This window comes from Streptomyces sp. NPDC093510, from assembly GCF_040683555.1.
Taxonomy (GTDB): Bacteria; Actinomycetota; Actinomycetes; order Streptomycetales; family Streptomycetaceae; genus Streptomyces.
The window spans coordinates 65625-177696 of record NZ_JBFBEE010000006.1 but is presented as its reverse complement, the minus strand read 5'-3'; the positions used below and the strand labels follow the sequence as shown (position 1 = coordinate 177696).

Here is a 112072-nt window from a genome sequence, read left to right as displayed (position 1 = left end):
GTCGCCAGTCGCAAGCGCGCGGCGGTAGAGGGCTTCTGCCTCGTCGAGACGGCCTTGGTCCTCCAAGAGGATGGCGAGGTCGTTCGCGGCGTCGGGGTGGCCTTTCCCGAGGGCTTGCCGGTAGCGGGACTCCGCCTCCTGCACGTGCTCCGCCGCGGTCAACAACTGGGCGAGATCGTACGCGGCGTAAGGGTTTCCGCGGTCGGCCAGCTGTCGCCAGGCCTGCTCGGCGACCCGCGGTGCGGCGCTACGAGCGTTGCGTGCGACGATCAACCGGTCCGCCTCGGTGGCGGAGTGGGCGAGCGCGGCGTGCCAGAGCCATTCCGGCAGCGGCGCATCCGTGTGGTCGACGAGGTAGTCGAAAGCGGCCCACCTTCCGTCCCGTGCCGGCACCAGCAGACTGGTGACGCCGTGACGTACCTCCGACGCCCAGGCAAAGGCGGCCTCCAAGGGTTCTGGCCGCAGCACACCGTCCGCGGTCAGACACCGCTCGTGCAGTTCTTCCAACTGGCCTTGGGAATAAGGGCCTTGCAGGCCCGAGCGAGTGAGGTCGACGGCCACCCGGACCAGTGCCGCTCCGCGCGCGTGACCGTTCCCCGCTCCTGCGCGGCGCCACTCCAGCAGGAGCGCGGGCCCAGCGGCAAGATACTCGGCGACTCCGTAAGGGCCATGGTGGGCGACCGCCTCCAGCACGCGAGCGTCCTCGTACTGCCCGGCGCGCGCGAGTTCCCGTTCGCTCCATAACCGGTGCAGGTCGACGACCTGAGCGGCTCTCAGCAGGTGCGTCCAGGGGCCCCGGTCACGCTCGGCGCCGAACGCCTCGAACGGCTTCAACCGCATCGTCGCGACCACGGGCACGCGTCGCCGCTCCAGGGCGGCCAGCAGGCCGGCCCCCAGGCCACCGGGCCGCAGGAACCTCTCCAGATCGTCCAGCCATACCACGCACGGTCCGTCATGGTTCTCCACGGACGTGACGGCATAGGACATGTCCTCGTCCGGGGGCGGCGCGCACACGCGGTGGTTCGGCAGCACCGTCCGCACCGCTTCGAACAGGGCTCGGGTCTTGCCCGCCGCGGAGTCCCCCACCAACACCACGAGCCCGCCCCGCCGGGCCGTCTCCTCGACACATCCGCGGATCCGTTCGTCGACGTCGCGGGCCACATAGGGCGGGACCCGGTGGTTACCGGCGTCCGGGAGAGACGGATGCACCCCCGCCGCCAGCGGCTCCCACGCCCCGGCCACAGGCCAGTCGGCCGGGTCCTCCCCCGGCCGATGGGGCGCCGACCCGAACGGCGGTGCGATCGTCACGTTCTGCACGATTTGCGCCTGTACCACCGGACCCCGCACACCACCAGAAATCCAGTTGCGCCCCATGTCCGCCATCGTAGCCAGCTCCACGCTGCCGAACCCGAGCTCAATAGGAGGGCCGTGACCGGAGCCCGCCGGCCGAGCCACTGATCGGCGTCCCAGGCCCGGAACCGCTCTACGTCGGTGAACCCCGGCTTTCCTTCGATCCACGTCCAGGTTTCCTGGCCCGGACGCTCGTATAGGGTCCGCGTGTGCCGTGATCGGCACAACCGTCGCGGCGCGCGTGGTTCCCTTTCCTCACGTACGGGGGTACGTACCACATGGACTTCGTCTTCCACATACTCTTCCCACTGTTCATCGTGCTGGCGTTCTGGGCCGCCTACGCGATCGTGCGCCGGACGCGGGAACGACGCGCGGCCTGGGAAAGCGGACTCACCGCGCAAGCCCGCGTTGTGCGCGCCTGGATCACCGTCCAGATGGTCAACGACGTGGCGCGGCGCACCCAGTGGCACGAATACGACTTCACGACGGCGGACGGCATGGCCGTCCGGTTCAAGGAGCCGGGCGGCCCACCGGGCCGGGAGGCGGGCGACGAGACACGTGTGTACTATGCGGACGAAGAGCCCGACAAGGCCACCGCCTCCGAACCCCAGCCGGGCAAGGACATGTTCGGGACGGTCCTAGGCCTCGGCATCCTCGGGGTGGGGGTCATCATCCTCACCAAGGTGATGATCCAGTACTGGTAACAGCGCTGGTTCCGCCGGTTCGCGAGCGGCCAACGAGGACACTTTCCGGGCCCCCGCACCCATGCTTGGAGGCTGCTGTTGTCATGCGCCTTCGCCGCTGTCCCACCGGCACCACCGGCACCACCGGCACCGAACGGGCCCTGACCGTACCGCTGTTGCCCATCCCGGTCTGCGACATCGTGGTCGGCGGGACCCGGAGAAGCACCCGGGGCGGGCATCAGCGGCCGGGTCCTCGCTGGCCGGGTCCTCGGTGACCGGCGAGATGGAGTCAACATCCGCCGCGGTGCACATTCGCGGTGAGCATGGTCCGGTCCGCATCCGAAAAATAGTTTGCCCGCGAGCCGGCGTTGTCGACAGGATCCGCCCCATGACTGCGCCTATCGCCTTCCTGCCGCTGACTTCCACCGCCTGCTCGGTGCGAGTCCAGCAGCAGCCGGGCCGACCGCGAAGGCCTGGCTTCCCTCGCTCATGATCGCCGTTCTGATCGCCGTTCTGATCGCCGGACTCCTCGCAGGTTATGGCATTGCCATGCCCGTGGGAGCGGTCGCCACATATCTGGTGGCCCTAACGGCTCGGACGTCTCTGAGAATCGGTGTGTTCGCCGCACTGGGTGTCGCAACCGCTGACGGCCTTTACGCATTGATCGCCGTGACCGGGGGCTCCACAGTTACTCCCCTCATCGAACCAGTCCTGGTTCCCCTGCGATGGGCTTCCGCCTCGGTGCTCATCATGCTGGCCCTCTGGAGTGGCGTCACGGCTGTCCGCCAATTCCGGGGGCAGCAGACGGCGACCCGCACCGATATGACGCCCCTCACGCCTGTTCGGGCCTATATGGGATTACTGGCGATCACGATGATGAACCCCTTGACCGTGATCTATTTCGCGGCGCTTCTGCTCGGCAGCAACATCGCAACCGCTGCCACTCACGTGGAGCAGGCCGTTTTCGTCTTCGCTGCGTTCGCGGCGTCCGCCAGCTGGCAGTTGCTGCTCGCCGGCGGCGGATCCCTGCTGGGCCGAACGTTGACCGGCAGCCGTGGCCGGCTCATTACCACCATGATCTCCAGCAGCCTGATCACCGCACTCGCCATCCACCTCGTCATCTCGCCGGCAGGTACTTATGCGCAACAACTCAGGGCATACGTCGAAGTCGGCGTAGCTCCCGGGTGTCTATCTCTTTGCCTCGGTGTGCCAAGCAACCACACATGGCTCACCTGCCGCCCCGGCGGACTGCGCAACGGTCCTCCCTCGAAGACTGCTCTCCCAGCCCTGCCGTACCTCGCGGTCAGATCTGCTGCACCAGCATCCACGTGGCGAATGCCAGGACAAGCGCCCCGGTCGCTCGCGCCATCGCGTACCCCTTGCCGGTTGGCTCGGTCGCGTCCGGGTTCTTCACCCACCCTCTCTGCATGCTTCTGTTCACCTTCCAGAGCAGCTGGGGTCGTATGACTTGCACCAGCCCCATGATCAGGAAGAGACACAGGATCGGGATGAGGGCGGGGCTGCTGTCACCGTCAGAGGCGGCTTGGATGACCGCGGCGCGATTCATGCTCGCTCGGGTGCCCGGACCTCGTTTCAGAAAACAGTCGTGATGCGGTGAGGGCCCAGGATCAGGATGTGGTGCGGCCGGTTACGGGGCCCGGCCCGGCGCTCATCGCTGTGGGCCTGTGAGCCTGTGGGCCTGTGGTACTTCGCCAGTTTTAGCCGGCTGTGACCGGTCGACGGAGCACTGAACGCCTCCATTGGCGGGTTTCGCCATCCGTATCAACTCAGCTCTTATGTGTGCAGGGGTGTCGGGCTGGTGCCAGCGGGGCGCGTTGGTGTGAGCCGACAAGTGATCTCAGCATGCCGACCCCCGCCACGACGGCAGCGAGGTGCAGCACTGCAGCAACGGCGAGGTTCTCCGGCAGGGTGACGTCGGTCGGGCGGGCGAAGGCAACGAACAGGGTGAGAGGCAGTTTCCATCCGCTCCACGCGAAGAGCGAGCCCGACCCGAGCCAGCCGAGCGTGAGCAGGAGGTGATAGGGTACTCGCGCGGGACGTCGTCGGGCGAGCGCCCAGATGGCGGCGGATCCAGCCAGTGCCCAGAACGCACCCACACCCGTCAGCAGGCACCCATAGGCGTCCCTCTCCGCCGGGCGTGCGACTCCGAGGGCGCCGCCAACTGCCCAGTACAGCCAGACAAGACCGACGACGGCTGCGACGGCAGCGGCCCATGGCCCAGCGGTAGGGGTACCGTCCTTGACTCGCGCGGTAAAAGCTTCCGGCCAACGTCGCCGCAGGTAGGCGGGGAGCGCGAGGGCCAGCCCCAGCCCCATTCCGATGAAGCTGAACTGGATCAGAGCGCCTTCCCAGCCGGGCAGGGCAGAGTCGTCGCCCCCGCTGTCTGCCATGCCGCCGCGCATGGCATCCAGCACCGTGCTGAGCACGGCATACGGCAGGATCGACACGAGGAACCCTGCTCCCGTCCAGGCGCAGAAGACCACCAGCCACCCCGGTATCCGCATGCCCCAGGGCCGCACCAGGGCAAGCGCCAGGGCGATCCCGATCCCCGCCATGCCGATGGTCACTGTATTGAGCACGACCCAACCGGCCAGGTTGAAGCCCTCCCCGATCGGCGCCAGTCCCAGCAGCGAGCCGACGACCCACAACACCTTGATCAACAAGTAGGGCGACAGTGCCAGTACCGCCCCGTATCCCGCGCACCGTCCAACCCGGTCCCAGCGTTCCACCTGGATACCCCTTCCTCAGCAGGAACTCCAGCCTCGGACATGCCCCGCGCGTGTACGTCCGCCGCGGGAAGCCTTCGCCTCCGTCGGACGGCGGATACGATCTCGTCACCCAGGCGGACCGGGCGCACGAGCTGCCCCGACGAACGCCAACTCGCAAACCGCTGGCTCAGTGGCATCAGTGCGTCACTCATGACACGAGGGCGGCGGTTCGTTCGACGAGTTGTCCTCGTTCGAAGCGGGCTCCGGCACGGACGAGGGCGACGAGGTGGGGTGCGTTCACTGTTCGCCACCACTGCTGGGCGGACTCGACGAGCTTGAAAACCATGGCCAGGGCGGCCGCTCGGGAGCCGGCCCCTCTGGTGACCTTCGTCGCAGCCGGACGGTCGCGAAGGTCGACTCGATCGGGCTCGTGGTCCGCAGGTGGATCCAGTGCTCGGCCGGGAAGTCGTGGAACGCCAGCAGCTCGGCCTCGTCATCGACGATCTTCTTGACGGCCTTGGTGATCAGCGAAGTGCTGCCGCTGCTCTACCTGCACGGCCTGTCGCGGGGCTGCCAGCGGCGAGGCATGCGCGCTCCCGTCCTCGCCGTCGGCGACGGCGCGCTCGGCTTCTGGAACGCACTGAACGAGGTCTTCCCCCAGACCCGCCACCAAAGATGCTGGGTTCACAGAACGGCCAACTGCCTCGACAGCGTCCCGAAGTCGGCCCATGCGGCGAAGAAGGCCATCCAGGACATCTGCAACGCCGAAGCCCGCGAGCACGTGGCCTGCGCTCACCCGTCGCCTCATCGACGCGCTTATCGTTCACCCGCGGCGTTCTCACTTCGCCCGCCCCGGCCACGGTCGTCACCGACCGCGGCTGGTGGTAGCCGTTGCGCACGACGAGGCGGTGCCCGGACTCGTCACGTTGATTCATCAACTCGTCAACTCGGTCTGGTCGCAGCTGATGTGCGGTTGTCGGTTACGGTTACGGTGGCAACGCTGCCGACCGCAGGACCAGCGCTCTACTGTGAGCCGATGCGCGCACACCACATTGACCGGCCGGCCGATCTCGACGTGGTCCGGGAATCCTATGACCAGGTAGCGGACAACTACGCCCACATGGTGATGACGACGGGCATGGGTGACATCCGCCGCCACCCCTGGCTCAAGGCGTCGATCGACGCCTTCGCCGACACCGTGGGCGGGCTCGGGCCCGTCCTCGACGTCGGCTGCGGACCCGGCACAGTGACCGGCTACCTCGCCGAACGCGGACTCGACGTAGCCGGGGTGGACCTTTCACCCCGCATGATCGAGAACGCGCGCCGTCTTCATCCGCAATGCCGTTTCAGCGTCGCCTCCGCCACCGAGCTCGACCTCGATGAAGCGTCCTTGGGCGGCGTGCTCGGATGGTGGTCGCTGTTCAACCTTCCCCGTGATGTCCTCCCTCAGGTCCTCGCCCATTTCGCGTACGCCCTGAAGCCGGGCGGGCACTTCATCACCGCCACACACGTCGGCGACGAAGACGCAGTACGCACCGAGGCGTACGGAGGAGTTCCTGTCCGCTGGACCACGCACAAGTGGCGGCCGGAGCAGTTCGTGGACCTGATCGAGCAGGCCGGACTGCAGCCGGTCGCCGAACTCCGGCTCGCAGCGGATGAGCAGGCCGGGCCGGGCCTGGTTCTCATGGCCAAGCGACCCGCCTAAGGGCAAGCATCTTTGCAGAGCCCCATCGGCCGACCTTCGTCGCGCACGGACCCCTTCCCACTCGGGCCCCAGGATGAAGTGGCAGAGGAACGTGGGCTGATCAATCGCATACTGCCGTAGCTCGCCGATCCGGGTGTCGCCCTGTGGGAGCCACCATGTGCCGTGCACTACCGCTCCCTTCAGCCTCCCGGGTGACGACCGCACCGGCACCTCCCAGGTCCAGGCAGGTGACGTACGGGCCGGGCGTGAAGTCGCGCAGCGGCACGTCGAGCAGGTCGGCCGCCGCGTTGTACCCGGCCACCTTGCCGAGCGGAGCGGCGTGCCGGCAGGCCCGCATGACCGTGTGTTCGGCGTCGCACGCCGCTGCAGCCGTGTCTCCGGCGACGAACACGTCGGGGAGCGCGCGCAGCCGCCGGTCCACCGGCAACCGGCCCAGGGAGTCGAGTTCGTCGGAGCTGCCGGGTGAGGTCACTGGCCGCGAGCCCCGCGCACCAGACCACGACATCCGCCTCGATCCTGGCGCCGCCGGAGAGGACGGCGTATCCGTCACCGACCTCCGTCACCGTTGCCCCGAGGCGGCGTTCCACGCCCAACTCCCCCAGTGCCGCCTCGATCTCCCCGCGTGGTCCCGGGTCAAGCTGGTCTGCGACCACTTCGGAGCGGTCCACCAGCAGGACCCGGCCCCGGGCCCGGCGGCGAGTGCGGTTGCGGTTGCGGTTGCGGCCTTCAAGCCGACGAATCCGGCGCCGACCACCACGACACGCAGATGCCCGGCGCCGATGGGCTCCATGATTCTTCTGAGCTCCACCTTGGCCGAATCCGGCTCCGGCTCGTACGGGCACGGCCGCAGCACCAGGGGCTCGTTCGGCCCTATGGGCGTGATGCGCAGGTCCGCATCCCCACGCGTCAGTGCTGCTCCCGCCGCGCTCCGCACACCCGCGAAACCGCCTCCGACGATCACTACGTGCGCCATCGTGTCTTCCTCTCCCCGGCCTCGCCCCCTCCGGGTGGCGAAGGGGGCGACAGGGAGACAAGACGGCAGGCTCAGATGTGACGCAGGCCGGCGAGTTTCTCAGGCTTGGCCAACCTCCTGTACGTCGTGATCCGTCCATCGGTGATCTCCACGGTGTCGAGCCAGACCAGTTCGCCGCCGCGGTAAGTGGCCAGCGCCGGGCGCGCGTTCACCTCGATGACCCGGAACGCGCCGGGGCGCCTGATGCTGGCCTGTCGGATCATCAGCAGCGCGATCGTCTCCGCACCGTGAACCGGCCTGCGCCCGGCGATGTCCCCCGCATCGGCGGCCGCCTTGAACGCCTCGAGCACACGTGCGACCTCGGCCCGGGAGGTCCCGGGCGGTTCCTCGGTCCCGGCAACCCGTGCTCGCGCCCGAGAGGCGAGCTTGCGGCTGACAGCGGACGTGTTGCCGAGCACCTCGGCCGCAGCGTCGGGGCTGAAGGGCGTGGACGGCACGCTGCGGCTGATCGTCTTCATGGGTGCGGCGCAACCTGCTCCGCACCCACCCTCAGTGGTGGCGCGCCGCGCCTGATTCGCGGGGTGGCAATAACGGTGCTGGAGTGCGATCCAGAATCTTTTTCGGGTTCGGCGGCCCAGGAATGTCGAGAACGTACCACCGGCTCCGTCCCAGGGACATCAGCGGTCACCACCGGCCGTACGAGGAAGAAGGAGAAACCAGCATGGCGATTCAGCGGATGGACAACGTCGGCATCGTCGTCGAGGACCTGGACACCGCCGTCGCGTTCTTCGTGGAACTCGGACTGGAACTGGAGGGCAGGGCGCAGGTCGAGGGCCTTGTCGCCGACCAGTGCACCGGACTGGACGGCGTCCGCTGTGACATCGCGATGATGAAGACCCCGGACGGCCACAGCCGGCTGGAGCTGGCGAAGTACCGCAGCCCCGAAGCGATCAGCGCCGGACCCCGCAACCAGCCGCACAACATCCTGGGCACGCACCGCGTCATGTTCGCCGTCGACGACCTCAAGGACACTGTGGCCCGCCTGCGCCCGCACGGCACCGAACTCGTCGGCGAGATCGCCCGCTTCGAGGACAGCTACCTGCTCTGCTACGTCCGCGGCCCGGAGGGCATCATCGTCGGACTGGCCGAACAACTGCGCTGAGAAGGAGACACCGTGCCCTGCACGGCAAGCACCACCCGCCGCCCCGGGCGGCACCGCGCCGGTCAGGGGCGCAGCAGGGTCTTGATGGCGCGCCGTTCGTCCATGGCCTTGTAGCCCTCGGCGACCTCGGCCAGCGGCAGTTCGAGGTCGAAGACCCTGCCGGGGTCGATCCGGCCGGACAGGACCATGTCGATGAGGTCGGGCAGGAACTCGCGCACGGGGGCCGGGCCGCCGCGCAGCGCGACGTGGGAGAAGAACAGTTCCTGGCCATCGATCCCCACGTCGTGCGGGACGCCGACGAAGCCGATGTTGCCGCCGGGTCGGGTGGAGTGCAGGGCCTGGCGCATGGACTCGCTGTTGCCGACGCATTCCAGGACCCGGTCGGCGCCGATGCCGCCGGTGAGTTCCTTGATGCGGGCCGCGCCCTCTTCGCCGCGCTCGGCGACGATGTCGGTGGCGCCGAACCCGCGGGCCAATTCCTGGCGTGAGGCGTGTCGGGACATGGCGATGACGCGTTCGGCACCGACTTCCTTGGCGGCGATGACCGCGCACAGACCGACCGCGCCGTCGCCGACCACGGCCACCGTGTCGCCGCGCTGGACCTGGGCGGCGACGGCCGCGTACCAGCCGGTGCCCATGACGTCCGAGCAGGCCAGCAGGCTCGCGATGTGCTCTGCCGCGGGCCGGGTCGGGGTTGCGACCAGAGTGCCGTCCGCGAGGGGGATGCGGATGCGCTCGGCCTGGCAGCCCTCGGCGCCGACGAACTCACGGTGCAGGCAGTTGGTCTGGTAGCCGTTCCGGCAGTTGGGGCAGGTGTTGTCGCTGGCGAAGAAGGAGCCGACGACGAACTGGCCGACCTGCAGGGTGGCGACGTCGGCGCCGATCTCCTCGACGATGCCGACGTACTCGTGGCCGAACGGGGTGGGCTGCTCGACCGGGTTGATGCCGCGGTAGTCCCACAGGTCCGAGCCGCACACGCAGGTGGCGACGGTGCGGATGACGGCGTCGGTGGGCTTGAGGATCTTCGGGTCTGCGCGCTCTTCGAAGCGGACGTCGCCGGGAGCGTAGAGGATGGCTCCGCGCATGGTGTTGCCTTTCTCTGGCGAGCGGGGTGCGTGCCTGCCCGGGCAGGACCGGGCAGGACCGGGCAGGACCGGGCAGGACCGGGCAGGACCGGGCAGGACCGGGCAGGCAGGGCAGGGTACGGAAGACGGTCGGGTAAGGGGCGGTCAGCTGGTGATGGCGGCCTGGGCGGCGGTGTACTGCTCGTCGGTCACCGGCTCCAGCCACGTGGTGCCGTCGCCCTCACTGTTACCGACGACCATGGCGATGTGGGCCATGAGGGTCGTCTCTGTGGCACCGTGCCAGTGCTCCTCGCCTGCGGGGCACTTGAGGGTCTGGCCTGCGCTCACGCGCACCACACTGCCGTCGCGGGTACCGACGAGGCCGACGCCGTCGGTGATGTAGAGGACCTGGCCGTTGGCGTGCGAGTGCCAGTTCGTGCGGGCCCCGGGCGTGAAGCGGACCAGTGCGGAGGCCAGCCGGGCCGGCTCGGAGGGTGTCTCGATCGGGTTGAGGTAGACGTCACCGGTGAACCGCTCAGCCGGGGCCTTGGCGGTGGGCGTGGAGGTGATGTGTTCCATGACCTGCGTTCCTTGGTCGATGAGGATGTTCGATGAGGGCGTTCGGTGAGCGCCTTCGGAGTGAGCGCCTTCGGGGTGAGCGCCTTCGGTGAGGGGCTCTACACGGGGGCGGCGGCGGGGGGCGCCGGAAGGAGGACGGCTTCGCTCGGGGCGGTGATGCGTACGGCTGCGTCAGGCCGCCGCGTTCGCCTCGGCGACCTTCTTCAGCTGGTTGATCGCGGTCATCGCGTTGGGCCAGCCCGCGTAGAACGCCAGGTGGGTGATGGACTCGGAGAGCTCCTCCACGGTCAGCCCGTTCTCCAGGGCCTTGCCGAGGTGGTACGGCAACTGCTCGGCGCGGTAGAGCGCGGCCAGCACGCTGACCGTCACCAGGCTCCGGTCCCGCGGGGAGAGCTCGCCGCGCTCCCACACGTCACCGAACAGCACGTCGTCGGTGATCTGAACCAGCTTCGGCGCGATCGGCGCCAGCTCCTCGGGGGCGGACTGCTTCGACACGTAATGACTCCCTGTAATACGTCGAGTGCGTACCGGTAGGACCACTGTCTGCGGAAGCTGCCTCACCGGCAGCCCCAGCGGGGCGGTGGCGAGTGGTTCCGCAGCCGTGCAGCACCACCGATATCGAGGAAACCGCAGGTCAACGGCGCACGGAAGGCACTGTCGTTACAGGTACTGACAGGACCCCCCACATCGGACCTTTCAGCCCTAGCCTGGCGGTATGGACACCGCCCACGACATCCGCGAGTTCCTCGCCAGCCGCCGCGCCAAGCTCACCCCGCAGCAGGCCGGACTGCCCGCCTTCGGCAGCAACCGCCGCGTGCCGGGACTGCGCCGCGAGGAAGTCGCCCTGCTCGCCGGTGTCAGCATCGACTACTACGTCCGCCTCGAGCGCGGCCACCTCGCCGGCGCCTCCGAGGAGGTTCTCGACGCCGTCTGCAACGCGCTCCAGCTCGACGAGGCCGAGCGCGCCCACCTCTTCGACCTGGCCGCCGCGCAGCGCAGCAGGCCCGCCCGCCGCGCCAGGAAGCCGCGCACTCCCGTCCCGGCCAGCGTCCAGCGGGTCCTGGACTCCATGACCGACAGTCCGGCCTTCGTACGCAACGGACGCCTGGACACCCTCGCCATCAACCGACTCGGCCGCGCCCTGTACGCCCCGTTGTTCGCCGACGCGGCACCGCGGCCGGTCAACATCGCCCGCTTCCAGTTCCTGGACCCCGCCGGCCGGGACTTCTTCCCCGACTGGGACGCCGCCCTCAACACCACCGTCTCGCTGTTGCGCACCGAAGCCGGACGCGCCCCGCACGACTCCGACATCACCAACCTGATCGGCGAGCTGGTCACTCGCAGCGACGCGTTCCGTATCGCCTGGGCCAAGCACAACGTGCGGCTGCACCACACCGGCCGCAAACCTTTCCGCCACCCCGAGGTCGGTGAGTTCACCCTGGACTTCGACGCCATGGTGCTGCCCGCCCAGCCCGGACTGACCCTCACCGCCTACAGCGCCGAGCCGAACACTCCCGACCACGACGCCCTACGGCTGCTGTCGGCCTGGGCCGCCACCGAAGACGCCGTACAACACACAGAGTCCGCCGCCGACTGACATCGAGGGCCGGGCGGATCGGGTGGCCGGGCGGATCGGGTGGCCGGCCGGGTGCGCCTTCAGCGGGGCTTGCCTATAGTGCGGCGTGCCCGGGTAGCCGCTTATGAGGCCCTGCCGTCTCATGACATTGGTTCCTCGCTGTCAGGCTTGGCGGGCGTAGGACGCGAGGCGATCGGCGAGCTCGATGACGAGGTCGCGCAGTTCATCGGGGCGCTCGATGACGAACGGCCGGTCGAGTGAGGCGAGTACCGGAGGCAACCAGTCGAGCCGCTCCACCCGCAACTCGACGCGCCGCCAGCGCTCGGTCGCCCGGTCCTCACCCCCCACGGGCGCGCACTCCTCCAGGCTCGCGACGCCGGCGGGAAGGCGGGCACGGATCTGCCCGACCGTCCCGTGGATCCGCAAGGTCACCTCATGCCGGTACTCGGCCGTGGCGAACCCTGACAACACGCGCTCCGCCGGACCGGGACCCGCCGGCGCTTCGAACGAGCCGGGCAGCGTCCGCGCGTCTGCGATGCGATCGAGCCGGAAGGTTCGGTCCTCGCCGATCCGGGCGTCCTTGCCCGTGACGTACCACCGGCCCGAATGGGCGACGATCCCGTACACGTGCAGTGTGCGTTCGCTGCGCCGTCCGTCGCGGTCGGTGTAGCGGATCGAGACCGGTCGGCGGTGCCGCACCGCATCGGCGATGGTGAGCAGGACCCCGGTGTCCAGGGTGTCGAACTCTCCGGGCTGTTGCGTGGATCCGGGCTGTTCCGTGAATCCGGGCTGTTCCGTGAAGGCGAGGGATTCCAGAAGTGCGTCGAGCCGGCCGGCGATGCGCTTGGGCAGTACCCGCCGGATCTTGGCCGATGCCGTCACGTTTGCCGTGTGCTGCGTCGTCGTCAGCCCTGCCCGGCGGCCGGCGACCAGGCCGAGCAGCACGGCCAGCGCCTCTTCGTCGCTGAGCATGAGCGGAGGCAAGCGGTACCCGGGGGCGAGCCGGTACCCGCCGTAGCGGCCGCGCACCGATTCCACGGGCACGTCGAGGTCGATCAGCTGGTGCACATACCGCCGCACGGTGCGCCCTTCGACGCCGAGTCGGTCGGCGAGTTCGGCCACCGTCCGGGTGCCGCCCGACTGCAGCAGCTCCAGGAGTGTCAGCACGCGGCCAGTAGGTCGAGGCATGTACACAACCTAACGCGAATACAGGACCGATTCTGTCCACTATTTCTCCTAGCCTGCGACGTGCACGCCTTCGGCACGGCCCACGCCTTCAGCACAGCCCACGCCTTCGGCACAGCCACGCCTTCAGCACAGCCACGCCTTCAGCACAGTCAAGGAGATCCCCATGGACTTCGTCTCGATCCGCATCATCACCAGCGACGTAGCGCGCCTCGTCGAGTTCTACGAGCGAGCCACAGGCGCGCGGGCGACATGGGCCACCGAGGACTTCGCCGAACTCAAGACCCCGGGAGCCACCCTCGCGATCGCCGGCACCCGCACGGTCCCGCTGTTCGCCCCGGGCTCTGCCCGCCCGGCGGACAACCACAGCGTGATCATCGAGTTCCTCGTCGACGACGTGGACCGCGTCCACCAGAACCTGACCGGCTTCGTCACCGACTTCGTCAACGAGCCCACCACGATGCCCTGGGGCAACCGGTCGCTGCTGTTCCGTGACCCCGACGGCAACCTCGTCAACTTCTTCACCCCCGTCACCCCGGCAGCCATCGAAAAGTTCGCACGCTGACGCACCTCCCGCCACCTCGCCAAGTGGTACGCCCGCCGACGAGCGCACGGTGAGAACGGGATGCTCGACCACTCCTCCCGCCCGCCACCAACCCCGCCAGCACCCCTGAGGGCTGCGCCGACCAGGCGGAAGCGCCGCGACAGCAGACCAAACACAGGCCGGCCCGGCCCGCCTCGCCGTCGACCTACACCGGCTGCGCGGCGTCACACTCGCGCCGGGACCGTCCACCGCATCCTGGCGGCGAGGCGAGTCCTGGCGAGGCGAGGACTCAACCAGCTCCAGGATCTGGACCTGGACCTGGACCTGGACCCACCGACCGGAGAGCAACTGCCCGAGGTCATCCGCCACGAGCACGACCGGGTCGGCTTCGGCTTCGGCTTCGGCTTCGGCTTCGGCTTCGGCGTCAAGAAGTTCGGACGTATTACGACCGGCGGCGCCGGCGGATGCACGGCGTCGGCCCGTGTCCGCCCGCGCCTCCGACCCCGCCGGTTGTCCCAGCATCGGCGGGGCCGGATCCACGTACCCGCATTCAGCGCTCGACGACCACTCCTGGCCCGCCTGCACCGAGGCCGAGGCCGAGGCCCTGAATGAGGAGAAGGCCGTCACCGCGGTCGCCTTCTGGCACCGAGCCGTTGCCTTCTTCGCCACCCACTCGGCAGCCGACCATCCATCGCTGGACCGCCGGAGCAACCACCGGACCACCCGAGCAACCACCGGACCGTCGTCGACCAGCCGCCCGAACCACTCGCGGACATCCCACAACAGCCCACCTTGAGGACTTCGTGCAACCAAGGGTCTCGGGACACCGCCGGGGAGCGGCCGTCACTGCGTCCAGGCGCTGCTCGAGGGCACGCCATACCCAGGGTCGGAGCGCATTCTTACGCCTTCCGCCTTCGGCGGGGGTGGGACCCTCGGGGCGGTCGCCGAATCATCAGTCCTGCTCCGGGCTGAGGACGGCGTGGGCGGCCGTCAGGAAGCGTCGCACGGTGTCCCGTTCGGTGGGGTCGAAGGACTCCAGCACGCCCAGCAGCCTGTCGATGACGGGGCCGAAGAACTCCTGGCCCAGACGGATCGCCTCCGGTTCGACGCGCAGCAGGACTCGGCGCCGGTCGCGGTCGTCGCGGACGCGGGCCACGTACCCGAGCCGTTCCAGCCGGTCGATCACAGCGGTGGTGCCGGCGGAGTTGAGGCCGAGGCGGGCGCCGAGCAGGCCGACGGTGGCCGGCTCGCCCGCCCGGGCGGCGTCGAGGAGGCAGATCAACGCCCGTACGTCGGTGTTGTGCATGTCGTTGCGGGCGGCGAACTCGGCCTGCCGCAGGCCGAACTCGACGGTCACGGCGCGCAATAGGTGCACCAGCGGCAGGGTGTCCGCCCCCCGCGCCCCACCCCCGCCTTCGTATCCGTATCCGTGTCCGTATCCGCGCCCGTCGACCGCGCCACGGCCATCACCTTGGTTGTCGTCCACATCGCCTCCACCTAGCATCTCTCGCTGAACGAGATTATCGCGCGGCGAGAGAATGAGGTCACCATGTTCGTGTCCGGTTCCTTCCGTACCGCCTACGACGAGGTCCTCGGCCGGTGGCCCGGGCCGGTCGACCGCACCGACCTGCCGACCCCCTACGGGGTCACCCGAGTCAACAGCTGCGGCCCGGCAACGGCTCCGCCGCTGGTTCTGCTGCCGGGGGGTGGGGCCACCTCCACGGTGTGGGGCGCCTGCGCCGCGGCCGGCCTCGCCCGCCGTCATCGGGTGCACGGCGTCGACCTGATGGGAGACCCGGGGTTCAGCGTGCCCCAGCCCGGGCGTCCGGTCCGTTCCGTCGACGATCTCGCCGGCTGGCTGGACGCGGTCCTCGACGAGATCGGTTCCGCGGGCGCCGGTGAGGGTCCGGTGCTGCTCGGCGGACACTCCTACGGAGCCTGGATCGCGGCCCACTATGCAGCCCGCCACCCGGAGCGGATCGCCGGCCTCGTCCTGCTCGACCCGACCCGTGTCTTCACCGGCCTCCGCCCCGGCTACGTCCTGCGCGCGCTGCCGATGCTGGTGCGGCCCACCCCCGAACGGATCCGCTCCTTCCTCACCTGGGAGGCCGGCGGAGCCGCCCTCGATACGGCTTGGCTCCGCCTCCAGGAAGCGAGCGCGGGCTTCCCGGCCGTCCGCCCCGTCACCGGGCCGCTGCCGGACCCGGCGCCCTTGCGACAGTTGCCGGTGTACGTGCTGCTTGCGGGGCGGGCCCGCTGCCACGACCCCGGCCGCGTCGCCCGGGCTGTTGCCGAGGCGCTCCCGGGAGCGCGGACCGAAGTCCTGGCGGGGGTCTCGCACCATGCGTTCCCGATGGCCGCGGCCGAGGGGATCGCCCGGCGGATGGACGCCGCGTCGAGCTAGCCGGACCGGGCCCGGTAGGTCGACGCCCGGGCGGTCACGCCGTGCGTGACAGGGCGATCTGGTCCACTGGCTCCGGCTCGCGCCCCGCCCGCATCAACCGAGATGCGATCGAAGGCGGCCGGTGGCTGGTCACGCTCTCCGGGACCCGTGGCGGCGAGCCCTCGGGAGACCCGGCGGACTTCATCGCCTTTGCCCGCGGGGTACGCCACCCCGTCGTCGCCGATTCCATCGCCGACGCCGCCCCGGTGACGGACCTCGTCATCACCCGCAGCACTGTCAACCGGCGCCGGTTCTTCGAGAAGGTCAGACCCTGGCCCGACGGGTTCATCGTTCTCAGCGGCGCGGTCGCCGCCTACAACCCGCTCTACGGGCACGGCATGCCGGTCGCCGCCCAAGGGGCCATGGCACTGCGCGAAACAGCCCGCCAGCCTCCCGTACGCGCCCCGGGCTGACCCGCAGGGCGCAACGGGCCCTGGCCCACCCCGTCTCCGTGGCCTGGGGCCTGTCCACCGGTCAGGACATCTTCCATCCAGGTGTCATCGGCGGCACGCCTACCCCCGCCGACCGCGGGGCCCACTCCGCCCCCGGTGGGACGACCCTGTTCAGTGCAACTGGACCGCTCTCGGCTGCGATTCACTATGGATACGACCGTGCAGCGGGCCCTGCTGAAGCGTCGACCGCCCCCCTCCCCCTCCCGGCGCGCAGCAGGGACCTCCGGCGCGGCGTGACAGGTATACGCCTGACGGTCGGGTGCCGTGCCTCAGGGTGGATGCCCCGCAGCGAATTGGGGCCTTCGTGACCTTAGGGCATAGGTTGACGGCATGGTGGAGGGGGCGAACTCCGCGGCACGGACCATGCCGCAGGAGCAACGGAAGAGGGGGCGGCATGCCGCCCCGCGTAAGAAGAACGAAGGCGGGCTGGCTCGTTCGTCGTTGCTGATGGCTGTCGGCACGGTGGTGTCCCGGGCGACGGGACTGATCCGCCAGGTGCTGCAGGCCGGAGCGCTGGGCACGGGCTTGCTTGCCAGTACGTACAACACGGCGAACACGGTGCCGACGAGCCTGTACACGCTGCTGATCGGTGGCGCGCTCAACACCGTGCTGGTGCCGCAACTGGTGCGGGCCAGGGCGACCCAGCCCGACGGTGGCCGCGCCTATGAACAGCGTCTGGTCACGCTCGTGGTGTGCGTGCTGGGCGTCGGGACGGCGCTGGCGGTGTGGGCGGCGCCGCAGATCGTGGGCCTGTACATGCGGGACACCCCGGACAGTCACGAGGCGTTTGAGCTGACGGTGACGTTCGCGCGGTTCCTGTTGCCGCAGATCTTCTTCTACGGGCTGTTCGGCATCTACGGGCAAGTGTTGAACGCCCGGGAGAAGTTCGGCGCGATGATGTGGACCCCGGTGCTGAACAATGTCGTACTGGTCGGCATGTTCGCCGCCTATCTGGGGCTGATGACAGTGCCTGACCGGGTGGAGGACATCACCGACGGCCAGGTGTGGCTGCTGGGGGTCGGGACGACGGCAGGCATCACCGTGCAGGCCCTGGCGCTGATCCCGTTCGCGCGGGCGGCCGGTTTCCGGTTGCGGCCGCGGTTCGACTGGCGGGGCACCGGTTTGGGCAGGAGCGTCCACGCGGCGAAGTGGACGCTGCTGTTCGTCCTGGCCAACCAGGTCGCCCTCACAGTGGTCACGAACTACGCCAATGCCGCCGACCAGGAACTGCCACAGGCCGGCGCGGGCTACTCGGCCTACACCTACGCGCAGACCATCTGGATGCTGCCCCAATCGATCGTGACGGTGTCGCTGGTGACGGCGCTGCTGCCGCGCATGAGCCGGGCGGTCGCCGAGGGACGCATCCCGGATCTGCGCTCGGACCTGTCCCGGGTGCTGCGGATCAGCGGCGTGGTCATCGTGCCGGCCGCTTTCCTCTTCCTCGCCCTGGGGCCGCAACTCGCCTCGCTGCTGTTCGCCCACGGAGCGTCGGACGCGGACTCCGTCCGCCCGTTGGGCTACATGCTGCAGGCGTTCGGGCTCGGACTCATCCCGTTCTCCGCCCAGTACCTGCTGCTGCGCGGCTTCTACGCGTTCGAAGACACCCGCACTCCGTTCTTCATGGCGGCCTGGATCGCGGGCGTGAACATCGCCCTGGCCACCGCCTGTCATGTGCTGCTACCCGCCCGGTGGGCGGTAGTCGGCATGGCCGGCGCCTACACCCTGTCCTACCTGGCAGGCCTCGCGCTCACCGCGTATGTGCTGCGCAGGCGCCTCGGGGGCCGCATTGACGATGGTGGCCTGCGCCGGACCTACGTGAAATTGTTCTGCGCCGCGGGCCCGGCTGCCGGGCTGGGCTGGGTCGTAGCACGTGCGTGCGCGGACCTGGGAAGCGGTACGTGGGCTACGGCCGTCGCATTGGCCGCCGGGGCGCTCGCGACAGCCCTGGGATACCTCCTTCTTGCCCGGCTGATGAAGGTCGACGAGTTGCGGCGCTTGCCCGGGATGCGTTGAAGAATCCGTCTCGATTCCTTCGTCCAGTGATGCGTCGAAGTGACATGCTCCCAGGATGACTTCGTCGATATCCGAGTCGTGGACCCGTATAGAGGCTTGGCTCGCCCGGCACGCACCTCGTACGTTCGCTGCTCTTGGCCCTCCGGCGGAGCGCTCGGCGATAACCGAGGCCGAGCAGACCATCGGACTGCCGTTCCCCGAGCCCTTGGTGGAGTCGTTGCTGCGGCACAACGGCATGGGCCACTACGACCTGCTGCCACCGTGCTGGTCATTGCTCGACGTGCACGGCATCACCAGGGAATGGCAGACACGCATGGAAATCTACGCGGATGAGCCGGCGGGAACAGAGGAAGGCGACCCGGACGGGGAATTCGGGCCGTGGTGGCATGCGCGGTGGATCCCCTTCGCCTTTGACGGTTCAGGGGACAACCTCATCATCGACCAGCGCTCCAACCGCCACCGCGGAAGGATCGGCGACGCCGATCACGAAACAGGATGCTCTTTCTCGCACCGCCCCATGTGGGCGTCGTTCCCGGCTCTCCTGGAGGCAACAGCCACGGCTCTGGAAACCGGCAAGGCAGTGGACGGTTACCTGCCTGTCGTAGTCGACGAGGATGAGTTGGACTGGGACTTCTGATGCTCGGTCTTTTGGGGCGAGCCGTTCAAGGGATACGGAGGCCACGGAGGTTTATGCATGCCTGAGTTGCTGGCCCGCGACCAGATGTCCTCCCGCGCCTTCCTCGCGGAACTGCTGATGGCCGAGTGCGACCGAGGGCCGGCCTTCGACTTCGATGCCACCCCCAGTATCGACCCGGCCACGGTCAACACACTGGCACCTGTGACTGGGTCAAGAAGGGCGAGCCGCTCTGCCTGATCGGCGACTCCGGTCTGTATTGACGAGCTCCGAGCGCGCCGAAGCCAGCTGACCGGCCGCCACGTGGGAGACCCTCCCGGCAGCGGCCCGAACTCAGCATTCTCTCGCCATGGGCTGACAAGTTGCGCGGAAACTCTCCGGAGACGGCCTGTCGGGCAGGCCCGGGTGGGTCTGCCCGACGGTGTGCGGTGTGTGACGCCCTGCCCGAGCTTTCGGGTGAGGGTTGGTGCCTGTGGTGTGGCTGGGCGGCCGGCTTACGGATGCTCAGCGATGGCTGGGCCCGCCGGTCAGTCGATGCCGTCGATGATGCGGAAGTCGCGCTGGACACCGTCGGGGAGGGCCACCAGTGCCTTCTGGTATGCCTCGCTCTCGTATGCCGCGACGGCCTGTTCAAAGCTGTCGAACTCGATCAGAACGACGCGTTGCGTGATTCCGGCCTCGTGGGCGACGACTCGACCGCCACGGGACGGGATCCGGGACAGGGTGCGCCCGCCCCCAGCCTGGACAGCCGGACCGGCCAGCTTGTCGTAGGCAGTCAGACTCTCAGGGTCGGAAAGGGTGGGGTAGACACTGACCCAGTAGCCCTTGGCCATGGAAACCTCCTGTGTTCGGCCGGACACGTCCGACTTCGAATTGACATGCAGATCGACCGAACCCGGCGACGGGCATCGCGGTCAGTTGCATCGCCATATGCGCAGGTTAGGGCTTGATCTGCGGCCGAGGGAAAGACCGGTACGGGATAGACTCAGAACGGATCGTTATCAATCGGCAGGGAGGGCGCGTGGCGCCGGATACGGTGAGCCTGCGGTACTTCCTGGTGCTGGCGCAGGAGTTGAACTTCACCCGCGCCGCCGCACGGATCGGTATCGCACAGCCCGCACTCAGCGCCCGGATGCGCCGATTGGAGTCGGAACTCGGTACGGCCCTGCTGGTCCGCAACACGCGTAGCGTCGTATTGACCACGGCCGGTGCGGCTTTGGCGGAGTCCGCGCCGCCCGCACTGGCGGCGCTGGACAGGGCATGGGACACCGCCCGGAGCGCGGCGGCCGGTGAACTGGGCACGCTGCGCATCGGATACAGCCTCAGCACCGGGGCCGAGACGGTGCCGGCCCTGGTGGACAGGCTGATGCGCGGCAACAGCGGACTCGAGGTCGGCGCGGTCCCGATGGCGACACCGGAGATCTCCCCCGCGGTCGCCGACGGCCGGATCGATGCCGGGATCACCCGCGGTGAACAGCCGGGCCATGACGTGCGCCGGTTCCTGCTGCGGCGTGCGCGCATCGGGGTCCAGCTGGCGCAGCACCATCCGCTGGCCGAACACCCGGAGATCGAGATCGCCGACGCGGCCGCGTATCCGCTGCGACTCCCGGACCGTGCGGCCAACCCCGTGATCCACGATCAGCTGTCCGCGCTGTTCCGAGACACCCGACCGCACCCCCGATTCCACACGCCCGCAGTCTCTTTCGACATGTCTCAGCGCGACCTGCGCGACGGGGTCACCCTCGCCCCGGCCGGAGAAGCCGCGGCCACGGCACAACCCGCCGGTCTCACCTGGCGACCCCTACGGGGTGCGCCCAGCCTGACGATCCACCTGGTCCTCCCACGCGAGCAGTCGCCGCTACACCGCCGCATCCGTGCCATCGCCAAAACCCTGGCGCACGAGCTTCACTGGCTGCCGGACTGACGCGCAAGAGGTCAAGCGAGACGGACGACTGCGGGGGCGAGGCCGAAGACCTTGCGCCCGGCGGACTTCGCGGGTGATGACGACCACGGCGGTCTTGCTGAATGTTCCGACACGGCCTCGCTACGCCGGCGGATCAGCATCCGGTGACGGCCCCGGGCCCGGTCCGCGTCGTACACCGCGGCAACGTCCTCGCCCAGCCCGAGATCTCGGCGGATACCGCGCCTTCACCGACGCCGAACCGGACAAGCACGGGTAACCGGCGGGAACGCCCGCCGTCAACGCCGTCCATGACGTCGGTCAATGCTTGACTCCAACCTCTGTTCCATTGCTTCCCCAGGCCGTGTTCGAGACGGGCGGCCCGCGTGCTGAGTTCCGCGACATCGGCAGGTGCAGGTTCAAAGGTGGGTTCTCAGCGTGCTTTCGATGAGCACGCATGCGACACCAAGAGACGCTGACACAGATCGCGACGGAGTCGAACTTCCGCCCCGCAGCTACGCGGCCGGGCGACGAACGACGCGCAGCCCCCTGTCGCGGCGCACGCCGCCGGGGTCGGCGAGACCTACGCCGTCCTCCTGAAATGGCGGCCACCACCCATCCGACCACTGCCCTCGCGAACTCGGCGAACACAGGGGAGCGCCTGCATGCCTCGTCGGCCCTCATTACCCCGGACGTAATCGACCACCGTGCGGCCGAGCGGCAGTCTTGAGTCATCGCCCCGCAAGACGAGAACCACCTCACAGGAGGCTGACCCGCCATGACTGCACACGACACCGCCGCGTACGAGATCGCCGTCGGCCGCTACTTCGAGGCCTGGAACGTGAAGGGCGCCGAGAACATCGACAAGGCCGTGGCCGCCGCCTGGACCGAGGACGGCAGCTACACGGACCCGCTGGCCGACGTCTCCGGGCACGAGGGCGTCGCCGCCGTGATCAATGGGGCCCACGAGCAGTTCCCCGGCTTCGAGTTCCGCCGGACCGGCACGGTCGACGGGCACCACGACATCGCGCGCTTCACCTGGGAGCTCGTGTCCCCCGGCGACGGGTCCGCGCCCGTCGCCGGGTTCGACGTCATCACGTTGGCCGACGACGGCCGGATCCGTACCGTTCACGGGTTCCTGGACCGCGTGCCCACGGCCTGAACGAATGAAGTTCGCCCTACGAACCGTGTCGGTTCGTAGGGCGAAGCGGTGCTGGTGCTGATCTCGGCGCATTTCCACCCACGATGACATCCGATCACAGTCAGTGACTACCGCATCGAACTGGCCGAATGAGTCTGTTTCTGGAAGGCCGTCACCGAGGCACCCCTGCACACCGGAACGCAGCGCCCCTCACGGCGCCTACGTGCCAGCAGTAGCGCCCAACTCCCCTGCTCCACACGCCACTTGTCTAGGCCACATGCAGCTCGACCGTCATCGAGCACGTTGATGGCGCCCTCCCATCGGGTAGCGGTGGCCCCGGCACGGAGGGCGGCGGCGACATCGGCGTCCACGAGGAAGATCGTGTCAAGGCGGCTCTCCGCGTGACGGTACCGACGCAAGATCTCGCTGTCCGTCCCGCGGCATCCTCGGTGACGAGAACGTGTTGTCCGGCCCTGTTCCACATACCCGTGAGCACCGTGAGCGCGTGGCTACGACCGGCCCGGCCCCCGGCGGCGTACCGGCCAAGTGCTGCGGGCGGACCGGTCTGATCACGGATGGCGACGCCCTCATTCCGCATGGCCGAAACCTGCATCTGAGCCACCAAACAATCTTGGATTCTCTGGTCATGCGCCTCTCCAGGCACTTAAGTACCTGTCAGGCACTCGCTCCCGGCCACGGGCGAAAGCCGCCGGCCGGGTTATGCGCCGCGGTCGGTTTCGCGCTGCTCGTCGGCCCGCACCGCTGTACTTCGCATGAGCCCGCCGCACTTCGCATGACTCCGCTGTTCCGCTGTTCCGCTGTTCCGCTGTTCTTCGCATGACCGTGCCACCCGTCCCGACTGCTCCGAGGGTCCTTCTGCCTATGGCCGCCAGTGCACACCGGTTGGTGTCGTGCTCACATCACCCGGCGAGCCGCAGAGCATCTCTCGCGCAGCCGGGCCGCGCGCTGCGCCACCGGGCCGCGTCCGAGAACACCGAGGCTGCTGCCCGTCGGACGCAGGGATGCCGACCGAAGGCACACGGCGTACCGCTGCCGTCCGCCTTGTGTCCGGCAGGCCCAGGTGAGCGCTGATGGAGAGTTCCAACCCGGCCGGCGGGGCGAACCCGGCCGGCCGAGACACAGACCTGTATGCGGCAGTGCAGGACATTCAGGCGGGTTACTGGCTGCAGATGCGGCAGGTGCTGGCCCGGACGGGCAACTGGCCGTTATGGACATCCCGCACTCAGGTGCTGGGAGTTGTCGCGGCGCAGGCCAACGTCGTGGAGTTGTGGCTGAAAGAGGAACCCGAGAGCCTCGCCGCCCGGGTGATGTACGCCAGAGTCGCCACCGAACGGGTGCTGCAGGCCCACCGGAAGAACTGGGCGCGCGACTACCGGAAGGCCGGTGACCTGGACAAACTGGTGGCCCGGGCCCGGGACGCGTGCCACCGGGCGAGCGAGGGGAACCCCCACGACGCGGTGCCCTGGGTATGCCGCCTGGCCCTGGCCGAAACGGACATGGCGGGACGCTACCCGGAGCATCACGTGGACCCGCCGCCCCATGAGTATCTGCTGCCCGGCGGGCCATGGGGTTTGCTCTCGGAAGCGCACCGACGAGATCCGTTCAACCGCGAGGCATGGCACCGCATGTCCCAGGCGCTCCAGGCCCACCCGGGCCCAGCGGGCCGCCAGGCCGTCGCGACGGATTTCGCCCGCTGGACGGTCTCCTTCGCGCCGCCCGACTCGCCGCTGCTTCTGCTGCCCCTCTACGCCCGTGTGCAGGAGCACCGGGAGCGAAGGGACAACGGCGCCGCGGTCATGCTGAGCCTGCTGTGGACCAGGGAGGACAGCACCCGGGCCGTCACGCAGGCATTCGAGGGCTGGTTCCGGAAGCGCGATCCGGCCACCAGTTCCCAGCTGGATCTGAACTACCTCGCCTACGCCTTGGCCCGGGGCGGCTTCGCTCAGTGGGCCACCGAGGTGTTCGAGGCCATCGGCGACTTCGCCACTCCGGCCCCGTGGCATTACGACGCCCGATACCCGCAGAACCAGTGGCGGAAGGCGTTCGAGGAGGACCGTGTCGCCTGCCTGAGATCTCACCCGCGGCATACGGGAGAACACCCATGACCGCCGACCCGGCCCATTACGTCCCGTCGGCGGCCCGCCAGCCAGCCACCCGCCTGCACCCCCCATGTCAGCTTTCCTGTGCGGAGAACCAATGACTTCGGTAAGAACACCGCGCCAGCAGCCGAACCCGGTCGACAACGACGAGGAGGACGCGCGCATCCTCCAGTCGCTGGGCTACACCCAGCAACTGCACCGCCGGATGGGGGCCTTCGGTAATTTCTCGGCCTCCCTGTCGGTCATCTCGATCATGTCGGGGACCTTGCTGCTGTTCGGGTACGGCCTGAACTCGGGAGGCCCCGCGGTGATCACGTGGGGGTGGCTGGCCGTCGGGCCGCTGGTGTTGTGCCTGGCCGCGTCCCTGGCGGAGATCACCTCCCGCTACCCCACCAGCGGCGGCCTGTACTACATGGCCCGCCAGCTCGGGGGCGAGCGCTGGAGCTGGTACACCGGCTGGCTCAATCTCTTGGGACTGCTCGGTGGAATCGCCGCCCAGGACTACGGCATAGCGACGTTCACCGCCGCGTGGATGAACCTGCAGTTCGGATACACGCCGGCCCCGGGCTCCCTGCTGGCGCTGTACGCGGTCATCCTCGCCCTGCACGCGGTACTGAACCTCTTCGGCACCCGGCTGATGAACATCTTGACGTCCTTGAGTGCGTGGTGGCATCTGGCAGGGGCCGTCGTCATCATCGGCTCCCTGACGCTCGTGCCCTCCCACCACCAGTCGGCCGGTTTCGTCTTCTCCGAGTTCACCAACAACACCGGCTGGAGCGCCCCGGTCTACGTGGTTCTGCTGGGCATGCTGCTGCCGGTCTTCGCCCTCGCCGGCTATGACACCTCAGCCCACTTGAGCGAGGAGACCAACCATGCCTCCGTCGCCGCGGCCCGCGGCGTCTTCCGCTCCGTAGCGGTGTCCTGGATCGCCGGCGGCATCCTGCTGACCACGCTGCTGTTCGCCATCCAGGACTACACCGGGACGCTGGGCAGCCAGACCGGCGTGCCCGTGGCGCAGATCCTTCTCGACGCGCTGGGCATGGCGGCGGCCAAGGCCCTGCTGCTTGTGATCATCGTGGCCCAGTTCCTGTGCGGCTACACCGTGACCGCCAGTGCCAGCCGGATGATCTACGCCTTCTCCCGGGACGGTGCCCTGCCCGGATCGGCGCGCTGGAAGAAGGTCAGCCGCCGCACCGCCATCCCCGCCAACGCGGTGTGGCTCGCGGTCGCCGTGGCTTTCGTACTCGCACTGCCCTCCCTGTACTCCAACACGGCGTTCGCGGCAGTGACAGCCATCTCGGTCGTGGGATTCACCTCCGCCTACGCCATCCCCGTACTCCTGCGCCTGATCCACCGCGACCGATTCACGCCAGGCCCTTGGCACTTGGGCCGCTGGAGCCGGCCGATCGGCTGGATCGCGGTGGTGTGGGCAGCTGCGGTCACGGTGCTGTTCCTGCTGCCGCAGAGCAGCCCGATCACCGCCACCACCTTCAACTACACCCCCGTCGCCGTAGTGGTGGCCTTCCTCATAGCCGCCCTGTGGCGGCGCTTCGGACGCACCTCCTACCACGTGCCCCACTCCCATTCCGGTACCGAGGGAAATCAGTTCGAAGGCATCATCTGATGACGGCGACACGACCTCGACGACCGCAACAATCCAGAGGAGTACGGTGACCGGCCTCACGGAGTCCCTCGAATCGGCAGAGCAGCTCACCGTGGCCTGGCGCGCCATGGTGCTCGACCGCGACGCGGACGCGGATGTACGTGACCTCCCCGGCATCGCAGTCCGCTGGGCCGACTGCCGATTCTCGTTCTACAACTGCATCACCCTGACCGAGCCAGGCGCGGGAGCCGATCTTCTCGCGCGACGTCTGGGCCAGGCGGCGGACATCATGCGGGCGAAGAAGCACCCGGGCTTCCTGTGGCTCTTCGAGGATCTCCTCGACGACGAGGCCCGCGCCGCGCTGGCCACGGCGGCCGACCAGGCCGGCCTCCAGTACGCCTTTCCCGGCACGGGCATGGCCGGAGACCTGCTGCCCGTCCCCGACCCGGTCCACCCCGACCTGACGTTCGTGCGTGTGCGCACCGACGAGCATTTGCGGGACTACGCGGACCTCCAAGCTCGGGCCTACGGGTTCCCCTTGGAGGAAGGCCGCGACGGCCTGGTCGGGTCCGCACGCTGGAAGAGCGAGGTGTACGCGTACCTGGGCATGCGGGGCGACGTTCCGGTGGCGTGCGCCGCGACGGTCGAGGCGCAGGGCCGTCTCTTCGTCGCCTTCGTCGCCACCGACCCGCAGTGGCAGCGCAGGGGCTATGGCGAGACGGTCACGCGCAAGGCGCTGCACGAGGGCGCGCGAGCCACCGGCCTGACCCGCGCCACTTTGCACGCGACCGTCGCCGGGGCTCCCGTCTACCCGCGTATCGGTTTCACACCGAACTCACCCATCCACTTCTACAACTTGAAGGAGTGAGCCCCTTCTTCCGGTGAAGGCTCCAGGAGTGTCACTCGCCGGTCTCGCCGGTCTCGCCGTCGATGAGTTCGCGGGCGACGTCGAGGTGGCCGACATGGCGGGCATACTCCTGGAGCAGGTGGAAGAGAATCCGGCCGAGCGAGGGCGCTTGGTCAAGCGTCTTGAAGCGTCCCCCGAGGCGTGCTCTGTCGCCCAGAGTGGCCGCCTCCACGTGGGCGTTGACGGCGGTCACTTCCGTTCGGTAGGCGGCCAGCACCTGGGCAGTGGAGGTGTCGGCGGCGATCGTCCACTCCTCGGCGTCTCCGCCGGGCGGATGGGCGACAACGTTCTCGGCGGCGAAACCCCAGCGCATCCATCGGCGTTCGACCCAGCCGAGGTGCTGGACCAGGCCGAGCGGCGACCAGCCCAGCGGTTCGACAGGAGTGCGGAGCTGGTCGTCGGACAGCCCGGCGAGCTTGCGCGTCAGGGCCTGGCGGTACCAGTCCAGGTAGCCGAGGAACAGTTCTCGGGGCTCGGACACGTCGACGGCGGGGCCGTCGAGGAGCGCGGGGACCGCTTCCGGGGGCTGCTGCATGCCGCGAACGTAGCGCGGCGCCTGCTCGGCCGCACCGTTCTTGGCCGGGCCGCAGACCCGGTGTGGATCGGCCGACGTCGGGGTCTGGTCGAGATCAGGGATGGTTGGCCGGATCTCGCAAGCTGCCGAATTCAGCGGCAGTCATGACGCGTCGATGTAGGCGAGATGGGTGCCGCAGACGGTGCAGCGGAAGAGCATCGCGGTGGGGCCCTCGCCGAGGTGGGATGAAGGCGGCTGCGTCGTGGCAGTGGACGAGCCAGCGCGGGTCCTGCCAGGCATGGAAGCCGGGAGTGCGGCGGGTCACCTCGTGCAGGATCTGCTCGCTGACGCCGTCGAGTCCGTAGGAGTCCATGAATTCGCCGGCGAACCGTTCAGCCGCGCTGCCGTCGGCGATGCACCACGGGCAGAAGCGACCGCTGACCTCGTGCGCTCGGGCGCCCTCGGTGCCCCTGCATGGGAAGCCTTGCCTGCAAAAACAGCGGGCCCTGCCATTTCATGATCACGATGGATATGCTCTGTTCATGTCACGTGTACGCCTCGCCCTCGCCGTTTCACTCATCGGGACGGCCGCCCTCACCGGCTGCTCCTCCAGCAGCGACGAGCCGGACTCCACCTCCGGCACGAACGCCAACAAGCCGGTCTCCTCCCCCGCCCCGAAGCCGATCACGAAAGACCTCACCCAGGCGGACCTGACCAAAGCAGTGCTGGGCGACGGCGAGACGCTTCCCGGGTACACCGTGCACGGCACCAAGGAGGTGACGGACGGGGAGTATTGCAACCGCTCCGACGACGACTCCGTACCGAAGGGGTGGGCCCGCGGCAGCGACGCCTCGTACGAGTACAACGGTTCCACGCTCAACATGGCAGATGTGCACATCTGCCTCTTCGACACCGCCAAGGACGCCCACAACTCATATGTGGCGTGGAAGGGCACCGAGAAGAGCAAGGAGCAGTCCGCGAAGCCGCCGGTGGGTGACGAGAGCACGCTCGTCATCAACCCGGGCGCCAGCGAGGACAGCGTCTACGCCTACAGCCGCTCGGGGAAGGTCAACATCCGCGTAGAGGTCGACGGCAACACCGCCGGTGACCCCTCGGGTGCGCAGGCCATGCTCAGTGCCACGTTGAAGCGTCTTCAGCAGCTCCAGGACGGCAAGCACCCGACCGTCACGGCCGCAGAGGAAAAAGCCGCCGCCGAGAAGTAGTCGGAACGCAGCCAGGCGCCGCCTCGTCCGGGCCCCGTCCCGCGCTGCACGCGCCGTCGCGGTTGCCGCGGACGAGGCGCTGGAGGGCGCGCACTCCGGTGGAGGCGGCGATGCCCCAGTCGTCGCCGAGTCGCCGGAACTGGTCGAGCGCGGTCCCGATGAGCGTCTCGCCCACCGGGAGTTCACCGAACCTGGTCGCGGCGTGGCCGAGGAACCATCCGGCCCGCACGCGCTCGTACGGGTCGGTGACGGCGGCGTGCAGGCGCGGCAGGTCTCGGCTGTCCACGGCCTCGCCGGTCAGCAGGCGGAACCCGGCGTGCCACGCCGCGGCGACCGCGTCGCCGGTGTCCGCCGTCGCGCGGCGCCCCTCGGTGAGACGGCCGCGCAGGAACCAGTACCAGGTCAGCGCCCTCACCAGCCGCGGCGCCACGCTCTCGGCCGCCAGCGCCCGACGCAGATTGCCGGTCTCGGCGTCGAGCCGCCGCAGCCGGCGCCGCTGGTCCGGGCCGCACAGATGCCCGGCCGCTTCCTCGGCGAACGTGACGCAGTACGCGGCGTGCGCACGCAGGACCCGGTCGCGTTCCCGCTCGTCCAACTGCCTTGCCCCGTAGGCGGAAACGGTCTCCAGGAGCACGTAGCGCGGCCCGTCCGCCGTACGGGACACGGTGACGAGGGAGCGGTCGACCAGGCGTGACAGCAGATCGAGGACCTCCGAGCGGTGCACATCGCCCGCCGCGCACACGGCCTCCGCCGCGGCGAGCACGCAGCCGTCGGCGAAGACCGTGAGACGGCGCAGGACCGCGCGTTCCGCCGCGGTCAGCAGCTCCCGGCTCCAGTCGAGGACCGCGGCCAGCGTCCGCCGGCGCGGCGGTGCGTCGCGCGGGCCGCCGGTGAGGAGGGCGAACCGGTCGTCGAGACGGTCGGCCAGCGCGGCGGCGTCCAGCACCCGCAGCCGGGCGGAGGCCAGTTCGATGGCGAGCGGGATCCCGTCGACGCGGCGGCAGATCGTGGCGACCGCCTCCATGTCGTCGGCCGACACGGTGAACCCGGGTAAGGCGGCAGCGGCCCGCGCGGCGAAGAGCCGTACGGCCCCGGAGCGCAGCATGTCGGCGGGGGCGGCGTCCGGGTCCGGTACGTCGAGCGGCGGCACCTCCCACAGGTGCTCGCCCGTGACGCCGAGCGGCTCACGGCTCGTGGCCAGCACACGTACGTCCACGCCAGGGGCGCGCCCCATCCGGGAGACGAGCGATGCGGCGGCTTCGACGACGTGCTCGCAGTTGTCCAGCACGAGGAGCCGCTCCTTCTCCGCTCCGCGCAGCGCGTCCGTGAGCCGCTGTACGGGCGTACGCGGGCGGGAGCCGTCGCGGATGCCGAGCGCGGCGGCGACGGCGTCCGCCAGTCCGGCCACGGTCGTCTGCCGGGGCAGACCGCCGAGTTCGACGAACCGCGCCCCGTCCCGACCGCGTGCCACCTCCAGCGCGAGCCTGGTCTTTCCCACGCCACCCGGCCCCGTGAGCGTCACCAGGCGCCGCGCGCCGAGCAGTTCACACACCGCGACGACGGCGTCGTCCCGGCCGATGAGTTCGGTGGCCGGGACGGGTAGCGCGGTGTACGGGGCCTCAGTGGGCAGATCGGGAGGAGACGGCGGCGGCGCTTCCGAGGGCTCGGACCGCTTGAACGAGACAAGGCGTACAGCCGGGTCGTACGTTGTCGACGACTCGGGGGATTCTCCGCGCAGGAGTCGCTGGTGCAGCGCCGCGAGCTCGGGGCCCGGTTCCAGTCCCAGGTCGTCGCGGAGGACGCGCCGCAGTCCCTGGTATCCGTCGAGCGCCTCGGTGGTACGTCCCGCCCCGTGCAGGGCGCGCAGGTGCGCGGCGCGCAGCCGTTCGCGCAGGGGATGCCGTACGACGAGCGCGCCCAGGCCGGCCGCGAGCGCCGCGTGATCGCCCTGCCGCAGCCGGGCCTCGGCGTAGTCCTCCCACGCCACGAGGCGATGCTCCTCCAGGGCCGCGGCGGCCGTGAGCGCGAAGGGCTCGTCCGCGAACCCGGCGAACGCGTCGCCGCGCCACAGCCCGAGGGCCTCGGCGAACAACGCAACAACCTTGTCCGGGTCGGTCGACCGCCCCGCCCGCGCGGCGAGTTCGGCGAACCGGACGCTGTCGACGGCGTCGGCCGTCACATCCAGCAGGTAGCCCGGCGGGTAGCGCGCCACCAGTTCCACCTCGACGGCGCGGCGCAGGCGCGATGCGAGGGTCTGCAGGGCGCCGGAGGGGCGGGCCGGGACCTCGTCGCCCCACAACTCGTCCACCAGACGGTCGGTGGAGACCACACGCCCCGGGGTGACGAGCAGGCACGCCAGCAGTTTCCGCACTCGTGCCTCGGGCACAGCGACGGGTTGACCACTCGGCGACCACACGGCGAGCGGCCCCAGCACCCACCCCGAATCGCATGCGCACACGACAACCGCAAGAGAACCGACAGCCGACCGAAAGCGCCCTCGGCCATCTTTCTCTTACCGACAACACAACGGAGCCCCGGCCATCCGCACGGACTGGTGGGGGAAGGACTGGAGTAGATCATGAAGAAGGCTGTTGTCACCGGTGGCACCCACGGCATGGGACTGGCGATCGTGCGCGAACTGCTGGCACGAGGTGCCGAGGTGGTCCTGACGGGACGCAACGAGCGCACCCTCGAAGAGGCGCGCACCGCGCTCAAGGGTGAGGCCGCGCATGTCGTACGGTCCGACGCCGGCAGCATGGCTGACATCGCCGCGCTCGGCGATGTGGTCGGCGAGCGGCTCGGCCGGGTCGACCACCTCTTCGTCAACCACGGCATCGCGCAGTTCGCCGAGCTCGGGGAGGTGACCGAGGAGGCGTGGGACCGGCACTTCGCGGTGAACGCCAAGGGCACGTTCTTCACCGTGCAGCGGCTCGCGCCCCTGCTCAACGACGGCGGTTCGGTGGTCTTCACCACCGTGGCCAACGATGTGGTCTTCCCGGGGCTGAGCGCGTACTCGGCGTCGAAGGAGGCGATGCGCGGCTTCGCGCACGTGCTCGCGGCGGAGCTGCTGCCGAGGAGAATCCGCGTCAACAGCGTGGCTCCCGGCTACATCGACACGCCGACCATGGGCGTGCCCGGTCTGACCGAGGAGCAGCGCGAGGAGTTCCGGCGCCAGGGAGACCAGGCGACGCCCCTGCGGCGCAACGGCACCGTCGAGGAGGTCGCCGCGGCAGCGCTCTTCCTCGCCGAGGGGGCGACGTTCACCACCAACGTCGAGCTGGCGGTCGACGGCGGCTTCGCGCAGGGACTGGGGCGCTGACATGGGCACGGATACGAACGCGGGGGAAGTCTTCGACAGTCCGGACCCGTCGGTCGCCGAGCATGTGCGCCGGTATCTCTCGACGGACGGCGCGAGCGGGCACCTGGAGGGCGGCTCGCCCAACCTTGTGCTCACCTACCGTGGCCGGAAGAGCGGGAAGCGGTACCGGACGGGGCTGTTCTACGGCGTGGACGGCGACCGGTACGTACTGGTGGCCTCCGGCTCGGCGATCACCCACACCCACCCTCTGTGGTACCTCAACCTGGTCGCCACCCCCGAAGCCGAGGTCCAGGTCCGCGGCGAGCGCTTCGCCGTGCGGGCCCGCACCGCGGAGGGCGAGGAGCGTGAGCGGCTGTGGCGGCGGATGACCGAGCTGGCGCCGGTCTACCGCACGTACGAGGAGCGCACCGACCGGGTCATCCCCGTCGTGGTCCTGGAACGCGCGGGGGACACACGCGAAGCCACCGACCAGCGCCGTCGGTAGGTCCTCCAAGGGCGATCTCTGCAGAAGGCGCAGGACGCCCCGCAGAGCACTCGGCCGTATCACGTCAGGTCAGAGCAGGTGCCTGTTGGGGGACTTGGCGGCGTCCGCGTACTCGGGGAGTTCGATGACGGTGATGCCATCGGACTCGAGTCGCCCGGCCCCGTCCGCGCCGGGCTCTCGCCGGCCGACGACCACGCGGCGGATGCCCGCCTCGCGGATGAGCTGGGCACAGGGACGCGGTCGGGACGGGCGCTCGGCGCACGGTTCGAGTGAGCTGTAGAGCGTGGCTTCGGACAGGCGGGGGTCGTCGGACACGAGTTGGGCGAGGGCGGCTTCCTCGGCATGGTCGTGCGGGTCCCGCCGACGGGAGCAGCCACGGGCGAGCTCCGTGCCGTCGTCGGCGACGATGACCGCGCCGGCGGAGAGTTCCGTGGGCGAGGGCGGGCACTGGGTGGCGAGCTGGCAGGCCACGGCGAGCCAGGCCCGGTCGGCGGTGGTCGTCTCGGTGCCGGGGCCGGGCTGCCCGCAGGCTTCGGGCGATTTCCGGGCTGCGGTGGTTTTCGGGGCTTCGGGAGATTTGGGAGATTCGGGAGATTTGGGAGATTCGGTCACAGGCTGCTCGTCTCGTCTCCTTGGGCGGCGTACCGCGCTTCCTTGGGCGGCGTACCGCGCTTCCTTGGGCGGCGTACCGCTCTTCCTTGTACGGCGTACCGCTCTTCCTTGTGCGGCGTACCGCTACGAGTACCACGTCACCGGAGTCCAGAACCTGTCTCCACGCCTCAGGACGCGGACACGGGCGCAGGCGGCTCGGCGGGCTCCTCCCCCGTGGCCTCGTACACGCGGAGCTTCTGCCCGAAGAGGACGATCAGCGCCACCGTGCGGGCTCACCCGAGCCGGTCGACCGCGTCGAGGACCTGCCGCGCGCCGTCTTCCTCGGCGATGTCCTCGGCGAGCCGCCGGGCGCGGCCGCGCAGGGCCGGGTCGCCGACGGCGGTGGTGATCGCGTCCGACAGACGCTGTGCGGTCAGGCGCTGGTAGCGCAGCGGGCGCGGGGACACGCCGAGGCCATGGAGGCGGGCGGCCCAGAAGTGCTGGTCCAGCTGGACCGGGACGGGCACGGCGGGGACACCGGCGCGCAGGCCCGCCGCGGTGGTGCCGGCGCCGGCGTGGTGGACGACGGCGGCGGTCCGGGGGAACAGCCAGGCGTGCGGGACTTCCCGGACCGTGATGAGGTCATCGTTCTCGGCGTGCAGACCGCTCCAGCCCGCCTGGAGGACACCGCGCACCTTCGCCCTGCGCATCGCCTCCCCGACGAGGGTGCTCAGCCGTTCGGCGTCCTCGGTGACGAAGCTGCCGAAGCCGGCGAAGACCGGTGGCGGGCCCGCGGAGAGGAAGTCCAGCAGCCGCGGCTCCGGCTGCCAGCCGGGCGTGGTTCCGGGCCACCAGTACCCGCAGATCCGGTGCCCTTCGGGCCAGTCCCCGGGGCGGGGGACGACCCGTGAGCTGAACCCGTGCAGGACGGTGCGCCCACGGGGCAGGCCGAGTGGCCCGGCGAACCTGCTGGGGGGCAGACCGAGTTCGCGCCGCAGGTCGCCGACGGCCGGGGCGAACATCCGGTCGGTGGCCGCCCACAGGACGTGGGCGCTGAGGCGGTTCCCGTACGAGCCGAACGAGCGGGCTCCGGCGACCGGTGCTGGGAAGGCCGCGGTGGGCTGGATCGGCTGCAGGTAGGCACCGAGGCTCGGCAGCCGCAGCGCCTCGCCGAGCACCGCGCACATCGGGTCGGTGACCGTGGAGTTCAGCAGTACGTCGGCGCCCTGCCCCACGGCGTCGCGCACGCCCGCCGAAAGCGCCGGCATGAACGCCTTCGCCATCCGCATCAGCCGCGCGATCGCCACGGGCGCACTGACCGCCCTGGCCAGCCCCTGCCCTCCGGAGGAGGCCAGCTCCGCCCTCGGGTCCACGGGCAGCGGCCGGAAACCGAGCCCCTGAGCGGTCACCTCCGCCCGGAACCGTTCATGAGTGGCGAGCGCCACCTCATGGCCCGCGGCGCGCAGCCGCAGGCCCAGACCGATGTAGGGAGCGACGTCGCCCCAGCTCCCCGCCGTCACGATCAGTGCGCGCATGCCGACACTATGTCAGGGCAATGCTCCGGCGTACGGCGTCCCCGGCTCGGTTCAGCGCAGGCCGCGTCGCGGGCCCTCCGCCTTGATCATGTCCCAGCTGTCCGTGACCATGGAGACCTTGCCCTTGGCGGGGATGTACGCCTCGCCCTGGTGCAGGTAGTCCACGAGGAACAGCACCTCGTCCTTCTTGCTGCCGGCGAGCAGGGCGATCTGCGGGGACGGGGTGATGCGGGCGGCCGGGTCCGTGGCGTGCATGTACTCCTGGACGTCCGCGTTGAAGAAGGTCAGCGTGCCGCCCTTCTCCGTCTCCAGCGCGTAGACCGTCTTGTGGTCCGTCTTGCCCGCCTTGAACTCCGATGTGCCGCCGGGGTTGAGCATCTTGTTCTGCTCCAGGGGGAACTGGGTCATCCACTTCGCGGTCGCGCTCGCGCCGACCTTCGCGCCCAGCTTCTCGTCGGTCGAGTAGAGCGCGACCAGCGCGTCGTCCATCTGGTCCGGGGCGAGGACGCCCCGCTTCTCGGCGGTGTCGGTGACCGGGACCGCGAAGCCGTCGGAGTCCTTGGCGAGGGCGGGCGTCCTGGGGTCCTCCTTGGTGGTCCAGCCACTCCATACGGCCTTCCAGTCGCCGTCGCCCTCCTCCTTGTCGAAGATGACGGTGGCGCGGCTGGTCCTGGGCGATGTGCCGCTGTCGTTCTTGGTGTCGGCGCGCATCGCGAACCAGGTGACGCCGCTCTTCGCGGCGGGGATGACGTACTCGCGGTTCACGTAGTCGAAGGGCTTGCGGCCCTCGGCCCTGTCCTTCGCGGACTGCAACTTGTCCTGCTTGTAGGTGTTCGCGCTCCGCTCGAAGAGCCCGCCGGCCTCGACGGCGGACAGGGTGGCGCTGTCACGCTTCGCGTTGGCCCGGTTGTTGACCTTCACGTAGTTGTCGGCGATCTTCTCGGCCTGGGCCTCGGTGACCACGCCCTTGGACGCGCGGTCGGCGGCCGTCGTGCCGTTGCCGTCCCCGGACTTGGTGTCGTCCCCGGAGTCGGAGGAGCAGGCACTGGCGGTGAGGGCGAGCACGGCCGTGCCCGCGGCCATGAAGAGGGCGGTGCGGTTCGTGCGGTGCGTGAGCATGAGGTTCCCCGTTGGTCACAGCGGAAGCGGACGTTCGTACCGGAGCGTCACGTTAGCTTTCGCACCGATCCGCGCTGCGACCCGGGTCGGCGTCACCGCCGGACGAGGCCGGGACGGACGCCTGCGCTCGAACAGTTCGCCTTCTCACGGTCAGGCGGTCGAAGGGGGCGTACCGAAAGCATGATGCCGCCGGGAACGCTTCCGCAGGGGCGGCGTCAGGCAACAGACTCGCCTTCACGACCGTCGTCTGCATGCCGGAGAAGTCCTGTGCCATCGCCCTGCGACCCTCAATACGCTCCCGTCGGCGATGTGGGCCTGGTGCTCATGATGATCGACTCCCGACTCAAGGGCATCCACGACGGCAAGACCGAGACGGACGCCGAACAGCAGGTGCTGATCCGCCAGTTCACCGAGTCGATGGGCCCCAACGGGGCCGATGACGTACTGGACGGCGCGTGCACGCTCATCTTCATGTTCATGACCTGGTTGCGGAAGGTCCACGAGGAGCACGGGAAGGACGTCATCGAGTACGTCGTGCCCAACCTCGTGGCCTCGATGCGGATGATGCCCAAGAGCATGCCCACGGAGGTGATCCCCTCCATGGCCGGCCTGGTCGTCTCCGCGGGCATCGGCCTGAGCCCCAACCTGTGGCGGGGGCAGTACGGAGACTGGACCGACGAGGAGATGACTCCTCTGGAAGCCACCGCCTTCCTGCTCGCGGAGCACATCAACCGCATCGCCGACGACCCGGACTTCGCCACCCGCATGATCACCGAGGCTCTGACCGACGCGGAAGAGAACTGACGCACCGCATCCCGCGCGGGCCGGGGCGCGCCGGTGCCGTGCAGGCCCCCTCAGACCGCCGCGTCGGCGAGCAGCTTGAGGGCCAGGGCCTCCGTTTCCGCATCCGCCTTCTCCGGGCTGCCGGTGTCGTACGGAGGGTCCGGGTCGTACTCGACCGCGAGCTGCATGGCCTGGGCCACCTTCACGTCGGAGAGGCGGGCCGCGAGGTGGAGCCCCATGTCGATACCGGCGGAGACGCCCGCGGCCGTGATGATCTTCCCGGCCTCGACGAAGCGTCCGGGCGTGAAGGTCGCGCCGACCTCCGCCAAGTACGGCCGGGACCCCCAGAACGTCGTCGCGGGCAGGCCGCGCAGCAGCCCGGCCGCTCCAAGGATCAGCGAACCCGTGCACACCGACGTCGTCCAGACCGAACGGCGGTGGATGCGGCGGATCCACTCGTGGACCGCGGTGTCCTCCATCATGGCCGTGGTGCCCCGCTGCCCTCCCCCGGGAATCACGAGGACGTCCGCGTGCCGTACGTGCCGCATGGCGCGTTCGGCGATCAGGCTCAGCTCTCCGGTGTCCGTACGGATCGGTCCCGCTTCGTGGCCGACCATCGTCACCCGTACTCCCGGGACCCGGCACAGCACTTCGTACGGTCCCACGGCGTCCAGTGCCGTGAACCCGTCGTAGAGCAGTATCGCCACGTGCAGCCGCCCGTCCGCGGGCGCCGCCTGCGCGGTGCCGCCCGTACCGACGGCGATGGCGGCCCCCGCTCCCACCGCTCCCGACACCGCGCCCCGCAGCACCACGCGCCTGGCCGGTTCCCGCTGCGCACCATCCCTGCTCATGACCACCAACGCCTTTCCCTGATACAGCAGTTGACGCTTCAGTAGTCGTACGGTGAGGTGCCGGAGTTCCCCTTACCCCGGGGGTAATCGACCATCTCCCCTCGGATGGCCGAGAGTTGGCACAACGCAGCGACACGCGACACCTCGCCACCTCGCCACCTCGCCACTCGGGAAGGAACCACCTCATGCCGTACTTCGAAGGCTCCGACGGGACCAGCCTCTTCTACACCGACTGGGGGCAGGGCAAGCCGGTGGTGTTCGTGGCCGGGGCCTGGCTCAGCAGTAGCTCATGGGAGTTCCAGATGCTTCCGCTGTCGGAACAAGGGCTGCGCTGCGTGGCGTTCGACCGGCGCGGGCACGGCCGCTCGGACTGGGTCGGCCACGGCTTCGACTACGACACCCTCGCCGATGACCTCGCGGCTCTCCTCGACCGCCTCGATCTGCGCGAGGTGACGCTGGTGGCGCACTCGATGGGCGGCGGCGAGGTGATCCGCTACCTTTCCCGCCACGGCTACGACCGGGTGAGCCGGGTGGCGCTGATCGGGACCACCGCGCCGCTGATGCTGGCGACGCCGGACAACCCTGACGGGATCAGCCAGGAGGTCTTCGACGCGATGGCGGCCGGGCGGAACAAGGACCGGCCCCGGTGGATGGCCCAGAACGCGCAGGCGTTCTTCGCGACGCACCTGGGCAACACCATCTCCGCCGAGCTCATGGAGTGGACGGTCCAGCGGTGCCTCGACTGCTCGGCCAAGGCAGCCGTGGAGGTCGTGAAGACAGCGTTCAGCACCGACGTGCGCGAGGAAGCCGGTGCGATCCAAGTGCCGACCCTGATCCTGCACGGCGACGCCGACGTCTCCGCTCCCATCGGTCTGTGCGGGCAGCGCCTGGCGAAGCTGGTGCCGGACAACGTCTACAAGGAGTACCCCTTCGCCGGGCACGGCATCTTCATCACCCACGCCGACGCGGTGAACCGGGATCTGCTCGAGTTCATCGGCGAGGCATGAAGGCGCGGCCCGAGCTGTCCTCACCGATGCTCTCCGGGATGCGAACAGTCTCCCCTCACAAGGCTGCGACCACTGAGGAGACACCCATGGCCGAGGCAGAGACCCGCACGCTGACCGGTGATCGAGGCGCTCGGCGCGGGCCCCGTCGACGTGTTCGCGAGCAGCGGCGGCGCCGTCAACGCCCTCGCGCTGGTGGAGCGGCACGGGGACCTCGTGCGCACCCTCGTCGCCCACGAGCCGCCGACCGCGCAGATCCTCCCCGACCGGGACGTGATGCTCGCGGTCTGCGCGGACATCCACGCGACCTGTCTGCACGCAGGAACGGGACCCGCGATGGCGAAGTTCATCGCGGCGACGAGCCGGAAGGGGCCGTTCCCCGCGACGTGGGCCGACGAGCCGGCTCCCTCCCCCAGCTCCCTCCCCCGGCTCCGTCCCCCGGCTGACTTCGGGCTGCCGGCCGAGGACGACGGGTCGCGCGACGACCCGTTGCTCGGCCAGAACATGCGCGGCTGCACCAGCCACCGGCCCGACTTCACCACGCTGCACGCCACGTCGAACCGCGTCGTCCTCGCGGCCGGCCAGGAATCGGAGGGCGAGTTCACCGCCCGCGCGGCGGCCGCGATCGCCGACGCCCTCGGCACCGGGCTCGTCGTGTTCCCCAGCCACCACGGCGGATTCCTGGGCGGCGAATTCGGACAGCACGGCGCCCCCGAGCCCTTCGCGAAGACCCTGCGCCACACGCTCGACACCCACCGCTGAGCCCTGCCGCCCCTCCCCCTCCGACGCCACACCGGCCCGGCGGGCCCCGGTGGGCACACCCAAGTCACCTAGACTCGCGCAATGGCCAAGTACTTCGACGTGCATCCCGACAACCCCCAGCGGCGCAGCATCAGCAGCGTGGCCGACGGGATCCGCTCCGGCGCGCTCGTCGCGTATCCGACGGACTCCTGCTATGCGCTCGGCTGCCGGCTGGGCAGCCGTGACGGCATGGACCGCATCCGGTCCATCCGCCGGCTCGACGACCACCACCACTTCACCCTGATGTGCGAGAGCTTCGCGCAGATGGGGCAGTTCGTTCATCTGGACAACGACGTGTTCCGCGCCATCAAGGCCGCCACGCCCGGCAGTTACACCTTCATCCTGCCCGCCACCAAAGAGGTGCCGCGCCAGATGACGCACCAGAAGAAGAAGACGGTCGGTGTCCGCATCCCCGACCACACCGTCACCCAGGCCCTGCTCGCCGAGCTCGGTGAGCCACTGCTCTCCAGCACCCTGCTCCTGCCCGACCAGGAGGAGCCGCTGACGCAGGGCTGGGACATCAAGGAGCGTCTCGACCACCTCGTGGACGCGGTCATCGACTCCGGCGACTGCGGTACGGAGCCCACCACCGTCATCGACTTCTCCGGTGGCGAGGCGGAGATCGTCCGGCGGGGAGCGGGCGACACCGCACGCTTCGAATAGCGTCCGTCGGCTCCCGTCGCTCCCGCCGCCCCCCCCTGGGACCCGTCGGCTTCCGTTCAGGGCGCCGGTGCGCAGCACCCGCCCCGGCGCATCAGGCGGCCGACCTTCAGCCAGTACGCCTCGTCGTCCTTCCGCCGCTGTTCGAACGCGGACGTCAGGTCCTCGGTCGTGTACGGGGTTCCGCCCCTGAGCACCGACACCGTCCGCACCATCGTGTCGAAGTCCGTGAACGGGTCGCCGTCCACCACGGTCACGTCGGCGACCTTCCCGGTCTCGACGGTGCCCAGCTCCCGTTCGAGGCCGAACATCCGGGCCGGCAGTACGGTCGCGGTGCGCAGCGTCTGTGCCGGGGAGAGGCCGCCCCGGTGCAGGGCGCGCAGTCCCAGGTGGAGTGCGAGGCCCACCGGGACGAGGGGCTGGTCGGTGCCGAGGGCCACCTGTCCGCCGGCGGCGAGGACACGCCGGTAGACGTCGGTCTCTCTGCGCAGGGTGGCCAGTTGGGCCTCGCTCGGCGGAACGGCCGCTCCCGCCTTGACCGCGGCGGCGTCCCACGGGGGCATCACCGCGGTGACGCGCGGGTCGTCCGCGAGGTCCGGGTCCGCTCCGAGCAGGGGTGCCGAGGTGAACGGTGTGGCGATCAGGGAGAAGGCCGCGCCGCGTGCGCTGTAGATCTCGACGACGTCGTCCCAGGCGCGGCCCGTCGCCGTCACGGCGTGCCCGAACTCCGCGCGCTGGGTGGCCTGCAGATGGGTCGTCAGGTCCTGGCCGAGCTGGATGCCGGGCGAGAGCAGGTGGCCTCCCGTGCGCACCCCGAGCCGTCCGTGCGCGAAGCGCGCCGCCTCCTCCATCACCCAGCCGGGCGCCCGTACGTAGGTCTTGACGAAGTCCCAGTCGAGCGCGGCCCCGCGTTCGAGGGTGCGTCTCAAAGCCGCCCTGCCGCGGTGGGCGCGGCCCATGCTGTACGCGACGCGGGCGCCGTCCAGCAGCTCGCCCGTGGTGAGCAGATGAGGGCCCGCCAGCTCGCCCGCGGTCACGGCCTCGCGGATCCGGGCCTGTTCGTAGGCGAAGCCGCCCAGCGACACCGCCGTGGTGATCCCGTACGTCAGCTGGCCTACGGTCTGGCGTCCGCCGTACGTCGTCTGCCAGGGGTGCGTGTGCGTGTCCCACAGCCCGGGGACGACCGTGTGCCGCGAGGCGTCGACGCGGCGGGCCGCGGGCGTGTCACCGGCGGCGCGGTGCGGCCGCACGGAGGCGATCCGGCCGCCGCGGACGACGATGTCCACGTCCTCCCGCACCTCGTCCCCCGTGCCGTCCCACAGCCGGCCTGCGTGCACCACGAGGTCGGCGGGCGTGGGCCTGCGCCGGTCCACCGGTGCCCGCACCGTGCGCGGGCGGCCCCCCGCGACGTCGATCAGGCGCAGTCGGCCGTTCGACAGATAGAGGAGCGTTCTGGAGTTGCCCGACCATGAGGGGTGGTCGGCGGGTTCGGCGGAGAGCATCCGGAGTGCGCCGCGTGGCGTGCCGTCGGGTGCGACGGGCAGCACGTGCAGCGCCGATTCGACGATCACGGCGAGCAGGCGGCCGTCGGGGGACCAGACGGGCCCGGAGTCGTACCGGTCGGAGAGGGAGGTGTGCGGGGCCACGGCGTGCAGGCGGTCCGCGCCGGTCGCCGCGTCGACGATCCGGATGAGGTTGTAGCCCTCGCGGAAGCGGTGGTTGAGACGGTTGCGGTCGCACAGCGCGAGGTGGCGGCCGTCCGGTGACCAGCTGGGCCGGCCCGGCAGTCCGCCGCCGCCGAGCGGCGTCACCAGCACGCGTTCGCCGCCCGACGCGAGGTCGCGCACCAGGAGGCGCCCGGTCATGTCCAGGCAGGCGAGCCGCTTGCCGTCGGGCGAGAGCGCGGGGTGGACCCGGCCGCCGCTCGCGAGCCGGGTCTCGGTTCCGGTGGCGAGGTCGTGGCGGTACACGCCGAGCATGCCGTCGCGGTCGTCGGCGTACACCAGGGACTTTCCGTCCGGTGCCCAGGTCGGGCCGAGCAGATACCCGGTGGGTGCCGCTCTGTGCAGTCTGCGGGGCGGGCGGACACCCGAAGTGTGCGCCAGCCAGAGGGAGTTGAGGGCGGCGAAGGCGATCCGGCGCCCGTCGGGCGAGAGCGCGGGCAGGTGGATGCCGCGCGTGGGGCGCGCCCGCCCGAGACCGAGGTCGTACTCCTTGACCCGGTACCGCGGGCGGTCCACCGGCAAGGTGGCTTCGAAGGGGATCACTTCTGGTTTGCCCGCGCCGCGCCGACTGTCCGGTCGTACGAGCGTGAAGCGGCCGTCCACGGTGAGCAGGAGTTCGCCCTTCGCCGTCCAGCGCGGCGGCACGGGCGCCAGGTCGCCGTCGAGCGCGACGGGCCGGCCGTCGACGACGAGGGTGCAGGAGGCGTGGGGCGCGGACGTGGTGCGCAGATAGGCGAGACGGTGTCCGTCCGGGGCCAGGGCGGGCGTCATGACCTGCGCGGTCGCGGTCTCGGTGTGGGCGACGGCGACGGGGCCCGCTCCCCCGGCGGGGACGGCCGCGACGGTCCGGGCCTCGAGTGCCGTGCCCTGCGGTGTGGTGACGGGTTTGCCGCGGACGAACAGGAGCCGCTCCCCGTCCGGCGACCAGGTCGGGTCGAAGTCCTCCCACGGCCCGTCCTGCAGCGGCCCGTCCTGTCCGGGCCGGCCGGTCACGCGGGTGATCTCGCCGCTCGCGAGGTCCAGGACGTGGATGCGGTACGAGCCGCCGCGCACCGGGTCGCCGCCGCGCTCCGACGCGAAGGCGATGCGCGATCCGTCCGGCGACCAGGCGGGGCCCCGGTCGTCCCACGGCCCGTCGGTGCGCTGCCGCAGGTGTGACCCGTCGGCGCGCATCGTCCAGAGGTGGAACCCACCGCCCTGGAAGGCGCAGAACGCGACCGACGTGCCGTCCGGGGCGTAGACCGGCCGGTTCGGCTCGAGACCGGCCGGTGTCAGCGGCACCGCCCGGCCTCCGCTGCGGGGCAGGGACCACAGTGTGGCCTGCGCCTCGACGACCAGCCGGTCGGCGGCCGGCGCGAGGGTGGCCGCGCCGTTCGTGACGCGGGTGAAGGAGAGGGGGACCGTGCTGCGCGGCCGGGCGGGCGCCGAGGCGGTGCCCAGCGCGGCGACCGCCCCGGACACCCCCGCGGCCACGAACAGCTGACGTCGGGACAGAGGCAACACGGTGTCGTGCCGGTCACAGTCCATGACACAGCACACTCACCCATCACCACCGCCGTGGACAACACCGCGTGACGACAACACGCCGGTGTCCGGCGTCGGGAACTTGTTCTACGTCGGGCACCTGCCCTACGTCGGGAACTCTCCGAGCCAGTCGCGCCGGAGGAGATGCACGGGCAAGTACGGCGACTTCACGTCGACGGGAAAGTCCCAGTCGTACGCCAGGCACGCCATCGCGAGGGGGCCGAGTGCCACGCGGCTGTACGGTGCGGCACCTCCGGCCCCTGCCGCGTCGTCGGATCGCGCCGCCCTGTCGGTCCAGTAGCGCTCGTGGTGGGCCAGCGCCTCGGTGAGGGTTTCCGTGAAGGCCTCGCGGTCGCCCGCGACCATGCGGTGGAGGAGGGCGGCCGGCTGATAGTCGATCAGGTTGAGGAAGTCGCTCGGCGTGCGGGTCGCGACGTGGGGGTGGGAGGTCTCCATGGTGGCGATCAGGTGCTGGACGACGTCGTCCATGGGCTGCCTGAGCCAGACGGCCCGCAGCGTCTCGATCCAGTGGAAGACGTACGCGTCGTGGGGCGCGGCCCGGCGCAGATCGTCCGGCGGCACGTCGCAGAGGAGGGTCAGACGGTCCTGTTCGCGGCAGACGACGCCGAGGTAGAAGGCGTCGAGCCAGGCGCGGGCGTCCGCGACCGGCACGGGCCCGGTGGCGGGCAGGGGCAGCACGCGGTCGGCGATGCGGCACTCCACGGTGCCTTGGTGGGATGCCGCCGCGCGGAACAGCGCCGAGCCGGTCTGCATGGCCCACACCCACGCCTCCCAGGTCTCCAGGTTCGCGCAGGCGGGGTCGGCCGCGAAGCGTGCGTCACTCTGCTTCTTGGTGACGGTGAAGGCGTGGGCGAGGCCCGCGGGGCCCTGCGCGAGGCGGACGATGTCCTCGGCCGCGGCGACGGAATCCGGTTCAGGCTGAGGTTGAGGTCCGGCTTCGGGTTCCGGGTGCGTCGGTGCTTCGGGTTCCGGATGCGTCGATGCGCTCTCGGCGTGCAGCTTCCGCATCACCTCCATCAGCTCGGGCGGCGGCACCACGGAGAACGAGCGGGTCTCGTGGTCGATGACGGTGAGGGAGGTCAGCCGCCCCTGGTGCCACCAGTACAGCCGCGGCGACAGTGCGCCCGGCCCGTCCTCGTGGGCGCCGAGCGCGTACCCGCCGAGGTCGTTGACCGCGTCCACCACCGTGCCGTCCTCGATGGGGTGGAACGCCAGCAGGTTCCTGCTGGGGACGACGACGAGCGCGCCGGCCTCCGGCAGTTCCCTGCCGGTGGTCGCGCGGGCCAGCTCGGGAAGGACGAGCGCCTTGCTCGCCACGAAGTGGGAGTCCCCGTGGACGGACTGCAGCCGCGCACCTTGCGGGCCGGTCACCTCGACGTGCTCCACCGGTTCACGGATCAGGTTCTCCCTGCCCGCCGCCCAGAGCCGCTCCAGACCGGCACGCGCCACGTCGTGGTCGTTGAGCATGCGGACCGACGTGGGGGTGTCGAGGGCGAGCGCCAGGGCCAGGCCCTCGGCGACGGGCCGCACGTAACGGAAGCCGTTCGCCAACTCGCCCGCGAGGGCGTCGTCGGGCAGGAGACGGAGGACGACCCCGGCCAGCAGCTCCTGGGCGTTCTCACCGCCCTGGGACGCGTTGTCCAACCTGGTGAAGTGCTCCTCGACCAGGCGGGGCCAGTGCTCCTCGGCCACGGTGCGGCACTGGTGCGCCAGATTCAGGAGCGGACTGCGGTGCCCGTCTCCCCACAGCACGGCGTCGCCCTCGATCCGGGGACGTATTCCGCGGCGGCTGAGGAAGTGATCGGCTGTCAGGTTCCGCAGGCGTTCGGCCTGCGGGAAGGTCAGCATCGGCAGGTGGGGGTCGGGTGCGAGGTGTTCGTTCACCCGGTGACTCTACGAAGGGGCGCCACGCCGACTGCTGGGGGGTGCCGAGGCAGAGGATGCGTGATGCCGAGGTTGGCCGTGTCACGCCTCGCACCAGAAGCTGACGTCACCTTCACCCGAGTACCCCCAGAGTCTTGCCGTGCGTGCTACCCGAGGCCGACGCGCCCCAACGCCCTTCGATCTAGCGTGGTTTGTCATGACGGGAACCCGAACCACCCTGCATCGAAGCGCCCTGGTCACCACTCTCGCCCTGGCTCTCGCCCTGCCGGTCGCGGGCGGAGCCACCGCCTTCGCCGACGGCCCGAGCGGCCCCGAACGCACTCAAAGCACCGACGGCACCTCGGCGAGCGTGACGGCGACGGCACCGCTTCATCTCCCGCGCCCCACGGGCCCGTTCGCGGTCGGGCGCGACACCCTGCATCTCGTCGACAAGAGCCGCAGCGACCCGTGGGTGCCCTCGGCGGGCGCGCGGGAGCTGATGGTCTCCATGTACTACCCCGGCCGGCACGGCGGCGGCCGCCCCACCTCGTACACGTCCGAGGAGGAGGCGAGGCTCCTGCTGGAGTGGTGGAAGCTGGACAAGCAGGTCTCCCCCGCCGCGTACAGCGCCGCCCGCGCCTTCGCGCGCGCCGGGGCGCGGCCCGCGCCGGGGCGGTTTCCACTGATCGTGCTCTCCCCCGGATTCACCGCTCCCCGTGCCACGCTGACCCACCTCGCCGAGGATCTGGCGAGCCGTGGTTTCGTCGTCGCCACCGTCGACCACGCCTACGAGACCACCGGCACCGCCTTCCCCGGCGGGCGGATCCTGACCTGTGAGGCCTGTGCCGTCGCCGACGAGCCCGGCGGCCCCAAGGCCGTCACGGTGGGGCGGGCCAAGGACCTCTCGTACGTCATCGACCGGCTGACCGGGCGCAAAGCCGCCTGGCGGCACGCCCGCATGATCGACGCCGGGCGGATCGGCGCGGGCGGGCACTCCATCGGCGGGGCCGCCGCGCTCGCCACCATGACGGACGACCCCCGGGTGCGGGCGGGCCTGAACATGGACGGCAGCTTCCACACCGGACCCGCCGGGATCGACGGCCGGCCGTTCCTGATGCTGGGCACTGAGGAGCAGCACACGCCAGGGGTCGAGGACGGCAAGAACTGGGACGAGACGTGGCAGGGCCTGGACGGCTGGAAGCGCTGGCTCACCGTCGCGGGCTCCGGGCACTTCACGTTCACCGACGCGCCCGTCCTGATGGGGCAGGCCGGCGTGGTCGACCCGAAGGTGCCGCTGTCCGGTGAGCGATCCGAGCGGATCACCCGGGCGTACATAGGGGCGTTCTACGAGCAGCACCTCCGCGGCACCCCGCAGCCGCTCCTCGACGGGCCGACGCCGGGCAACCCGGAGGTCACCTTCCAGCACCGCTGACCACCTCCGATCGCCGCCGACCACCACCGCTGTCCGCCGCTGATTCTCGTAGGGCCGAGGCCGCTAGCATGTAATGCATGCATGACATAACTGACCCTTACGCGCCCGGCGATTCTCACGTGCTGGGCGATCCCTACGAACTGCGTCCGGGGGTGCCGTCCGTAGAGACCTTCCGTCGCCTGCGCACCGACGCCGGCCTCTCCGACCGGGCGCCCGAAGCCGTCGTGCTCGCCCTGCCGAACACCTGGTACGGCGTGGTGCTCCACCACGAGGGGGAGCCCGTCGGCATGGGGCGGATCATCGGCGACGGCGGCACCGCGTTCCAGCTCGTCGACATCTGCGTACACCCGGCACACCAGGGACGCGGCCTCGGCAGGCGCATCATGGCCGCGCTCACCGGCGAGCTGGAGCGCCGAGCGCCCGCGACCGCGTACGTGTCGCTGATCGCCGACGGCCCGGCGCGCTTCCTCTACGAGAAGTTCGGCTTCGCCGACACCGCCACGCACGACTCGATCGGCATGTACCGCTCGATGCCCACGGGCTGAGTCCGCAGAGTCCGCACCTTTGGGGCCCGCACCTTTCGCAGATCGAGACCGGCGACAACGTCAACAACCACGAGCGGCAGTACTACACGGCGGGCAACAACAACGCGGCGGCCCGGCTGAACACCGCCGGGAAGTTCACGCAGACCTATGGCCACGTAGAGGCGCGGATGAAGGTGCCGCGCGGGCAGGGCATGTGGCCCGCGTTCTGGATGCTGGGCGCCGACATCGGCGACGTGGGCCGGCCGGCCAGCGGCGAGATCGACGTGATGGAGAACGTCGGCTTCGAGCCGGGCACGGTCCACGGCACCCTGCACGGTCCGGGCTACTCCGGCTCGGGCGGGATCGGCGCGGGGTACACGCTGCCCGGCGGCGAGGCGTTCGCGGACAAGTTCCACACGTTCGCCGTGGACTGGTCGCCGAACAAGGTCACCTGGTCCGTCGACGGCACCGTCTACCAGACCAGTACCCCGGCCGACCTCAACGGCAACCGGTGGGTCCTCGACAAGCCCTTCTTCCTCATCCTCAACCTCGCGGTCGGCGGCTACTGGCCCGGCGACCCGGACGGCAGCACGACGTTCCCGCAGCGGCTGGTCGTTGATCGGTGACCCAGGCCACTTCCGGGGGCCGGTGGCTGTGAGGCCACTCATAGGGGACACGTCACATGCTAAAGGCGGTAGTAGCCGCCGGGCGCGCCCGGCCGGGGCCTACAGGTGCCCGCCGGGCGCCTCGGGCAGGGGCTCTGCGTAAGCGGGTAGTACGTCACATCATTGCGCGGCTCCCGGAGCGCCGCTAACTCTGGCTAGGTCTTCGGGACGCCCCGACCACATCCGGCACATCGCCGCTCGGTCAGGCGCCCCTCACGTCCCCACCCAGGAGTTGCTCCCGCATGGCCATCACCACGCGTTCCGCCCGTACCCGCAAGTTCTCCATCGCCGGCATCGCCACCGCCGGTGCCGCGGCTGCGGCCCTCACGCTGGTCCCCTCCTCCCCCGCCCAGGCCGCCGAGCCGGCCCAGGCGCCCGCGTCGGCCCCGCAGGCCGCGTCGGGCGACAAGAAGAACTACCCCGAGAACCTCGACGGCTGGATCCGCGAGTCCCTGGACATCATGAAGTCCAAGGGCATCCCCGGCAGCTACGAGGGCCTGCACCGCAACATCATGCGCGAGTCCGCCGGTGACCCGAACGCGCAGAACGGCTGGGACGTGAACGCCCAGAACGGCACCCCGTCCAAGGGCCTGCTCCAGGTCATCCAGCCCACCTTCGAGGCCTACCACGTCGCCGGCACGCCGAACAATCTGACCGACCCGGTCGCCAACATCACCGCGGCCGCCAACTACGCCGCCGACAAGTACGGCTCCATCGACAACGTCGACTCCGCGTACTGAGCCGCCGGCCCGGCAGATCCCCGGTCCAGCAGATCCCCGGCCCACCGGCCCACCGGTCCTCGGTGACCGGTCCCCGGTCCCCGGTTCGCGAAGAGAGGCAGCGCATGCCGCACGAGAGCGGGAACGAGCACCCGGCGCACACGGTCGACGGCCCTCCGGCGCCCGACTACGGGCCCGCACGGGTACGCGGCTCCCGGCGCCGGCCCCGGAAGAAGGCCCTGCGCTACGTCGCATGGGGCGCCCTGGGCGTGGTCCTCGTCGGTGGCGGAGGCGTCGCCTATGCCTGGCAGCACCTCGACGGCAACATCCAGGGCACGGACGTCGACGCCGCCCTCGGGCACGACAGGCCCGCCGAGCAGCGCGACGGGTCGATGAACATCCTCCTGCTCGGATCCGACTCACGCGCCGGTACCCACGGCCGGTACGGCAGCGGCGTGAGCGGCGCCCGGGCGGACACCGCGATGGTGCTGCACGTCGACAAGACCCACAAGAAGGCCTCGGTCGTCAGCATTCCGCGCGACACGATGGTCGAGCGGCCCCAGTGCGCGCCCTCCCACGGCAGCGGCGCGGCAGGCGCCCAGCAGGCCATGTTCAACTCGTCGTACCAGGTGGGCGGGCCCGCATGCACCGTCAAGACGGTCGAGAAGATGTCGGGCCTGCGCATGAACCACTACCTCGAAGTCGACTTCAAGGGATTCCAGAAGCTCATCGACGAGCTCGGCGGGGTCGACATCACCACCCACAAGGCCATCAAGGACCACAACAGCGGTCTGTCGCTGACCGCCGGCAAGCACACGCTGAAGGGTGAGGACGCGCTGGCGCTCGTCCGCACCAGGCACGGTGTCGGTGACGGCAGCGACCTGGGCCGCATCCAGCTCCAGCAGGCCTTCATGAAGGCCCTCATCCACCGCGCCCACACCGTCGACCCGCTCAGCGACCCCGCCAAGTCCTACGGCCTGGCGGACACGGCGACCAAGACGGTCAGCGCCGACTCCGACCTGGCCTCCGCGGACAAGCTGCTCGGCCTGGCCAAGGAGCTGAAGGACATCAGTCCCGACCGCACCGACATGGTGACGATGCCGGTCACCTACGACACCCGCGACGCCGGTCGCGTCCTGCCGCTGGACAAGGCGTCGCACCAGGTTTGGGACGCTCTGCGCCAGGACAGGCCCGTCCCGGAGTCCGCCACCCAGGAGTCGGTGGCCGACAGGACGGACTCGCCGGTGACGGCGGGCTCCTGATCACGCCGGTGACGGCGGGCTCCTGATCACAGGCCCTCGTGCGGCGGCCCCCGGCCACCGGCCCGCAAGGAGTACCTGCGCGCGCGGCGCCCCGCCCCCACCTGGCATCGTGACCTCCACGAAAACTCACCCCGGTGGTTTCTGTTATCCAGGTGGGCGCGGGGCGTCTCCCCTGTGTCGGAGGAGTCAGCCCCCCACACAGAGAGTGGACACAGCGTGAGCAGCGAACGCCAAGTCACGATGATCAGGGCAGCGCAGGACGGGAACCAGCAGGCACAGGACGCGCTGGTGGCGGAGTACCTGCCGCTGGTCTACAACATCGTCGGCCGGGCCCTGAACGGGCACGCGGACGTGGACGACGTGGTGCAGGAGACCATGATCCGTGTCCTCGGCGGCCTGGACGGGCTGCGCGGCCCTGAGAACTTCCGCAGCTGGCTGGTCGCCATCACCATGAACCAGATACGCGGCCACTGGCGCGAACGTGCCTCGGGCGCGATACCCGCCGGCGGTGGCCTCGCGGACGCGTACGACGTGGTCGATCCGGGTGCGGACTTCGTGGATCTGACCATCACCCGGCTCGGGCTCTCCGGGCAGCGGCGGGAGACCGCCGAGGCCACCCGCTGGCTGGACGAGGACGACCGGGCCCTGCTGTCGCTGTGGTGGCTGGAGTCCGCGGGCGAGCTCACGCGCGCGGAGGTCGCCGAGGCGCTCGAGCTGTCCCCGCAGCACGCGGCGGTACGGGTGCAGCGCATGAAGGCCCAGCTGGAGACGGCCCGCGTCGTCGTCCGCGCCCTCTCGGCGAACCCGCCCTGCTCGGGGCTCCAGCAGATCACCGCCGGATGGGACGGTGCGCCGTCGGCGCTGTGGCGCAAGCGGCTGGCCCGGCACGCCCGCGACTGCGCGGCGTGCGAGGGCCACTGGTCCAACCTGGTGCCCGCCGAGGGCCTGCTGGTGGGGCTCGGGCTCGTTCCGGTGGGCGCCGCGCTCGCGGGCCTGGTGGCACCGCCCGATCTCTTCGAGGTCGGCTCCGCGTCCGCCTCCACCTCTTCGGGGGCCGGTTCCTCCTTCTCGTCCGCCCACGGCGCCGGGCCGGTCTCCGCGCGGGCGCAGGCCCGTCGTGACCGCGCCAGACGTCGGCGTCGTACGACCGGAGTGGCCGCCGCGGTCGTCGCGCTCGGCATCGGCGGCACCGCGGTGCACCTCCTCACGGGCCCGGAGACGGACGAGAGCGCACCGGCCACCGCCGCCGCTCCCGCCTCTCCCCCCACTCACCCGGCGTCCAAGAGCGCCTCCCCCTCGGCCTCCCCCACGCGCTCCGCGTCACCCAGCGCCAAGCCCTCCCCGAGCAAGACGAAGAAGAAGGAGAAGAAGGCCGAGCCCTCCCCGAGCCGTACCTCGGCCAAGCCGAAGCCGAAGCCCAGGCCCGAGGCGCCGGACCCCGCTCCCCCGAAGCCGAGCGGCACCACCGAACAGGTCGTCGCGCTCGTCAACACCGAGCGGGCCAAGGCGGGCTGCGGCCCGGTCCGCTCCAACGGCAAGCTCGCCACGGCGGCCACGAAGCACTCCGCCGACATGGCGGCCCGCGACTACTTCGACCACGAGAGCCCCGACGGCACGGACCCCGGCGACCGCATCACCGCGGCCGGCTACCGCTGGAGCACGTACGGCGAGAACATCGCCCGCGGCCAGCAGTCCGCGGCGTCGGTGATGGACTCGTGGATGAAGAGCCCCGGCCACCGCGCCAACATCCTGAACTGCGACTTCAAGGAACTGGGCGTGGGCGTCCACAACGCCTCCGGCGGCCCCTGGTGGACCCAGGCCTTCGGCACGGCGCGCTGACGCCGTCCGGGCCGCACGATGCCGTCAGCCTGCCTGCGGGGTGCCGACCTGCGAGGTGCCGAGCTGGGGGGTACCGATCTGCGGGGTGCCGACCTGGGGGGTGTGGAACTGTTCCAGCCGTCGTTGGGCGAGCTGCAGCGTGCCGCGCTGCCGGCCGGGCACCTGACGGCGCAGGGCGACCAGAGACGGGCCGAGCGCGCGCACGTCCTCGGCGTCCCGGATGCGGTCCCAGAGGTGATGGGCGCGGTCCGCCGCAGCTTCCACCTCCGGGGAGTCCGGAGCCTGGCCCGCCGCGAGGCGGGCCGACGCCACCGCCAGCCAGGTCTCGCAGCTGCGGGCCGGGTCCCCGGCGAACCTCGCCAGGTCCGCCCGTACTTCCATCCAGTGGATGGTCTCTTTCGCACCCGGCCCGTGCACGCGCAGCGCGCTCTGTTCCCAGGACGCCGCCAGGGCCGCCGCTTCGCCGTGCCGGCCGGCCTCGACGGCCGCGGTGATCGCCGCGTGCGGGTCCATGGAGGGGTCGGCGGGCCTCGGCGGCTGGAGCGGGGCGGCGGGCTGCGCGGCCGGGTCGTGGGCCGGCAGCAGGTCGGGGGCACCGTCGCCGAGGCTCTGGGCGGCAGCTTGCAGGTGGAGCTGGGGCAGCGGGGGGCGGTGGCCGCTGCGGAGGATCGTCGCGAGTGCCTTCATGTACGCGGGGGCCGCGGGCGTGCGGCGTCTGGCGGGCGGCGCGATACGGCCGTAGAGCGCGACGCCGGGTCCCGCGTCGAGGGGCTGCTCGGTGAGCGCCTGCCAGCTCTCCTGGTCGGTGTGCAGGTCGGCGAGGATCGTCGTGCTGCCCACCGGGCGCAGCCGCAGCTCCTGCGTGATCCAGTGCCAGGGGAAGCCGGTGTAGCGCACGGTCGCGGTGGTGGTCCGGGCGAGCGCGACGTGCAGCTGCCGCTGGCGGCGGTCGAGGTGGACCTGCCCGATGAGGTAGATCGTCAGAGGTCCGGGCGCCATGGCCGCGGCCCGCAGCCGGGTCAGTAGCGTCTGGGGATCCAGTGGGTCGGCCAGTTCCACGATGCTCGCGGTCGGTGTGCCGGAGAGCGTCTCCGGGGGCACCGCCGCGAGGACGGGAAGCACGGAGGCCGCGTCGACCAGACGCCCCTTGCCCAGCGGGGCAGCCGCGACGAGCAGCACGGTTCCAGGCATGGGTCCCTCCCTCTCGATCATCACGTCAGCACCGTATCCGCATCTCCCGTCCGGCGCGCCCATCGGGCTTCAGCTGCTCCACGACGGGCGGGCGCACGGGTCGGCGGCACGTGTCCCGCGGCGACCGCCTCGTCCCGCTTTCGTTCCCAGGAACGAAAGCGGCCGCATCTTCTCGTACGCTCGTACGGAAGGCCGGGATCGTACCGGTCCTACCCTGCGGAGATGATCAGGCACATGTCGACGCACCCCGCCCGCGGTCTGAGCCGGGTGCTGGAGGACCTCGGCCCCACGCTCCTCGAACTGGTCCACGGCGATCCGGCGGCCGCGGGGGAACTCGGCGGCGTCGGCATCCACGATCCGCACGACGAACAGCACCATCCGGAGCGCGCCATCGTGCTCGGCGTCGGTGTGCACGGAGCACCGGAGATCTCCCGGCTGCTGCGCGAGCTCGCCGGGGCGGGCGTCGCGGCGCTGGTCGTGCGGGGACCCGTCGACGCCGCGGAGCTCGAAGCCGTCGCCGCCGAGACCGGGATCGCGCTGCTGGCCCTCACGCGCGGCGCCTCCTGGGCGCAGATGGCGGCGATGCTGCGGACGCTGCTGTCCGAGGGGGACGTGGGCGAGACCGGGGAGCAGACCCTCGGCGGAGTGCCTTCCGGGGACCTTTTCGCGCTGGCGAACGCGATCGCGACGCTGCTGGACGCGCCGATCACCATCGAGGACCGCCGTTCCCGCATCCTGGCCTTCTCCGGGCGGCAGGACGAGGCGGACCCGGCGCGGGTGGAGAGCATCCTGGCCCGGCGGGTGCCCGAGCGCTATCTCCGCGTCCACGAGGAGCACGGCGTCTTCGAGACGCTCTACCGCAGTGAACAGCCGGTCCACATTCCGCCGCCGTCCCTGGGGGACGAGGTCGCGCTGCCGCGCATGGCGATCGCCGTGCGGGCCGGTGACGAGATCCTCGGGTCGGTGTGGGCGGCGCTGCGCAAGCCGCTGACCCCGGAGCGGGAGGAGGCGTTCAAGGAGGCAGCGAAGCTGGTGGCCCTGCACATGCTCCGCTTCCGTGCGGGCGCCGACGCGGAGAACCGGCTGCGCGCCGACCTGGTGACGACCGCGCTGGAGGGCGGCCCTGAGGCGGTGGGGGCGCTGGGCCGGCTGGGGCTCGCCGACGAACCCCTCCTCGTCCTGGCCATGGGCCTGGAGCCCGCCGCGGACGGGGACCACGCCCAGATCACCGCCGAGCGCCAGCGTCTGACCAGCGCGCTGGCCGTGCACCTGACGGCGGTGCGGCCACGGTCCGCGGTGGCACTGCTGGGTGATGTGGCCTACGCGCTGTTCCCCGTCCCGGACGATTCGGCGGCCGCGCGGCAGCGGGCCGTGCAGGTGGCGGAGAACTTCCTACAGCGCACCGGGGAGCGCGTAGGCGCGGTCGTCGGGATCGGCTCGGTGGCTCCCGAGCCCGCCGCGCTGGCCCGGTCGCGGACGAACGCGGACCGGGCGCTGCGTGTGCTGTTCGACGGCCGCGCCGGGGGCCGGGTCGCCGCCATCGCGGACGTCTGCGTCGACGCGCTCCTGATCGAGATGAGGGACCTGGCGGCCGCCCACCGCGACGAACTGTCCGGCCCCATCGCCCTGTTGGCCGACTACGACAGACGGCACAACGCCCACCTGGTGGAGACGCTGCGGGCGTGGCTCGACGCGTTCGGGGACGTGATCGCCGCCTCGGCGAGCGTGTTCGTGCACCCCAACACGTTCCGCTACCGGATTCGCCGTGTCGCCGAGGTGGGGCAGATCGACCTGCGGGACCCGTCGGCGCGGTTCGCCGCGATGCTGCAGCTGCGTCTCATGAGCCTGCACGACGACGGTGGGCGGGCCGGCACCGTCGGCGGCGAGTAGACGGCGGCGCCGGTGCCGGGGGCGCTCCGGGCTGCGTCGCCTTCGTCGCCTTCCGCCGCCTTTCGTGGGACGGTACGAAACCGGGCCCCACGCGGGTGATCCGCGTACGAACTCCGCACCCTCCTTCCTGCCTAGCGTGGCGGTCATCCCACCACCTGGAGGACGCACACGTGCAGGCCGACCACCCATCCCGACCGGCGCCGCCGCCGCCACTGGGCGCCATGCTCGACGACCTCGGAGAACTCGTGTCCTGCGAGTCGTACTCCGCCGACCACGCGGCCGTGGCCCGCAGCGCCGAAGCCGTCGCGGAGCAGGGCCGCCGGCTGCTCGGCGCCCGGCCGCGGACGCTGGTGACCGGCGGGGTGACGCACCTGCTGTGGAGCTTCGGGACCCCGCGCGTCCTGCTCCTCGGCCACCACGACACGGTCTGGCCCATGGGCACCCTCAGGACCCGGCCGTTCTCGGTGCGGGACGGCATCGCCCGCGGCCCCGGCATCTTCGACATGAAGGCCGGCCTGGTCCAGATGTTCCACGCCCTGGCCGGGCTGCCGTCCCTCGACGGCGTCTGCGTCCTGGTCAACGGCGACGAAGAGGTCGGCTCGGACACCTCCCGCGCCCTCATCGAGGACACGGCACGCGCCTGCCGGGCCGCACTCGTCCTGGAGGCCGCCGCCCCCGGCGGCGCCCTCAAGACGGGCCGCAAGGGCGTCTCCCACTACGGCCTCACGGTCCACGGCCGCGCCGCCCACTCCGGCCTGGAACCGGAGAAGGGCATCAACGCGGCCACGGAGCTGGCCCACCACCTCCTCGCCCTCCAGAGCATCACCGACGCCGTGACCACCCGAACCGGCCCGGGAACGACGATCACGCCGACGGTCATGTCGGCCGGCACCACCACCAACACGGTTCCGGCCCGCGCGGAACTGAGCATCGACGTACGAGTCCCCACACCGGCCGCGCAGGCGGCGGTCGACGACCTCGTCAGAGCCCTCGCGCCCCACCACCCCGGCGCCCGTCTGCGGGTCGACGGCGGCCCCAACCGGCCGCCCCTGGACGCCGAGGCGTCGCGGAGGCTGTTCGCGCTGGCCGTCGAGGTGGCGGACCGGGCGGGGCTCGGCCCGCTCCAGCAGGCGGCCGTGGGCGGCGCCTCCGACGGCAACTACACCGCGGGCGTCGGCTGTCCGACGCTCGACGGCCTCGGTGCCGTCGGCGACGGAGCCCACGCCGACCACGAACACGTCGTGACCGCGGCCATGCCGCCCCGCGCGCAACTCCTCGCCCACCTCGTCGGAGCGCTGCTGTGAGCCACCTCGAGATACGCGAACTCCACACCATGGAGGAGTTCGAGAACGTCTGCCGTCTCTACGCCGACATCTGGGGCACCGACCCGAGCACGGCCCCCATCTCCGCCGAGGTGATGCGCGCCCTGGCCCACGCCGGGAACTACGTCGCCGGAGCGTACGAGAACGGCCGGCTGACGGGCGCGAGCGTCGCGTTCTTCGGCTTTCCCGTGGGCACCACCCTGCACTCCCACATCACGGGCGCCGTCATGGGCCGCGGCATCGGCCTGGCCCTCAAGCTGCACCAGCGCGCATGGGCCCTGGAGCGCGGTCTGAAGCGCATCACGTGGACCTACGACCCCCTCATCCGCCGCAACGCCCACTTCAACCTCACCAAGCTCGGGGCGCGTCCCGAGGAATACCTGCGGTCCTTCTACGGCGAGATGGACGACGCCATCAACGGCGGTGACGAGTCGGACCGGGTCCTCGCCGCCTGGGACCTGTCGCTCCCGCATCCGGCCGCGGGACCGAACGGCATACCGCTGCCCTCCGGCGCCGCCCACGCCGTGCGCGACCACGACGGCCGCCCCGAACTCTCCACCCCGGGCGCCGAGTTCGTCCTCGTCGACCTGCCGGACGACATCGAGGCACTGCGCCGTGCCGACGCCCCGGCCGCGCGCGCCTGGCGGATCGCCGTCCGGGAGAGCCTCGGCGGGCTGCTCGCCGAGGGAGGCCGCGTCCTCGGCCTCCACGACCGGCGCAGCTACGTCGTCCAGCGCACCCCCGCCACCCCCGCACACCTGCCCACCGGGAGCAACCAGTGACCAAGACGAAGATCTCCGGCGTCGAACTGCGCCGGATCGCGATGCCGCTCGTCGCGCCGTTCCGCACCTCCTTCGGCGTCGAGACCAGCCGCGACGTCCTCCTCGTGCGCGTCGTCACCTCCGACGGGGAGGGCTGGGCCGAGTGCGCGGCCATGTCCGAGCCCCGCTACTGCAGTAAGTACGTGGACGGCGCCCAGGACGTCCTGCGCCGGTTCCTCGTCCCTGCGCTCCCGAAGGACGGCGTGGACGCCACGGCCGTGGGCCGGGCCCTGGAGCCCTTCACCGGCCACCACATGGCGAAGTCCGCCCTGGAGAGCGCCGTCCTGGACGCCCAGCTCCGAGCCGCGGGCGAGTCCTTCGGCTCGTACCTCGGCGCGGCGCGCGACCGTGTGCCCTGCGGGGTCTCTGTGGGCATCATGGACTCGGTCCCCCAGCTCCTCGACGCCGTCGAGGGTTACGTCGCCGAGGGCTATGTGCGCATCAAGCTGAAGATCGAGCCGGGCTGGGACGTGGAGCCGGTGCGCGCGGTCCGTGAACGGTTCGGCGACAACCTGCTGCTGCAGGTCGACGCGAACGCCGCCTACACCCTCGTCGACGCCCAGCACCTCGCCGAGCTCGACGCCTTCGGCCTGCTCCTGATCGAACAGCCCCTCGCCAACGACGACATGGTGCAGCACGCGCAGCTCGCCAAGCGCCTGCGCACCCCCATCTGCCTGGACGAGTCCATCGAGTCCGCCGCCCACGCGGCGGCCGCCATCTCGCTCGGGGCCTGCTCGGTCATCAACGTCAAGCCCGCCCGGGTCGGCGGTTATCTGGAGGCCCGCCGCATCCACGACATCGCCCGCGCCCACGGCGTGCCCGTCTGGTGCGGCGGCATGCTGGAGACCGGCATCGGGCGTGCCGCCAACGTCGCGCTCGCGGCACTGCCCGGCTTCACCCTCCCCGGCGACACCTCGGGCTCGCACCGCTACTTCGCCACCGACATCACCCCGCCGTTCGTCCTCGACGACGGCCACCTCGATGTTCCCACCGGCCCCGGCCTCGGAACGGAGCCGCTGCCCGACGTCCTCGACGAGGTGACGACCTCGACGGAGTGGATGGCCCTCTAGGCCTCACGAAGGTTGCGGACTCCGGGCCGTGCCGTGGGCCAGACCGGCCAGTCGTTCCGCGTCCGAGGTGCCGGGTTCGGCCGACCAGAGCACGAGTTGCTGTTCTGGTGCACCGGCGTAGCGGAAGGTGTCCCAGTCGAGGGTGAGTTCGCCGGCGAGGGAGTGGGCGATGCGTTTGCTGCCGAAGTCCTGGTGCGCGACGCGGTGCTCGGCCCACCAGACCCGGAATTGCTGATCGGCGACGGCCAGCTCGCCCACAAGAGCTGTAAGGGCTGGATCGGTCGGATTCGTTCCGGCTTCCATCCGCAGGACTTCGACGCATGTGCGGGCCACGTCTTCCCACTCCGGGTAGATCTCGCGCATCACGGGGTCGGTGAAGACCATGCGGACGTAGTTGCGCTCGGACTCGGGCACAGCCGCGAAGTCGCACAGCAGCTCCGCTGCCAGTGGGTTCCACGCGAGGATGTCGAGCCGTGGGCCGAATACGATGGCGGGTGTACTGGTGAGCTGGCCGAGCAGGCGGGTCAGGTGCGGGTGCACTTTGGGGCGAGGGGACCGACGCGGCGTTTTGCGGTGTCCGGCCCGCGCGGCCTGGTCGACCAGACCTTCCACGTACGTCCTCTGGTCGCCGTCCAGCCGCAGCTCCCGCGAGAGGGACTCGAGCACCGGCGGCGACGGTGCCAGTCGGCCCTGTTCGATGCGTACGTAGTAGTCGGTACTGATCGCGGCGAGCTCAGCCACTTCCTCGCGGCGCAGTCCCCGCACCCGGCGCTGGGTGTGCGTGCGCTCGGGAAGCCCGACCTGCGCCGGTGTGAGCTCACCACGGCGATGCTTGAGGAACTCACCGAGCTCACGAAGGTGTGCGGAACCGGTCACTCCGCCAGCATGGCACCGAGGGAAAAGCTCTGCCTGGGAGAGATCCTTCCTAGGAAGGAGCCCGACCTTCCCGAGCCTCAGCCGTCGGCCGGACAGTGGACACAGGCCGGCAGCTCGCCGGCCAGCAGTGATCCCTCAGGAGCAGAAAATGAGGACTGACGTCCGGTTCCCGACCAACGGCGTGCAGCTCGCCGGCCACCTCTACCTTCCCGAGGACAGCGACGGCCCGCTCGCCGCCATTGTCATCGGCCACCAGACGACCGGGGTCAAGGAACAGTCCCCGGCGGTGTACGCCACACGCCTGGTCGAGGAAGGGTTCGCCGTCCTGACCTTCGACGCCGCCTTCCAGGGCGAATCCGAAGGCACGCCCCACGGCCTGGAGGACCCCTTCCAGCGCGCCGAGGACTTCCGTGCGGCGGTCTCCTACCTCACTACCCGTCCTGAGGTCGACTCCGACCGTATCGGCGTGATGGGCGTGTGCGGCTCCGGCGCCTACGTGCCCTACGCCGCCCAGACGGACCACCGCATGAAGGCCGTGGCAGGCGTCTCCGGGACCGACGTTCCCAGCTTCTTCCGCGGCGCCGACCCCGAGGGCTGGCAGCAGATGGTGGCGAACTCGGGGAACCTGCGCAGCGCCGAGGCCGCCGGCGAGCCCGCGGCAACGTTCGCGGTGCTACCGGAGAAGGCCGATGCCGAGACCCCCGCCCCGACGGCCGAGTTCGTCGACTACTACAAGACACCCCGCGGCAGGCACCCGCGCTCCACGGGGGACGTGGTCGTGCGCAGCGCGGATCTCCTCGACCAGTTCGATTCCTTCGCCGACGTCGCCAAGATCGCGCCTCGCCCGCTGCTCATGATTGCCGGCACCGAGGCGGTGACCCGCGGGTTCTCGGAGAAGGCCGTCGCCGACAGCCCCGGCAACGCCGAGCTGTTCCTCGTCGACGGCGCCACCCACGTCGATCTGTACGACCGCGACCAGTACGTGACTCCTGCCGTCGCCAAGCTGGTCGAGTTCTTCAGCAAGCACCTCGCCTGAGTCGGCAAACGTGAGCGGCCATCCAGCGGACGCCTCGTCCGCGCTGCGGGTAGATCTCCTGGTCAGGGTGGGATGTCCCACCAAGCTCCACCTGGCCGTCGAGCAAGGTCGGAAGCCTCTATCGATCGTGGTGACGGCCGGGCAGCGTGGCGACTCACCGCAGTTCGAACCTGAACCCGCCGCGCGAACGTCCCGGGCCGTGATCGCGGGACTCGGTGAAGACACCGCCCGGCGGTTCCTTCTGCAGGTCGCCCTGTCTGCGAGCCCCGGCCGCATGCTGGTGAGCACGGCACACCGTGGAGTCGACACTCAGGTCCCACACGATCGCGCCCTTGCCACGGAACACCGGTCCTGACCCGAATCCGTGTACCGTCGATCACCTGCCGCCGCGCCAGACGGGTGGCCGCCCCGCCTTCGTCCCGAGTCCCGGCTGTCCCGAGTCCCGGCTGTCCCGGTGCCGGCCGCGGGATGAAACCATTGGGGCATGTCTGACTTGATCATTGCCGCCTGTGACGGCGCGGCGAAGAAGAACCCCGGGCCCGCGGCCTGGGCCTGGGTGGTCGCCGACGCCGAGGGCCGGCCGCAGCGCTGGGAGGCCGGGCCGCTCGGCCACGCCACGAACAACGTGGCCGAGCTGACCGCGCTGGCCGAACTGCTGGAAGCCACCGATCCGGCGCTGCCGCTCGAAGTGCGGATGGACAGTCAGTACGCGATGAACGCGGTCACCAAGTGGATCGCCTCCTGGAAGCGCAACGGGTGGCAGACCGCGGCGAAGAAGCCGGTCGCCAACAAGGACCTCGTCGTACGCATCGACGCCCTGCTGCAGAATCGCGAGGTCACGTTCCGGCACGTGGCCGCGCACCGCGCGGACGGTGATCACCTCAACGCGATCGCCGACGTCGCGGCCAGCGACGCCGCGACGACCCAGCAGCCCGCGGGCACCGCCCACGGCGCCCTGGAGATCCCCGAGCCGCGTCCGGAGCGCATGACCGCATCCCCCGCGGGCGCGACCCGCACGCCGAAGAAGACGGCGGGACGCGCGAAGAAGGCGGGCTCGAGCGCCGTCATCAAGGCCAAGTACCCGGGCCGCTGCCACTGTCAGAAGCCGTACGCCGCCGGGGAGAAGATCGCCAAGAACCCGCACGGCTGGGGCCACGTCGAGTGCCGGGAGCCCGTCGAGGGCTGAGAGCGCCGCGGCCGGGCCCGCGTGTTTCCAGGGGTGTCGTGGTCACCCGACGCCCCCCTCCGACGCCGCCCCGACGACGTACGTCCGACGGCCCGCTCCCGGCCCTCTTCAGGCCCGGGGGCGGGCCGCCGAAGGGTCCGCTCAGAAGGTGTACGAAAACATTCCGGGCGCCCGGCCCGAGCGGCAAGGAGTCGACCCGGAACTGATGCCGGGCAACCATGCCTACATCACCGACTACGGCGGCAGGCGCCTGTTCACGGTGGACCTGGCCGACCCCTCCGCCCCTCCGGCCCCGATCGCCGAGGGCGTGTACGCGTACGGCGTCGCCCTGGACCTGCCCGGCGGCCGGGTCCACGTCACCGACGTGGAGGCCGAGGACAGGGCGTACGTCGGTCAGTACGACCTCGGCGGGCTGCACGAGGTCGACCTGACAGCGGACGGCGCCGCCGAGGTCGTCGTGGCCGGCGGCGAGGTCAAGGGCCGTCAGCGCGTGGCGGCCGACGGCCTGGGCAACGTCAGCGGCATCGGTCTCGACCGCGACAACGGCCTGATCCACGTCAGCGACCGGCAGGGCAAGCTGCTGCGGACCCCCGGCGTACTTGCGGGGCGCCCCGGCACCGTCGTAGCGAGGCAGGGCCCCCGCGGAGGCCCGGACGGCCGTGCTCACAGCGTGCCCGGGCGACCGCGCGGGCCGTCGCCCGATACCCGGCGTCGTTCGGATGCGGTGGTCACCGCTGTCGTACGCGGGTGTGAGCGCTGCTCACCGGGAGTTCGACACGTTCCACCCCGATTCCAGTAACCGGTCTGCCGAGGTCGCGGACTGTTCCGACATCGTCATGCGAAGCACAACTCCTTTGATGCGTGCTGAGCGGGTTTTCCCCCGGACGGCGCAGTCGACGTGCGTTCTCCCGCCCCGGACGGTTCGCTTTCTGAGATGGGTTACGACATAGACAGCCCGCGTGAAGCGGGCACCACACGACGTGACGCACTGGGTATGGCCGCAGTGCTGCTGGCAGGCGGCACGCTCTCCGCGGGGGCGGCCCCACCGAGGACCGGACCGGAGCCCGACGGCTCCTGCCCGGCCACCTACGACGCCGAGTTCGAGGCGGCGCTCGCCGAAGCCGAGAAGGAGTTCCCGGAGGACGACGACCGAGGTCTCGCCCCGGCCGGCCCCCGCGGCCGGTTCACCCTCCCGCTGCGCCGCCGCTACCGGATCACCACCCGGTACGGGGCGCGCGGCAACTGGCTCGCCGGCCACCACACCGGGGTCGACCTCGCGGTCCCCCGCGGCACCGCCGTGTACGCGGTGGGCGCCGGAGTGGTGGTGCTGGCCCGCTGGTCGGGGGCGTACGGCAAAGCCGTGACCATACGGATGCCGGACGGGCACTACGCGGTGTACGCGCACCTCTCCCGCATCCGGGTGCGCAAGGGCGCCCGTGTCCGTGCCGGGACGCGGCTGGGGAGCAGCGGCAGCACGGGCCGTGCCACCGGACCCCACCTCCATCTGGAGATACGCGCCCGGCGTAACTACGGCTCCGACATCAGCCCCTACCGCTACCTGGCACGGCGGGGCACCCGCCTCTGGTGACGGTGGCGGTGGCAGTGGCAGTGGCAGTGGTCGCAGTGGCGACGGCTCGACGGTGACGGCGCGGGGGTTCAAGAGCCCAAGGCTTTGAACGCCCGCGTCTGCTCGACGATGGCCCGCTCCGTGGGCAGTCGTTCGATCGACGACGCTCCGAAGAAGCCGACGATGCCGGTGGTGTGCTCGAGGACGTACCGCGCGTCCTCGGGCTCGGCGATGGGTCCGCCGTGGCAGAGGACGAGCGCGTCCGGGTTCACGCTCTTGGCGGCGTCGTGCATCTCCTGGACGGCGGCGGCCGCCTCGTCGAGTGTCATCGCGGTGCTCGCGCCGATGGAGCCCTTCGTGGTGAGGCCGACGTGCGGGACGAGGATGTCGGCGCCCGCCCTCGCCATGTCCGCGGCCTGCTCCGCGTCGAAGACGTAGGGGGCGGTGAGCAGGTCGCGCTCGTGGGCGGCGCGGACCATGTCGACCTCCAGGCCGTACCCCATGCCGGTCTCCTCGAGGTTGACCCGGAACGTGCCGTCGTACAGGCCGACCGTGGGGAAGTTCTGTACGCCGGTGAACCCCATGGCCTTGAGCTGGTCGAGGAAGAGGTCCATGCGCCGGAACGGGTCGGTGCCGCACACACCCGCGAGGACCGGGGTGTCCCGGACGACGGGCAGGACCTCGCGCGCCATGTCGACGACGATCTCGTTCGCGTCGCCGTACGGCAGGAGTCCGGCCAGGGAGCCGCGGCCCGCCATCCGGTAGCGGCCGGAGTTGTAGATGATGAGGAGGTCGACGCCGCCCTCCTCCGCGCACTTGGCCGACAGTCCGGTGCCGGCGCCCGCTCCCACGACGGGCCGGCCCGCGGCGACCTGGGCGTGCAGGCGGGCGAGTGCTTCCTTGCGGTTCATGGGGTGCTCCTCGAAGGGGTGGGGTCAGCGGCCGACCGGTGCGGCGGCGCGTTCGCCGATCAGCTGGTGCAGGCGTTCGGCCATGGCGACCGCGAAGGACGCGTCGTTGATGTGGGCGTCGACCTCGTGCAGGCGTACACCACTGCCGCACACGGTGGCCCGCAGAGCGTCCAGGCCCGTCATGTCGGCCACTGGGTCGGCGAAGGGAGCGTCCGTCATGTCCACGGCCGACAGCCCGCGCAGGGGCCAGAAGATCTCGGCGGGCCCGCGGGCCGCGGCGAGCTTGTGGCCGAGCGTGGCGCCGAGGGCGGCCATCTCGCGGGCGGTGGTCCTCATCAGCGTGACCGTCGGGTTGTGGACCAGGAACCGTCGGCCCGCGAAGCGTTCCGGAATGCTCGCCTCAGGACCGAAGTTGACCATGTCGAGGGCGCCGGGCGCGACGATCTGGGGGATGGCGGCGGCGCCCGCCGCGGTGAGCCGGTCGGGGCCCGCGCTGAGCACTCCCCCGACGAGTTCGTCGGCGAGTTCGGTGGTGGTCAGGTCCAGCACGCCGTCGAGCAGGCCGTCGGCGGCGAGCTTCTCCACCGCGCGGCCGCCGGCGCCCGTGGCGTGGAAGACCAGGACCTCGTAACCGAGTTCGGCCAGGCGGGCCCTGGCCGCGTCGACGGCGGGTGTCGTCACGCCGAACATGGTGGCGGCGACCACCTTGCGCCGCGGGCCCGCGAGTTCTTCGAGGTTGCGTTCCTGACGCCGGGCCATGCCGGCCGCGGCGGCCGCCGCGTTGCCGAGGACGTGGCGCGAGACGGAGTTGATGCCGGAGATGTCGACGACGCTGTACATCATCGTGAGGTCGCTGCTGTCCACGTACGGCGCCACGTCACCGCCCGCCATGGTGCTGACCAGCACCTTCGGCACGCCGATGGGCAGGGTCCGCATAGCCTGCGCGGCGATGGCCGAGCCGCCGCTGCCCGCCGCCGCGAGCACCGCGTGCAGTCGGCCCTGTCGGTACAGGTCGAGGACGACGCGGGTCAGGCCGTCGGCCATGGCGGCGACCGCCGCGCCGCGGTCGCCCGCCGCCCGCAGTTCGGCCAGGTCGTGTCCGGCGGCACGCGCCACCACGTCGGCCGGTATGTCGGCCGTGGGTGTCTGGGCGGGCGCCGGCAGCACGCCGACGTCGACCAGCAGGACGTCACTGCCGTACTCCCGGAGCCGTTCGCGCAACCACGCGTACTCCTCGCCCTTGGTGTCCAGCGTTCCGACGAGGACCACGGTCGCCATGTTCCTTCACACCCCTTCATGTGCCCGGTGCTGCCGATCCTGCGGCCGGTGCGGGTCGGTGACAACGACCAGTGGGCGCCGATTGGCCTGCGCATGGGCGAAGATGAGGACATGGCGAAGATCCCGACGGCCCGTTTGTCGCGGCTGCTCACCGGCTGGTCATCGGAGGATGCGGGTCCGCTTCCGCGGCGGCTCGCGAACGCTCTGCGCGAGTTGGCGGAGCGTGCGGACGTGGCGCCCGGCACGACCCTGCCGTCACAGCGCGAACTGGCGGGCGTGCTCGGGGTGAGCCGCTCCACGGTGACCACCGCGTACAGCCTTCTGGAGAACGAGGGCTGGCTGGAGAGCCGCCGCGGCAGCGGTTCGCGGCTGCGCGGCTCGGGGTCGCCGGAGCGGCTTGTGAACGAGGGGCGGCTCGCCAGTTTCGACGCGCGGACGAGCGGGGCCGATCTGTCGAGCGGCGCGCTGGAGGGGCTCGGCGCGGTGGGTGACGCGGTCGGCGCGCTGACGGGCGCGGACCTCGCTCCGCTGCTGCGGGGCGACGGCTATCTGCCGCACGGTCTGCCCGAACTGCGCGAGGGCATCGCCGCGTACTACCGCGAGGCGGGGGTGCCCACCGAGCCCGAGCAGATCCTCGTCACCTCCGGATCGCAGCAGGCCGTGTGGCTGGTCGCGCAGGCTCTCGTCGACCCGGGCGACACCGTCGTGGTGGAGAACCCCACCTATCGGGGGGCTTTGGAGGCGCTGCGGTCCCGGGGCGCCCGGATCGTCCCGGTCGGCGGTGACCGTCCCGGGGCGGGCCGTGCGGGCTCCGACGCGGCGGCGTTGCGGCGCCTCGGCGCGAAGGTGCGGCCGCGGCTCGTCTACCTTCAGCCGGCCGTGCACAATCCGACGGGTCGCAGCCTGGACGGTGCGGCGTTGCGGGAGTGGGCGTCGGCGCTTGGCGAGCGCGAACTGTTCACCGTGGAGGACACCGCGTGCGCGGAGCTCGGCCTGGCGGGCGACGGGGCTCCCGTGCCGCTGGCTGCCCGGCTCCCGGCGGCGTCGACCATCACGGTGGGGACGTTGTCGAAGCTGTTCTGGGGCGGGCTGCGGGTGGGCTGGGTGCGGTCGTCGCCGCACATCGTCGCGCGCCTGGCGAAGATCAAGACGTCGGTGGACCTGTCGTGTTCGGTCGTGGACCAGCTGGTGGCGGTGCGGTTGCTGGCCGGGCTGCCGAGGGCGCGGGCCGCGCGCCGCGCTGTGCTGCGCGACCAACTGGCGGGCGCCGAGACGTTGTTGCGTGCCCGTGCCCCGCACTGGGAGTGGGACCGCCCGGCCGGCGGCCCCGCCCTGTGGGTGCGGATACCGGGCGTCGACACGGAGGCGCTGGCGCAGTTGGCGCGGCGCGGGGGTGTGGCCGTCGTGCCGGGTTCCGCGTTCTCCGCGGTGGACGGTTTCCGCGACCGGCTGCGACTGCCGTACGCGCACGGCGTCGACCTGCTGGAACGGGCGCTGCCGACGCTGCTGGACTGTGCCGAGCGGAGCCGCGACAAGATCACGCCGTCCGTTGTCAGACCCTCCTGACAGCATGAAGGCATGGGATTCTTCGATGACTTGGTGCTGCCCGAGGAGCCGGTCGAGCCGCGTGGTGAAGTGGTCAGGCTCGGCCCTCCCGGGGAGGACGCGGCCCGCGACCGGCCGCCGGTCGACTGGTTCGAGCCGGCGCTGGTGGAGCAGCTCGCGGTGGCCGGGGGCGGGCCCGAGGCCAAGGTGATGGTGACCGGCTGGTCGGTGTGGCCGCGTTCGGTCACGCTGCACCTTTCCGTGCACCGGCCGGTCCGCCGGCACGGCCTTGGCGGAGGCCGCCAGTCCGGGCTGCGGGTGGGGCTCCTGCTGGGTGACGGCAGGAGGGTGACCTCGCTCGACTCGGAGCGGGACGAGTCCGTGCCGCTGGTCGGGCCGCCGGAGCTCCGGGCGTACGCGTCCCGGAGTGTGCCCACGGGGCTGATCCCGCTGGACCCCGGCGACCCCGGCGAATCGTTGTTCAGGACCGGCGTCGACCTGTATCTGCCGGAGCTGCCCCCACCCGGCGAGACGTGGCTGGTGGTGGAGTGGCCGGACGAGCTCGTTGCGGAGACCCGTACGCCGGTCGACGCCGACGCGTTGCGCGCCGCGTCCGTGCGCGCCGTCGAGGTGTGGCCGGGCCTGCCGACGCCGTCGGCCTCGGGCCCCGAGTTCATCACCGTCGCCAGGATGGGCGGGCCGCCCGACTTCCTCGCCCGGCCGATGTCCGAGGACGAGCGCGCCACGCTGCGCGAGCGGGAAGAGGCCGAGCAGCGGTATGTACCGCGGGGCGACTGGGAGCGCATGGCGTACGAGGACTGGGGCGACCCGGCGCTCATCCGGGCCCGGCTGGACGGCGGCGCCCCGGTCGACGCGGACGTCTGGTCGGGCTCCACTCCGCTGCACCTGGCGGCGGAGCGGGGCGGCGCGGAGTCCCTCGCCGTGCTGCTGCCGCACGTCAAGCGGGTCGACGCGCCCGACGAGGAGGGGCACACCGCGCTGTGGTGCGCCGCCTGCCGCGGCAACGAGGGTAGTGTCCGTGCGCTGATCCGGGCCGGCGCGGATGTCTGGACCCCGCAGGCCGGTCCCTGGTCGCCGGGGCTGCTGCTGCTGACGACGCCACTCGCGCCGCTCGTCGCGGACCTGCCGGGCGCGGTGCCCCTGCCGCCGGACGAACTGGCCGCGTTCCGTGCCGCGGACGCGCTCATCGAGGCCTTCGACGACCCGGAGATGTGGACGGAAGGGCTCGGTATCGCCTTCGTACGCGATGTGGACGCCGAGGAGGTCGTCCGACGGCTGGGCGCGGACCCGGCACACTGCCCCGAAGTCCCTCCGGAGCACGCCCCGTTCGACGAGGACGACTACGACACGTCTTTCCGCTTCGTCGGCGTGGCCGATCTGCCCGGCAGCCCCGGCGGCTGCGTGATCACGCAGGACGGCTACATGCCGAGTGACGACGCGCTGCTGCGCGCGGTCTCGGCGGGGACGACCGCCTATGGGGTGTATTTCAACCCCAAGGGCGGCACCCACGGCACGGCAGCCAGGGACGGCCGGCTCGTCGGACACGAGGAGATCGGCCTCTCCCCGGACGGGACGGAGCCGCCCGCGCACTGGCACTTCCGCTTCTGGCAGTCCGGACGCGGCGTCCCGTACGACGCGCACGACCTGGCCTACGCCTGTGCGGCGGCCGGGCTCCGCGTCACCGACGCCCGGCCGGCCGTCGACGACACCGTGCCGCGGCGCTGGGTGGAGCTGCCCCCTGACCTCATGCGCTGACCGCGGGGCGTCGTAGCGTGTGGCCCGAGGGAGCGAGGACCCGAGGAGTGAAGAAGAGGAGGGCCGGCGGTGCTGGAGCGGCTCAACGAGGCCATGGAGTACATCGAGCGCCGCCTCGACGACGGCGTCGACGTGGCGGAGGCGGCCCGTGTCGCGGCCACTTCGGAGTACCACCTGCGCCGGATGTTCTCCGCGCTCGCGGGCATGCCGCTGCCGGAGTACATCCGGCGCCGGCGGCTCACCCTCGCGGGCGCCGAGGTGCTCGCCGACCGGGACACGCTGCTGGAGATCGCGGTGCGCCACGGGTACGGGTCGGGGGAGGCGTTCGCCCGGGCGTTCCGCGCCATGCACGGCATCGGGCCCGGCGAGGCCCGGCGCACCGGGGCCACGCTCAGCTCCCAGTCCCGGATGACCTTCCGCCTCACCGTGGAGGGCAGCAGCGACATGCGCTATCGCGTGGTGGACAAGCAGGCGTTCAGCGTCGTCGGCCCGAAGGCCCGGGTGCCGCTGGTGCACACGGGGCCGAACCGGGCGATCATCGACTTCGTCCGCGGGATCGCGCCGGAGGACTTGGAGCGGCTGGAGAAGCTGTCGGACCAGGAGCCGCGGGGCATCCTCTCCGTCTGCGACGACCTGGACCCGAGCCGCGCCGAGGGCACCGAACTCGACTACTACCAAGGGGTGGTCACGTCGGCGGCCGCCCCGGAGGGCGCGGCCGTGCTGCCCGTCCCGGCCGGCACGTGGGCGGTCTTCGCGACGTCGGGTCCCGCACCGGAGGCCATTCAGCACCTGTGGCGGGACGTGTTCACGGAGTGGTTCCCGTCGAACCCGTACCGCAGCCGCCCGGGCCCCGAGATGCTGCGCACGCGCCTGTCGCCGGACGGGTCGGAGGCGGACGCCGAGCTGTGGCTCCCGGTGGAACGGGACGGGAGCTGACAGGGGCCGGACGACTGGCTCAGACGGTCAGGACGAGCTTGCCCTGGAGGCGACCCCGGTCGAGCAGCCGGTGCGCGTCGGCGACCCGCTCGAACGGGAAGGTCTCCTGCACGTGGACCCGGAGCCTGCCTTGTTCGACAAGTTCCACGAGACCGCGCAGGGCGACCGTGTCCTGGTCGACCGCGATGCCGCTGAAACGCATGCCGGCCGCCTCGTACTCGGCGATGAGCTCCGCATCCTCCTCGGCGACCGCCGTCACCAGGTGGCCGCCCGGCCGGAGCACTTCGAGCGACCGCTCGACGGTGTCGCCGCCGATCGTGTCGAGCACGACGTCGACATCGCGGACCACTCGCACCCCCACGAATGCGGTCCGGCCCGCCCGCCCCGCCAGGTCGGACAGGCGCCTCGTGGCAGAGAGCAGAGAAGGGACTGCGGCTCACCCCTTGCTGACTGCCGTCAGGATCTCCGGCAGTCGGGCCGCCGTCTGGGGGGCAGCCAGGCGTAGGCCGGTCCAGGTCAGGGCGTACGCGTAGGTCGCGCCGAGGGGGAGGATGAGCCACAACAGGCCGTGGTGGTCCGCCACATGGAGCCAGATGGTCAGGCCCAGGATCGGGGCGCACAGCAAAGCGCCCACCATCATGCCACTGAGGATGGAGGCCCAGGCCAGGCCCGCCTGGCCTGGGACGACATTCTTGTAGCCGCTGTCCTGTGGGATGGAGTATGGGAAGCGGGCCGAGGCCATCGAGCCTGTGGCCAGCAGCGCACCGAGCAGGGCCAACGAGAGACCGAGGGTTTCCGGGAAGGCCGCCCAGTCGCCGAGCAGGGCCGCCGCGCCGACGACGACCAGCGTGACGTAGGGCAGCGCCACCAGGGCCAGGGCCAGCGCCCGGCCCCGCAGTTCGAGATAGGCGTCGCGCGGGGTGCCGATGGTCTGGGCGACCATCCAGAATGCTGACGAATCCTGCCCGAACTGGTTGTACATCTGCATGCCGAGGAAACCGGCGGCCCAGCACGCCGAGTACACGCTGCCCGCCCCCTGCGCCACCGTGAGCGCAGGCAGCAGCAGCCCGATGCCGAGCGCCGTGGCCCAGCCGGCCTTGGTCTTCGGGTCACGCCAGGCGTAGCGCAGGGTGCGCAGCATGACGGTGCCAGTGCGGCCGGCGGGCAGCAGACGCGCCAAGCCGTGCGCGTCGACGCGGCCCGTACGCTCCTCGACGACCTGGATCGTGGAGGAGTCGGGCGCGGTCATGAGCGTGCTCAGGGTGCGCTGCCAGGACCACAGGACAGCAAGCAGGAACACGGAGGTGAGCGCGAGTTGCGCGGCGGCCACCCCGTACGACCCACAGCTTGCCGACCACACCGCGTCGACCGCTGCGGCCGGTGGGACCCAGCGCAGCACGTCCGCCACCGGCTCCAGGGCGGCGAGCCCGCCCACCTCGGAGAGCTTCTGCGTGCCGAGGTTGACCGCCTGCACGCCCACCGCGATGAAAAGGCCGCTCAGCAGCGCCAGGTCACGGCCTTTGCGGCTGGTCAGCAGCCGGGTGTTGGCGGTCGCGACCATGCGCGCCAGAGCCACGCACACGAGCATCGTGAGCAGCACTGCGAGCACGGCGACGGCCACAGCTGTGGCGCCGTGCGCGACGGCCAGGACCGAGCCGACCGTGAGCACCAGCGTGAACCACGGGCCGATGCCGATCAGCGAGGACACGAGGAGGGACACCACCATCGTGCGGGGCCGCAGCGGCAGCATCACCAGCCGTGTGGCGTCCAACGTCTCGTCACCACCGGGTGAGAACAGCGGCATCACGGCCCAGCCGAGGGCGAGCACCCCGGTGAGCGTGACGACCAGGGTCACGGCGTGCTCGTGCCCGCGCAGCGCGATCAGCCCGAGGAGTTGCAGGGCCGCGAACAGGCCGACGAGCACGGCCGAGGCGATGTACGCGGCGCGCCGACCGCCGGACTGGCGCAGCCCATTGCGCAACAGCGACAGCTTGAGCCTGGCGAAGACCGGGACGAGCTCGGCGGCCGAGGGCTGTACGGAGGCGGCGAAGCCGGCACCGGTGAGCGGACCCACCGTGGCGACCGAGGTCGTGGCGGGGAGCGGGTCGGCCGGCCCCTCACGGCCCGCTGAGCCGCGGTGTCCCGTCGCCCTGTCCCGGCTCGTCAACTCTTCGCCGCCGGCCGGTGGGTGGAAAGGGACCTGAGGGTGCTGCTGGGGCGGGAGGCTCATCGCGTGCCGCCCAGCCAGTCGAGGTCGTAGCCGTGCCGGCGGTCGTCAGCACCCACCAGCTCCAGGAACGCCTGCTGCAGTGAGGGCGCCGCACCCCGTACCTCGGCTAGGGTGCCGTGCGCGCGGACCCTGCCGCCGGCCATCACCGCAACCCAGTCGCAGAGCGATTCGACGAGCTCCATCACATGGGAAGAGAAGACGACCGTGGCGCCGGAGGCGGTGTAGCGCTCCAGGACGCCGCGGACGGTCTGGGCGGAGACGGGGTCCACCCCCTCGAACGGCTCGTCCAGGAAAAGCACCTCAGGGTTGTGCAGCAGCGCGGCAGCGAGGCCGATCTTCTTGCGCATGCCGGTGGAGTAGTCGACGACCAGTTTGTGCTGCGCGCCGGCCAGGTCGAGTACGTCGAGCAGTTGGGTCGCCCGCTTGTCGACCTCGGTGCCGTGCAGGCCGCGCAGCCGCCCCGTGTACGCGAGGAGTTCGCGCCCCGACAGCCGCTCGAACAGCCGCAGGCCCTCGGGAAGCACTCCGATCCGGGCCTTGACGGTCACCGGGTCGCGCCACACGTCGTGTCCGGCGATCTCCACCTGACCGAGGTCGGGCCGCAGCAGGCCGGTGATCATCGAAAGCGTGGTGGTCTTGCCGGCGCCGTTCGGGCCGACGAGACCGACGAACCGGCCGGCGGGCAGTTCGAGGTCGATGCCGGCGACGGCCACCTGCTCCCCGAACCGCTTCCAGAGCCCGGACACACGGACCGCGGGCGGTCGTGCAGAACCCACGCCGACTGCGGCGCGTGCGGCGGGTTGAGTGCTGGATTCCGTGTCCGCCGTGATGCCGGGAAGCGGCTGCTTCGCCGCCCCCCAGCTGGTGCGCGCTTCCTCTGTGGCCACCGGCTCTCGCCTCCGCTGTCGTCCGGGGGCCGTGTCGCCCCCGCGCAAGAACATTAGGAAAGATCATCTCCGCGTGGCTTCGGCAAACGGCCCTGTGGTTCGGGACTTTCGACCTTGAGGCCCCGCCGTTCGCGACGCCGGGGGCCCATGGCAGATCTGGCAACGCTGAGACAGCGTCGGTACCTAGCGGACCCGGCCGTACAGGTTCGGCTTGTACCAGTCGAATGACGAGATCCGGACCCGTTCGCCCGGGCGCGGGGCCTCCAGGTATTGGCCATCGCCAAGGTAGATCGCCACGTGGTGAATGCCGGACGAGCTGCCGTTGCTGCTCCAGAACACCAGGTCTCCGCGGCGCAGGTCGGCGCGGGAGATCGGGGCGGAGGCGCGGTACTGGTCGTCGGCCACCCGGGGCAGCGAGATCCCGGCGCTGCGGTAGGCGGCCATCACCAGACCCGAGCAGTCCCAGCTGTGCGGGCCGTCACCGCCCCAGGCATAGGCGTCGCCGAGGTGGGCGGCGGCGAAGCTGATGGCAGCCTCGGTGCCGTGCCGGCGGGGGGTGCCGGGGCCGGAGGAACCACCGGAGGAGGGGCCGCCCGAAGACCTCGAACCGTCCACGAAATGCAGGTACTTGCTCTTGTGGCGGGTCCAGTACCAGTGGCCTCCCTTCTGGTACCAGTACACCCCGTCGGCGGCGTCATATCCGCCGCTGCCCCGGAACGTCGGCTCGGACGAGGAGGTCCGGCCGGACGGCAGGCTCCCTGATGCCTTACGGGAGTTGACGGAGCCACCGGAGTGCATGACGTACTTGTCGTAGTGGGACGTCCAGCGCCACCAGCCCGTGGCGTCCCTGTACCAGTACTTGGAGCCGTCCCAGCCGGCGTGGCTCGGCGCGGGTTCGGCCGAGGCAGTGCCGACGGCGGTGCCGGCCAGGACGGCCGCTCCGACGGCGGCCACGACGGCGCCGCGGACAGTGCAGCGCCGGTCGGCACGGACGGCCGAGGGAGTTCCCGCGCAGGCCGCGCAGGCCGCGCAGGTGCAGTCGACGGGTATCTCCTCGGTGAATTCGGGTGTCCGCACAGAGATTCCTTTCAGTGAGTGTCCACGGCGCTGCCACGCGCGGTGTAGAAGGCCACCGTCAAGTCCTTGACCAGGGCCTTCCGTTCGTAGTCGTCGAGTGCGACGAGCCCTCGCTGAGTGAGTCGGCTGACGGTGTCGTCGACGGCGTCGAGCACCGAGGTCAGCACGCTGTCACGGTGTTCGGCGTCGATCGCGGCGATCTGACGGCGCTGCATGGCGGCCGCGATTTCGGGCGCGTACTCGATCCGCGTCGGCCTCGCCGAGAACACCTCGATGCCGGCCGCCCGGCACTCGGCCGCCAGGGCCCGGCTGAGCGTGTCACCGACCGCCTCGGTGTCCCGCAGGGTCCCGGCGTCGTCGGAGAGCTCGCCGAACGCGTCGGCGGGCCGCTGCGAGACGACCCGCGCGGTCACCGCCTCTACCTGCTCACGCAGATACGCCACATGATCGTCGACGGCGAACAGCGCTCGCGCGGTGTCCATGACCCGCCACACCACGAGCACCACGACCTGCAGTCGCACTCCCTGCGCGTCGAATGCGGTCATCGGTTCGCTGCGCCAGTGCCGCAGCCGTACGTCGACGCGGTGGCGCAGCATCAGCGGGCTGATCCATACGAGGCCGGTGCGTCGGACGCTGCCCCGGTAACGGCCGAACAGCGTCAGGGCCCAGGCGGAACCGACCCGGCCCCGGGTGAGCCCGCCAAGGGCGAGCAGCGCGACGGCACCGCAGCCGCCGAGGGCGGCCCACTGCCGGACGGCAAGCTCGCCCGTCGACCGTTCGGGCAGCCGCAGCTCCGTCAGCCGCAAGGGCATGAGCCCCCAGGACCAGAGCAGCACGCCCGCCCCGGCAACCGCGAGGAGCGCGACGAGCACCGCCCACCAGCCGGAACAAGCGGGCCCGCGCCGCTCGACGAGCTCTCCTCCGAGCCGAAGAGGGGAGAGTGGCCGACGGATCTTGGCGGCACAGGCTGGTGCCGGGGCCGGGGCCGGGACCGGGGCCGGGGCCGGGGCCGGGGCCGGGGCAGATTCCCGCTCTGGGTCCGGAGCGGGCGTCTGCCGCACCGGCTCTTTCACCGCTTCGCCGTCCCGGAAGAGGCGGTCCATCGGGATCGCGCCGGGGTACTTCCAGACAACGGGCTCGGCGGTCTTCGTGCACTCGTCACCCGCACCGGCCGCCCTTCTACCCTCCGCGGTCGTCCCTATCGGGCGGGTTCCCGGTTCGGCTTCGGGATGCTTCTCGGCGACTTCGGACTCCGGTATCGGCACAGCACACTCCCAACGACGCCCAAGTCACGTACTCAGAGTGTCTTCTGGCGCCATGACGGATGATCAGTGACTACTCCAGCCCTTCAGGTCGAATGTGATCGACTGTGACCGAAGGGCCTTTCTTCAAGGGACCTCGGTCTCGAATCGGCGCACATAGAGATGTAAAGCGATCCGTTTTTTGATGACACCACCTCTCCGCGAAATTTACGGGAGTAATTCCCCTGCCCTCACGCGCCCTGCTGCGGATTCAGGCTACCCAGAGAACCCATTCAGGTCGATAAGGAATTTCCTCTATGGCGATAGGATCACCCTTTCACCCCTCCGTCACCTGAGTCGAATTGGTCTGTTTATGATGAGCGTCGGAGGGAGCTCGTCATGCGTGTGGAACAGTTGGAATATTTGGCGGCAGTCACACGGCTGGGGTCCTTGCGCCGCGCCGCCGAGGTACTGCACTTGTCGCAGCCTGCGCTGAGCGAGACACTCCGCAACCTGGAGCGGGAACTGGGAGTGGAGCTCCTGGAACGCAAGCGTTCCGGGGCGAAGATCAGCGACCAAGGGCGCGAACTGCTGCCGCACATCGCCGGGGTGCTTGACGCGGTCGACCGGCTGCGCCAAGCCGCCGACGAGCAGTACCAGGTCAGCCGTAGGCTGCGGCTGGGCACGGTCAGCGCGGCCACGGTCACACTGCTGACGCCGGCCATCCGTGAGTTCCGCGCCGCTCACCCATCGACCCAGGTGGAGGTGGTCGCTGACCGGCAGGACGGTATCCAACGACACCTGACCGAGGGCGGGTTCGACCTCGGATTGGTCAGCTACCTTCGAGACGACGATCTTCCGCCTGGCCTGCATACCACCGAACTGCTGCGCGGGCGCCCGGTCGTCTGTGTCCGCCCGGACAGCCCGCTGGCCGCGCTCGAGGCGGTCACCGTCACCGACCTGCTGGGCGAGCCGTTGATCGTGATGCGATCCGGTTATGTCATGCATCGCTACATCCATCGGCTGCTGAGCGGCCGTACGCCGTCCTTCTCCTACTCGGCCGACGGCGCCGAGATGAGCAAGCTGATGGTGGCCGAGGGGCTCGGCGCCACCGTGCTGCCGGACTACAGCGTGCTCGGCGACCCCCTGGAACGCAGCGGCACGATCACGTGTCGTCCGTTGGCCGGCGACTCCACCGAGCTCCGCGTCATGATCCAGCGACGCCACGCACACCCGGTCCCCACAGCGGCGCGGGAGCTGCACGCCATCCTTGTGCGTCGAGCCGCAGAGCGGCGCAAGCACCGGCCCGCAGCGCAACCTCCCCCGATCTGAGCGTTCTTCATCGAATCAGCGGGTGAGCGCGCGGTCAGGAGCTCTGTTCCATTCCGCATGAACAGAGCTCCTCCCCCGCTGGAGACCGTGGCCATGCCGGGCGCGAGCACCGACCCCGACCCGTCCGAGAAAGGCCCTCCTGCGTATGTCCGCCAGCCCGCCGAACGCTGCCTGTTCCCAGTGAGTCAAGGCCTGCTCGCAGCCTGCAGGTAGAGGTCCGGCCCGAGGCGCCGGCCGCGGCAGCCGCCGCCCTGTGCGGCTGTCACCGGGCACTTAGAGTCCGCCTGTTTGTGGCTGTCGGGTCCGGGACGAAGGTCCCGGACCTGCCGGGCGAAAGCCCTCGTCCCTTTCCCCCCTCCGTCCCTTCGGTTGGACGGGTCACCTTGTATGGTCGGGAAGGCAAGGTATGGACATTTGCACACGGAATATCGTTATGCCGAACTCATCAGATTCGACAACTTCCTGGCGCATGCCGCTACCACACACCCCTGCCGCAGCCTCCATCGCCCGCGTCCTGGTCCGCACGGCTCTGGCGGAGTCCCCTTGTACGGAGCCGGATGCTCATCATGACCGGCCCCACCCCTCCCCCACAGAGCGTGACACCGCCGAGCTCCTCACTGCCGAACTGGTCACCAACGCGGTCGAGCACACCGCTCGTCACGCGCCTCTCGAACTGGTCCTGGAAGTGCTGCCCACCAGCTGCCGAGTCGAAGTGCGTGACCACGACCCGACACCCGTGGCAGGCCTGACGAGGAGCGGCTCGCTGGAAGAACCCGATCCCCTGAGTGAACGCGGCCGCGGCCTGTCGCTCGTTCGCCGGCTCAGCTCGTCCGCCGGATGCCGGACCACCAAGCTGGGCAAGACCGTGTGGTTCACGCTCCCGCTGACAAATCGCAGCCGAGCCCGCTTGACTCCCGCACGCCCGCGCGAGGAAGCACTCGAGTGAACCCACAGTCCGCGGACGCACAGCAGTGCGCCGGGCAGCCCGAGCTGCCCGGCGCACGCTCTCACGTCTCGCCGTGGCCGTTCCGGGTGGGCAGCCCTTTCGCGTGGGCGGGAAGGGCCGTTCACCCGCGGCGGTGGCTAGTGGTGGTGGTGTCCGCGACCCCAGGACTCGGTGTCCACGGTGCGGTGGTGGTCGTTGCGCAGGATGGCCCTGTCGGCGTGGTTGTCCCACATGTAGTCGCGCCGGTCCTGGAAGAGGTGACCGCGGGTGTCGCGGCCGACACCGGTGTGGACCCGGACCGTCGAACGGCCGGCCAGGCGCACGTCGTGGAAGCGGTAGCGGAGGCCGTCGTCGTCGCGCAGCGTCCAGCCCTTCAGGTTGACCGCATGGCGGGTGTTGTTGGTGATCTCAACCCATTCGGCGTTCAGCGACCGGTTGGAGTGGTCGTCACGGCCAGGGCTGTCGGCCTGCACGGCGCTGATCTGCACCCGCGGATGCCGGTGATGTCCGCGGTCGGCGGCGGTGGCGGGCAGGGAGACGGCGGAGACGACAGCGCCGACGGTCAGGGCCGTGGCGGCGATACGGCGGGCGGTCGAAGAAGCAGACATGAGTGATGTCCCCTCAGGAGCTCTGCCTCACCAGCCGAAACAGCCGGTGAGTGCGTGGTGCGGGTGCCCGGCCCGTGTGGGCCGAGAACCCAAACTGTGAAGCTTCCATGAGGACAACGGGGAGCCGACCGCGCCCAGTTACGGATCACGGACATTCCCGTGATCCTCGCCTGCATACCCCACACATCCGCCTCGGGCGTGCCCCTGACATCCAGTGATCGTTACACCCACCCGTTGAACGATCAGCGGTAAGCGCTTGTGCACCCCGGCGCACCACCGGTATCACAACCCGGCGCTCCACCAAAAGAACCCGTAAATCTCGGTAACGGCAGTTATGCGCATTTCCTCGCACAGTCAGGCCCATTTCGCACAAGAAGATGACGAGCGGGGGACCCTCTTGAGCTACCCGGTTGACCCGGCGCAGGAGAGGGAGGCGCCGTTCACCACGGACAACCTCCGCGGGCGCTTCCCGCACGCCCCGGTGGCGACACCGGGCGGCTACCGGATGCCCTTCCGCGCGACCCCGCAAGCGGGTCCGGCCTGCTAGTTACTCTACGTAGCCAGAGAGTTGACGGTTCATCAGCTCAGCCTCCCAACTAATCCTATCGTCCTACGAGGGTAAGAACCGCCCTGAGCGGGAACGATTGACACATGACCTCGGTGCCGCCCAGGACCTCGGTGGCGTCCGGCGCCGGTCTTCGCACGCCGCGCCATCGACATTTTGATTACTCTCCGTGAAAGGAAAGAGACACTGCTGGACTGGGATACGGGCACCGCCGACTTCACCTTCGGCCTGCGTCACCGCGTGGTGAACGGCACTGATGTCCTTGCGTTTTGGGGCGAACTGGACGCCTGGGCCGACCAGGAGCTCGCCCCCCGCGTCACGGCACTCCTCGACCGGGCCGGCCCTCGGGTCGTCGCGGACCTCCGGGGAGTCACCTTCATGGATGCCGGCGGCCTGCGGCTGCTGGTGCGGATCAGAAACCAAGTGAACCTCGGCCAGGGGACCCTGTGGCTCGTGCCCGGCAGCCCGCGCAACCGGCGGCTGCTGCGCATCACCGCCCTCGACCGGGCCTTCACCATCCCCGCCGGAGCGCCCGTCCCCAGCGCGCGAGCCGGCGTCCGAAGCGGGTTCCACTGACGTGGCCCCCGCGGCAGAGCCGCGCAACCGGACCCGTCCCTGCCACAAGAGGGGCATCAAGAGACCCGCATGAGGCAGGGAGCCGGGGGCATTCGGGAGACATGCATCTCCCATCCATGCGTCTCCCTTCCGCGCGTCTCACCTCGGCCACCGTGCGCGGCAAGGGCAAAGCGAGGCGGGCCGCCAAGGGGCGCGGCGTCGCAGCGGTGGCGCGCGCCGGATTCATCGGGCGCGGCGTGCTGTATCTCCTCGTCGGCGCGCTGGCCCTGCGGATCGCCTTCTCCGACGACGACGGCCGTCAGGCCGACCGCGGCGGCGCCCTGGCCGAGCTCGCCGAGAAGCCGTTCGGGAACGTCCTGCTGTGGCTGCTCGGCTGCGCCCTCGCGGGCATGGCCCTGTGGCGGCTCTCCGAAGTGTTCTTCGGGCAGGCGGGTCCCGACGGCGACACCGCGGGCAAGCGGGCGCTCGCGGGTGGGCGCTGCCTCTTCTACAGCTTCGTGGCGTACTCCATCCTCGCCTACGCCACGGGAGACAAGGGAAGCGGCAGCGGCTCGAGCGACCGGCAGACACAGGACGCGACGGCGAAGGTGCTCGACTGGCCCGGCGGGAAGTGGATCGTCGCCGTGGCGGGCGCGGGTGTCATCGTGGCGGGGCTCTGGATCGCCGGACGCGCCCTCCTGCGCAAGTTCCACGACCGGTTGCGCATGTCCGAGATGTCCCGGCAGGTGCGCCGGGGGACCGACATCGTCGGCATCACCGGCGGCACGACCCGGGGTGTGGTGTTCGCCGTCGCGGGCGGCTTCGCCATCGCCGCGGCGCTGCGTCACAAGCCGGGCGAGGCCAAGGGCATCGACAACACCCTGCGCTCCTTCGCCGACACCGCCGCGGGCCCCTGGCTGCTCGCGCTGATCGCCGTCGGCCTGGCCGCCTTCGGTCTCTTCTCGTGGATGAACGCGCGCTGGCGCAAGCTCTGACCAGTTGTGGCACGGCATGCCATGGCCGTCATCGAGCGCCATGAAGGGCATACGGACGCCCCGCATGTACGATGACGTGGTGACTTCCCGCCCCCGTATCAGCATGGCCGAGCGCAAGCGCCGGCTCGTCTCGGACGAACTGACCGAGTCCGCACTGCAGTTGCTGGCGCTGAAGGGGTACGACGCGGTCACCGTCGACGAGATCGTGACCACCGCGGGTGTGTCCCGGCGCACGTTCTTCCGGTACTTCGCGTCCAAGGAGGACGTGGTCGTCCAGTTCCTCGCCGACATGGGCACCGGTATGCGAGCGGAACTGGCCGACCGGCCCACCGGGGAGCTGCCGTCGGAGGCGTTGCTGCACGCCGTCAAGGTGCCCCTCGCCGCCTGCTCCGACCACTTCGAACGCGCGCTGAGCGTGGTGCAGTTGATTCTGCGGACGCCCGCCCTGCTGGCCCGCTTCCTGGAGCGGCAGGCGCAGTGGCGCGACGATCTGACGGAGGAGATGGGGCGTCGCACGGGGCTCGATCCGGACGTCGAGCTGTATCCGCGGCTGGCCGCGGGGATCGCCCTTACAGCGTTCGACGCCGTGCTGCAACGGTGGAGCGGCAGCGACGGCGTCGAAGACCCGGCCGAACTGCTCGACCGGGCCTTCGCTGTGATCGCTCCGGCACTGGACACCGCGGAGGCGCGGTAGCCGGGCGAGCGGACCGGGGTGACCGGGCGATCGCCGGTCGCCATCTGGTCAGAAACCGGTCAGCCTGCTCAGGACCCGGTCAGAGCCTGCTCAGAGGCCGAATTCCTGCGGGGACACGCCGAGTGCCGCGCACGCTTCCCGCAGCACCTGCTCCTCGGCCGGGGCGATGTACCCGTCCGCGCCGGCGACGACAAAGCCCGTCTGCACGACGGCCTTCGCCTCCATCGGCTTCTTCGCCGCCTTGGCGATCTCCTGCATCGCCTCGGTCTTGCCCTGCTGGAAGTTGACCGACAGCTGGTCCACGTGTTTGTTGAACCGCTGACGCAGCTGGTCGGGCGGGAAGTTCTGCAGGACGTCGTTCTGCACGATCAGCGACTCGACGTGCTGTCGCTCCGCCGGGTCGACCGATCCGTCCGCGGCCGCGACCAGGGCGCACATGGCCATGCTCGCGTCGCGGTAGGCACCGCTCTTGAGCTCCGTCTTGAGGGAGGCGAGCTGGGTCTTGAGCACGCCCACGAGCTGAGCCTTCGACCCCCCGCCGGACCCGGAACCCGGCCGTCCGTGGCCGCCGGAGCTCCGTGTCCCCTGCGACTGCTGCAGACCCTTGGCCTGGTCCTTGATCCGGTCCCACATCGCCATCCGTGCCACCTCGACTGCTGTTCGCTGGGTGGCGCGCGGTTGCGCGCCACTTTGCCAACGCCTTACCAGCCAGCGAAGTTCCACACACGGCACTCGTTCAGCTGTTCAGTGCTTGTCGACTGTTCAGTCCTTGTCGACGTGCTCCCGAAGGATCTTGCGGTTGGCCGCGTCGACGTCGAAGGTCGTCTTGTTCCAGTCGTTGGTCGTCACGACGTCGACGGACCACAGCACCGTGCGGTCGTGGTCGGTGTCGTCGAGCTCGACGGAGGTGACGGTGCCCTTCGTCTTGTTCGTGGCGGTCTCCGCGGCCTGCTGCGGCGTCACGGTCGCCTTCTTCAGCCGGTCCGCGAGCTCGCGCTTGTCGTCGGCGTCCTGGTCCTTGTCGGCCTGCGCCTGGCCGGCCTTGCCGCTGACCGCGTCGACGCTGACGGAGTGCGCGCTGCCGTCGTCCGTCGCCACCTCGGCTTCCCAAGACGGCTTCTCCGGCGTCCCCTTGAGCTCGATCGAGACCGGCTTCGACTTGTCCACCGTCGCCAACGCGCTCTTCAGCGCGTCCTCGTAGCCGACCTTGGCCTTGGGTACGAGCGCCTTCCGCTCGGCCTGGTCGTCCGTGAGGGCGCCGCCGTCGGACGAGGTCGAGGGCGACGCCGCGCGGCCGGCCTCGGAGGCATCGGTCTTCGCGGCGTCACCGTCGTCGTTGCCGCAGCCGGTGAGCAGGGCTCCCGTCGCGAGCGCGGCGCACATCAGGGTGGCGGCCCGCGAGACCGGCAGGTGGCTACGCCTTACAGAACCATTCCTTTTTGTGACCATACAGACACATTAAGTCATATATCGTTTCCTCACCCGCCGAGACAACCGCCCTCTCACGCGAACGTCTTCTCACCCGAACGGCTTCTCACACGACCGCCCCTGTTCCCCGCTCCCGTCGCCTCCGCGCCTCCAGCGGGCTGTAACCGCCCTGCACCTCCCCCGAGCCGCCCGGTCGGCCGGTCCGCGCGGGCGGCGGCGCCGGATTGCGTCGTTCGAGTGCGACGGCGACCGGGACCGCCGTGAAGACGGTGGAGGCCATACCGACCAGCACGCCTGCGATCAGCGCCAGCGAGAAGTCGGCCAGCGAATCGCCGCCCAGCACCGCGAGGGCGGTGAGGATGAACAGCGCGCCCATACCCGTGTTCACCGTGCGGGGCAGGGTCTGCACGACGGCACGGTTGGCGAGGCCCTCCAGAGAGCCGCGCGGATCGCGGCTCCGTGCCTCGCGCACGCGGTCGAAGACGACCACCGTGTCGTTGACCGAGTAGCCGATCACCGTGAGCAGAGCGGCGAGGAAGACGCTGTCGACGGGCTTGCCGAGCCAGGCGAAGAGCCCCACCACGACCAGCACGTCATGGACCATCGCCGACACGGCCGCCGCCGCGAACGTCCAGCGGAAACGCACGCTCAGATAGATCAGCTGAGCGGCCACGGCGATGCCCAGCGCGATGAGTGCCTTCTGTCGCAGTTCGCTGCCGAGGCTCGGGCCGATCATTTCGTCGCGCTCGACGGTGACCGTGCCGCCGGGCCGCTCCAAGGCCGCCTTGACGCGCTGCTGTTCGGCGTCGGTCAGCCGTTCCGTCCGTACGGTGATGTCGCCGTCCCCGGACTCCTGCACCACCGCGCGCGGGAAGCCGGCGTCGGACACGGCGCCGCGGGCGGTGTCGGCGTCGACGGTCCTGCTCGTGCTGTACTCGACGAGGCGGCCGCCGGTGAACTCGACGCCGAACTCCAGGCCGCGCAGGGCGATGCCCGCGACGGCCACGACTACCAGGAGCGCGCTGGCGCCGAGCCAGCGGCGCCGGTGGCGCACCAGGTCCGGGTTGCGGCGGGCCAGCCAGGCGCGGACGCGGCCCGTGGAGGCGACCCCCGTCAGGGCGGGCCGCCTGCGCACGAAGTCCCGCCCGATGGCGAAGTCGGCGAGGACCCGGGTGATGACCAGCGCGGTGAGCATCGACGCGAGGACGCCGATGCACAGGGTGACGCCGAAGCCCTTGACCGGTCCTGTGGCGAAGAAGAACAGCAGCCCGGCGGCGAGCAGCGTCGTCACGTTCGAGTCGACGACCGCGCTCCACGCCTTCGCGAAGCCCGTGCGGACGGGCTTGGCGAGGTCCGGTGACCGGACGGCGAGGTACTCCTCCCTGGCGCGTTCGAAGACGAGCACGTTGGCGTCGACGGCCATGCCGATGGCGAGGACGAACCCGGCGAGTCCGGGCAGGGTGAGTGTCGCGCCGAGTGCCACGAGAGCGGCGTAGGAGATGAGGCCGTACAGCGCGAGGGCGAGGGCCGCGAGCGCGCCCATGAGCCGGTAGACGACGGTGATGAACAGTGCGGTCAGGGCGATGCCGATGAGGGCGGCCCGGGTGCTCGCCTCGATGGCGTCCGCACCGAGCGTCGGGCCGACCGTGCGCTGCTCCACGATGTCCACGGGCACGGGCAGTGCGCCGCCCTTGACGAGGGCGGCGAGGTCGCGGGCCTCGGACTGGTCGAAGCCGCCGGTGATCTGTGTGGAACCGCCGGTGATGCCGGACTTGCAGGCCACACCCTCGTTGACGCCGGGCGCCGAGATGATCTTGTTGTCGAGGGTGATGGCGACGCGCCGTTCGGGAGCTCCCTGCGGCGCGCAGGCCGCGTCGCCGGTGACCTTCGCCCAGGCGTCGCCCGCGTCCTTGCGGAAGTCGAGCGCGACGATCCATCCGGAGAGCGACTGCTGGTCGAGGGTCGCCTCGGCGTCCTTGACGCCCTCGCCGCTCAGCGCGGTCGGGCCGAGCCTGAGGTGGCTGCCCGGCCGGTCGGGGTCGGGCAGGGTGCGTGAGCCGTCGGCAGCGGGCTTCGCCGTGCCCTTCTCGGCCGACTCGCCCGTCACGGGGTGGACCGTCAGCTGGGCGGTGCGGCCGATGACGTCGGCGGCTTTCCGGGGGTCCTGGACGCCGGGCAGTTCGACGATGATGCGCTTCTCGCCGGAGCGTGCGATGCCGGGTTCGGAGACGCCGAGAGCGTCGACGCGGTGCCTGAGCACCTCCAGGGCGCGATCGGTGGACCCGGCGTCCGCCTTGACGGTGGGTGAGTCCTTGGTCTCCAGGACGATCTGGGTGCCGCCCCGCAGGTCGAGGCCGAGGCGGGCGGACTGGGTGAGGGCGATGTACAGGGACAGGGCGACGGCCGCGAGCGCGACGATCGCCCGCCACAAGGGTGCGCGGGACATGGGTGCGCGGGGCATGGGGTTCTCCACGATGAGGGCAGGACGGAAGGACGCGTGACCGGGTGTCGCGGGAGCGGTGCCGGGTCAGGCGTCGGTGAAGGTCTGCGTGCTCATCGGTGCGGAGGGCCGCGCGGGGCGGCGGCCGCAAGAGGCTGCCGCGGAAGTGGGGGCGCGGTGCCGGGGCGGGTGTCGGGTCCGCCCAGGGCGCGGTGGGGCGCGGTGTCGACTGCCGTGCGCGGCGGGCCGCCCGGCTGGGGGCCCGGAATGTGGGCGTCGGGCCGGTGCGTGAGGGCGACGTGGAGGGCGGGGACGTCGTGCGGCCCCGCCGGGTCTTCGGCGTGTGCCGCCACGGTGTGCCGGGTGAGCGGCCCGTCGGCCGGTGTCCCGTGCGCCCCCATGGTGGGGACGAAGAGGGCGAGCACCGTGACGAGGAGGGACAGCGCGGACGTGGCCAGGCGCGCGGAACGGCTCTGCTGCGACACGCGTGCCCCCGTCCCGTCGGCCCTCATCGGGTGTCTCTTCGGGTGCGCACGGCGTGGCCCCGCCCTGCTCAACGTACGGGCCACCCTGGAGCGTTCCTCCCTAGGGCGTCAAGTTCCGTACTCCACGAGACTGGTGGGCACCACGATCTGCCGTGGTGGTCCGCCGGTCCTGTTGTGCAGGTGGTCCAGGAGGAGGCGCCCCGCCGCGCGGCCGACTTCGTCGCTGTCGTACGCGACGAGTGTGAGGGCCAGGCCGAGCGCGTCGGCCAGTTCGAAGTCGTCGAAGCCGGCGAGGGCGATGTCCGTGCCGTCGGCGGTCCGTGCGTCGGTGGCCCGCAGGGCGCGGAACGCCCCTATCGTGTTGCGGTTGTTGGAGCAGAACAGCGCGGTCGGCGGGTCGGGCAGCGCGAGGAGCCCGGCCGCGGCGTGCGTGGCCTCGTGGGGTTCCGTCTGTCCCTGGCGTACGAGGCGGGTGTCGACGGCGAGTCCCGCCGAGGCCAGGGCGGCGGCGTAGCCGCGGAGGCGTTCGGTGCCGGTATATACGGCGGGCGGTGAGCCGAGGAAGCCGATGCGGCGGTGGCCGCGCGCCAGCAGGCGGGCCGTCGCGTCACGGGCGCCGCCGAAGTCGTCGACCAGCACGCAGTCCGCCGCGAACCCCTCGGGCGGGCGGCTGGCGAGGACCACGGGCACGCCGTCGGTCACCGCCGCGGCGAGGTGGCGCTGGTCGGCGCCCGCGGGCACGGCGATGATGCCGTCGACGCGGCGGGCCAGCAGGTCGGCGACCAGGTCCCGTTCGGCGTCGGGGTCCTGGCCGGTGTTGCCGATGACCGTCTTCAGGCCGTGCTCGGCGACCACGGAGTCGACGCCGAGGGCGAGGCGGGAGTAGAAGGGGTTGGCGAGGTTGGTGACGACGAGCCCGACCAGGCCGGTGCCTCGGCCGAGCCGGAGGCTGCGGGCGACCTCGTTGGGGCGGTAGCCGAGGGCTTCGGCCGCCGCCCGTACCCGCTCGCGGGTGGCTGGCAGGACCTGCGGGTCGTCGCGCAGCACTCTGGACGCCGTCATCGCACTGACCCCGGCCCGCTCGGCGACGTCCCGCAGGGTCGGCTGCCCGCTCCTGAGGTCGCGCGGCGGCCGGCCGCCGCGGGGTTCGTGCGGTCCGGGCATGCTGCGGATGTCCTTCCGTTCCGTTCGCCGCGCCGCCTGGGAACGGCGGTTCAGGGCACGGCGGCCGCGTGCGCCGCGGCTCCGACGAGTGCCGCGTTCCCGCCGAGCCCCGCGGGACGCAGCGTGACGGGAGTATCCCCCAGTCCGGCGCGCAGCGCGGGACGGAGCAGGTCCCAGGAGGTGGCCATGGCCCCGCCGACTACGAGGACGCTCGCGTCGAAGTCGCGCAGGCGTGGGGCGAGTACGGTGCCGAGGGTCGTGAAGGCCTCGTCCAGTACGCGTCGTGCGCGCCGCTCCCCCGCCCGGGCCCGTGTCGCGATGCCGCTCACGTCCAGGTCCGGGGGCAGGTCCCGGGCGTCCCGGTGGTCTGCGTCCTCTCCGTCCCCGCCTTCGTAGCGCGACAGGATGGCCCGCCGTGACACCGAGTCCTCCAGCGGCCTGCCACCCGCCTCGACGAGGTCGATACGGCCCTGTGGCGGTATGCCCGGCCCTTCGTGCTGTAGGCCGCCGGCCACCAGGAAGGCGGAGCCGACGCCCGTGCCGAGAGTGACGCCCGCGCATCGGTGGTGGTCGCGGGCGGCGCCCGCCAGCCACTCGCCGAGGAGGAAGGCGTGCGCGTCGTTGAGGAAGACGGTATCCGCCGGGCGTGGCCACACTCCGTCGAGGAGTACGGCGCGTACGTCGATGCCGTACAGGTCGTCGAACTTGCCGACGCCCTCGAAGCGGGCGATGCCCTTGTCGTGGTCGAAGGGTCCTGGCACGGCGACGCCCCACACCTGTCCGGCCGGGGCGTCCAGTTCTCCGGCGCAGCGGACGAGTGCGCCGAGTACGTGTTCGGCGGTGCCCCGGGGGTGGACGGGCTGTCGTATGTGCCGGGTCACGGTGGCCGTGCCGGGGTCCACGAGGGCCGCGGTGACGTGGGTGCCGCCGAGTTCGAGTACCGGTCTTCCGTGCGGCGGCCTCACGGGCGTACCAGCGCCTTGACGACCTTGACCGGGGTCTCGCCGACCGCCGCCAGCCGGTAGGCCCCGACCGCCGCGGGCACCGTCAGCGTCTCCGCGTGGGAGAGCAGGTGCCGCTCCCCCGCCGCCGTGTGCAGCAGGACACCCTCGCCCTCGGCCACGTTCAGGACGTGGAAGCGGCCGGCCGTGTCGTCGTCGGCCTCGGCGCCCGCGTCGAGAACGTGCCGCCGCACCTCGTAGAACATCTCGTCCAGTGCGCCGAGGAGTTCCTCGCGCCAGCCGTTTCCGGCGCGCAGGGTGCGCGGTTCCTGGACCAGGTCGTGTACGACGGCGTCGCCTCGGCGTTCGGACTCCAGGTTGGCGAGGCCGTGTTCGTAGGGGAGTTGGCGGGGCCGGCCGTCGGCGTCGGGGCGCAGCCAGTCGTAGAAGCGGAGGGAGTAGAGGTAGGGGGTGGCGCTGATCTCCAGGACGACGTTCCCCGAGCCGCTCGCGTGCGGGGTCCCGGCGGGAATCATGAAGAGGCGGCCCTGTTCGGCGGGGAAGGTCATGACGTGGTCCTCGGGGTCCATGGGGACGCCGTCGTGTGCGGCCTCCTCGATCTCCTTGCGGAAGAGGTCCAGGTCGGCGTCCTCGCGCAGGCCGAGGAAGACGCGGGTGTCCGGGCTGCCGAGGGTCATGTAGTACGTCTCGTGCTGGGTGTAGGACCAGCCGAACCGCTCCTTCATGTACCGCTCCTTGGGATGGCAGTGCACGGAGAGGTTGCCGCCGTCGACGGTGTCGAGGTAGTCGAAGCGGATCGGGAAGGAGGTGCCGAAGCGGGCGGTGACCTGGGGGCCGAGCATGGCCGCGGGGTGCAGGACGCACAGCAACTGGAAGGGTATTTCGGCCTGTTGGCCTGGGTGCGTGCCGATGAGGACGCCCGCTTCGGGGGCGATGAGTTCGTATCCGAGGGCGGTGTTGCGGGCCGTGGGGGCGAAGCCGAGCCGGCGCTGGGCCCAATGCCCGCCCCAGGGCGTCGAGTTGAAGTAGGGGCGGGTCCGTACGGGCCGGTGGGCGAGGTGTGCGAGGGTGGCGCGCAGTCCGGCGCCGTCGATGTAGGTGGGCCGTTCGGGGTCCTGGAGGTCGAGCCAGGCGTCGAGGCGGGGCGCGAGGGCGTCCCGGTGGCTGTCGAGGACGGGCCAGTCGATGTAGAAGAGCCGCCTCAGTTGCCCTTTCTCCCCGGGGAGTCCGAGGTTGTGTCCGGTGCCCGCTGCGACGGCCGCCTCGGCGTGGCGTTTGGGCCGGTCGGCGTACCAGAGCAGGTCGTGCGCCAGGAGCGCGGCGCCGGGTCCGTGGACGAGGAGCACTTCGCGGCCGGTGGGCGGCTGCGGTCGCGGGAGGTCGTCGAAGAGGTCGCGGAGAGGGGTCTCTGCGAGCTTGGCGTAGTAGGGGTCGGCGGTGTCCTCGGTGGATTCGGTGCGGCTGCGGACCGCGGCGGGCGGGGCGTGGTGGGCGCGCAGGTCCAGGGTCCGTACGGCGCTGCCGCGTGCGGTCAGTTCCTGGGTGAGCCGGGCGGCGAGGCCCTCCCAGTCGACGGTCGGCGGTCCGTCCACGGCGACGGTGGCGGGTCCCTGGGGCAGTTGCGCGGCGACGGCCTGCCAGCCGGTGGCGAGGACGGCGCCGGGCGCGGGGGCGTAGCGCGGGTCGAGCCGGTACACACGTTCTCCTTCGCGCGGACGTACGGGAACAACGCTCGGGGGCGGCTTTCAGGGGCGTGCGGAGGTGTCCGGAGGCAGGTCTTCGGCGGACCGTTCGAAGAGCACGGCTGTCGTGCCGAGTGCCGGCACGTCGAGCGTCACCTCGCCGTCCGCGCAGTGCAGGGCGTCGGCGGGGGTGCCGAGGAAGTCCGCCCGGTGCGCGGCGGCGGCCGGGAATCGGGCGCGGACCCGGCAGGCCAGTGGCTGCTCGGCGAACGACTGGAGGCGCAGCAGGACGTGGCCGTGGCGCGGTGTGGTGGCGCCGACGAGCCGGACGCGCGGGTCGTCGATCTCGACGAAGCAGCAGAGGTCGTGGGGGTCCGGCGCGCCGTCCGAGGTCCCCCGGGCCCGGACGGCGCGCATCGGGCGGCTCCAGGCGGCGGCCGTTCGTGGACCGAGGCCGCCGGCGCCGGAGCCGCTGGTACCGGCACCGCAGGCGAGGCTGTAGCGGTAGGTGAACTCGAATCCCTGCTCGCTGGGGAAGTTGGTGTCCCACAGATTGTTGTGGATCCAGGAGAAGACGGTGGCGGGCTCGTCGTGGCCCATCGTCCTGGGGAACGGCGCGTAGGGCAGGGCGATGTTGCCGAACTGTACGAGTGGCGCGTCCTGTGTGGACCAGGCGACCGTCAGGTCGTCGTCGCCGAGGGTCACCCAGCGGCGTACCGCCCGCATGTGCAGGGCCGAGCCGGGCACCACCGGCAGGCCGCTGCCCGTGGCGCCGCCGGACGCCTCCATGCGGACGACCGGGTCGTCGAAGGCGAAGGGGAACGCGAAGTAGGCGCTCTCCTTGCCGAGTCGGGCGTCCTTGTCGAGACGGTTCTCGATGTCGAGGCGGGGCACGCCGTGCGGGAGGGTGAGTGTGGTGCGGAGCCGGTTGGCGCCGGCCGGGCGGGTCTCGTACGTGATCGACTCGGCGATGGCCGTGGAGCGGCGGGCGATGAGCGCGGCGGGCGGGGCGACGGCGCGGGCGCCGAGGTGTTCGAGGCGGTCCGACGCGGTGGTGCGGCTGGAGTTGTGGTTGAAGGCGCCCGCGGTGGTGTAGCTGTCGTGGATGTAGCCGTTGAAGCCGACGACGGCGTCCTCGCGGACGAGTTCGCGGCCGGTCCTCTTGTCCAGGACCGACGAGACGCAGGCGTGCGCGAGGTCGACGCGGACGGCGAGGTGCTCGTTCTCCAGGAGAGTCGGGTCGGGGTGCGCGTGGGCCTCGGCCGCTGTCTCGGCGGGGTCCTCGCGTTCGGTGCCGCCGGTCGGGTTCCAGCCGGTGGCAGCCTTCACGGTCGCGCCCTTCGACTCCCCGGCGGTCCCGGCGGCCGCGGTGACGATGTCGAGGCCCACCGATCCGACGGGCGGCACGTCGTCGACGCGGACGAGGAGGAACCGTCCCGCGTCGCGGTGGTCGTCGTTGGTCTGCGCCTCTTCCTCGTGGGCTAATTGGCGCCCGTCGCGGGCGTCGCGGACGGTGACCCGCTGGTCCAGCGGCACGGTGCTCTCGGGCAGGAAGACGCGTACGACATCGGTGCGCGGCCAGGAGCAGGTGTTGACGACGTGGTACGTCGCCGCCGCGTCCGGCGAGACGGCGAGCCGCTGTCCGAGGCGGGCACTCGCGCGGGCGAGGAGGGCGTTGCCGTCGTCGTGGGCGCGCATCGCCTGCCCGTACTTCCAGTGCCACTGGTGTTCTCCGGAGTGGCCGCCTTCGTCGCCGTGGGTCCACGGGTCGCCGGCGCCCCAGGTGTGCTCGTCGAAGAGCGACACCGCTTCGTAGACCCCGGCGGCGTCCCTGCTGTCGTCCTCGGCCCCCGTGGCGCCGAGGAGGGCGGCGAACGTGCCGATGGTCTGGGCGTCGGCGACCACGGACTGGGCGGTCCGGGCCAGGGACAGCGGGCGCGCCCCCGACCCGACCCCGTCGACCCACCAGTCGGTCCAGTCGCCCTCGTAGGTGCGGATCTCGTCGCCGAGCCTGGCCTCGGCGTCGGTGAAGAAGTCCTCGTTGCGCGAGAGCCGCAGCCGGGGGAAGGCCCAGGTGTCGTTCCAGCGGCGGACGGTGTCGGCGATGATGCGGCGGGGCGGCGCGTTGTCGCCGAACTTGCCCTGGACGCGCAGGTGGAGGATGTCCCAGGGGTAGGGCTCGCGTTTGACCTCCGTCTGGTCCATGGCCCAGCCGAAGATGCCGCCGCGGTAGGGGTAGGGGTTGGTGGCGAGGGAGGTCAGGTAGGCGGGCAGCAGGTCGTCGACGTCCGCGTAGTCCGTGTCGAAGCCGAGGAGCGGGCCTTCCATGTAGGCGAGGCCGTGCGGGGTGTCGGTGACCCACACCAGGACGCTGTTGCCGCTCGGCGCGCGCCAGCGGAAGAGGCGGGGCAGCTTCTCGCCGCCGACCAGGTGCGGGACGGAGCGTCCTGCCCAGTTGTGGGCCACGGACAGGTACTTGACGCCCGCGGCGGCGAGGGCGTCGACGAGGCCGACGACCGCGCCGGGCACGTCGGTCTGCATGGCGGAGGTGAACTCGACGCCGTGTTCGTCGCGCACGGTGCGGGCCAGACGCAGGAGTTCGTGCAGTTCGTCCGTGGAGCAGGTCTCGGTGTGCAGGTTGAACGGGAGTGCGGTCAGTTCGATGCGGCCCTCGCGGACCCGGCGTACGAACGCGTCGACCTGTTCGGCGGGCCGGGCGTCGGCCCACTGCCGGAAGGACCACAACGACTCGACGCACCACCGGAACCGGGACTCGGCGGGCCAGTCGTCGGTGGCGCGGGTGAGCTCCAGGCAGGAGTCGAGGAAGGACAGGTGCTCGGCGAGGACCCGCCCTTGGGGGTCTGTGTAGCCGATGTCGAGGTGGGAGTGGTGGATGAGGTGCAGGGTCCAGCGGCGTTGGGGCGTCAGCCGGAGGTCGATGCAGTCCCGCCCTTCGGGGAGGCCGACGCTGACGCGGGTCGCCGCGTCGACGGCGGGCACCAGCAGCCGTACGGAGCGGCCGGGCCCTGCGACACGTTCGCAGCGCAGGGCGGCGCCCGACTCCGTTCGCACGCTCAACTCCCCCGGCAGGTCCGCGCCGTTGACCGGTTCGACGCGCACCGACTGGAGCAGGGTGCCGTCGTCCGCGTGGCGCAGGAGGGGTTCCTCGGTGAGCCGCAGGGCGGTGCCGTCCGCCAGGGTTCCCTCCGCGCCGACCACGCCGGCGCGCAGGCTGTCGCGTATCCGGTCGTTGTCCCAGTCGGTGGTGCGGACCAGTGCCCGTGTCGTCATGCGGATCTCTCCCGGGGAAGGGTGGGTCGGGTCAGCGGGCGGATGCGGTGACGCCGCGCAGGAACAGGCCGCGGAACACCAGGAAGAGGACGAGGGTCGGCACGGACACGATCAGCGCGCCGGCCAGGATGACGGGCGGGCCCGTCGAGGCGTAGGCGTTGTTCAGCGTGGTCAGGGCGGCCATGACCGGCTGGACGTCGGGGCTGCGGCTGAGGGTGATGCCGAGGAGCAGGTCGTTCCAGACGGCCGTGAACTGGAAGATGAAGGCCGCGCCGAGTCCCGCCCGCATCAGCGGCACGTGGATGCGCCAGAAGATCCGCCGGAAGGACGCGCCGTCGATCAGTGCCGCCTCCGTCAGTTCGGGCGGCATCGTCGTCATCTGGTTGCGGATGAGAAAGAAGGCGAAGGGCACCGCCCACGCCGTGTACACGAGCATCAGGCCGAGCCTGGTGTCGTACAGGTTGGCGTCCGCGTACAGGCCGAAGAGCGGTGCGAGGAACATCTGCAGCGGGAACAGTGTGCCGGAGTAGATCAGCCAGAACCAGAACGCGGGCTTCGGGATGGGCAGTACGACGACGGCGAACGCCGCCATGGCCGCCACCAGCACGGCGACCAGGCCGCACACGACGGCGTACAGGAGCGAGGCCTGGAAGCTGTCGCCGATGCCCGCCACGTCCCAGGCGGTCTTCGCGTTCTCCCACAGGTCGAAGCCCTGGAAGGTCCAGTCCGGCTTTCCCTCGTACTCGGCCACCGGGGTGAGGGCGTTGACGATCAGCAGGTACAGCGGGATCAGCCAGAGCACCACGCATCCGGCGACGAAGACAGTGCGCACCGCGCGTCCCATGGGCCCTCCTCAGCTCTTCGCCGTGCCGGTCTCGGGCATCTGCCGGCGCAGATACGTCCAGGACGAGGCGACGACGATCACCGAGAGGACGAGCGCGATCGCCGAGCCGTAGCCCACGTGGAACAGCCGGAACGCCTCGCGGTACATGCTCAGCGCGAGGGTCTCCGAGGAGCGGGACGGGCCGCCCTTGGTGAGGATCCAGATCATGTCGAACGCCTTGAGGCTGTTGACGATGGCCATGCCGACCACCACGACGGTCACGGCGCGCAGCCCGGGCAGGGTGATGTGCCGGAACAGGCGCCAGCCGCTCGCACCGTCCAGTTCCGCGGCCTCGACGGTCTCGCGCGGGATGGCGCGCAAGCCGATCGCGAAGAGGACCACGTTCAGGCCGGTCGCCTGCCAGGTACTCGCGACGATCATCGCGAGGGTGTTGTGGGGCCACTCCAGGAGCCATGTCCGCGCCCAGCCGTCCAGGCCGATGCCGCGCAGCACCTGGTTGATCGCCCCGTCCGACGTCAGCATGAAGTTCCACAGGACGGCGGTGGCGGCGGCCGAGATCGCGAACGGCAGGACGATGATCAGCTGCGCGATGCCGCCGAACCGCATCCGGTGGGTGGCGACGGCGATGAGGAGTCCCACGAGGACCGGCAGGAGCAGGGTGCCGGCCACCCACATCAGGGTGTTGAGCAGGGACCGGCCGAAGACCGGGTCGTCGGCGAGGCGCGCGTAGTTGTCGAAGCCGGTGAAGCTGCTGGTGAAGCCGTTGTCCTCGAAGAAGCTTCCGTAGACGCTGCGGAAGAACGGATAGACGAGGAGGACGCCGACGAGGGCGAAGGCGGGCAGCGCCCAGGGCAGGGCGGCGAGGGGGCCGCCGAGCCTGCCGCCACCCGCCTTCGCGGCCTGGTGCGGGGTGCGGGTGGGCACCCCGCGGCGTACGCGTACCGTTTTCGCCGCGCCGTGCGCGGGCGTCGCGGTCCCGGTCATGTCTCCTCCGCCTCCCGCCACACCTGCCAGGCGTCGTCGGCACGGTCCTGCATGGTGCGCAGCGTCTTGCGGTACGAGGACGGGTCGAGGAGGAATCCGGCGAGGTCGTCGACGGTCGCCTCGACCAGTTCGGGCGGGCCCTGCTCCCAGAAGCGGTTGAGGAGCCACAGCCTGTCGCCGCGCACCTTCTTCGCGAGCCCCGCGATCACGGCGTTGGCGGGCTCGACCTCCGGGTTGGGGCAGCCGTCCTGGAGGGTGTGGGTGAACGCCTTCATGACGGCGGGGTGCAGCCAGTGTTCGGTGGCCCGCAACGCCTCGGCGCGGTCGGGGCCCTTGACGGTGGCGACGAGGGCGCTGGACTCGAAGATGACGCTGGGGCGGGCCTTCGGGTCGGCCATGGGCAGCACGAACGCGGCGACGTTCTTGCCCGGCGTGCCGCCCGCGGCCGCGAGGGTGGAGCCGAGCCAGGTGCCGCAGGGCACCATGCCGACCTTGCCGTGCAGCATGGCGGCGGCCGCGTCGGTGTGGTTCATGTCCATGGGTGTGAACCAGTCCTTGTCGAAGAACGACGCGATCGTGCGCAGCGCGCGTTCCGCGCGCGGGTCGGTGTAGCGCTCGCGGCCGTTCATCAAGTCCTGGTAGAACACCGGGTCCTGGCGGCTGAGGATCTCCTGGAACCAGATGAAGGAGGGCCAGCGGCCGTCGGCGGTGCCGTGCAGCGGGGTGACGCCGGCCTTCTTGAGGCGCGTGCAAACGGTGAGGAAGTCGTCCCAGGTCCGGGGCGGTTCGAGGCGGTGCTCCCGGAAGACCTCGGGGTTGTGGAAGAACACCCAGTACGCGAGGTTCATCGGCAGGCCGTAGACGCGCCGCCGGTGGGTGAACGCCCCGCGGAGGGAGGCGTCGACCCAGCCCTTGGAGACGGCGGCGTCCCACTGCCGGGTCAGGTCGACGATGCCGCCGGTGCGGGCCAGGTCACGCAGGCGGTAGCCGGACCAGTACTTGAGCATGTCCGGGGTCCTGCTGGTCCGCAGCGAAGACTTCACGATCTGCTCGAACGACTCCAGAGAGGGGTTGACCTCGGGCACGAGCCGTAGCGCCGCCACCGACTTCATCGCCGCGCCCGCCGCCGCCATGGGCTTCTCCCACGCCGCGCTGTCCCCGAGGACGGCGACCTTGCCCGGGGGCTGCCCTTTCACCGAACCGCAGGCGGTGGCGAGGGCGCCGGTGGCGGCGGCCATGAGCAGGGTGCGGCGTTCGAGGGACGGGCGGCCCGGCGCCGGAAGCGCTCTCGCCGAAGGAGGACGACTGTGACGACTACCTGACATGGATGACTCCCACAGGTGTGCCTCAGCCCGTTGTTAGCGTTAACACGGGCGTCTTGGAGCTTCACCGCGCGGGCGGCGGATGTCAATGGGTCGCGAGCCGGCCGATCTCCCGGACGACATACCGGGCGTGCGGCTCCACCTGTGGGAGGAGATCGTCCCAGCGCTCCGCTTCCTCTCCGAGGTAGACGGCACGGGCGTGGACGAGAACGGGGCGGTGCCGGGCGGGGAGCCGGGGCAGAACCCAGTCGGCCGCGCCGTCCTTCGACGTGATGTCACCGGTCGCCAGGGTCGTCCAGACGCGGGCGAGAGTCAGCAGGACGTTGCGGGTGTCGGTGCCGAGTTCCGCGAGCAGTTCGGGGACGCCTGCGACCATCGCGCGGGCGACATCCGCGGCCGGGACCGGGTCGAGCACGCGACCCGGCTCCGGCCCCGTCACGGCAGCCCGCCCCCGCAGCACCATCGTGACCAGGAGGGCGAGATCCGGGCTCGGTCCGGGCTCCGGGGTGCGCCCGCGCAGGTACGCATCGCGCAACCACTCCCCGTACTGGAACTCGCAGCGGGGCGGGTACGTCCAGGGGCGCAGGTCGTCCTGGACGGCGACGGTCAGTTCGACGGGGCGCAGGGCCTCGCCCGGGGCGCCGCTGCCGGAGAGGGCGAGCAGGCCGTCGGTCAGGGCCTGGCGCTGCCCGGCCGTGGTGCGCCGCCGCGCGACGACGAGGATGTCGACGTCGCTGTGCGGGCGCAGACCGCCGAGGACGGCCGAGCCGTGCAGGTAGATCCCGACGACGTCATGCGCGCCGAGCACGTCGCGAACCAGGCGTACCACGTCGTCGGTCTGCGTCACCGGGCGCTCCGTTCGTCCTGCACTGTCCAGCTGCACTGTCCGTCAGCGCCGTCCTTCTCGCTGCCGTTCTTCTCGCTGCCGTTCTTCTCGCTGCCGTTCTTCTCGCTGCCGTTCTTCTCGCTTCGGCACGCATCGTAGACGCCCCGCTCGCCCGGCCACCGGACGGGTCAGAACGGCTTGGTGGGCAGGTACTTGCCGTCCAGGGTGATCACCGCGCGCTCGCCGCCCTCGGGGTCGGCGACCTTCCGCACGTCGAGCTTGAAGTTGATCGCGCTGATGATGCCGTCGCCGAACTGCTCGTGGACGAGGGCCTTCAGCGTGGTGCCGTAGACCTGGAGCATCTCGTGGAAGCGGTAGATCGTCGGGTCGGTCGGTATGCCGCCGGGAATCGAGCCGCGGGTCGGGATCGTCCGCAGCAGCGCCACCGCATTGTCGTCGTCCAGTTCGAGCAGGGCGGCGACGGCCTTCGCGGCGGGCTCGGGCAGGGCGTGCTGGCCGAGTACGGCCGCGGTGACGAACGCGACGGACAGTCCGGCGGCGTCGGCGATCTGCTGCCAGGACAGGTCCTTGCGCGTCTTGGCCTCGACGGCGAGGACAGCGAGGTGCTGGCGGGCGGCGGGGTCGAACTGGGCGTGGATCATGGTTGGTTGCCCTTTCGGAAGTATCGGAAGTGTCGGAGGTGAAGACATGGGTTTTTGGGGCGGGAGGGACAGGGGTGTCAGGCCGCCGGGGCGGTGGCCGGCGTGAGGTTCTCGACGGCGCCGGTGGCGATGTCGTAGACCCAGCCGTGCAGCGTGAGCTCGCCGCGGGCGCGGGCCCGCGCCACGGACGGATGGGTGGTGAGGTGGGTCAGCTGGGTGAGGACGTTCTCGCGGACCAGGGCCGCCACGCGCTCCGCTCCGGTCACCCTCTCGGTAGTGCGGGCCACGGCGGCGCCCGCGTGGTGCAGCCAGCCGGCGACGGCCGGTGCGCCGGCCAGGTCGTGGCTCTCGGCGAGTGCGGTCATCGCACCGCAGGCCGAGTGGCCGCACACGACCACGTCGCTGACGCCGAGGACGGCCACCGCGTACTCGACGCTCGCGGCGACACCGTCGACGTACGGCGCATGGGCCGGTACGAGATTGCCGGCGGTGCGGATGACGAACAGCTCGCCCGGCTCGCGCTGGGTGAGCAGCTCGGGCACGACCCGGGCGTCGGAGCAGCCGATGAACAGCGTGTCCGGCGTGTGGCGGGCTGCCAGGCCCGCGAAGAGTTCCGCCTTGGCCGGAAAGACGTCCCGCTGGAAGCGGCGCACTCCCGCCGTGAGATCTCGCATGGTGAGTCCCTTCGTAGAGCCTTCGTAGACCTTCGTGGTCGAGTTCCACCCTGCACGAGCTGGACCTATAGCGTCCAAGACGCAGTAGCCCTTGCTTCCATCGATGACATCTATAGTTGTTTTCATGGCCCCCGAACTGCGTCATCTGCGCTACCTGCTCGCCGTCGCCGAGCACGGCAACTTCACCCGCGCGGCCGAGGAGCTGCACATCTCCCAGCCGACGCTGTCGCAGCAGATCCGGCAGCTGGAACGCGCGATCGGCGTCCCGCTTCTGGACCGCGGCGGCCGGACGGTCCGGCTCACCGACGCGGGCGCCGCCTACCTCCCGTACGCGCGGCGCACCCTTCAGGACCTCGCCGCCGCCGAGCGGGCCGTGCACGACGTGACCGACCTGTCCCGCGGCACCCTGCGGCTGGCCGTGACGCCGACGTTCACCGCCTATCTCGTCGGACCGCTCACCGCGCTGCTCCACGCCCGGCATCCCGGCATCACCCTGTATCTGCGCGAGCTGCCCCAGGACCGCATCGAACCGGCCCTGCTGGCCGACGAACTCGACCTCGGCATCGCCTTCCACGGGCCGCACCTGCCGGGCCTGTCCGCCACGGATCTGTTCACGGAGAGGCTCAGCCTCGTGGTGGGCGGCCTCCACGCGCACGCCGGGCGCACCGGCGCGCTGTCCCTCGACGAGCTCGCGGCCACCCGGCTCGCGCTGCTCGGCGGCGACTTCGCCACCCGCGTGCACATCGACGCCCATCTCTCCCGCCACGCGGTACGTCCGGACGTCGCCGTGGAGGCCACCTCGATCAACGCGCTCACCGAGATCGTCCGGCACACCCCGCTGGCCACGGTGCTGCCCGACGCCCTCGCGCGCGACCGCCCCGACCTGCACACCGTCCCTCTCGACCCGGCGCTGCCCGACCGCACGGTCACGCTGCTGCACCGCGAGAGCGGCTACCGGAGCGCCGCCGCGCGAGCCTTCACCGGGTTGGCCCGCGAGTGGGCACAGACGCAACTTCCGCCACATGAACATCAGTTGAAGGGTTGACGGAGTCCAGACAATCAGTAAGGTCTAGGCCAATGAGCGACCGAGGCGCCCGGTCGCCCTCCCCCTCATCCCCCACCCAGAGGGAGCACAGATGCGTTCGAAGCGGAAACTGGCCGCCGTCATCGGTGCGGGCTTCGCGCCCGTACTCGTCCTGACCTCGGTCTCCCCGGCCGGCGCCCACGGATACGTCTCCTCACCGCCGAGCCGTCAGGCCCAGTGCGCGGCCGGAAGCGTGGCATGCGGCGACATCACCCACGAGCCGCAGAGCGTCGAGGGGCCCAAGGGCCGGACGACCTGCAGCGGCGGCAACGAGCGGTTCGCCGAGCTCGACGACGACAGCAAGGGCTGGCAGGTCACCGATGTCGGCTCCTCCCAGGAGTTCAGCTGGAAGCTGACAGCACGTCACAGCACCAGCACCTGGCAGTACTTCGTCGGCGGCAACAAGATCGCCGAGGTCGACGACGGAGGCGCCCAGCCGGGCGAAACCGTCACACACAAGGTCGACTTCGGCGGTCTCACCGGAAAGCAGAAGGTTCTCGCCGTGTGGAACATCGCGGACACCACCAACGCGTTCTACGCCTGTATCGATGTGAACATCAAAAGCTGAGGTACTTCGCACGGGCTGATCCCCGTGCCGAGCCCCGGGTGGTCCCCCCACATTCGCCGCCCCGCCCGCCCCGCCGGACTCATCCGTCCGGCGGGGCGGGCGCTTTTTTAAGGTCTCTTGTTTGGCGGCGCTCCGACAGGACACCCGGTGTACAGGAGCGGTTGATCATGACGACTCCCTCCGGTATTCAGATTCCGTACTTCAGGTATCGACTAAGGAGTCCAGAATGAGCAACGAAATGTGGAACTACGTTCCCAGCGCCGGTCACGGCCCGGACACCGACCTGACGGGGTACAAGGTCGAAGCCACCGACGGCCACATCGGCAAGGTCGACAAGCATTCCGACGAGGTGGCCAACCAGTACATCGTCGTCGACACCGGAGTATGGATCTTCGGCAAGGAAGTCCTGCTGCCCGCCAGCACCGTCACCGCCATCGACAACGACGAGCGGCGGATTCTGGTCTCGCTCACCAAGGAGCAGATCAAGAACGCGCCCGAGTTCGACAAGGAAAAGCACCTGGGCGACCCCGCCTACCGTGACCAGCTCGGCGGGTACTACAGCGGTCCGGGCCACTGAGCCTGGTCAGAACCGCTCCGCACCACCGGTCAGAGCTCTCGCTCGCCGGTCAGCGGTCACTCGACAGGCGTACACTTGAATTGTTCTGAGGGTTGGAGGATCCATGATCGCACTCGGCCTCATCCTGCTCGTCCTCGGTCTGCTGACCGGCGTTTCCATCCTTTGGACCATCGGCGTCGTACTCGTCGTCATCGGTGCGGTCCTGTGGGTTCTCGGAGCGGTCGGACACTCGGTGGGCGGACGAAAGCATTACTGGTAACGCGGCTGGTGTAGATCGCGTCAAGGGACAGCAAGGACACGGGAAGGGGGCCAGGGTGAAAACCCTGGCCCCCTTCCCATTTTTCGTTTTTGCAGCAAAACTTTTTTGATCTCAGTGAGTGGCTCAGTGGTGACCGTGAGCGGTGTCGGAGGCTCCACCGAAGAGCCGCGCGACCGCGCGGAACGGCAGGGTGACCACCGTGGCGATGGCTCAATAGCGGTCAATTGCCATGTGGTGTCACACGGCCTTACTCCTGTCGGTTGCCCCGCGGGCGATGACAAAAACTGCCGTGCTGATCCGCTTCGGGGAAGGCCGGAAGCCCCGGAAGGCCGGCCGGCCGCCCACCACGCGTGTACTCCCTCTGGGGCCGACCGGAGGCGAATGCATCCCGAGGTGGCCAGGATGAGGGCATGGCGAACAGCTCAGCACGGAACGCGACGCAGCGAGCCGACGGCCTCGACGCCGTCACCACCCGCTGGACCGCACGCGACACGTCCTCCGCGCACGGCCGGCTGCGCGATGCGTTGATCTCCTGGCGGACGTCGCTGCCTCCCACCTTCACCGGCCCGCCGCACGGAGCGACCGGCGAGCACGTGCGGCTCGTGGTCGCCCCCGCCGCCCCGGGCACGCCCGAAGACGCGCTGCTCCTCCACCTCACCCCCGGCGAGGTGGACCGGCTCATCGCACGGCTCCTCGACGACAGCCGCCAGCTCGACGACAGCCGTCAGCTCAACGGCAGGCCTCAGCTCAACGACAGCCGTCAAGAAGACACCGCTTCCTGAACGACGGCCGCTGCGGGTGAGAAGCGATGCCACTGCGGGTGCATTCCGATGCCGCTGCGGATGAGGCCCGAGCACGGGGTACCCGGATTCCCGAACGGGAGACCCCTCCCCCAGACCGGAGACCGAGCGGGCCGTCCGGCCGTGCACACCACGGCCACGCCGCGGCCCAGGAAAGGCAGAGCCCCATGACCCGAGCGCAGGACGTCGTCGAGCTGATCCTCCAGGACCACCGCACGATGGAGGACCTCTTCCGCGACATGCGCAGCGTGGAGGCCGACCGGGCCGCCGCGCTCGGCGAGTTCGCCGACCTGCTGATCGCGCACGCCCTGGCGGAGGAAGCCGAGGTGTACCCGGCGCTGCGCCGGTTCAAGAACATCGACGACGAAGAGGTCGAGCACGGCGAGGAAGAGCACGAGGAGGGCAACAAGGCGCTCCTCGCACTGCTCGAGGTCGAGGACGTCGGCTCGGACGAGTGGGACGAGAAGCTGGAGGAACTCGTCGAGGCCGTCAACCACCACACGGACGAGGAAGAGCGGACGATCCTCAACGGCGCGCGCGAGAACGTCGCGATGGAACGCCGCGAGGAACTCGGCACGGCCTTCCTCCGCGAGCGCGAGAAGCAACTGTCCGCGCACTGCGGCAACGTCGACAACATCCGCCGCATCCTCAAGGGCTGAATAACCGCACACCCGTGCCCATGGGGGCGAGCAGCGCAGATCCGCTGCTCGCCCCCATCCTCATGTCCGGGCTGTCACCCAAGTGCCAAGACTCCGGTACCGAATGCGCATGCGCGCGCGTAGTGGGCTGCAAAATCATGCACTACGTTGCACGGGCCTCCACCGGGCCTCACTCTCACGCGCCACCCCCCACCTCCCTCCCCGCAGGAGAACCCTCATGCGCATGCCCGCACCGCGTCGCACAGTGGCGGCCCTCGCCGCCGCCTCGGGAATCGCCGCCCTCGGCCTCGGCGCCGGACCCGCGGCGGCCGCCGACACCGGCACCACCACCACCAAGGCTCCGTTGCGCTACGTCGCCCTCGGTGACAGCTACAGCGCCGGTTCGGGTGTGCTTCCCCTGGACCCGGGCGCGCCTCTCCTGTGCGCCCGCACGTCGCTGAACTACCCGCACCTCCTCGCCGCCTCGACCGGCGCCCGGCTCACCGACGTGACGTGTGGCGGCGCGCAGACGAAGGACTTCACCACGTCCCAGTACCCCGGGGTCGCGCCGCAGTTCGACGCGCTGAAGGGCGACACGGACCTGGTGACGCTCACCATCGGCGGCAACGACAACAACACGTTCATCAACGCGATCCTCGCCTGCGGCAGCGCGGGCATCGTGACGGGCGGCCAGGGCAGCCCCTGCAAGAACACCTACGGCAACACGTTCAAGGACCAGATCGAGTCGAAGACGTACCCCGCGATCAAGGCCTCGCTCCACCAGATCAAGACCAGATCGCCGAAGGCGAGGGTCGCCGTCCTCGGCTATCCGTGGATCACTCCGGCCAAGGCCGTGCCGGGCTGCTTCGCCAAGATGCCCATCGCACAGGGCGACGTCCCCTACCTCCGTGACCTGCAGACGCACTTGAACAGCGCGGCGCAGCGAGCAGCGAAGGAGACCGGCACGACGTTCGTCGACATGGCCGCCGCGTCCGACGCGCACGACGCCTGCCGCCCGGCCGGCCAACGCTGGATCGAACCGGTCCTCTTCGGCACGAACTTCATCCCCGTCCACCCCAACGCCCGCGGCGAGGCCGGGATGGCCAATGAGGCCGCAAAGGCCCTGAACCTGTCCTGACCGGACACCCGCCGCGCGGGCCGATGGCGAGGGCTGCGATCCTGCTCCGGTGAACGGGATCAAGTGGCGTACCAGCAAGAACCGTAATCGGGGGGTGCGGGCCGGCCTCGGCGGCGTGCTGCTCCTCGCCCTCCTCGCCCTCCTCGTCGGCTGCTCGACCGACGGAACCGGCGGCTCCGACGACTCCGGCGGGGCCGGCGCCTCCGCCGGAAGCAGTGCCTCCGGCCGGGACGGCGTGCGTCAGCCGCCCGTTGACGCGGCCTTCGACTACCAGCTGGGCGGCGCCTACGCCCCTCCGTCGAAGGTGCGCGCCGTCTCGCGCGACCGCAGCGCCGATCCCGTCCCTGGCCGCTACAACATCTGTTACGTCAACGCCTTCCAGGCCCAGCCGGGGATGAAGGCGGCACGCTGGTGGGAGCGCGAGCACGACGCTCTCCTCCTCCGCGACGACGAGGGCGACAAGGTCGTCGACGAGGACTGGGAGGAGCCACTGCTGGACATCTCCACCGAGAAGAAGCGCACGGCCCTCGCCGGGATCGTCGGCAAGTGGATCGACGGCTGCGCGAAGGCGGGCTTCGACGCGGTGGAGCCCGACAACCTCGACTCCTACGAACGCTCGGACGGGCTGCTCACCGCCGATGACGCGGCCGCCTTCGCCCGGCTCCTGGCCCAGCGCGCGCACCGCCAGGGCCTGGCCATCGCCCAGAAGAACACCACCGACCTGCTGGACCACCGGAAGCGGATCGGCTTCGACTTCGCCGTGACCGAGGAGTGCGCGCGCTACAAGGAGTGCCCGGACTTCGCGTCCGCGTACGACGGGAAGGTCTTCGACATCGAGTACGTGAAGAAGGACTTCGACACGGCGTGCCGCACCTGGGGCAAGAAGCTCTCCGTCACACTGCGCGACCGAGACGTCCGGCCCGCCGGCGAGGACGGCTACGTGTACCGGCACTGCTGAGCGGATGCCCCGTCCAGGTCATAGACCGCGACGTCCGCTCGCTCCGCTCACTCCGCCGAGCTGTGTCCCGGCCGCCAGAGCCGCCAGCTCCTCGGCGGTTCGCGGCCCCTGCCCCGCCCCGGCCCACAGGCCATGCGTGCGCAGCAGTTCGCCGACGGCGATCCCCCACGGCAGGTGCAGTCCGGCCTGGGTCAGGAGGTCCCGCCGGGCCAGCATCGCGGCCACCGGTCCCGTCCGTACCCCGGAGGGTGTGAGCAGCGCCGCGTCGTCGGCCCAGCGCAGGGCCAGGTCGACGTCGTGGGTCGCCATCACCACGGTCGTTCCCGTGTCCCGCAGGCCTTGCAGGGTGGTGAGGAGGCGTTCCTGGCCGTCGGGGTCGAGCCCCGCGGTCGGCTCGTCGAGGATGAGCACGCGGGGCCGCATCGCCACCGCGCCGGCGATGGCGGTCCGCTTCCGCTGGCCGTAGGAGAGCAGGTGGGTGGGCCGGTCGGCGAGCGCGACGATGTCGAGTGCGGCCAGCGCCTCGGCGACCCGGGCCCGGACCTCGGTGTCGGGCAGGCCGAGATTCAGCGGGCCGAAGGACACGTCCTGCTCGACGGAGGCGGCGAACAACTGGTCGTCCGGGTCCTGGACCACCAGCTGCACGGTCGTCCGCAGCCGCGTCAGGCCCTTGCGGTTGTACGTCACCGGGACGCCGTCGACCGTCAACTCACCCGCCGCCGGGCGCAGTCCGCCGCTGAGCAGCCGCATGAGGGTGGTCTTGCCGCTGCCGTTGCGGCCGAGCAGTGCGAGGGCCCGGCCCTCGACGACGTCGAAATCCAGGCCGCTGAGCACGGTGGGCCCGTCCTCGTACGCGTAGGACACCGCGCGGAGAGCGACCACGGGCTCGCTCACGGCGCTCTCCGTGCTCACGGCGCTCTCGGCGCTCTCGGCACTCTCGGCGCTCATGGAAGGAACCTTTCCAGTACGAGGGTCAGGGCCACCAGGCCCACCAGGAGGGCCGCGCCCGCGGCGATGAAGGGCCGTGAGACCCGGGCCTCGGGCACGAGGACGCGCAGGGTGCCGTCGTAGCCGCGTCCGGCGAGTCCGGCCTGGAGGCGGCTCGCCCGGTCGAAGGCCCGCACGAACGCGGTGGCGCCGAGACCGGCGAGGGAACGCCAGGTCGCGGCGCGGGTGGTGTGGCCGAGCCGGGCGGCCTGCGCCTGCCGGATGCGGCTCATGGAGTCCAGGAGCAGGAAACTCATCCGGTACGTGACGAGTGCCACGTCCACGACGGGCGCGGGCACGCCCGCCTTCACCAGGCGGGGCAGCAGGTCCGACATCGGCGTGGTGAAGGCGAACAGGAGCACGCCGAGCGAGGCCGCGGACGTCCGCAGGAGCAGCCCGCCGGCGCGCGCCGGGCCGCCTTCCGCGAACTCCACGAACCCACCGGGACCGCCGACTTGGACGAGCAGGGTCAGGGCGCCGGTGACGCAGAAGCCGAGCGGCACTCGGTAGGCACGCCACAGTTTGCCGGGCGGCACGCCCGCCGGGCCGAGCAGCAGGCCGACCGCGGCGACCAGCACCAGCACGGCGCCCGGCCAGGGCGGCAGCGAGATCGCCAGGACGGTGAGGCCGAGGCCGAGCACGGCCTTGTCCACGGGGTGCCGGCGGCGCCAGCGACTGCTGTGCGCCGCCGCGTCGATGGGCAGCACGCCGGGTCAGACCTGCTCGGTCTCGGACCGGGTGCCGTCCGCGCCGACCGCGTCGCCCGGCTTCTCGGACCGCGCCTGTTCCGCACCCTGGCGGCGCCCCTTGCGCAGTCCGAAGTAGTACGCGAGGACGCCCGCGCCGATGGCCGCCTGAAGGGCGAAGAGCGCCGATTCGACCTCCCCGGAGGGGGGTTCGTACAGCGGCGAGAACCACGGTTCGTAGTCCGGATCGATCTCGGTGATCGCCGTCTCGGCCTGGGCGTCGGCGCCGGCGAACGGCTCCTCCTCGTCGTCGCCGAGCCCGAGCGCCAGGGGCAGTACCGCGAGTGCGGCGACGATGAGGAGCAGCAGCGTGTTGATCTTCGCGTTCCGGCTCATCAGGCGCTGGCCTCCGTCTGCGTCTCGGTCGTCTTGGACGTCTCGGGTGTCTCGGGCGTCTTCTGCGTTTCGGCCGTCTTGGCGGCGGTTCCCTTGCTCTGCAGCAGGACGCCGAGCCGGGTGAGCTCGCCCTTGCTCGACTGCACGAGCAGACGCATCACCAGGACGGTGAGGAGTCCCTCGCTGACCGCCAGGGGGATCTGCGTGACCGCGAAGATGCCGCCGAACTTGCCCAGGGCGCCGAGGAACCCGCTGCCGGGGTCGGGGAACGCCAGGGCCAGCTGGACGCTGGTGACGCAGTACGTGGACAGGTCGGCGACGAACGCGCCGAAGAACACGGCCACCATCAGCGGCACGTCGTACCGCTTGAGGAGCCGGTAGACCGCGTACCCCGCCCAGGGGCCGATGATCGCCATGGAGAACACGTTGGCGCCCAGGGTGGTGAGGCCGCCGTGGGCGAGCAGCAGGGCCTGGAAGAGCAGGGTGATCGTGCCGAGCACCGTCATGATCGGTGGCCGGAACAGGATCGCTCCCAGGCCGGTACCCGTCGGATGCGAGCAACTGCCCGTGACCGAGGGGATTTTCAACGCGGAAAGGACAAACGTGAAGGCCCCGGAAGCACCGAGGAGCAGCGTGCTCTCCGGGTGTTCCTTGACCTCACGGGTCAAGGAGCGGACTCCGTGGACGACGAACGGCGCGGACGCTACGCCCCAGGCGATCGCGTGCGCCGGCGGGAGGAAACCCTCGGCTATGTGCATGGCTCAGCAGACCCTCTCCAGCACCTCGTGGATGGACAACGTGCCTTGGCCGGTCTCCTGGCTGACGGGTCGTACCGACCGGACTCCGCCTTCCCGGGTACGTGCGTACCCAGTGGCTGCCGCGAGGGCTGGAGCCGGACTTCCCGATCACAGTGGCGAGGGCCGCACCGGCATCACACCGGATTTCCCGTGCACCAAGGCGTGGTGACACTAGTGCGCAAAGATCTGCCTGACAACTTGCACGGCGGTCGCGACGATGCACACCCGTCCGCACACCCCCACCGCGTGCGCCCCTGCTCAGAGGCCGTGTGCAGGTGTGGCCGCCCCGAACGTGCAGGGCCCCCACCCTCGGGGGCGGGGGCCCTGCACGCTCAGTGTCCGAGCGTCTTCGACAGAGCGATCACGACTCGTCGTCCACCCACAGCTGCCACTTGCCGCTGCTGGGGTTCGGCTTACAGGCCCAGTCGGCGTAGATGGAGCTCCGGCCGTCGGCCTCGCAGGCGGACTTGGTGCGGTAGGTGCCGACGTAGATCCACGACATCGCGCCGAACTCGTCGGCGGACGCGGCGGTGTTCGCGCCGGAGGACGCGGCGGCCCGGGCGGCGCCGCTCCGGTGCATGTCGGCCACCACGGGCGTGGCCGCGAGCGCGGTGGTCAGGGCCGTCGCGGACACGAGCAGGGCGGCTTTCTTCATGTGACGCACAGATCTTCCCTTCGTCGGGAGCGGTAGGGGAATCGGGACCGGGGGCACCGGCGCCGCGGACAGTCGAGGTGTCGCGCGGCGCCGTCCCCCCTGAGCCGGGACTCCGGTGTGTTGTCCCGGCCCTGTCAGTGTTGGCCCGCGAGCGCCACTGATCGACTCGTTTCGGGCTGGCCCGAAACGAGGCTCGCGAGGAGGATCGCCCGGGTGACCCTGCGCATCCACTTCACGGCCGATGACCTGGCCCGCACTCGTCTGGCCCCTGCGCCACGACCGTTGCTCGAACTGGAGATCGCCGTCCGGCTGCTGCAGGAGCGCTCGCACCCGGTCCGGTTCGACGCCTGGCGCAACCGGGCCGCCCGGCACCTGCCGCCCCAGGTGCGGACGTTGTGCGAGCTGATCCCCGCCACGGGCGCTGCGGTGGACTTCCTGGACCTCAGCGGCGAGGGCGATCCGGACGACCTGCTCGACAGGCTGCGCTGCACCTCTGCCGACCGCGTCCGCAAGGATCTCAGGCACTGGGCCTCCGGCCGCCCCGGAGCTCCCTCGTCCGCCGTCCGCTCGCTCGGCCAGGACCCGTCGCTGGTGGGGGACTTGGCGGATACCGTCTCCCATGCGCACCGGCACTTCATCGCGCCGTACTGGTCACGCATCGACCGGCTCGCCCAGGCCGACCGGACCCGGCGGCTCCACCAGCTGGCCGGGCACGGCGTCGAGCGTCTCCTGAGCGGACTCAACCCCCGCCACATCTCGTGGAGCCCGCCCGTCCTGCACCTGACCATGGCCTCCGGGCGCGACGCCGACGTCCACCTCGGCGGGCGCGGGCTCCTGCTGATCCCCACCCTGTTCGGCTCGCACTATCCCGCCCTGGACGACACCGCCGAGCCCCAGCCCTGGATCACCTACCCCCTGTACGACGGCCGACAGGACGCCGTGCCCGCCGTGTTCACCGCGAGAGCGCTGACCGGCTCCGAGGTCCCGCCCGCCCTGACCGCGCTCCTCGGCCGGACCCGCGCCACCGTGCTGCGCGTCATCGGCGACCACCCCGCCTGCACCACGGGCCGGCTCGCCGCACACGCCCGTATCTCCCTCGCGAGTGCCAGCGAGCACGCCACCGTCCTGCGCCGCGCCGGACTCACCGCCCAGACCCGCGACGGCAAGAGCGTCCTGCACACCCTCACACCGGCCGGACGCGTACTGCTCGACGCGGGCAGCGGCTGACCGGGCCGCCCCGTCACCCGTGACCCGTCAGAAGAACTCGTCGAGCAGCTGGTAGAAGGCCAGCTTCTCCTTGTCGACCACATCGGCCGCGTCGACCGCGTCGACGACGTCGGTCTCGCTTGCCACCACCCGCTCCTCGTACCGGCGCAGGAACCGTTCGGCGTGCGCGGGTCCGAACCACGGGTCCTCCTCGTGCGACAGCTCACGCAGGAGGACGGCGAGATCGGTGTGCCGGTCCGCCCGGCCGAGCCGGACGACGTCGATGACTCCGGTGACGCGGCAGGTGACCGGGTCGAGCAGGACGTTCTCCGGGGTGAGGTCGCCGTGGGTGACCACCGGGTCCTCCGTCGCCGGGCGGGTGCGGCGCAGCTCGTCGAGGAGGCGCTGCCCGGTCCATCCGGCGCGTTCTTCGTCGAGGTCGGCCAGGTCCACGAGGCCTTCGGCCACGTTGCGGGCGGCCAGCTCCATGGTGACCGGCAGGCCGCGGTCGAACGGACAGTCGGCCGATGGCAGTCGGTGCAGGGCCGCGGCGAGGTCGGCGAGCGACTCCGCCACCGCCGACCGCTGCTCCGGGGGCCACTCGTCGGCGGCCGGTCTGCCGGGCACGGCCTCGGTCACCAGCCACGCCACGCGGTCGTCGGCGCCCCGCTCGACGATGCGCGGCACGGGGATGCCGCGGCCGGCCAGCCAGGCGAGGCGGTCGGCCTCATCGGAAAGGTCTGAAGGCGAGCCGTCGGGCGTGACGGGGGCGGCCTTCACGTACAGCTCGGGTTCGCCCGTGCCCGCTCCGGTGAGGTGGTGCACCTCGGCGCCGGACGCGCCGTTCGTCGCGGGGGTCCATCGGTACGCGGCGTACCTCCGCCGCAGATCGCTGCTCATGATCGGCATGATGGCAGGCGGCTCCCTGCGGCACCCACCCGATATTTCCGGCCGTCCCCGGGCCCTGTCCGGCCGTCCCCGAGCCCTGTCCGGCCGCCCCCGGGCCCCGTCCGGCCGTCTCAGGCCCCGTCGGCGCGGTCCGGCGGAGGCGGCTTCGGGGCTCCGCGCGGGGGCGCGATCTTCGCGTACGCGACCGGGGGCCCGGCGTCGGGCGTCCCGGCGGGTGTGGTGAGGGCCTCGTCCCGCGGCAGCAGCGCGTCGCGGTGGGCGCCGGGGTCCCAGCCGGTCTCCACGACCCGCTTCTGGACGACGATCGCGCCGAGCAGGACGGCCGCGCCGATCAGCAGCATCAGGACGACTCCGCCGGTCTCCCCCGTCTTGGCCGCGTAGCCGATGAGCGTGCCGAACCAGCCGAAGTCGGCGTCGCCGAAGGTGGTGTTCTCCTCGCCGAACGCGCCGAGGACCTTCAGGAGCAGCGCGGGCAGGAAGGTGATGAGGACGCCGTTGACGAAGGCGCCGAGGGCCGCGCCGCGGCGGCCGCCGGTCGCGTTGCCGTAGACCCCGGCCGCACCGCCGGTGAAGAAGTGCGGGACCAGGCCGGGCAGGACGAGGGCGAGCCCGAAGGCCGGGTGGAAGATCCAGGCGAGCAGACCGAGGCTGACGAGGCCACCGACGAAGCTGGAGACGAAGCCGACGAGGACGGCGTTCTGCGCGTACGGGAAGACGATGGGCGCGTCGAGGGAGGGCACCGCGCCGGGCACCAGTTTGCGGGCGATGCCCTGGAAGGCGGGGACGAGTTCGCCGAGGATGGTCCGGACGCCGAAGAGGATCACGGCGACGGCGATGCCGAACTGCAGGCCCTGCATGACGGACTGCATGACGTAGTCGCCGACGTCGCTCGCGCCCGCCGCCCCGTTCTCGCCGAACGCCTTGAACGCCTCCTCCTTGCCTGCTTTCCCGAGGAAGAGCAGCGACATGATGAGGTAGATCAGCACCATGGACAGGGCGGTCGCGACCATCGAGTCGCGCAGGAAGCGCAGCCCTTCGGGGAGGTTCATCTCCTCGGTGCTGCGGCTGCGGCGGCCCACCAACTGCCCGGTCGCACCGGCCGCGATGTATCCGGCCGTCCCGAAGTGGCCGATCGCCACGCTGTCGTTGCCGGTGACGCGCTTGGTCCAGGGATGCGCGAAGGCGGGCAGGGCCACCAGCAGAATGCCGAGCAGGACGCCGCCGACGACGACCACGACCCACGACGACTGCCCCGAGATGGCCAGGACCATCGTCAACATCGTTGCCATGAAGAGCATGTGATGGCCGGTCAGGAAGACGTAACGCAGTGGGGTGAAGCGGGCCAGGAGGAGGCTGATGGCGAAGCCGAGGATCATCAGCCAGGCGACGCGGGCGCCGTACTGCTCCTGGGCGATGCCGACGATCGCCTCGTTGGTGGGGATCACGCCGTGCGCCCCGGTGGCACCCTGGATCATGTCGCCGAGCGGTGCGAGGGCGCCGACGACGAGTGTGGCGCCCGCCCCGATCAGCAGGAAGCCGAGCGTCGCCTTGATGGCTCCGCCGACGATCTGCCCGGCGGTCTTCCTCAGCGCGATCAGGCCCGCGGCCGTGATGAGGCCGATGAGGTAGGCGGGTTGGCTGAGGATCTCGTTGACGAGAAACTCGGCGGTCGACACGAGCCAGTCCATGGCGGTTCTTTCTCCTTGCCCGGGGGCCGTCGGGGCGGTCAGACGTCGTAGGTGTCCCTGAGCACGCGGTCGGCCTCCGCCGCGCTGGTGAAGTCCTCGACGACCTTCACCGGGACGCCGACGTCGCCGAGGGTCCTCGCGATCTCCCGCGAGGTGAGGATGGCCACGGCCTCGCTCGCCCTGCCCCTGGCCGAGATGGTGTCCGTCGCCTCGACGGTGACGTACCGGCTCCATCCCCAGCGGTCCAGGACGCCCTCGACGGTCTGTTTGAGGAACAGACTCGTACCGACGCCGTTGCCGCACACGGTCAAAATCTTGTGCAGGTCCCCGCCGCGCGCGGCCTCCTTGCGCGGCTCAGGACCGACTCCCCCGCCAACGCCACCGCTGCCACTGCCACTGCCACTGCCACCACCGAGGATGGTGTGCACCGCCTGAGGAGTGGGCGCCTCGCGCAGAGCGCGTGCCGTCTCGGGGTCGGCGAGGAGCCGGGCGAGCGCGCCCATCGCCTCGGTGTGCTCGGAGGCATCCTTCGCGGCGAGGCCGACGACCAGCTCGACGGGGTCGTTCGTCTCGTGCCCGAACTCGACCGGGTCCGCGAGGCGCACCCAGGACATGCCGGTGCGCAGGACGGCGGGCGAAGGTCTTGCATGTGCGAAGGCGAGGCCGGGCGCGATGACGATGTAGGGCCCGTTCTCCCGGACGTTCTCGATCATCTCCGCGGTGTACGTGTCCGTGGCGGCGCCCGTGGCGGCCATCAGGTCACCGGCGCGCCGGACGGCTTCGCGCCAGTCGGCTGCCGGGACGTCGAGGAGCACGGCTTCCACGGGGAGGATCTCGCTCAGCACTGCCATGCACATGATTCTCTCCGATCTCCGATCTCCGATCTCCGACGGGACGGGTCCCGGCGTCCCGGCGCGCTCCTTCGCGGTGGGAGCCACGCGGGACGCGCCCGGAAAGAGTGACCCGGCCCGGGTGGATGGCCCCAGGAACGGTTGGCCCGCCCGTTCCGGCAGGTACATCGGTACGGGGCACGGTTCCGCCACGAATGGAGACGTCTTGAAGGCAGCGACCACAGTCCGGGCCACCCGCCACGGCGCCCGCCTCACCACGAAAGTGCTCGCGCTGGTCACCACGGCGACACTTGCGGTGGGCGTCCCGTCCTACGCGAGCGCCCCGGCTCACGAGGAAGGGCCGAGGCCCGGCAGCGCCTCGCCCTTCACCGGGCGGACGGCACACCAGGGGCCGGTGCTCGCCGTGAAGTTCGACAACGCGCGCGGGGCCCGGCCGCACACCGGTCTCGACGAGGCGGACATTGTCTACGTCGAGAAGGTGGAGGGCGGCATGAGCCGTCTGATGGGTGTGTACTCCAGCAAACTGCCGCGGGCGATCGGCCCGGTGCGCAGCGCACGGGAGTCCGACATCGAGCTCCTGCGCCAGTTCGGCCGCCCGGCCCTCGCCTACTCCGGTGTGCGCAGCGCGTTGCAGAAGGTGCTCAGGGACTCTCCGTTGTACGCGCGTTCGCACAGCCGTGTCCCCGGCGCCTACTTCCGCGAGAGCGGCCGCCCCGCCCCGCACAATCTCTTCGTCCGCCCGCAGGCGCTGCTGCACTCGGCGCCGGAGGCCGACCGGCCGACCGACATCGGCTTCCGCTTCGGCCCGGCCCCGGAGGGCGGCACCCTCACCGAGGCCAGGACGGTCACGTACTCCTCCGCCAGCCACTCCTTCCTCTGGTCGCAGGAACAGGGCCGCTGGCTCGCGTCCTTCGACGGCGCTCCGGGCCGCGGCACGTCGGGGACGCGGCTCGGCGCTCCTACGGTCGTGATCCAGTACGTCACCATGCGTCCCTCGCGCTTCAAGGACGTCAACGGCGCGGTGACGCCGTACATCGAGACGGTCGGGCACGGCGAGGCGCAGGTGCTGCGCGACGGCAAGAGCTACGCAACGCGCTGGGAGCGGTCCTCGGCGACCGGCGGCACGAGGTTCGCGCTCCCCGACGGGCGGTCGATGCCCTTCGCACCGGGCCAGGTCTGGATGGTCTACGCGGACCGCCGCTGACTGACACCGGCGCCCACGCCGGCCGTCGCCGGGAGGCCGGGGGGCCGGGGGCCGGGGGCCGGGAGGCCGGGAGGCCGGGAGGCCGGGAGGCCGGGAGGCCGGGAGGCCGGGAGGCCGGGAGGCCGGGAGGCCGGGAGGCCGGGAGGCCGGGT

At 70.9% G+C, this 112072-nt stretch carries 104 protein-coding genes, 10 pseudogenes and 1 riboswitch (1 of these 115 running past the window's edge); of the genes and pseudogenes, 57 read left to right on the top strand and 57 right to left on the bottom strand.

What is annotated here, in order from left to right:
* Nucleotides 1–1308 carry the 5' portion of a tetratricopeptide repeat protein gene (locus tag AB0N81_RS11975; protein ID WP_365357649.1) on the bottom strand. The gene continues 285 nt to the left of window position 1, outside the view, so only the first 1308 of its 1593 coding nucleotides appear in the window; it begins with the start codon at nt 1306–1308; its stop codon lies beyond the left edge, outside the window.
* A 320-nt stretch (nt 1309–1628) separates the two neighbouring features.
* Here AB0N81_RS11975 and AB0N81_RS11970 point away from each other — a divergent pair, with 320 nt between their 5' ends.
* Entirely contained in the window at nt 1629–2054 is a 426-nt protein-coding gene (locus AB0N81_RS11970; RefSeq protein WP_365357648.1) for a DUF3592 domain-containing protein, read from the top strand.
* A 480-nt stretch (nt 2055–2534) separates the two neighbouring features.
* A pseudogene (locus AB0N81_RS11965) lies at nt 2535–3161 on the top strand (LysE family transporter); the annotation flags it as partial.
* A 175-nt stretch (nt 3162–3336) separates the two neighbouring features.
* On the opposite strand, the gene AB0N81_RS11960 reads toward AB0N81_RS11965, so the two are convergent.
* The 3 genes and pseudogenes from AB0N81_RS11960 to AB0N81_RS11950 form a co-directional block, all read right to left on the bottom strand.
* Nucleotides 3337–3516, bottom strand: coding sequence for a DUF6199 family natural product biosynthesis protein (locus AB0N81_RS11960; protein ID WP_365357831.1), 180 nt, complete (start codon nt 3514–3516; stop codon nt 3337–3339).
* Nucleotides 3517–3820: 304 nt separating this feature from the next.
* The gene (locus AB0N81_RS11955) at nt 3821–4783 is read right to left on the bottom strand and encodes a hypothetical protein (protein ID WP_365357647.1); all 963 of its coding nucleotides are present in this window, start codon (nt 4781–4783) and stop codon (nt 3821–3823) included.
* Nucleotides 4784–4970: 187 nt separating this feature from the next.
* Nucleotides 4971–5281: pseudogene (locus tag AB0N81_RS11950) on the bottom strand (transposase); the annotation flags it as partial.
* A gap of 40 nt (nt 5282–5321) precedes the next feature.
* Between AB0N81_RS11950 and AB0N81_RS11945 the strand changes: the two are divergent.
* Nucleotides 5322–5531 (top strand): annotated as a pseudogene (locus AB0N81_RS11945) (transposase); the annotation flags it as partial.
* Between the two features lie 16 nt (nt 5532–5547).
* Here AB0N81_RS11945 and AB0N81_RS11940 read toward each other — a convergent pair.
* A pseudogene (locus tag AB0N81_RS11940) lies at nt 5548–5724 on the bottom strand (IS256 family transposase); the annotation flags it as partial.
* A 74-nt stretch (nt 5725–5798) separates the two neighbouring features.
* Between AB0N81_RS11940 and AB0N81_RS11935 the strand changes: the two are divergent.
* Entirely contained in the window at nt 5799–6467 is a 669-nt protein-coding gene (locus AB0N81_RS11935) for a class I SAM-dependent methyltransferase (RefSeq protein WP_365357830.1), read from the top strand.
* Between the two features lie 179 nt (nt 6468–6646).
* Here AB0N81_RS11935 and AB0N81_RS11930 read toward each other — a convergent pair whose 3' ends face one another.
* The 3 genes from AB0N81_RS11930 to AB0N81_RS11920 form a co-directional block, all read right to left on the bottom strand.
* Entirely contained in the window at nt 6647–7120 is a 474-nt protein-coding gene (locus AB0N81_RS11930; protein WP_365357829.1) for a hypothetical protein, read from the bottom strand.
* Complete coding sequence (locus AB0N81_RS11925; protein WP_365357845.1) at nt 7027–7440, bottom strand: hypothetical protein; 414 nt, start codon at nt 7438–7440, stop codon at nt 7027–7029. The genes AB0N81_RS11930 and AB0N81_RS11925 overlap by 94 nt, the downstream gene beginning before the upstream one ends.
* 71 nt (nt 7441–7511) lie before the next feature.
* Nucleotides 7512–7958, bottom strand: coding sequence for a hypothetical protein (locus AB0N81_RS11920; RefSeq protein ID WP_365357646.1), 447 nt, complete (start codon nt 7956–7958; stop codon nt 7512–7514).
* 203 nt (nt 7959–8161) lie between these two features.
* Here AB0N81_RS11920 and AB0N81_RS11915 point away from each other — a divergent pair, with 203 nt between their 5' ends.
* Nucleotides 8162–8602, top strand: a complete 441-nt coding sequence (locus AB0N81_RS11915) for a VOC family protein (protein ID WP_365357645.1) — start codon at nt 8162–8164, stop codon at nt 8600–8602.
* Between the two features lie 62 nt (nt 8603–8664).
* Here AB0N81_RS11915 and AB0N81_RS11910 read toward each other — a convergent pair whose 3' ends face one another.
* From AB0N81_RS11910 to AB0N81_RS11900, 3 genes are all read right to left on the bottom strand, one after another.
* Nucleotides 8665–9687, bottom strand: a complete 1023-nt coding sequence (locus AB0N81_RS11910; RefSeq protein WP_365357644.1) for a zinc-dependent alcohol dehydrogenase family protein — start codon at nt 9685–9687, stop codon at nt 8665–8667.
* Between the two features lie 144 nt (nt 9688–9831).
* Nucleotides 9832–10245, bottom strand: a complete 414-nt coding sequence (locus tag AB0N81_RS11905) for a cupin domain-containing protein (protein WP_365357643.1) — start codon at nt 10243–10245, stop codon at nt 9832–9834.
* Nucleotides 10246–10416: 171 nt separating this feature from the next.
* Nucleotides 10417–10740: a carboxymuconolactone decarboxylase family protein gene (locus tag AB0N81_RS11900; protein WP_365357642.1), complete on the bottom strand. Its 324-nt coding sequence runs from the start codon at nt 10738–10740 to the stop codon at nt 10417–10419.
* A gap of 220 nt (nt 10741–10960) precedes the next feature.
* Here AB0N81_RS11900 and AB0N81_RS11895 point away from each other — a divergent pair, with 220 nt between their 5' ends.
* Nucleotides 10961–11842, top strand: coding sequence for a helix-turn-helix transcriptional regulator (locus tag AB0N81_RS11895; protein ID WP_365357641.1), 882 nt, complete (start codon nt 10961–10963; stop codon nt 11840–11842).
* A 141-nt stretch (nt 11843–11983) separates the two neighbouring features.
* Here the strand turns inward: AB0N81_RS11895 and AB0N81_RS11890 are convergent, their stop codons facing one another.
* Nucleotides 11984–13009 (bottom strand): YafY family protein, encoded by a 1026-nt coding sequence (locus AB0N81_RS11890; RefSeq protein WP_365357640.1) that lies wholly within the window; start codon nt 13007–13009, stop codon nt 11984–11986.
* A 163-nt stretch (nt 13010–13172) separates the two neighbouring features.
* Between AB0N81_RS11890 and AB0N81_RS11885 the strand changes: the two genes are divergently transcribed.
* Nucleotides 13173–13571, top strand: coding sequence for a VOC family protein (locus AB0N81_RS11885; protein WP_365357639.1), 399 nt, complete (start codon nt 13173–13175; stop codon nt 13569–13571).
* A gap of 931 nt (nt 13572–14502) precedes the next feature.
* Here AB0N81_RS11885 and AB0N81_RS11880 read toward each other — a convergent pair.
* Entirely contained in the window at nt 14503–15036 is a 534-nt protein-coding gene (locus tag AB0N81_RS11880) for a MarR family transcriptional regulator (RefSeq protein WP_365357638.1), read from the bottom strand.
* A gap of 63 nt (nt 15037–15099) precedes the next feature.
* On the opposite strand from AB0N81_RS11880, the gene AB0N81_RS11875 reads away from it, so the two are divergent.
* The 5 genes and pseudogenes from AB0N81_RS11875 to AB0N81_RS11855 all read left to right on the top strand — a co-directional run.
* Nucleotides 15100–15954, top strand: coding sequence for an alpha/beta fold hydrolase (locus tag AB0N81_RS11875; protein ID WP_365357637.1), 855 nt, complete (start codon nt 15100–15102; stop codon nt 15952–15954).
* Between the two features lie 41 nt (nt 15955–15995).
* Nucleotides 15996–16406: a hypothetical protein gene (locus AB0N81_RS11870; RefSeq protein WP_365357636.1), complete on the top strand. Its 411-nt coding sequence runs from the start codon at nt 15996–15998 to the stop codon at nt 16404–16406.
* A 369-nt stretch (nt 16407–16775) separates the two neighbouring features.
* Nucleotides 16776–18458, top strand: a complete 1683-nt coding sequence (murJ, locus tag AB0N81_RS11865; RefSeq protein WP_365357635.1) for a murein biosynthesis integral membrane protein MurJ — start codon at nt 16776–16778, stop codon at nt 18456–18458.
* Nucleotides 18459–18513: 55 nt separating this feature from the next.
* Nucleotides 18514–19095 (top strand): SMI1/KNR4 family protein, encoded by a 582-nt coding sequence (locus AB0N81_RS11860; protein WP_365357634.1) that lies wholly within the window; start codon nt 18514–18516, stop codon nt 19093–19095.
* A 75-nt stretch (nt 19096–19170) separates the two neighbouring features.
* Nucleotides 19171–19346 (top strand): annotated as a pseudogene (locus AB0N81_RS11855) (AAA family ATPase); the annotation flags it as partial.
* Between the two features lie 273 nt (nt 19347–19619).
* Here AB0N81_RS11855 and AB0N81_RS11850 read toward each other — a convergent pair.
* Nucleotides 19620–19925 (bottom strand): DUF1330 domain-containing protein, encoded by a 306-nt coding sequence (locus AB0N81_RS11850; RefSeq protein ID WP_365357633.1) that lies wholly within the window; start codon nt 19923–19925, stop codon nt 19620–19622.
* Nucleotides 19926–20113: 188 nt separating this feature from the next.
* On the opposite strand from AB0N81_RS11850, the gene AB0N81_RS11845 reads away from it, so the two are divergent.
* The 5 genes from AB0N81_RS11845 (at nt 20114) to AB0N81_RS11825 (ending at nt 26724) form a co-directional block, all read left to right on the top strand.
* A complete protein-coding gene (locus AB0N81_RS11845) occupies nt 20114–21016 on the top strand; it encodes a LysR family transcriptional regulator (RefSeq protein WP_365357632.1) in 903 nt (300 codons plus the stop codon).
* Between the two features lie 754 nt (nt 21017–21770).
* Entirely contained in the window at nt 21771–22154 is a 384-nt protein-coding gene (locus AB0N81_RS11840) for a nuclear transport factor 2 family protein (RefSeq protein ID WP_365357631.1), read from the top strand.
* A 1070-nt stretch (nt 22155–23224) separates the two neighbouring features.
* The gene (locus AB0N81_RS11835; RefSeq protein ID WP_365357630.1) at nt 23225–24259 is read left to right on the top strand and encodes a hypothetical protein; all 1035 of its coding nucleotides are present in this window, start codon (nt 23225–23227) and stop codon (nt 24257–24259) included.
* A gap of 91 nt (nt 24260–24350) precedes the next feature.
* Nucleotides 24351–25877: an amino acid permease gene (locus AB0N81_RS11830; RefSeq protein WP_365357629.1), complete on the top strand. Its 1527-nt coding sequence runs from the start codon at nt 24351–24353 to the stop codon at nt 25875–25877.
* A 46-nt stretch (nt 25878–25923) separates the two neighbouring features.
* Nucleotides 25924–26724: a GNAT family N-acetyltransferase gene (locus AB0N81_RS11825; RefSeq protein WP_365357628.1), complete on the top strand. Its 801-nt coding sequence runs from the start codon at nt 25924–25926 to the stop codon at nt 26722–26724.
* A gap of 31 nt (nt 26725–26755) precedes the next feature.
* Here AB0N81_RS11825 and AB0N81_RS11820 read toward each other — a convergent pair whose 3' ends face one another.
* Complete coding sequence (locus AB0N81_RS11820) at nt 26756–27298, bottom strand: DinB family protein (protein WP_365357627.1); 543 nt, start codon at nt 27296–27298, stop codon at nt 26756–26758.
* 94 nt (nt 27299–27392) lie between these two features.
* Nucleotides 27393–27692, bottom strand: coding sequence for a CbrC family protein (locus tag AB0N81_RS11815; protein ID WP_365357828.1), 300 nt, complete (start codon nt 27690–27692; stop codon nt 27393–27395).
* Nucleotides 27693–27819: 127 nt separating this feature from the next.
* Here AB0N81_RS11815 and AB0N81_RS11810 point away from each other — a divergent pair, with 127 nt between their 5' ends.
* A complete protein-coding gene (locus AB0N81_RS11810; RefSeq protein WP_365357626.1) occupies nt 27820–28500 on the top strand; it encodes a hypothetical protein in 681 nt (226 codons plus the stop codon).
* On the opposite strand, the gene AB0N81_RS11805 is transcribed toward AB0N81_RS11810, so the two are convergent.
* Nucleotides 28463–30886, bottom strand: coding sequence for a BTAD domain-containing putative transcriptional regulator (locus AB0N81_RS11805; RefSeq protein ID WP_365357625.1), 2424 nt, complete (start codon nt 30884–30886; stop codon nt 28463–28465). The two genes, AB0N81_RS11810 and AB0N81_RS11805, sit on opposite strands and share 38 nt — an antisense overlap.
* A 192-nt stretch (nt 30887–31078) precedes the next feature.
* On the opposite strand from AB0N81_RS11805, the gene AB0N81_RS11800 reads away from it, so the two are divergent.
* Both AB0N81_RS11800 and AB0N81_RS11795 read left to right on the top strand, forming a co-directional pair.
* Complete coding sequence (locus tag AB0N81_RS11800) at nt 31079–31819, top strand: SDR family oxidoreductase (RefSeq protein ID WP_365357624.1); 741 nt, start codon at nt 31079–31081, stop codon at nt 31817–31819.
* 1 nt (nt 31820) lies between these two features.
* Entirely contained in the window at nt 31821–32303 is a 483-nt protein-coding gene (locus AB0N81_RS11795) for a nitroreductase family deazaflavin-dependent oxidoreductase (RefSeq protein WP_365357623.1), read from the top strand.
* 69 nt (nt 32304–32372) lie between these two features.
* On the opposite strand, the gene AB0N81_RS11790 is transcribed toward AB0N81_RS11795, so the two are convergent.
* From AB0N81_RS11790 to AB0N81_RS11780, 3 genes are all read right to left on the bottom strand, one after another.
* The gene (locus AB0N81_RS11790) at nt 32373–32915 is read right to left on the bottom strand and encodes a deaminase (RefSeq protein ID WP_365357622.1); all 543 of its coding nucleotides are present in this window, start codon (nt 32913–32915) and stop codon (nt 32373–32375) included.
* Between the two features lie 272 nt (nt 32916–33187).
* Nucleotides 33188–34429 carry a glycosyltransferase gene (locus AB0N81_RS11785; RefSeq protein WP_365357621.1) on the bottom strand — a complete coding sequence of 414 codons (1242 nt, stop codon included), beginning with the start codon at nt 34427–34429 and terminating at the stop codon, nt 33188–33190.
* Nucleotides 34430–34480: 51 nt separating this feature from the next.
* Nucleotides 34481–35548, bottom strand: coding sequence for a hypothetical protein (locus AB0N81_RS11780; protein WP_365357620.1), 1068 nt, complete (start codon nt 35546–35548; stop codon nt 34481–34483).
* Nucleotides 35549–35815: 267 nt separating this feature from the next.
* On the opposite strand from AB0N81_RS11780, the gene AB0N81_RS11775 reads away from it, so the two are divergent.
* Nucleotides 35816–36352 carry a hypothetical protein gene (locus tag AB0N81_RS11775; RefSeq protein ID WP_365357619.1) on the top strand — a complete coding sequence of 179 codons (537 nt, stop codon included), beginning with the start codon at nt 35816–35818 and terminating at the stop codon, nt 36350–36352.
* 50 nt (nt 36353–36402) lie between these two features.
* Here the strand turns inward: AB0N81_RS11775 and AB0N81_RS11770 are convergent, their stop codons facing one another.
* Nucleotides 36403–37182 carry a DJ-1/PfpI family protein gene (locus AB0N81_RS11770; protein WP_365357618.1) on the bottom strand — a complete coding sequence of 260 codons (780 nt, stop codon included), beginning with the start codon at nt 37180–37182 and terminating at the stop codon, nt 36403–36405.
* 185 nt (nt 37183–37367) lie between these two features.
* Here AB0N81_RS11770 and AB0N81_RS11765 point away from each other — a divergent pair, with 185 nt between their 5' ends.
* From AB0N81_RS11765 to AB0N81_RS11755, 3 genes are all read left to right on the top strand, one after another.
* Complete coding sequence (locus tag AB0N81_RS11765) at nt 37368–38189, top strand: alpha/beta hydrolase (RefSeq protein WP_365357617.1); 822 nt, start codon at nt 37368–37370, stop codon at nt 38187–38189.
* A gap of 117 nt (nt 38190–38306) precedes the next feature.
* The gene (locus AB0N81_RS11760) at nt 38307–38948 is read left to right on the top strand and encodes a hypothetical protein (RefSeq protein WP_365357616.1); all 642 of its coding nucleotides are present in this window, start codon (nt 38307–38309) and stop codon (nt 38946–38948) included.
* Nucleotides 38949–39029: 81 nt separating this feature from the next.
* The gene (locus tag AB0N81_RS11755) at nt 39030–39650 is read left to right on the top strand and encodes an L-threonylcarbamoyladenylate synthase (protein ID WP_365357615.1); all 621 of its coding nucleotides are present in this window, start codon (nt 39030–39032) and stop codon (nt 39648–39650) included.
* 56 nt (nt 39651–39706) lie between these two features.
* On the opposite strand, the gene AB0N81_RS11750 is transcribed toward AB0N81_RS11755, so the two are convergent.
* On the bottom strand, nt 39707–42898 hold the full coding sequence (locus tag AB0N81_RS11750; RefSeq protein ID WP_365357614.1) for an amidohydrolase family protein: 3192 nt from the start codon (nt 42896–42898) through the stop codon (nt 39707–39709).
* A 102-nt stretch (nt 42899–43000) separates the two neighbouring features.
* Complete coding sequence (locus tag AB0N81_RS11745; RefSeq protein WP_365357613.1) at nt 43001–44800, bottom strand: Imm49 family immunity protein; 1800 nt, start codon at nt 44798–44800, stop codon at nt 43001–43003.
* Nucleotides 44801–44996: 196 nt separating this feature from the next.
* On the opposite strand from AB0N81_RS11745, the gene AB0N81_RS11740 reads away from it, so the two are divergent.
* The 7 genes and pseudogenes from AB0N81_RS11740 to AB0N81_RS11710 all read left to right on the top strand — a co-directional run.
* Nucleotides 44997–46211, top strand: a complete 1215-nt coding sequence (locus AB0N81_RS11740) for an alpha/beta hydrolase (protein ID WP_365357612.1) — start codon at nt 44997–44999, stop codon at nt 46209–46211.
* 77 nt (nt 46212–46288) lie between these two features.
* On the top strand, nt 46289–46756 hold the full coding sequence (locus AB0N81_RS11735) for a GNAT family N-acetyltransferase (protein WP_365357611.1): 468 nt from the start codon (nt 46289–46291) through the stop codon (nt 46754–46756).
* A complete protein-coding gene (locus AB0N81_RS11730; protein WP_365357827.1) occupies nt 46753–47361 on the top strand; it encodes a glycoside hydrolase family 16 protein in 609 nt (202 codons plus the stop codon). Before AB0N81_RS11735 ends, AB0N81_RS11730 begins: the two co-directional genes overlap by 4 nt.
* Before the next feature lie 281 nt (nt 47362–47642).
* A complete protein-coding gene (locus AB0N81_RS11725) occupies nt 47643–48140 on the top strand; it encodes a transglycosylase SLT domain-containing protein (RefSeq protein WP_365357610.1) in 498 nt (165 codons plus the stop codon).
* Nucleotides 48141–48244: 104 nt separating this feature from the next.
* Entirely contained in the window at nt 48245–49381 is a 1137-nt protein-coding gene (locus tag AB0N81_RS11720; protein ID WP_365357609.1) for an LCP family protein, read from the top strand.
* A 240-nt stretch (nt 49382–49621) separates the two neighbouring features.
* On the top strand, nt 49622–51220 hold the full coding sequence (locus AB0N81_RS11715; protein ID WP_365357826.1) for a sigma-70 family RNA polymerase sigma factor: 1599 nt from the start codon (nt 49622–49624) through the stop codon (nt 51218–51220).
* 18 nt (nt 51221–51238) lie between these two features.
* Nucleotides 51239–51286 (top strand): annotated as a pseudogene (locus tag AB0N81_RS11710) (hypothetical protein); the annotation flags it as partial.
* Nucleotides 51287–51328: 42 nt separating this feature from the next.
* Here AB0N81_RS11710 and AB0N81_RS11705 read toward each other — a convergent pair.
* Nucleotides 51329–52411: pseudogene (locus AB0N81_RS11705) on the bottom strand (hypothetical protein); the annotation flags it as partial.
* Between the two features lie 222 nt (nt 52412–52633).
* Here AB0N81_RS11705 and AB0N81_RS11700 point away from each other — a divergent pair.
* The 4 genes from AB0N81_RS11700 (at nt 52634) to menC (ending at nt 57514) form a co-directional block, all read left to right on the top strand.
* Nucleotides 52634–54301, top strand: coding sequence for a helix-turn-helix domain-containing protein (locus AB0N81_RS11700; RefSeq protein ID WP_365357608.1), 1668 nt, complete (start codon nt 52634–52636; stop codon nt 54299–54301).
* A gap of 221 nt (nt 54302–54522) precedes the next feature.
* On the top strand, nt 54523–55605 hold the full coding sequence (locus AB0N81_RS11695; RefSeq protein WP_365357607.1) for a M20 family metallopeptidase: 1083 nt from the start codon (nt 54523–54525) through the stop codon (nt 55603–55605).
* The gene (locus tag AB0N81_RS11690; RefSeq protein ID WP_365357606.1) at nt 55602–56405 is read left to right on the top strand and encodes a GNAT family N-acetyltransferase; all 804 of its coding nucleotides are present in this window, start codon (nt 55602–55604) and stop codon (nt 56403–56405) included. Before AB0N81_RS11695 ends, AB0N81_RS11690 begins: the two co-directional genes overlap by 4 nt.
* A gap of 41 nt (nt 56406–56446) precedes the next feature.
* Nucleotides 56447–57514 carry an o-succinylbenzoate synthase gene (gene menC / locus AB0N81_RS11685; protein ID WP_365357825.1) on the top strand — a complete coding sequence of 356 codons (1068 nt, stop codon included), beginning with the start codon at nt 56447–56449 and terminating at the stop codon, nt 57512–57514.
* A gap of 3 nt (nt 57515–57517) precedes the next feature.
* Here the strand turns inward: menC and AB0N81_RS11680 are convergent, their stop codons facing one another.
* Nucleotides 57518–58390 (bottom strand): helix-turn-helix domain-containing protein, encoded by an 873-nt coding sequence (locus AB0N81_RS11680; RefSeq protein WP_365357605.1) that lies wholly within the window; start codon nt 58388–58390, stop codon nt 57518–57520.
* A 148-nt stretch (nt 58391–58538) separates the two neighbouring features.
* On the opposite strand from AB0N81_RS11680, the gene AB0N81_RS11675 reads away from it, so the two are divergent.
* Complete coding sequence (locus tag AB0N81_RS11675) at nt 58539–59426, top strand: alpha/beta hydrolase (protein WP_365357604.1); 888 nt, start codon at nt 58539–58541, stop codon at nt 59424–59426.
* A 250-nt stretch (nt 59427–59676) separates the two neighbouring features.
* On the opposite strand, the pseudogene AB0N81_RS11670 reads toward AB0N81_RS11675, so the two are convergent.
* Nucleotides 59677–59812: pseudogene (locus tag AB0N81_RS11670) on the bottom strand (IS5/IS1182 family transposase); the annotation flags it as partial.
* Between the two features lie 98 nt (nt 59813–59910).
* Here AB0N81_RS11670 and AB0N81_RS11665 point away from each other — a divergent pair.
* From AB0N81_RS11665 to AB0N81_RS11655, 3 genes are all read left to right on the top strand, one after another.
* A complete protein-coding gene (locus AB0N81_RS11665; RefSeq protein ID WP_365357603.1) occupies nt 59911–60612 on the top strand; it encodes a ribonuclease H in 702 nt (233 codons plus the stop codon).
* Between the two features lie 148 nt (nt 60613–60760).
* A complete protein-coding gene (locus tag AB0N81_RS11660) occupies nt 60761–61411 on the top strand; it encodes a hypothetical protein (RefSeq protein ID WP_365357602.1) in 651 nt (216 codons plus the stop codon).
* A gap of 195 nt (nt 61412–61606) precedes the next feature.
* Nucleotides 61607–62200 (top strand): M23 family metallopeptidase, encoded by a 594-nt coding sequence (locus AB0N81_RS11655; RefSeq protein ID WP_365357601.1) that lies wholly within the window; start codon nt 61607–61609, stop codon nt 62198–62200.
* A 68-nt stretch (nt 62201–62268) separates the two neighbouring features.
* Here AB0N81_RS11655 and AB0N81_RS11650 read toward each other — a convergent pair whose 3' ends face one another.
* The gene (locus AB0N81_RS11650) at nt 62269–63090 is read right to left on the bottom strand and encodes a phosphoenolpyruvate hydrolase family protein (protein ID WP_365357600.1); all 822 of its coding nucleotides are present in this window, start codon (nt 63088–63090) and stop codon (nt 62269–62271) included.
* Between the two features lie 24 nt (nt 63091–63114).
* On the bottom strand, nt 63115–64368 hold the full coding sequence (locus AB0N81_RS11645; RefSeq protein WP_365357599.1) for a Tm-1-like ATP-binding domain-containing protein: 1254 nt from the start codon (nt 64366–64368) through the stop codon (nt 63115–63117).
* Nucleotides 64369–64479: 111 nt separating this feature from the next.
* Between AB0N81_RS11645 and AB0N81_RS11640 the strand changes: the two genes are divergently transcribed.
* From AB0N81_RS11640 to AB0N81_RS11630, 3 genes are all read left to right on the top strand, one after another.
* Nucleotides 64480–65934, top strand: coding sequence for a PLP-dependent aminotransferase family protein (locus AB0N81_RS11640; protein ID WP_365357598.1), 1455 nt, complete (start codon nt 64480–64482; stop codon nt 65932–65934).
* Nucleotides 65935–65946: 12 nt separating this feature from the next.
* Complete coding sequence (locus tag AB0N81_RS11635) at nt 65947–67689, top strand: ankyrin repeat domain-containing protein (protein ID WP_365357597.1); 1743 nt, start codon at nt 65947–65949, stop codon at nt 67687–67689.
* A gap of 69 nt (nt 67690–67758) precedes the next feature.
* Complete coding sequence (locus AB0N81_RS11630; RefSeq protein ID WP_365357596.1) at nt 67759–68625, top strand: AraC family transcriptional regulator; 867 nt, start codon at nt 67759–67761, stop codon at nt 68623–68625.
* A gap of 19 nt (nt 68626–68644) precedes the next feature.
* On the opposite strand, the gene AB0N81_RS11625 is transcribed toward AB0N81_RS11630, so the two are convergent.
* The 5 genes and pseudogenes from AB0N81_RS11625 to AB0N81_RS11605 form a co-directional block, all read right to left on the bottom strand.
* Complete coding sequence (locus tag AB0N81_RS11625; protein ID WP_365357824.1) at nt 68645–69025, bottom strand: zinc-binding dehydrogenase; 381 nt, start codon at nt 69023–69025, stop codon at nt 68645–68647.
* 36 nt (nt 69026–69061) lie between these two features.
* A complete protein-coding gene (locus AB0N81_RS11620) occupies nt 69062–70855 on the bottom strand; it encodes a transporter (protein ID WP_365357595.1) in 1794 nt (597 codons plus the stop codon).
* Nucleotides 70852–71631 carry an ABC transporter ATP-binding protein gene (locus AB0N81_RS11615; protein WP_365357823.1) on the bottom strand — a complete coding sequence of 260 codons (780 nt, stop codon included), beginning with the start codon at nt 71629–71631 and terminating at the stop codon, nt 70852–70854. Before AB0N81_RS11615 ends, AB0N81_RS11620 begins: the two co-directional genes overlap by 4 nt.
* A 294-nt stretch (nt 71632–71925) precedes the next feature.
* Nucleotides 71926–72819, bottom strand: coding sequence for a C40 family peptidase (locus AB0N81_RS11610; protein WP_365357594.1), 894 nt, complete (start codon nt 72817–72819; stop codon nt 71926–71928).
* Between the two features lie 11 nt (nt 72820–72830).
* A pseudogene (locus AB0N81_RS11605) lies at nt 72831–73733 on the bottom strand (SPFH domain-containing protein); the annotation flags it as partial.
* A gap of 726 nt (nt 73734–74459) precedes the next feature.
* Between AB0N81_RS11605 and AB0N81_RS11600 the strand changes: the two are divergent.
* On the top strand, nt 74460–75392 hold the full coding sequence (locus AB0N81_RS11600; RefSeq protein WP_365357593.1) for a LysR family transcriptional regulator: 933 nt from the start codon (nt 74460–74462) through the stop codon (nt 75390–75392).
* 469 nt (nt 75393–75861) lie between these two features.
* On the top strand, nt 75862–76338 hold the full coding sequence (locus tag AB0N81_RS11595; RefSeq protein WP_365357592.1) for an ATP-binding protein: 477 nt from the start codon (nt 75862–75864) through the stop codon (nt 76336–76338).
* Nucleotides 76339–76475: 137 nt separating this feature from the next.
* Here the strand turns inward: AB0N81_RS11595 and AB0N81_RS11590 are convergent, their stop codons facing one another.
* Nucleotides 76476–76946 carry a lamin tail domain-containing protein gene (locus AB0N81_RS11590; RefSeq protein ID WP_365357591.1) on the bottom strand — a complete coding sequence of 157 codons (471 nt, stop codon included), beginning with the start codon at nt 76944–76946 and terminating at the stop codon, nt 76476–76478.
* 721 nt (nt 76947–77667) lie between these two features.
* Between AB0N81_RS11590 and AB0N81_RS11585 the strand changes: the two genes are divergently transcribed.
* The 3 genes from AB0N81_RS11585 to AB0N81_RS11575 all read left to right on the top strand — a co-directional run bounded on the left by AB0N81_RS11585 (nt 77668) and on the right by AB0N81_RS11575 (nt 79755).
* Nucleotides 77668–78087: an STAS domain-containing protein gene (locus tag AB0N81_RS11585; protein WP_365357590.1), complete on the top strand. Its 420-nt coding sequence runs from the start codon at nt 77668–77670 to the stop codon at nt 78085–78087.
* 116 nt (nt 78088–78203) lie between these two features.
* Entirely contained in the window at nt 78204–79061 is an 858-nt protein-coding gene (locus tag AB0N81_RS11580) for a DUF1206 domain-containing protein (protein ID WP_365357589.1), read from the top strand.
* A 64-nt stretch (nt 79062–79125) separates the two neighbouring features.
* Nucleotides 79126–79755 carry a TetR family transcriptional regulator gene (locus AB0N81_RS11575; protein WP_365357588.1) on the top strand — a complete coding sequence of 210 codons (630 nt, stop codon included), beginning with the start codon at nt 79126–79128 and terminating at the stop codon, nt 79753–79755.
* Between the two features lie 90 nt (nt 79756–79845).
* Here AB0N81_RS11575 and AB0N81_RS11570 read toward each other — a convergent pair whose 3' ends face one another.
* The 14 genes from AB0N81_RS11570 to AB0N81_RS11505 form a co-directional block, all read right to left on the bottom strand.
* Entirely contained in the window at nt 79846–80394 is a 549-nt protein-coding gene (locus tag AB0N81_RS11570; RefSeq protein WP_365357587.1) for a TerB family tellurite resistance protein, read from the bottom strand.
* A gap of 123 nt (nt 80395–80517) precedes the next feature.
* Nucleotides 80518–81204: a PepSY domain-containing protein gene (locus AB0N81_RS11565; RefSeq protein WP_365357586.1), complete on the bottom strand. Its 687-nt coding sequence runs from the start codon at nt 81202–81204 to the stop codon at nt 80518–80520.
* Between the two features lie 85 nt (nt 81205–81289).
* Nucleotides 81290–83629, bottom strand: coding sequence for a protein translocase subunit SecD (secD, locus tag AB0N81_RS11560; protein ID WP_365357822.1), 2340 nt, complete (start codon nt 83627–83629; stop codon nt 81290–81292).
* A 107-nt stretch (nt 83630–83736) separates the two neighbouring features.
* Nucleotides 83737–84108 carry a hypothetical protein gene (locus AB0N81_RS11555; RefSeq protein ID WP_365357585.1) on the bottom strand — a complete coding sequence of 124 codons (372 nt, stop codon included), beginning with the start codon at nt 84106–84108 and terminating at the stop codon, nt 83737–83739.
* Between the two features lie 108 nt (nt 84109–84216).
* Entirely contained in the window at nt 84217–85272 is a 1056-nt protein-coding gene (locus tag AB0N81_RS11550) for a LacI family DNA-binding transcriptional regulator (RefSeq protein ID WP_365357584.1), read from the bottom strand.
* 50 nt (nt 85273–85322) lie between these two features.
* Nucleotides 85323–86237 (bottom strand): ROK family protein, encoded by a 915-nt coding sequence (locus tag AB0N81_RS11545; protein WP_365357582.1) that lies wholly within the window; start codon nt 86235–86237, stop codon nt 85323–85325.
* Complete coding sequence (locus AB0N81_RS11540; protein ID WP_365357581.1) at nt 86234–87931, bottom strand: hypothetical protein; 1698 nt, start codon at nt 87929–87931, stop codon at nt 86234–86236. The genes AB0N81_RS11545 and AB0N81_RS11540 overlap by 4 nt, the downstream gene beginning before the upstream one ends.
* A 48-nt stretch (nt 87932–87979) precedes the next feature.
* Complete coding sequence (locus tag AB0N81_RS11535; protein ID WP_365357580.1) at nt 87980–91207, bottom strand: alpha-mannosidase; 3228 nt, start codon at nt 91205–91207, stop codon at nt 87980–87982.
* A 31-nt stretch (nt 91208–91238) separates the two neighbouring features.
* Nucleotides 91239–92051, bottom strand: coding sequence for a carbohydrate ABC transporter permease (locus AB0N81_RS11530; RefSeq protein ID WP_365357579.1), 813 nt, complete (start codon nt 92049–92051; stop codon nt 91239–91241).
* 9 nt (nt 92052–92060) lie between these two features.
* A complete protein-coding gene (locus AB0N81_RS11525; protein ID WP_365357578.1) occupies nt 92061–93035 on the bottom strand; it encodes a sugar ABC transporter permease in 975 nt (324 codons plus the stop codon).
* The gene (locus AB0N81_RS11520; RefSeq protein WP_365357577.1) at nt 93032–94273 is read right to left on the bottom strand and encodes an extracellular solute-binding protein; all 1242 of its coding nucleotides are present in this window, start codon (nt 94271–94273) and stop codon (nt 93032–93034) included. Before AB0N81_RS11520 ends, AB0N81_RS11525 begins: the two co-directional genes overlap by 4 nt.
* Nucleotides 94274–94442: 169 nt before the next feature.
* Nucleotides 94443–95204 (bottom strand): aminoglycoside adenylyltransferase family protein, encoded by a 762-nt coding sequence (locus AB0N81_RS11515; RefSeq protein WP_365357576.1) that lies wholly within the window; start codon nt 95202–95204, stop codon nt 94443–94445.
* Between the two features lie 167 nt (nt 95205–95371).
* The gene (cynS, locus tag AB0N81_RS11510) at nt 95372–95845 is read right to left on the bottom strand and encodes a cyanase (protein ID WP_365357575.1); all 474 of its coding nucleotides are present in this window, start codon (nt 95843–95845) and stop codon (nt 95372–95374) included.
* Between the two features lie 77 nt (nt 95846–95922).
* On the bottom strand, nt 95923–96519 hold the full coding sequence (locus tag AB0N81_RS11505) for a carbonic anhydrase (protein ID WP_365357574.1): 597 nt from the start codon (nt 96517–96519) through the stop codon (nt 95923–95925).
* A gap of 124 nt (nt 96520–96643) precedes the next feature.
* Between AB0N81_RS11505 and cynR the strand changes: the two genes are divergently transcribed.
* The 4 genes from cynR to AB0N81_RS11485 all read left to right on the top strand — a co-directional run bounded on the left by cynR (nt 96644) and on the right by AB0N81_RS11485 (nt 99007).
* Entirely contained in the window at nt 96644–97564 is a 921-nt protein-coding gene (gene cynR, locus AB0N81_RS11500) for a transcriptional regulator CynR (RefSeq protein WP_365357573.1), read from the top strand.
* A gap of 91 nt (nt 97565–97655) precedes the next feature.
* Complete coding sequence (locus AB0N81_RS11495; protein ID WP_365357572.1) at nt 97656–98171, top strand: lytic polysaccharide monooxygenase auxiliary activity family 9 protein; 516 nt, start codon at nt 97656–97658, stop codon at nt 98169–98171.
* Between the two features lie 226 nt (nt 98172–98397).
* The gene (locus AB0N81_RS11490) at nt 98398–98748 is read left to right on the top strand and encodes a PRC-barrel domain-containing protein (RefSeq protein WP_365357571.1); all 351 of its coding nucleotides are present in this window, start codon (nt 98398–98400) and stop codon (nt 98746–98748) included.
* A 103-nt stretch (nt 98749–98851) separates the two neighbouring features.
* Nucleotides 98852–99007 (top strand): DUF6131 family protein, encoded by a 156-nt coding sequence (locus tag AB0N81_RS11485; protein WP_362990556.1) that lies wholly within the window; start codon nt 98852–98854, stop codon nt 99005–99007.
* Nucleotides 99008–99130: 123 nt separating this feature from the next.
* On the opposite strand, the pseudogene AB0N81_RS11480 reads toward AB0N81_RS11485, so the two are convergent.
* A pseudogene (locus AB0N81_RS11480) lies at nt 99131–99217 on the bottom strand (LPFR motif small protein); the annotation flags it as partial.
* 200 nt (nt 99218–99417) lie between these two features.
* On the opposite strand from AB0N81_RS11480, the gene AB0N81_RS11475 reads away from it, so the two are divergent.
* The 4 genes from AB0N81_RS11475 (at nt 99418) to AB0N81_RS11460 (ending at nt 102541) form a co-directional block, all read left to right on the top strand.
* Nucleotides 99418–99789, top strand: coding sequence for a hypothetical protein (locus tag AB0N81_RS11475; protein ID WP_365357570.1), 372 nt, complete (start codon nt 99418–99420; stop codon nt 99787–99789).
* A 185-nt stretch (nt 99790–99974) separates the two neighbouring features.
* Nucleotides 99975–100466 carry a hemerythrin domain-containing protein gene (locus tag AB0N81_RS11470; protein WP_365357569.1) on the top strand — a complete coding sequence of 164 codons (492 nt, stop codon included), beginning with the start codon at nt 99975–99977 and terminating at the stop codon, nt 100464–100466.
* Nucleotides 100467–100683: 217 nt separating this feature from the next.
* The gene (locus AB0N81_RS11465; protein WP_365357568.1) at nt 100684–101583 is read left to right on the top strand and encodes an SGNH/GDSL hydrolase family protein; all 900 of its coding nucleotides are present in this window, start codon (nt 100684–100686) and stop codon (nt 101581–101583) included.
* Nucleotides 101584–101641: 58 nt separating this feature from the next.
* Nucleotides 101642–102541, top strand: coding sequence for an endo alpha-1,4 polygalactosaminidase (locus tag AB0N81_RS11460; protein WP_365357821.1), 900 nt, complete (start codon nt 101642–101644; stop codon nt 102539–102541).
* An 18-nt stretch (nt 102542–102559) separates the two neighbouring features.
* Here the strand turns inward: AB0N81_RS11460 and AB0N81_RS11455 are convergent, their stop codons facing one another.
* The 5 genes from AB0N81_RS11455 to AB0N81_RS11435 form a co-directional block, all read right to left on the bottom strand.
* On the bottom strand, nt 102560–103435 hold the full coding sequence (locus AB0N81_RS11455; protein WP_365357820.1) for an ATP-binding cassette domain-containing protein: 876 nt from the start codon (nt 103433–103435) through the stop codon (nt 102560–102562).
* A gap of 50 nt (nt 103436–103485) precedes the next feature.
* Nucleotides 103486–104235, bottom strand: a complete 750-nt coding sequence (gene cbiQ / locus AB0N81_RS11450; protein WP_365357567.1) for a cobalt ECF transporter T component CbiQ — start codon at nt 104233–104235, stop codon at nt 103486–103488.
* 6 nt (nt 104236–104241) lie between these two features.
* Nucleotides 104242–104610, bottom strand: coding sequence for an energy-coupling factor ABC transporter substrate-binding protein (locus tag AB0N81_RS11445; protein WP_365357566.1), 369 nt, complete (start codon nt 104608–104610; stop codon nt 104242–104244).
* On the bottom strand, nt 104610–105368 hold the full coding sequence (locus AB0N81_RS11440; RefSeq protein ID WP_365357565.1) for an energy-coupling factor ABC transporter permease: 759 nt from the start codon (nt 105366–105368) through the stop codon (nt 104610–104612). The genes AB0N81_RS11445 and AB0N81_RS11440 overlap by 1 nt, the downstream gene beginning before the upstream one ends.
* Before the next feature lie 29 nt (nt 105369–105397).
* A riboswitch (cobalamin riboswitch) is annotated at nt 105398–105582 on the bottom strand.
* A gap of 186 nt (nt 105583–105768) precedes the next feature.
* A complete protein-coding gene (locus AB0N81_RS11435) occupies nt 105769–106062 on the bottom strand; it encodes a hypothetical protein (RefSeq protein ID WP_365357564.1) in 294 nt (97 codons plus the stop codon).
* 213 nt (nt 106063–106275) lie between these two features.
* On the opposite strand from AB0N81_RS11435, the gene AB0N81_RS11430 reads away from it, so the two are divergent.
* Complete coding sequence (locus AB0N81_RS11430; RefSeq protein WP_365357563.1) at nt 106276–107289, top strand: winged helix-turn-helix domain-containing protein; 1014 nt, start codon at nt 106276–106278, stop codon at nt 107287–107289.
* 27 nt (nt 107290–107316) lie between these two features.
* On the opposite strand, the gene AB0N81_RS11425 is transcribed toward AB0N81_RS11430, so the two are convergent.
* The 3 genes from AB0N81_RS11425 to AB0N81_RS11415 all read right to left on the bottom strand — a co-directional run bounded on the left by AB0N81_RS11425 (nt 107317) and on the right by AB0N81_RS11415 (nt 110716).
* A complete protein-coding gene (locus tag AB0N81_RS11425) occupies nt 107317–108168 on the bottom strand; it encodes an APH(3') family aminoglycoside O-phosphotransferase (RefSeq protein ID WP_365357562.1) in 852 nt (283 codons plus the stop codon).
* A 119-nt stretch (nt 108169–108287) separates the two neighbouring features.
* A complete protein-coding gene (locus AB0N81_RS11420; protein ID WP_365357561.1) occupies nt 108288–109865 on the bottom strand; it encodes a PTS ascorbate transporter subunit IIC in 1578 nt (525 codons plus the stop codon).
* Between the two features lie 38 nt (nt 109866–109903).
* Nucleotides 109904–110716, bottom strand: coding sequence for a PTS sugar transporter subunit IIA (locus AB0N81_RS11415; RefSeq protein ID WP_365357560.1), 813 nt, complete (start codon nt 110714–110716; stop codon nt 109904–109906).
* A gap of 205 nt (nt 110717–110921) precedes the next feature.
* On the opposite strand from AB0N81_RS11415, the gene AB0N81_RS11410 reads away from it, so the two are divergent.
* A complete protein-coding gene (locus tag AB0N81_RS11410) occupies nt 110922–111920 on the top strand; it encodes a DUF3048 domain-containing protein (protein ID WP_365357559.1) in 999 nt (332 codons plus the stop codon).
* Nucleotides 111921–112072 lie beyond the last annotated feature (152 nt).

Bases quoted from the DNA above. Each gene is read 5' to 3' on its own strand.
- AB0N81_RS11595 (WP_365357592.1), top strand. From the start codon at position 75,862: ATGCCGCTACCACACACCCCTGCCGCAGCCTCCATCGCCCGCGTCCTG.
- AB0N81_RS11530 (WP_365357579.1), bottom strand. From the start codon at position 92,051: ATGGGACGCGCGGTGCGCACTGTCTTCGTCGCCGGATGCGTGGTGCTC.
- AB0N81_RS11465 (WP_365357568.1), top strand. From the start codon at position 100,684: ATGCGCATGCCCGCACCGCGTCGCACAGTGGCGGCCCTCGCCGCCGCC.
- AB0N81_RS11750 (WP_365357614.1), bottom strand. From the start codon at position 42,898: ATGGACTGTGACCGGCACGACACCGTGTTGCCTCTGTCCCGACGTCAG.
- cynR (WP_365357573.1), top strand. From the start codon at position 96,644: ATGGCCCCCGAACTGCGTCATCTGCGCTACCTGCTCGCCGTCGCCGAG.
- AB0N81_RS11770 (WP_365357618.1), bottom strand. From the start codon at position 37,182: ATGAGCAGGGATGGTGCGCAGCGGGAACCGGCCAGGCGCGTGGTGCTG.
- AB0N81_RS11435 (WP_365357564.1), bottom strand. From the start codon at position 106,062: ATGAAGAAAGCCGCCCTGCTCGTGTCCGCGACGGCCCTGACCACCGCG.
- AB0N81_RS11920 (WP_365357646.1), bottom strand. From the start codon at position 7,958: ATGAAGACGATCAGCCGCAGCGTGCCGTCCACGCCCTTCAGCCCCGAC.
- AB0N81_RS11470 (WP_365357569.1), top strand. From the start codon at position 99,975: ATGACCCGAGCGCAGGACGTCGTCGAGCTGATCCTCCAGGACCACCGC.
- AB0N81_RS11765 (WP_365357617.1), top strand. From the start codon at position 37,368: ATGCCGTACTTCGAAGGCTCCGACGGGACCAGCCTCTTCTACACCGAC.
- AB0N81_RS11665 (WP_365357603.1), top strand. From the start codon at position 59,911: ATGTCTGACTTGATCATTGCCGCCTGTGACGGCGCGGCGAAGAAGAAC.
- AB0N81_RS11635 (WP_365357597.1), top strand. From the start codon at position 65,947: ATGGGATTCTTCGATGACTTGGTGCTGCCCGAGGAGCCGGTCGAGCCG.
- AB0N81_RS11700 (WP_365357608.1), top strand. From the start codon at position 52,634: ATGATCAGGCACATGTCGACGCACCCCGCCCGCGGTCTGAGCCGGGTG.
- AB0N81_RS11425 (WP_365357562.1), bottom strand. From the start codon at position 108,168: ATGAGCAGCGATCTGCGGCGGAGGTACGCCGCGTACCGATGGACCCCC.
- AB0N81_RS11785 (WP_365357621.1), bottom strand. From the start codon at position 34,429: ATGCGCGCACTGATCGTGACGGCGGGGAGCTGGGGCGACGTCGCTCCC.
- AB0N81_RS11640 (WP_365357598.1), top strand. From the start codon at position 64,480: ATGGCGAAGATCCCGACGGCCCGTTTGTCGCGGCTGCTCACCGGCTGG.
- AB0N81_RS11960 (WP_365357831.1), bottom strand. From the start codon at position 3,516: ATGGGGCTGGTGCAAGTCATACGACCCCAGCTGCTCTGGAAGGTGAAC.
- AB0N81_RS11650 (WP_365357600.1), bottom strand. From the start codon at position 63,090: ATGAACCGCAAGGAAGCACTCGCCCGCCTGCACGCCCAGGTCGCCGCG.
- AB0N81_RS11475 (WP_365357570.1), top strand. From the start codon at position 99,418: ATGGCGAACAGCTCAGCACGGAACGCGACGCAGCGAGCCGACGGCCTC.
- AB0N81_RS11725 (WP_365357610.1), top strand. From the start codon at position 47,643: ATGGCCATCACCACGCGTTCCGCCCGTACCCGCAAGTTCTCCATCGCC.
- AB0N81_RS11575 (WP_365357588.1), top strand. From the start codon at position 79,126: ATGTACGATGACGTGGTGACTTCCCGCCCCCGTATCAGCATGGCCGAG.
- AB0N81_RS11420 (WP_365357561.1), bottom strand. From the start codon at position 109,865: ATGGACTGGCTCGTGTCGACCGCCGAGTTTCTCGTCAACGAGATCCTC.
- AB0N81_RS11935 (WP_365357830.1), top strand. From the start codon at position 5,799: ATGCGCGCACACCACATTGACCGGCCGGCCGATCTCGACGTGGTCCGG.
- AB0N81_RS11735 (WP_365357611.1), top strand. From the start codon at position 46,289: ATGCATGACATAACTGACCCTTACGCGCCCGGCGATTCTCACGTGCTG.
- AB0N81_RS11580 (WP_365357589.1), top strand. From the start codon at position 78,204: ATGCGTCTCCCTTCCGCGCGTCTCACCTCGGCCACCGTGCGCGGCAAG.
- AB0N81_RS11895 (WP_365357641.1), top strand. From the start codon at position 10,961: ATGGACACCGCCCACGACATCCGCGAGTTCCTCGCCAGCCGCCGCGCC.
- AB0N81_RS11695 (WP_365357607.1), top strand. From the start codon at position 54,523: ATGCTCGACGACCTCGGAGAACTCGTGTCCTGCGAGTCGTACTCCGCC.
- AB0N81_RS11820 (WP_365357627.1), bottom strand. From the start codon at position 27,298: ATGCAGCAGCCCCCGGAAGCGGTCCCCGCGCTCCTCGACGGCCCCGCC.
- AB0N81_RS11645 (WP_365357599.1), bottom strand. From the start codon at position 64,368: ATGGCGACCGTGGTCCTCGTCGGAACGCTGGACACCAAGGGCGAGGAG.
- murJ (WP_365357635.1), top strand. From the start codon at position 16,776: ATGGTGGAGGGGGCGAACTCCGCGGCACGGACCATGCCGCAGGAGCAA.
- AB0N81_RS11755 (WP_365357615.1), top strand. From the start codon at position 39,030: ATGGCCAAGTACTTCGACGTGCATCCCGACAACCCCCAGCGGCGCAGC.
- secD (WP_365357822.1), bottom strand. From the start codon at position 83,629: ATGTCCCGCGCACCCTTGTGGCGGGCGATCGTCGCGCTCGCGGCCGTC.
- AB0N81_RS11780 (WP_365357620.1), bottom strand. From the start codon at position 35,548: ATGCTCACGCACCGCACGAACCGCACCGCCCTCTTCATGGCCGCGGGC.
- AB0N81_RS11875 (WP_365357637.1), top strand. From the start codon at position 15,100: ATGTTCGTGTCCGGTTCCTTCCGTACCGCCTACGACGAGGTCCTCGGC.
- AB0N81_RS11910 (WP_365357644.1), bottom strand. From the start codon at position 9,687: ATGCGCGGAGCCATCCTCTACGCTCCCGGCGACGTCCGCTTCGAAGAG.
- AB0N81_RS11720 (WP_365357609.1), top strand. From the start codon at position 48,245: ATGCCGCACGAGAGCGGGAACGAGCACCCGGCGCACACGGTCGACGGC.
- AB0N81_RS11565 (WP_365357586.1), bottom strand. From the start codon at position 81,204: ATGGTCACAAAAAGGAATGGTTCTGTAAGGCGTAGCCACCTGCCGGTC.
- AB0N81_RS11490 (WP_365357571.1), top strand. From the start codon at position 98,398: ATGAGCAACGAAATGTGGAACTACGTTCCCAGCGCCGGTCACGGCCCG.
- AB0N81_RS11525 (WP_365357578.1), bottom strand. From the start codon at position 93,035: ATGACCGGGACCGCGACGCCCGCGCACGGCGCGGCGAAAACGGTACGC.
- AB0N81_RS11915 (WP_365357645.1), top strand. From the start codon at position 8,162: ATGGCGATTCAGCGGATGGACAACGTCGGCATCGTCGTCGAGGACCTG.
- AB0N81_RS11415 (WP_365357560.1), bottom strand. From the start codon at position 110,716: ATGGCAGTGCTGAGCGAGATCCTCCCCGTGGAAGCCGTGCTCCTCGAC.
- AB0N81_RS11835 (WP_365357630.1), top strand. From the start codon at position 23,225: ATGGAGAGTTCCAACCCGGCCGGCGGGGCGAACCCGGCCGGCCGAGAC.
- AB0N81_RS11620 (WP_365357595.1), bottom strand. From the start codon at position 70,855: ATGAGCCTCCCGCCCCAGCAGCACCCTCAGGTCCCTTTCCACCCACCG.
- AB0N81_RS11550 (WP_365357584.1), bottom strand. From the start codon at position 85,272: ATGCCCGGACCGCACGAACCCCGCGGCGGCCGGCCGCCGCGCGACCTC.
- AB0N81_RS11830 (WP_365357629.1), top strand. From the start codon at position 24,351: ATGACTTCGGTAAGAACACCGCGCCAGCAGCCGAACCCGGTCGACAAC.
- cynS (WP_365357575.1), bottom strand. From the start codon at position 95,845: ATGATCCACGCCCAGTTCGACCCCGCCGCCCGCCAGCACCTCGCTGTC.
- AB0N81_RS11925 (WP_365357845.1), bottom strand. From the start codon at position 7,440: ATGGCGCACGTAGTGATCGTCGGAGGCGGTTTCGCGGGTGTGCGGAGC.
- AB0N81_RS11860 (WP_365357634.1), top strand. From the start codon at position 18,514: ATGACTTCGTCGATATCCGAGTCGTGGACCCGTATAGAGGCTTGGCTC.
- AB0N81_RS11675 (WP_365357604.1), top strand. From the start codon at position 58,539: ATGAGGACTGACGTCCGGTTCCCGACCAACGGCGTGCAGCTCGCCGGC.
- AB0N81_RS11970 (WP_365357648.1), top strand. From the start codon at position 1,629: ATGGACTTCGTCTTCCACATACTCTTCCCACTGTTCATCGTGCTGGCG.
- AB0N81_RS11485 (WP_362990556.1), top strand. From the start codon at position 98,852: ATGATCGCACTCGGCCTCATCCTGCTCGTCCTCGGTCTGCTGACCGGC.
- AB0N81_RS11495 (WP_365357572.1), top strand. From the start codon at position 97,656: ATGCGTTCGAAGCGGAAACTGGCCGCCGTCATCGGTGCGGGCTTCGCG.
- AB0N81_RS11890 (WP_365357640.1), bottom strand. From the start codon at position 13,009: ATGCCTCGACCTACTGGCCGCGTGCTGACACTCCTGGAGCTGCTGCAG.
- AB0N81_RS11905 (WP_365357643.1), bottom strand. From the start codon at position 10,245: ATGGAACACATCACCTCCACGCCCACCGCCAAGGCCCCGGCTGAGCGG.
- AB0N81_RS11535 (WP_365357580.1), bottom strand. From the start codon at position 91,207: ATGACGACACGGGCACTGGTCCGCACCACCGACTGGGACAACGACCGG.
- AB0N81_RS11795 (WP_365357623.1), top strand. From the start codon at position 31,821: ATGGGCACGGATACGAACGCGGGGGAAGTCTTCGACAGTCCGGACCCG.
- AB0N81_RS11810 (WP_365357626.1), top strand. From the start codon at position 27,820: ATGTCACGTGTACGCCTCGCCCTCGCCGTTTCACTCATCGGGACGGCC.
- AB0N81_RS11840 (WP_365357631.1), top strand. From the start codon at position 21,771: ATGACTGCACACGACACCGCCGCGTACGAGATCGCCGTCGGCCGCTAC.
- AB0N81_RS11600 (WP_365357593.1), top strand. From the start codon at position 74,460: ATGCGTGTGGAACAGTTGGAATATTTGGCGGCAGTCACACGGCTGGGG.
- AB0N81_RS11715 (WP_365357826.1), top strand. From the start codon at position 49,622: ATGATCAGGGCAGCGCAGGACGGGAACCAGCAGGCACAGGACGCGCTG.
- AB0N81_RS11885 (WP_365357639.1), top strand. From the start codon at position 13,173: ATGGACTTCGTCTCGATCCGCATCATCACCAGCGACGTAGCGCGCCTC.
- AB0N81_RS11850 (WP_365357633.1), bottom strand. From the start codon at position 19,925: ATGGCCAAGGGCTACTGGGTCAGTGTCTACCCCACCCTTTCCGACCCT.
- menC (WP_365357825.1), top strand. From the start codon at position 56,447: ATGCCGCTCGTCGCGCCGTTCCGCACCTCCTTCGGCGTCGAGACCAGC.
- AB0N81_RS11590 (WP_365357591.1), bottom strand. From the start codon at position 76,946: ATGTCTGCTTCTTCGACCGCCCGCCGTATCGCCGCCACGGCCCTGACC.
- AB0N81_RS11570 (WP_365357587.1), bottom strand. From the start codon at position 80,394: ATGGCGATGTGGGACCGGATCAAGGACCAGGCCAAGGGTCTGCAGCAG.
- AB0N81_RS11440 (WP_365357565.1), bottom strand. From the start codon at position 105,368: ATGCACATAGCCGAGGGTTTCCTCCCGCCGGCGCACGCGATCGCCTGG.
- AB0N81_RS11445 (WP_365357566.1), bottom strand. From the start codon at position 104,610: ATGAGCCGGAACGCGAAGATCAACACGCTGCTGCTCCTCATCGTCGCC.
- AB0N81_RS11655 (WP_365357601.1), top strand. From the start codon at position 61,607: ATGGCCGCAGTGCTGCTGGCAGGCGGCACGCTCTCCGCGGGGGCGGCC.
- AB0N81_RS11800 (WP_365357624.1), top strand. From the start codon at position 31,079: ATGAAGAAGGCTGTTGTCACCGGTGGCACCCACGGCATGGGACTGGCG.
- AB0N81_RS11520 (WP_365357577.1), bottom strand. From the start codon at position 94,273: ATGGCCGCCGCCACCGGCGCCCTCGCCACCGCCTGCGGTTCGGTGAAA.
- AB0N81_RS11740 (WP_365357612.1), top strand. From the start codon at position 44,997: ATGACGGGAACCCGAACCACCCTGCATCGAAGCGCCCTGGTCACCACT.
- AB0N81_RS11505 (WP_365357574.1), bottom strand. From the start codon at position 96,519: ATGCGAGATCTCACGGCGGGAGTGCGCCGCTTCCAGCGGGACGTCTTT.